Annotated in this window: 93 protein-coding genes and 1 tRNA gene (1 of these 94 only partly in view); 32 read left to right on the top strand and 62 right to left on the bottom strand. The window is 40.0% G+C overall.

Annotated elements, in window-relative coordinates; all coding sequences use genetic code 11:
* Positions 1-1,218, top strand: a complete 1,218-nt coding sequence (locus L2567_RS03365) for an aspartyl protease family protein (RefSeq protein WP_235296282.1) — start codon at positions 1-3, stop codon at positions 1,216-1,218.
* On the top strand, positions 1,215-1,577 hold the full coding sequence (locus L2567_RS03360) for a cupin domain-containing protein (protein ID WP_235296281.1): 363 nt from the start codon (positions 1,215-1,217) through the stop codon (positions 1,575-1,577). Before L2567_RS03365 ends, L2567_RS03360 begins: the two co-directional genes overlap by 4 nt.
* A gap of 8 nt (positions 1,578-1,585) precedes the next feature.
* Here L2567_RS03360 and L2567_RS03355 read toward each other — a convergent pair whose 3' ends face one another.
* Positions 1,586-4,063 carry a TonB-dependent receptor plug domain-containing protein gene (locus tag L2567_RS03355; RefSeq protein ID WP_235296280.1) on the bottom strand — a complete coding sequence of 826 codons (2,478 nt, stop codon included), beginning with the start codon at positions 4,061-4,063 and terminating at the stop codon, positions 1,586-1,588.
* A 257-nt stretch (positions 4,064-4,320) separates the two neighbouring features.
* On the opposite strand from L2567_RS03355, the gene L2567_RS03350 reads away from it, so the two are divergent.
* A complete protein-coding gene (locus L2567_RS03350; RefSeq protein ID WP_235296279.1) occupies positions 4,321-5,826 on the top strand; it encodes a Kelch repeat-containing protein in 1,506 nt (501 codons plus the stop codon).
* Between the two features lies 1 nt (position 5,827).
* On the opposite strand, the gene L2567_RS03345 is transcribed toward L2567_RS03350, so the two are convergent.
* Together L2567_RS03345 and L2567_RS03340 are read right to left on the bottom strand one after the other, a co-directional pair.
* Positions 5,828-7,447, bottom strand: a complete 1,620-nt coding sequence (locus tag L2567_RS03345) for a sulfatase family protein (protein WP_235296278.1) — start codon at positions 7,445-7,447, stop codon at positions 5,828-5,830.
* Positions 7,448-7,650: 203 nt separating this feature from the next.
* Complete coding sequence (locus L2567_RS03340) at positions 7,651-8,358, bottom strand: type VI secretion system tube protein Hcp (protein WP_235296277.1); 708 nt, start codon at positions 8,356-8,358, stop codon at positions 7,651-7,653.
* A gap of 245 nt (positions 8,359-8,603) precedes the next feature.
* Here L2567_RS03340 and L2567_RS03335 point away from each other — a divergent pair, with 245 nt between their 5' ends.
* Positions 8,604-9,245 (top strand): hypothetical protein, encoded by a 642-nt coding sequence (locus L2567_RS03335; RefSeq protein WP_235296276.1) that lies wholly within the window; start codon positions 8,604-8,606, stop codon positions 9,243-9,245.
* Between the two features lie 139 nt (positions 9,246-9,384).
* Here L2567_RS03335 and L2567_RS03330 read toward each other — a convergent pair whose 3' ends face one another.
* Genes L2567_RS03330 through L2567_RS03320 form a run of 3 tightly spaced genes read right to left on the bottom strand, consistent with a single transcriptional unit; the run spans position 9,385 to position 13,359 of the window.
* Positions 9,385-10,131, bottom strand: coding sequence for a class I SAM-dependent methyltransferase (locus L2567_RS03330; protein WP_235296275.1), 747 nt, complete (start codon positions 10,129-10,131; stop codon positions 9,385-9,387).
* 42 nt (positions 10,132-10,173) lie between these two features.
* Positions 10,174-11,040 (bottom strand): inositol oxygenase, encoded by an 867-nt coding sequence (locus tag L2567_RS03325; protein WP_235296274.1) that lies wholly within the window; start codon positions 11,038-11,040, stop codon positions 10,174-10,176.
* 30 nt (positions 11,041-11,070) lie between these two features.
* On the bottom strand, positions 11,071-13,359 hold the full coding sequence (locus L2567_RS03320) for a GH92 family glycosyl hydrolase (RefSeq protein ID WP_235296273.1): 2,289 nt from the start codon (positions 13,357-13,359) through the stop codon (positions 11,071-11,073).
* Between the two features lie 130 nt (positions 13,360-13,489).
* Between L2567_RS03320 and L2567_RS03315 the strand changes: the two genes are divergently transcribed.
* The 5 genes from L2567_RS03315 to L2567_RS03295 are packed head-to-tail and all read left to right on the top strand — an operon-like array spanning position 13,490 to position 25,045.
* Positions 13,490-16,588 (top strand): SusC/RagA family TonB-linked outer membrane protein, encoded by a 3,099-nt coding sequence (locus L2567_RS03315; RefSeq protein WP_235296272.1) that lies wholly within the window; start codon positions 13,490-13,492, stop codon positions 16,586-16,588.
* The gene (locus L2567_RS03310; RefSeq protein ID WP_235296271.1) at positions 16,588-18,357 is read left to right on the top strand and encodes a SusD/RagB family nutrient-binding outer membrane lipoprotein; all 1,770 of its coding nucleotides are present in this window, start codon (positions 16,588-16,590) and stop codon (positions 18,355-18,357) included. The genes L2567_RS03315 and L2567_RS03310 overlap by 1 nt, the downstream gene beginning before the upstream one ends.
* Positions 18,358-18,363: 6 nt before the next feature.
* Positions 18,364-19,332 carry a hypothetical protein gene (locus L2567_RS03305; protein WP_235296270.1) on the top strand — a complete coding sequence of 323 codons (969 nt, stop codon included), beginning with the start codon at positions 18,364-18,366 and terminating at the stop codon, positions 19,330-19,332.
* 4 nt (positions 19,333-19,336) lie between these two features.
* Positions 19,337-21,898 (top strand): T9SS type A sorting domain-containing protein, encoded by a 2,562-nt coding sequence (locus L2567_RS03300; protein ID WP_235296269.1) that lies wholly within the window; start codon positions 19,337-19,339, stop codon positions 21,896-21,898.
* 12 nt (positions 21,899-21,910) lie between these two features.
* Complete coding sequence (locus tag L2567_RS03295; protein ID WP_235296268.1) at positions 21,911-25,045, top strand: T9SS type A sorting domain-containing protein; 3,135 nt, start codon at positions 21,911-21,913, stop codon at positions 25,043-25,045.
* 52 nt (positions 25,046-25,097) lie between these two features.
* Here L2567_RS03295 and L2567_RS03290 read toward each other — a convergent pair whose 3' ends face one another.
* Entirely contained in the window at positions 25,098-26,696 is a 1,599-nt protein-coding gene (locus L2567_RS03290; RefSeq protein WP_235296267.1) for a solute:sodium symporter family transporter, read from the bottom strand.
* Positions 26,697-26,918: 222 nt separating this feature from the next.
* Here L2567_RS03290 and L2567_RS03285 point away from each other — a divergent pair, with 222 nt between their 5' ends.
* Entirely contained in the window at positions 26,919-27,725 is an 807-nt protein-coding gene (locus L2567_RS03285; protein WP_235296266.1) for an alpha/beta hydrolase, read from the top strand.
* 129 nt (positions 27,726-27,854) lie between these two features.
* Here the strand turns inward: L2567_RS03285 and L2567_RS03280 are convergent, their stop codons facing one another.
* The 4 genes from L2567_RS03280 to L2567_RS03265 form a co-directional block, all read right to left on the bottom strand.
* Positions 27,855-28,937, bottom strand: coding sequence for a dipeptidase (locus L2567_RS03280; RefSeq protein ID WP_235296265.1), 1,083 nt, complete (start codon positions 28,935-28,937; stop codon positions 27,855-27,857).
* Positions 28,938-30,041, bottom strand: coding sequence for a D-TA family PLP-dependent enzyme (locus L2567_RS03275; RefSeq protein WP_235296264.1), 1,104 nt, complete (start codon positions 30,039-30,041; stop codon positions 28,938-28,940).
* Positions 30,042-30,146: 105 nt separating this feature from the next.
* Complete coding sequence (locus tag L2567_RS03270; protein ID WP_235296263.1) at positions 30,147-30,608, bottom strand: RidA family protein; 462 nt, start codon at positions 30,606-30,608, stop codon at positions 30,147-30,149.
* Positions 30,609-30,726: 118 nt separating this feature from the next.
* Positions 30,727-32,031, bottom strand: coding sequence for a gluconate:H+ symporter (locus L2567_RS03265; RefSeq protein ID WP_235296262.1), 1,305 nt, complete (start codon positions 32,029-32,031; stop codon positions 30,727-30,729).
* 87 nt (positions 32,032-32,118) lie between these two features.
* Between L2567_RS03265 and L2567_RS03260 the strand changes: the two genes are divergently transcribed.
* A complete protein-coding gene (locus L2567_RS03260) occupies positions 32,119-33,477 on the top strand; it encodes a hypothetical protein (protein ID WP_235296261.1) in 1,359 nt (452 codons plus the stop codon).
* A gap of 65 nt (positions 33,478-33,542) precedes the next feature.
* Here the strand turns inward: L2567_RS03260 and L2567_RS03255 are convergent, their stop codons facing one another.
* A complete protein-coding gene (locus L2567_RS03255) occupies positions 33,543-37,754 on the bottom strand; it encodes a CHRD domain-containing protein (protein WP_235296260.1) in 4,212 nt (1,403 codons plus the stop codon).
* 233 nt (positions 37,755-37,987) lie between these two features.
* Entirely contained in the window at positions 37,988-38,452 is a 465-nt protein-coding gene (locus L2567_RS03250; protein ID WP_235296259.1) for a DinB family protein, read from the bottom strand.
* A gap of 150 nt (positions 38,453-38,602) precedes the next feature.
* Between L2567_RS03250 and L2567_RS03245 the strand changes: the two genes are divergently transcribed.
* Together L2567_RS03245 and proB are read left to right on the top strand one after the other, a co-directional pair.
* Positions 38,603-40,621 (top strand): TonB-dependent receptor family protein, encoded by a 2,019-nt coding sequence (locus L2567_RS03245; protein WP_235296258.1) that lies wholly within the window; start codon positions 38,603-38,605, stop codon positions 40,619-40,621.
* Between the two features lie 6 nt (positions 40,622-40,627).
* On the top strand, positions 40,628-41,389 hold the full coding sequence (proB, locus tag L2567_RS03240) for a glutamate 5-kinase (protein ID WP_235296257.1): 762 nt from the start codon (positions 40,628-40,630) through the stop codon (positions 41,387-41,389).
* Here proB and L2567_RS03235 read toward each other — a convergent pair.
* The 7 genes from L2567_RS03235 to L2567_RS03205 all read right to left on the bottom strand — a co-directional run bounded on the left by L2567_RS03235 (position 41,373) and on the right by L2567_RS03205 (position 49,096).
* A complete protein-coding gene (locus L2567_RS03235) occupies positions 41,373-42,665 on the bottom strand; it encodes a cation:proton antiporter (protein WP_235296443.1) in 1,293 nt (430 codons plus the stop codon). The genes proB and L2567_RS03235 overlap by 17 nt on opposite strands.
* Before the next feature lie 153 nt (positions 42,666-42,818).
* Positions 42,819-43,472, bottom strand: coding sequence for a hypothetical protein (locus tag L2567_RS03230; RefSeq protein WP_235296256.1), 654 nt, complete (start codon positions 43,470-43,472; stop codon positions 42,819-42,821).
* Positions 43,473-43,497: 25 nt separating this feature from the next.
* Complete coding sequence (locus L2567_RS03225; protein WP_235296255.1) at positions 43,498-45,951, bottom strand: DUF5916 domain-containing protein; 2,454 nt, start codon at positions 45,949-45,951, stop codon at positions 43,498-43,500.
* 208 nt (positions 45,952-46,159) lie between these two features.
* The gene (locus L2567_RS03220) at positions 46,160-46,963 is read right to left on the bottom strand and encodes a DUF4097 family beta strand repeat-containing protein (RefSeq protein ID WP_235296254.1); all 804 of its coding nucleotides are present in this window, start codon (positions 46,961-46,963) and stop codon (positions 46,160-46,162) included.
* A 78-nt stretch (positions 46,964-47,041) separates the two neighbouring features.
* On the bottom strand, positions 47,042-47,812 hold the full coding sequence (locus tag L2567_RS03215; protein ID WP_235296253.1) for a DUF4097 family beta strand repeat-containing protein: 771 nt from the start codon (positions 47,810-47,812) through the stop codon (positions 47,042-47,044).
* A gap of 2 nt (positions 47,813-47,814) precedes the next feature.
* On the bottom strand, positions 47,815-48,561 hold the full coding sequence (locus L2567_RS03210; RefSeq protein ID WP_235296252.1) for a HEAT repeat domain-containing protein: 747 nt from the start codon (positions 48,559-48,561) through the stop codon (positions 47,815-47,817).
* Positions 48,554-49,096 carry an RNA polymerase sigma factor gene (locus L2567_RS03205; RefSeq protein ID WP_235296251.1) on the bottom strand — a complete coding sequence of 181 codons (543 nt, stop codon included), beginning with the start codon at positions 49,094-49,096 and terminating at the stop codon, positions 48,554-48,556. Before L2567_RS03205 ends, L2567_RS03210 begins: the two co-directional genes overlap by 8 nt.
* Positions 49,097-49,239: 143 nt before the next feature.
* Here L2567_RS03205 and L2567_RS03200 point away from each other — a divergent pair, with 143 nt between their 5' ends.
* Positions 49,240-50,859, top strand: a complete 1,620-nt coding sequence (locus L2567_RS03200) for a DNA polymerase/3'-5' exonuclease PolX (RefSeq protein WP_235296250.1) — start codon at positions 49,240-49,242, stop codon at positions 50,857-50,859.
* Positions 50,860-51,384: 525 nt separating this feature from the next.
* Positions 51,385-51,888, top strand: a complete 504-nt coding sequence (locus L2567_RS03195) for a DUF1573 domain-containing protein (protein ID WP_235296249.1) — start codon at positions 51,385-51,387, stop codon at positions 51,886-51,888.
* A 219-nt stretch (positions 51,889-52,107) separates the two neighbouring features.
* On the opposite strand, the gene L2567_RS03190 is transcribed toward L2567_RS03195, so the two are convergent.
* From L2567_RS03190 to L2567_RS03175, 4 genes are read right to left on the bottom strand one after another with little or no spacing between them, the layout of a single operon-like run.
* Positions 52,108-52,746 carry a hypothetical protein gene (locus tag L2567_RS03190; protein WP_235296248.1) on the bottom strand — a complete coding sequence of 213 codons (639 nt, stop codon included), beginning with the start codon at positions 52,744-52,746 and terminating at the stop codon, positions 52,108-52,110.
* A gap of 38 nt (positions 52,747-52,784) precedes the next feature.
* Complete coding sequence (locus L2567_RS03185; protein WP_235296247.1) at positions 52,785-53,921, bottom strand: methionine aminotransferase; 1,137 nt, start codon at positions 53,919-53,921, stop codon at positions 52,785-52,787.
* Positions 53,918-54,508, bottom strand: coding sequence for an RdgB/HAM1 family non-canonical purine NTP pyrophosphatase (gene rdgB / locus L2567_RS03180; protein WP_235296246.1), 591 nt, complete (start codon positions 54,506-54,508; stop codon positions 53,918-53,920). The genes L2567_RS03185 and rdgB overlap by 4 nt, the downstream gene beginning before the upstream one ends.
* A gap of 55 nt (positions 54,509-54,563) precedes the next feature.
* Positions 54,564-54,998, bottom strand: coding sequence for a hypothetical protein (locus L2567_RS03175; protein ID WP_235296245.1), 435 nt, complete (start codon positions 54,996-54,998; stop codon positions 54,564-54,566).
* A 73-nt stretch (positions 54,999-55,071) separates the two neighbouring features.
* Between L2567_RS03175 and L2567_RS03170 the strand changes: the two genes are divergently transcribed.
* The 4 genes from L2567_RS03170 to L2567_RS03155 all read left to right on the top strand — a co-directional run bounded on the left by L2567_RS03170 (position 55,072) and on the right by L2567_RS03155 (position 58,796).
* Complete coding sequence (locus L2567_RS03170) at positions 55,072-56,139, top strand: branched-chain amino acid aminotransferase (RefSeq protein WP_235296244.1); 1,068 nt, start codon at positions 55,072-55,074, stop codon at positions 56,137-56,139.
* 36 nt (positions 56,140-56,175) lie between these two features.
* Entirely contained in the window at positions 56,176-57,747 is a 1,572-nt protein-coding gene (locus L2567_RS03165) for a family 20 glycosylhydrolase (RefSeq protein ID WP_235296243.1), read from the top strand.
* Between the two features lie 30 nt (positions 57,748-57,777).
* Positions 57,778-57,996, top strand: a complete 219-nt coding sequence (locus L2567_RS03160) for a hypothetical protein (RefSeq protein WP_235296242.1) — start codon at positions 57,778-57,780, stop codon at positions 57,994-57,996.
* A gap of 227 nt (positions 57,997-58,223) precedes the next feature.
* Complete coding sequence (locus L2567_RS03155; RefSeq protein ID WP_235296241.1) at positions 58,224-58,796, top strand: PRC-barrel domain-containing protein; 573 nt, start codon at positions 58,224-58,226, stop codon at positions 58,794-58,796.
* Between the two features lie 8 nt (positions 58,797-58,804).
* Here L2567_RS03155 and L2567_RS03150 read toward each other — a convergent pair whose 3' ends face one another.
* Both L2567_RS03150 and L2567_RS03145 read right to left on the bottom strand, forming a co-directional pair.
* On the bottom strand, positions 58,805-60,205 hold the full coding sequence (locus tag L2567_RS03150) for an L-serine ammonia-lyase (protein WP_235296240.1): 1,401 nt from the start codon (positions 60,203-60,205) through the stop codon (positions 58,805-58,807).
* Entirely contained in the window at positions 60,206-61,348 is a 1,143-nt protein-coding gene (locus L2567_RS03145; RefSeq protein WP_235296239.1) for a lactonase family protein, read from the bottom strand.
* Positions 61,349-61,438: 90 nt separating this feature from the next.
* On the opposite strand from L2567_RS03145, the gene L2567_RS03140 reads away from it, so the two are divergent.
* Entirely contained in the window at positions 61,439-63,934 is a 2,496-nt protein-coding gene (locus tag L2567_RS03140; protein ID WP_235296238.1) for a DUF5686 and carboxypeptidase regulatory-like domain-containing protein, read from the top strand.
* A gap of 79 nt (positions 63,935-64,013) precedes the next feature.
* Here L2567_RS03140 and L2567_RS03135 read toward each other — a convergent pair whose 3' ends face one another.
* The 23 genes from L2567_RS03135 to L2567_RS03025 all read right to left on the bottom strand — a co-directional run bounded on the left by L2567_RS03135 (position 64,014) and on the right by L2567_RS03025 (position 83,986).
* Positions 64,014-64,403: a hypothetical protein gene (locus L2567_RS03135; RefSeq protein ID WP_235296237.1), complete on the bottom strand. Its 390-nt coding sequence runs from the start codon at positions 64,401-64,403 to the stop codon at positions 64,014-64,016.
* A 101-nt stretch (positions 64,404-64,504) separates the two neighbouring features.
* Complete coding sequence (locus L2567_RS03130) at positions 64,505-65,608, bottom strand: response regulator transcription factor (protein ID WP_235296236.1); 1,104 nt, start codon at positions 65,606-65,608, stop codon at positions 64,505-64,507.
* A 55-nt stretch (positions 65,609-65,663) separates the two neighbouring features.
* Positions 65,664-66,035 (bottom strand): 2TM domain-containing protein, encoded by a 372-nt coding sequence (locus L2567_RS03125; RefSeq protein WP_235296235.1) that lies wholly within the window; start codon positions 66,033-66,035, stop codon positions 65,664-65,666.
* Between the two features lie 162 nt (positions 66,036-66,197).
* A complete protein-coding gene (locus L2567_RS03120; protein ID WP_235296234.1) occupies positions 66,198-66,554 on the bottom strand; it encodes a VOC family protein in 357 nt (118 codons plus the stop codon).
* Between the two features lie 9 nt (positions 66,555-66,563).
* Positions 66,564-67,532 carry a signal recognition particle-docking protein FtsY gene (ftsY, locus tag L2567_RS03115; RefSeq protein ID WP_235296233.1) on the bottom strand — a complete coding sequence of 323 codons (969 nt, stop codon included), beginning with the start codon at positions 67,530-67,532 and terminating at the stop codon, positions 66,564-66,566.
* Between the two features lie 95 nt (positions 67,533-67,627).
* Positions 67,628-67,801, bottom strand: a complete 174-nt coding sequence (locus L2567_RS03110; protein WP_235296232.1) for a DUF4295 family protein — start codon at positions 67,799-67,801, stop codon at positions 67,628-67,630.
* 2 nt (positions 67,802-67,803) lie between these two features.
* A complete protein-coding gene (gene rpmG, locus L2567_RS03105) occupies positions 67,804-67,992 on the bottom strand; it encodes a 50S ribosomal protein L33 (protein ID WP_235296231.1) in 189 nt (62 codons plus the stop codon).
* Positions 67,993-68,013: 21 nt separating this feature from the next.
* Positions 68,014-68,262 carry a 50S ribosomal protein L28 gene (gene rpmB, locus L2567_RS03100; protein ID WP_235296230.1) on the bottom strand — a complete coding sequence of 83 codons (249 nt, stop codon included), beginning with the start codon at positions 68,260-68,262 and terminating at the stop codon, positions 68,014-68,016.
* A 71-nt stretch (positions 68,263-68,333) separates the two neighbouring features.
* A tRNA-Arg gene (locus L2567_RS03095) sits at positions 68,334-68,407 on the bottom strand.
* A gap of 86 nt (positions 68,408-68,493) precedes the next feature.
* A complete protein-coding gene (locus L2567_RS03090; RefSeq protein ID WP_235296229.1) occupies positions 68,494-70,230 on the bottom strand; it encodes a S8 family peptidase in 1,737 nt (578 codons plus the stop codon).
* 42 nt (positions 70,231-70,272) lie between these two features.
* On the bottom strand, positions 70,273-70,914 hold the full coding sequence (locus L2567_RS03085; RefSeq protein WP_235296228.1) for a DUF1684 domain-containing protein: 642 nt from the start codon (positions 70,912-70,914) through the stop codon (positions 70,273-70,275).
* A 7-nt stretch (positions 70,915-70,921) separates the two neighbouring features.
* On the bottom strand, positions 70,922-71,815 hold the full coding sequence (locus L2567_RS03080) for a hypothetical protein (RefSeq protein ID WP_235296227.1): 894 nt from the start codon (positions 71,813-71,815) through the stop codon (positions 70,922-70,924).
* 193 nt (positions 71,816-72,008) lie between these two features.
* The gene (locus L2567_RS03075; RefSeq protein WP_235296226.1) at positions 72,009-73,778 is read right to left on the bottom strand and encodes a S26 family signal peptidase; all 1,770 of its coding nucleotides are present in this window, start codon (positions 73,776-73,778) and stop codon (positions 72,009-72,011) included.
* 166 nt (positions 73,779-73,944) lie between these two features.
* A complete protein-coding gene (locus tag L2567_RS03070; RefSeq protein ID WP_235296225.1) occupies positions 73,945-75,420 on the bottom strand; it encodes an AAA family ATPase in 1,476 nt (491 codons plus the stop codon).
* A complete protein-coding gene (locus tag L2567_RS03065) occupies positions 75,417-76,520 on the bottom strand; it encodes a vWA domain-containing protein (RefSeq protein ID WP_235296224.1) in 1,104 nt (367 codons plus the stop codon). Before L2567_RS03065 ends, L2567_RS03070 begins: the two co-directional genes overlap by 4 nt.
* A gap of 98 nt (positions 76,521-76,618) precedes the next feature.
* Entirely contained in the window at positions 76,619-77,038 is a 420-nt protein-coding gene (locus L2567_RS03060; RefSeq protein ID WP_235296223.1) for a DUF2452 domain-containing protein, read from the bottom strand.
* 156 nt (positions 77,039-77,194) lie between these two features.
* A complete protein-coding gene (locus L2567_RS03055) occupies positions 77,195-78,094 on the bottom strand; it encodes an FAD:protein FMN transferase (RefSeq protein WP_235296222.1) in 900 nt (299 codons plus the stop codon).
* Between the two features lie 3 nt (positions 78,095-78,097).
* Complete coding sequence (locus tag L2567_RS03050) at positions 78,098-79,411, bottom strand: Gfo/Idh/MocA family protein (protein WP_235296221.1); 1,314 nt, start codon at positions 79,409-79,411, stop codon at positions 78,098-78,100.
* A 153-nt stretch (positions 79,412-79,564) separates the two neighbouring features.
* Positions 79,565-80,113 carry a lysoplasmalogenase gene (locus L2567_RS03045; protein ID WP_235296220.1) on the bottom strand — a complete coding sequence of 183 codons (549 nt, stop codon included), beginning with the start codon at positions 80,111-80,113 and terminating at the stop codon, positions 79,565-79,567.
* Positions 80,114-80,213: 100 nt separating this feature from the next.
* The gene (locus tag L2567_RS03040) at positions 80,214-80,987 is read right to left on the bottom strand and encodes a formylglycine-generating enzyme family protein (protein WP_235296219.1); all 774 of its coding nucleotides are present in this window, start codon (positions 80,985-80,987) and stop codon (positions 80,214-80,216) included.
* 40 nt (positions 80,988-81,027) lie between these two features.
* Entirely contained in the window at positions 81,028-81,621 is a 594-nt protein-coding gene (locus L2567_RS03035) for a D-sedoheptulose-7-phosphate isomerase (RefSeq protein WP_235296218.1), read from the bottom strand.
* 90 nt (positions 81,622-81,711) lie between these two features.
* Positions 81,712-82,848 (bottom strand): glycosyltransferase, encoded by a 1,137-nt coding sequence (locus tag L2567_RS03030; RefSeq protein WP_235296217.1) that lies wholly within the window; start codon positions 82,846-82,848, stop codon positions 81,712-81,714.
* A gap of 157 nt (positions 82,849-83,005) precedes the next feature.
* Positions 83,006-83,986 (bottom strand): hypothetical protein, encoded by a 981-nt coding sequence (locus tag L2567_RS03025; protein ID WP_235296216.1) that lies wholly within the window; start codon positions 83,984-83,986, stop codon positions 83,006-83,008.
* A gap of 194 nt (positions 83,987-84,180) precedes the next feature.
* Between L2567_RS03025 and rpe the strand changes: the two genes are divergently transcribed.
* Both rpe and L2567_RS03015 read left to right on the top strand, forming a co-directional pair.
* Positions 84,181-84,852, top strand: a complete 672-nt coding sequence (gene rpe / locus L2567_RS03020) for a ribulose-phosphate 3-epimerase (RefSeq protein WP_235296215.1) — start codon at positions 84,181-84,183, stop codon at positions 84,850-84,852.
* A gap of 19 nt (positions 84,853-84,871) precedes the next feature.
* Positions 84,872-87,385, top strand: a complete 2,514-nt coding sequence (locus L2567_RS03015) for a TonB-dependent receptor (RefSeq protein WP_235296214.1) — start codon at positions 84,872-84,874, stop codon at positions 87,383-87,385.
* Positions 87,386-87,395: 10 nt separating this feature from the next.
* On the opposite strand, the gene L2567_RS03010 is transcribed toward L2567_RS03015, so the two are convergent.
* From L2567_RS03010 to L2567_RS02995, 4 genes are all read right to left on the bottom strand, one after another.
* Positions 87,396-91,667: a choice-of-anchor L domain-containing protein gene (locus L2567_RS03010; protein ID WP_235296213.1), complete on the bottom strand. Its 4,272-nt coding sequence runs from the start codon at positions 91,665-91,667 to the stop codon at positions 87,396-87,398.
* 64 nt (positions 91,668-91,731) lie between these two features.
* A complete protein-coding gene (locus tag L2567_RS03005) occupies positions 91,732-92,121 on the bottom strand; it encodes a c-type cytochrome (RefSeq protein WP_235296212.1) in 390 nt (129 codons plus the stop codon).
* Positions 92,111-92,734: an SCO family protein gene (locus L2567_RS03000; protein WP_235296211.1), complete on the bottom strand. Its 624-nt coding sequence runs from the start codon at positions 92,732-92,734 to the stop codon at positions 92,111-92,113. The genes L2567_RS03005 and L2567_RS03000 overlap by 11 nt, the downstream gene beginning before the upstream one ends.
* Positions 92,712-93,074, bottom strand: a complete 363-nt coding sequence (locus tag L2567_RS02995; RefSeq protein WP_235296210.1) for a hypothetical protein — start codon at positions 93,072-93,074, stop codon at positions 92,712-92,714. The genes L2567_RS03000 and L2567_RS02995 overlap by 23 nt, the downstream gene beginning before the upstream one ends.
* Before the next feature lie 72 nt (positions 93,075-93,146).
* Here L2567_RS02995 and L2567_RS02990 point away from each other — a divergent pair, with 72 nt between their 5' ends.
* A complete protein-coding gene (locus tag L2567_RS02990) occupies positions 93,147-94,442 on the top strand; it encodes a DASH family cryptochrome (protein ID WP_235296209.1) in 1,296 nt (431 codons plus the stop codon).
* Here the strand turns inward: L2567_RS02990 and L2567_RS02985 are convergent.
* From L2567_RS02985 to L2567_RS02975, 3 genes are read right to left on the bottom strand one after another with little or no spacing between them, the layout of a single operon-like run.
* Entirely contained in the window at positions 94,430-95,554 is a 1,125-nt protein-coding gene (locus L2567_RS02985) for a glycoside hydrolase family 3 protein (protein WP_235296208.1), read from the bottom strand. The genes L2567_RS02990 and L2567_RS02985 overlap by 13 nt on opposite strands.
* Complete coding sequence (locus L2567_RS02980) at positions 95,551-96,984, bottom strand: TIGR00341 family protein (RefSeq protein WP_235296207.1); 1,434 nt, start codon at positions 96,982-96,984, stop codon at positions 95,551-95,553. Before L2567_RS02980 ends, L2567_RS02985 begins: the two co-directional genes overlap by 4 nt.
* A 5-nt stretch (positions 96,985-96,989) precedes the next feature.
* Positions 96,990-97,640, bottom strand: coding sequence for an ABC transporter ATP-binding protein (locus L2567_RS02975; RefSeq protein WP_235296206.1), 651 nt, complete (start codon positions 97,638-97,640; stop codon positions 96,990-96,992).
* A 239-nt stretch (positions 97,641-97,879) separates the two neighbouring features.
* Here L2567_RS02975 and L2567_RS02970 point away from each other — a divergent pair, with 239 nt between their 5' ends.
* Positions 97,880-99,094 carry a glycosyltransferase family 4 protein gene (locus L2567_RS02970; protein ID WP_235296205.1) on the top strand — a complete coding sequence of 405 codons (1,215 nt, stop codon included), beginning with the start codon at positions 97,880-97,882 and terminating at the stop codon, positions 99,092-99,094.
* Here the strand turns inward: L2567_RS02970 and L2567_RS02965 are convergent.
* A complete protein-coding gene (locus L2567_RS02965; protein WP_235296204.1) occupies positions 99,091-100,503 on the bottom strand; it encodes a sulfatase family protein in 1,413 nt (470 codons plus the stop codon). The two genes, L2567_RS02970 and L2567_RS02965, sit on opposite strands and share 4 nt — an antisense overlap.
* A gap of 61 nt (positions 100,504-100,564) precedes the next feature.
* Here L2567_RS02965 and L2567_RS02960 point away from each other — a divergent pair, with 61 nt between their 5' ends.
* The 3 genes from L2567_RS02960 to L2567_RS02950 are packed head-to-tail and all read left to right on the top strand — an operon-like array spanning position 100,565 to position 103,603.
* Positions 100,565-101,725, top strand: a complete 1,161-nt coding sequence (locus L2567_RS02960) for a glycosyltransferase (protein ID WP_235296203.1) — start codon at positions 100,565-100,567, stop codon at positions 101,723-101,725.
* The gene (gene ribB, locus L2567_RS02955) at positions 101,691-102,839 is read left to right on the top strand and encodes a 3,4-dihydroxy-2-butanone-4-phosphate synthase (RefSeq protein ID WP_235296202.1); all 1,149 of its coding nucleotides are present in this window, start codon (positions 101,691-101,693) and stop codon (positions 102,837-102,839) included. The genes L2567_RS02960 and ribB overlap by 35 nt, the downstream gene beginning before the upstream one ends.
* 5 nt (positions 102,840-102,844) lie before the next feature.
* Entirely contained in the window at positions 102,845-103,603 is a 759-nt protein-coding gene (locus L2567_RS02950) for a hypothetical protein (RefSeq protein WP_235296201.1), read from the top strand.
* Between the two features lie 49 nt (positions 103,604-103,652).
* On the opposite strand, the gene L2567_RS02945 is transcribed toward L2567_RS02950, so the two are convergent.
* Entirely contained in the window at positions 103,653-104,966 is a 1,314-nt protein-coding gene (locus L2567_RS02945; RefSeq protein WP_235296200.1) for a DEAD/DEAH box helicase, read from the bottom strand.
* Positions 104,967-105,095: 129 nt separating this feature from the next.
* Here L2567_RS02945 and L2567_RS02940 point away from each other — a divergent pair, with 129 nt between their 5' ends.
* The 3 genes from L2567_RS02940 to L2567_RS02930 are packed head-to-tail and all read left to right on the top strand — an operon-like array spanning position 105,096 to position 108,512.
* On the top strand, positions 105,096-106,784 hold the full coding sequence (locus tag L2567_RS02940; protein ID WP_235296199.1) for a hypothetical protein: 1,689 nt from the start codon (positions 105,096-105,098) through the stop codon (positions 106,782-106,784).
* 52 nt (positions 106,785-106,836) lie between these two features.
* Entirely contained in the window at positions 106,837-108,222 is a 1,386-nt protein-coding gene (locus L2567_RS02935) for a hypothetical protein (RefSeq protein ID WP_235296198.1), read from the top strand.
* Between the two features lie 2 nt (positions 108,223-108,224).
* Positions 108,225-108,512: a hypothetical protein gene (locus tag L2567_RS02930; protein WP_235296197.1), complete on the top strand. Its 288-nt coding sequence runs from the start codon at positions 108,225-108,227 to the stop codon at positions 108,510-108,512.
* A 1-nt stretch (position 108,513) separates the two neighbouring features.
* On the opposite strand, the gene L2567_RS02925 is transcribed toward L2567_RS02930, so the two are convergent.
* From L2567_RS02925 to L2567_RS02915, 3 genes are all read right to left on the bottom strand, one after another.
* A complete protein-coding gene (locus tag L2567_RS02925; RefSeq protein WP_235296196.1) occupies positions 108,514-110,355 on the bottom strand; it encodes an ABC transporter ATP-binding protein in 1,842 nt (613 codons plus the stop codon).
* Positions 110,356-110,480: 125 nt separating this feature from the next.
* The gene (locus L2567_RS02920) at positions 110,481-110,837 is read right to left on the bottom strand and encodes a hypothetical protein (protein WP_235296195.1); all 357 of its coding nucleotides are present in this window, start codon (positions 110,835-110,837) and stop codon (positions 110,481-110,483) included.
* A 1-nt stretch (position 110,838) separates the two neighbouring features.
* Positions 110,839-111,159, bottom strand: coding sequence for a hypothetical protein (locus L2567_RS02915; protein WP_235296194.1), 321 nt, complete (start codon positions 111,157-111,159; stop codon positions 110,839-110,841).
* Positions 111,160-111,317: 158 nt separating this feature from the next.
* On the opposite strand from L2567_RS02915, the gene L2567_RS02910 reads away from it, so the two are divergent.
* Together L2567_RS02910 and L2567_RS02905 are read left to right on the top strand one after the other, a co-directional pair.
* Positions 111,318-111,680 carry a BlaI/MecI/CopY family transcriptional regulator gene (locus L2567_RS02910; RefSeq protein WP_235296193.1) on the top strand — a complete coding sequence of 121 codons (363 nt, stop codon included), beginning with the start codon at positions 111,318-111,320 and terminating at the stop codon, positions 111,678-111,680.
* Entirely contained in the window at positions 111,677-114,394 is a 2,718-nt protein-coding gene (locus L2567_RS02905; protein WP_235296192.1) for a TonB family protein, read from the top strand. Before L2567_RS02910 ends, L2567_RS02905 begins: the two co-directional genes overlap by 4 nt.
* 55 nt (positions 114,395-114,449) lie before the next feature.
* On the opposite strand, the gene L2567_RS02900 is transcribed toward L2567_RS02905, so the two are convergent.
* Positions 114,450-115,343: the 3' portion of an alpha/beta hydrolase gene (locus L2567_RS02900; RefSeq protein ID WP_235296191.1), read on the bottom strand. 123 nt of this gene lie beyond the right edge of the window; the window shows 894 of its 1,017 coding nt (coding positions 124-1,017); its start codon lies off the right edge, out of view — the gene reads right to left on this strand; its stop codon occupies positions 114,450-114,452.

Below are 115,343 nucleotides of genomic sequence, written 5' to 3'. Positions count from 1 at the left end.
ATGCCGAAGCTGAAGAGTTTGTGCCTTTTGTTTTGTGTTTTGATATTATTTGGCTGCGAATCGAAATACCATAGAGCCATGCAGGGAGGAAGGGTTATGAACACAAATTTTGTTGAAAAGATACCCTTTGATTTCTCTTTTGGTATCCCTCTGATGCAGGTTAAGATACAAGGCAAAAGCTACCAATTTCTTTTTGACACGGGTGCACCCAATGTGATTGGTAAGGAACTGGCTGACCAATTGAAATATAAAACCATTAGTACAGTCGATATCAGTGATTCTCAAGGTGTTAAACAAAAACAAAAAACCATCCTGGTGGATGAATTGCAAATAGGTGATGTACTTTTTAAGGGTATGGCAGCATTAATCATCGATTACAATAAAGTATTCGAATTAGGATGCCTGAAAATAGATGGAATAATTGGCTCGAACCTGATGTCTAAGTTATACTGGCAGATTGATTATGAAAGCAAGGAGATCACATTTACAGATCGTATGTCCCTGTTTGACATTCCACAAGAACACTATGTTTTACCCATGCGGGAAAGGTGGAGTCAGAAAAAACCATTGGTGCGGATCACAATGGATCGGATGACTTTTAACAATGTGACTTTTGATACCGGAGCTACAGGTGGGTTCAGTATGGTTATGGGAGCCGCAAAAGATCACATTGATAGTCTAGCCATCTTTACAATGAAAGGCAGCAATTCAGTGGGAGTGTATGGTGATGGTGGATCAAGCGATTTTAAGTATGTTATGATTGACACAGTCCGGCTGGGGAATTTGGAACTATTTGATCAGTTGATTGAGTTCGAAAGCAAGGGTGCAATGACTCTGGGCAATAGATTCCTAAAAGGTTATAGAGTAATACTGGATTGGCACCAACAGCAAGTCATTTTAATCGAAAACCTGGGTTTTGACCATAAAAAAGAGGAACATTTTGGTATTAGATTGAAATTCAAAGAGGAAAAGGTTTATGTGGGAGCTTTGGTCAGTGGATCTTATGCTGAGGCAAAAGGACTAGAGATAGGAACTCAAATACTTCAGATGAATGATTACAATTTGAGATCCGTTAACGATAGTCTGGGATGTTACATGATTAAGACAAGAATGCTGGATCAATTAGATACACTACAGCTCACTTTTGATCGAAATGGCATGGAAACGCAGGTTATGTTGATGAAACAAGATTTTACCCAAATGAAACAAAAGTCATGAAAAAAGTAAATATAGCAGAAAAATTGCAACTGTTTGACGATCATTGGAATCCTAGGATTATTGGAGAATTGAATGGTCAGCACGTTAAGGTTGCTAAGTTATTAGGTCAGTTTCCATGGCATAAACATGAAAAAGAAGATGAGTTATTTTATGTCGTGAGAGGTAAACTTCGATTGGAATTTAGAGACCATTTTATTGTTTTACAACCGGGAGAATTTCTTATAGTTCCAAGAGGTGTAGAGCACAGACCGATTGCAGAAGAGGAGGTCGAAATCATGTTGTTCGAACCGGTAGCAACGCTCAATACTGGAGACATCATGGACCATAATTTCACAAAAGAGAAATTGGATAAAATTTAAGAATCTCTTTATCGAACCTCGAAGGTATCATATCCCACAAAGGGTAATCCTGCTTCAGTTATTCCCTGGACTTCTATCAAATATTCGGTGACCTGATCCGCAGTAAAGAAGTTTACCACCGCTTTGCCTTCTTCAAGTTCAACGATTGGATTCCAATACAATGTAGTACGCAAGTCAGGTTTCTCGTCTCCTGGAAATGATTGACTGTAATCCGGGCTATAAAATTTACGACTTTGATAATAGCCGTTATGTAGAAAACTGGCGATGTTGTCAGGGGTTTTATAATTTCTTGAGACACTACCATTGTCCATTCTTGTGTATATGGCGACAACACCATTAGGTGTCCCATATAGGGCGGAAGTAGATATACCTTTGAGGACGTCAATAAATTCAATCTGGTCAGGATTAATTGCATTGACATACTCATATGTTGCAGGCACTCCATCTACGATGACCAGTGCATCATTACTTCCACGAATACTATTGGAGCCACCCCTTAACCGAAACCTTTGATTGCCAGCAGTACCTATGATGTTCACACCGGGGACTTGACCTCTCACCATGTCAAAAACATTCGTAAACATTCGACGGTTAGGCATTGAATCTATAAAAACTCTTCGATCGTAGTTGGTGTATATGATTCCTCGTTCTTTTTTAATTTTCTGATCCCTCGACGTTTTTCGGTCTGCTGTCATTACGACCTCATCTAATTCAATCTGCATCCCATCATATAAACTGTCCATCATCTGATTTTCATAAGACAATTCTATGTAGTCAGTCACTTCATTTCGATGAGGTCCTTCGTATCTATATCGCTGATTGGACGAGACAGTGAAAATCTCTGCAGGATCAACTTTAACTGAAATGTTCTTGGTGATTTTCTTTTCTTTCTTCCCTGGCTTATAAGCAGAAATATTAATTTTTTCATTGGCTTCCAAGTCAAAACCCAATGCTGTAAAACTTCCATCTTCTTCTGTGGGTATACTGGCAAAAAATAAATCATCGTCGACTGTAGAAAAATTCACCTGAGCTTGAACAGGCTTGTTTTTTTCAAAGACCTGGCCTGAGATGGTAAAGCCGTTTTCAGGTGGAAATTGAATTTCAGGTTTTTTGTCCATTCTAATATCTTCCCAGGTAAACCTCGTCCATCCTCTCGTAAGCATCAGCAGGTCGAGCTTGAACCGATTGCGGGGTGAGTTGGTCTCAAAATATTGATGGATATGTTCAATCCCGGTGGTAAATTCAGAACCCAGCAATAAATAACTTTTAATATTCACTCCCTTTTTCAATCCCTGCACGCTCTTGCTATCTACCACACTAATGGAGAAAGTGCCATCTCCTGATCCCAGCCCTGTTCCACTTAGTTCAACGCTAATTTCTGCTTTTTGCCTTTTGTTCAGATACTCATACGGAATTGATGCGACAACTTGCAAATCATCCTGTTGATGTCGTATGAAGAAAGTTCTTTCTGTCAATGGCCTTCCTTGATCATCAAAAAGTGTAATTTGAGAAACACCCTCTGGTATACTCGATTTATCCAGTACCATAGAAACTTTCTGGCCCTCAAGTCCGTCCCTTGTTAAAAAAGGAGTTCCTCTAATATGGCCGATAATAAAGGTGTTTTCAAGACTCTTTCCTTTTGATCCGATAACATCCAGATAAATCTTGTCCTCACTAAGAGTATTGACCTTTAGTGTGTAGCCAGCAGGTTTAACCTTAGGAAGGGCGAACTTTTCTTCACCCAGGATAACATAATACTTCTCCTCTATTTCCGGTATTAGATTAAAAATCCCTAAACCATTTTGAACGACTTTACCTGTGGCCACTTGATCACCTAAACCATTGAGTACGGCGATTTCCTGAATAGTGGTATCAATTAGTTCAAATGCTATTTTTGTATTTAAACCGGCAATGAGATCTCCACCTTCCGGAAAAAATCTAATTTGATAAGGCTCAAGAGAAGTTTTTAAACTAACGTCTGTACCGGACTCTTCTTTGGAGTAAATTGCGATTTCTTTAGAGAAAATATAATTAGAATCGAAATTTCTCATGTAAGAGGTAAAAGCCTTCAGCGTATAAATTCCTTCAGACCAATCTAAATCTACCGCGATATCTCCACTGGCACGTTTGCCATTTAATTTCAAGTTTTGCTGAATGACTATATGGCCTTCAGCATCTTCTAAGGTAACGTACATTAGTTCAGAGAGGGGAAGATTTTGGTGATCATTGGCATTAATAGCGTAAACAGCATACCAGATATGGTCTCCAACTGAATAGTAGGGCTTATCAGTGTGAACGTAAATTTTAGTTTGAGGATATAGAATCGTTAAAGAGTCCAAATTTTCAAGCATAGTTTCCATGATCTTCTCTTGACTCTGGAGACTGTTAATCATAGACAAAAGAAACAACAGACTGATGATAGATTTAGAAATAGCTATCCTTACATAATAGGGTTTAACCCTTCCTGGAATAAGTTTTTTAAGCATGGTGAAAAGTTGAGTCTTAAAGATAAAAAACTTCATTAAAAAATCTCTAAAATTTAATTTATGACCCACACCACCTTGTTTTGTTCAATAATCATCACATCAAAATGATCTTAAGAAGCAGCCGATTTAGACTTTATAATGTCTAAAATAGGAGGTTCAACCTAAACACGCTTTCCTGAAATTAATATACCTGTTTTCATAGAGGTTCAAGGCAAAGGACTGACCTATCTTTGTTTAGACTAATCCAGATCCAAGCTATGAGATACCTGATCAGCCTTTTGATTTTTATGCCATTTACCCTATTTACCCAATCAGTATCAATAGGTGAGTCAGGAACAGCTGCTCATCCGTCTGCTATTTTAGAATTAAATACCACGGATAAAGGTTTACTTATTCCGAGAACCGACACCTTAAATATTACAGATCCGGCAGAAGGCCTGATGATCTACCAGTTGTCAGACCAATCCTTTTATTCTTATACTTCAAGTAAGTGGAAACCCCTCATTGCCTCTGTTGGCAATCCCATACCTTCGGGAACGATCGTATTAAGTGACTCCTTCCCGAATCCAGAATTAGAGGAAGCCGGTTTCACTATTTATGGAAGTTATGAACAATCTCATTTAGACTTGGTCCCGGATACGATTATTTATGGTGAATGGACGAACCTACCTAATATGAAGCCCTCTGATTTGGTAGGCAGGGAAGGGTTTTGGACTGGGAAAGAAATGCTGGTCTGGGGAGGTGACTTAAGTAAATTTTCAAATTTTGGGGCGAAACTTGATCCGATTTCTGGAATCTGGACACCAATTTCAAGCGTCGGTGCACCGTCTCCAAGAAGTCAGTTTACGGCTGCATGGACAGGATCACATTTGATGATTTTTGGGGGATCCACAGCAACTGGAGAAGTCAATGATTTATTTCAATATGACCCTGTCATGGATTTGTGGAGTGAAATCGTCACCACAAATCCACCATCGCCGAGAAAGGAAGCCAAGGCTGCATGGACGGGGACAGAACTTATTATCCGAGGAGGTAGCATAGGTAACCTGAAAACCACTGAAGGGTATATTCTCAATCGGGCCACAAACGACTGGAGACCCATCAGCAATGTAAACGAACCAAGTGATGAGGGCATGGCCTATATAGATGGAAAACTTGTCGTTGTGGGAGGAGGTAGCTTCAATGGTTACTCTGCATGTAATTACAGTAGTGTTCCACAAATGTATTATGATCTTCAATTGGACTCCTGGCTAGCGACTAATAGATCTACCGTTCGGTTTGGAACTAAAGCAATTTCGACAGGCACGGCATTGTATTTTTACGGTGGAACAAAAAATACTTATACAGCGGATAGCGGTGGTCCGTTTGGCGGTGGTTCTTGTGATATCTCCGGTACTACTCGATACGGCTTATTTGGCAAGTTCGATCCCAGTACCAATTCATGGACTTCGGGTGCAACTGGATCTTTGGCAACCCCTGTGCTGAATCCGGACATGGTTTATACGGGTGAAGAATTAATCTATTGGGGCTATGATTTGTCTAATCAAATTACAGGCAGTAGAATCAATACCATGCTTGAGACGGCGTCACCCATCAGTAAAATAGACGCACCGCCTCCGGGACCTTACACTTCTGTTTGGACAGGTAGCAAGATGTTGGTTTGGTCACCAGATTCAGGAGCCTACTTATACGATCCAACGAAAAAGGGTGAGGTTGAACCATCCACTACAACATCCATCATATATATGTACAGGAAGGACTGATCTACTTATCCCAGCGGTTCAAATCTTTGTATTTTTCAATAAATTTCTGATCGAGCTCTGGTCCATCTTTATAATACGCTCGCATTTCTTGGAGTTTTTCTTTTAAATCGACCACTATTTCAGCATAGGCAGGATCATTGTATACATTGTTCATTTCATGTGGATCTTTCTTCCGGTCGTAAAGTTCCCATTCATCAATGTCGTAATAAAAGTGAGCTAATTTATAATCTTCATTGACAAAGCCATAGTGACGTTTGACCATATGAACAGATGGATATTCGTAATAATGATAGTAAACTGCGTCTCTAAATCCTTCGGTTTCACCCTTGAATAGTGGGATGAGACTTTCACCCTGCATATCAGACGGAGGTCTTATCCCTGCCGCTTCTAAAAAAGTCTGCGCGAAATCAAGATTCTGGACCATTTGTGTATTTTCACTGCCTGGCTCAATGACACCTGGCCATTTTATCAGGAGGGGTGTTTTAAAAGACTCATTGTAGATAAATCTTTTGTCAAACCATCCATGTTCACCCAGATAAAAACCTTGATCAGAGGTGTACACCACAATGGTATTTTCATCCAGGCCACTTTCCTTCAAGTAATCGAGGACTTCCCCCACTCCTTCATCTACTGAAGCAATGGATCCCAGATAATCCTGCATATAGCGTTGATATCTCCATTTCATTTTATCTTCTTCGGTCATACTGGGAAATTCTTTTCGGAATTCCTCAATCATAGGAGCATATACTTTATCCCAATCCGCTCTTTGAACTTCATTCATTCTACCCAAATTATTAGTGTAGGCCTGTTTATCCCACTTGGCAGTTTGAGGTATACCTAATTCATCCATGACTTCCGGGGGAATCTTGGAATCACCGGCCCAGTTCATATGTTGGAGCAGGTTCATTTCAGATTCTTTGGCAGCTGTACCTCTTCCTTCATAATCGTCGAAAAGTGTTTCAGGTTCCGGAAATTCTCTATCAATAAATTCGGTGTAGTGCCTGCTAGCCGGGAGCCATTCCCTGTGAGGAGCTTTATGGAGATACATTAATAGGAAAGGTCCATCTTCTTTCCGTTCATTTTTGAGCCAGTCCAATGTCATATCTGTAATGATGTCTGTCACATATCCCTGGATTTGAACTCTTCCTGAATCTTTGGTAATAAAATCCGGATTGTAATAGTGGCCTTGCCCCGGCAAAATTTTAAATTGGTCGAAGCCTTTCGGATTGTTTCCAAAATGCAATTTTCCAAACATGGCAGTCTGGTATCCGCTGTCCTGTAGAATCTGAGGGAAGGTTATTTGAGTGGTATCAAACGGAAAAATATTGTCGATCTTTCCATTGAGATGACTGTGCTTTCCGGATAATATGACTGCCCTGGAAGGTGCACATATAGAATTGGTTACACATGCATTGGTAAATAACATGCCTTCATTTGCAATTCGATCAATGTTTGGAGTTTGCAACAGATCGTCTTCATAAGCGCTGATGGCTTGATAGGCATGATCATCAGACATAATGAATAGGATATTGGGTTTGGGTTTATTTTTCTCTGCTGTTTCTGTATTCGAACAAGATAAGAAAGTGACCGTGCAAAATATGGACAGAAAGATGTACTTCATAATCAATAATTGAGCAACTAAGATAGCATTTCTGGTAGGATGACATGAAATGGTCGAAGATAAATCCATTGATTTTAATACTTTATTATGGATAATCCACTGACCCAAATGGTGATATATTTTGCCTCCAATCTTGTTGAATCAATCGATTGGCTCTGTACGCTTTATGCTAAGCTCAGCTTTAAGAAAATTACATTTGTAGTTTACCAGCCACAACCACAACCTGTTTGTCCCAAAGTCCGATCAAAGCAAACCTCATTTAGTCCGGTTTGACTTCCGTCATTCGGATTTCGTTTGTAAGATCTGTAACAGGCTTTCTTGTATTCAAAGCTCACAGCTTCACTTAAGAAATCACTACCAGAAGTACTTAAGTTCGATATGATACACCCTTCGTATCTCGTCCAGTGGTCAATATAATATTGTCCAAATTCGCCGTAGATCCTCAAATTAAATACTTCAATATAGGGTATCTCTGTACCTGTTAATAGAAGTTTTCTAATTTCTGAAGTATTGTTATCAGATATTCTGGAAAAATTATATTCCTGTAATGAAGGGTTTGAAGTGTCGAAAGTTGAACCACTAAGTTGTACACCGACGCTAACACCTTCCTGTCCACTTTGAACATTAATACCATTGTTTATTTCTACATCTATAGCTGGTCCTGATACATTGATGCCGGATACCTGTGCAAATTCGATGACCATTGCTGATAGACCATTCTGCATCATTCCCGGTGGAGGTGAATATGCAGTGGTCTGAATTGTTCCATCAGGAAATTTGATGCCTCCCTGGCTGGAAAAGATGATGCCATTAACTTCTAATTTTTCAGAGGGGATTGGGGTGCCAATACCTATGTTTTGAGCTGAAAGTAATAATGGAAAGCAAAGTGAGAGCAGAAGTAGGGTTTTCATTTTAAGATTTTTAGGGTTATTATGATGGCACTACGATTGAGATAGACAGCAGGTCATCTAATATTGAGAATGAAATTAAATAAATAATTGAATAGTTGTTGCTTTTTTATATCTTTTTAAAGACCATATTCAATGCGAAATTGATGTGACAGACTATTTACTTATGAATTGCTTGGTTGTTAGTGATTTTTCATTTAGGTATTAAGTTAGAATTGATTATCTTAGGTAAAACTTAAACCATTACAATGAAAACATTGACCTACATAATTGCTATGATTATTCTTCTGGCTTGCAATACTGAAACCCAACAAACTGAAGCTTCTGAAACGATGACAGAGGAAACGGGTATAGACCAATATAAGCCTATCGATAGTGATGAAGCGCTGATCGCAACCGCATTAATGGCAGCCCCTGCTGAATTTCGGGATGAATCTACTGTAATAGGTTACAACATGGCCGGAGAATTTGTAACAATGAAAGAGGGTACCAATGACTTGATCTGTCTTGCAGATGATCCTAAGAAAGAGGGATTTATTGCTGCATGCTATCACAAAGATATGGAGCCTTTTATGGCTCGCGGGCGGGCACTTAGAGAGGAAGGTAAAGGGGCGGAAGAAATATTTAATATCAGGGAAGAAGAAGTTAAAAGCGGGAAGTTAAAAATGGGTAAAGAGGGTTCTACACTTCATATCTATTACGGTCCCGATAGTAGTTATGATCCTTCTTCGTCAGAAGTTTCTAATGCGAAGTACAGGTATGTAGTGTATATGCCATACGCCACAGCAGCATCAACAGGTCTGCCGGAAAAGCCCATAGCTGCTAATCATCCCTGGATCATGAATCCGGGTACACACAGAGCGCATATTATGATTTCACCTGTGGAGTAATGGTAGTGTCGATGAAATAGTTGTAACAGGCTATGGAAAGGTAAAGCAGCAGGATCAAAAACCGGAAATTATATTTAAACCCATCAAAGTTGAGTATGAGGTGAAGGTCAAGTTTGCCATTGAATAAGTGGCATTTTGATTAAGTCTTCACCAGGCAGTAAATTCTTCTTATGCTTGCATCCAGGTAAGGCATGGAAACCTTGGCTTCATAATGCAACATACTTGCGCCCTCTCCCATTTCTTCACGTAACTCTTGTTCATATTGCGCTATTCCTTCGTATACTTTTCTCTGGGAGTCCTTCCATCCGGGACTATCATGTCTGGAATTAAATGTCATCTTTGATTGTTTGAACAAATCAATGGGGTCCTGGTCAATTAAATCCCAGTGAGTAAAAACAAATCGACCGCCGGGCTTTAATACCCGTCCTATTTCCTTCAGTGCAAAAAGTTTATCAGTGACCGTCCAAAAGGAATCAAAACTTACCACAGCGTCGACCATCTCATCATCGAGTGGAATATTATAAAATTCACCTACGTGGAAAAGTGCCTCCTGTTCTAATTGGAATTGAGTGGAGAATGATTTTGCTTGTTCTATAGCCTCTTCGATGATATCGATCCCTAGTAATTTCGCTCCTGTTTCTTCAGCCAGTTTTAGCCCGGGTCCTCCCTTGCCACAACCGATATCCAAAACTACATCTTGCTCATTTAATGAAAGCAGCTTTAGAATCTTTTGTAATTCTGACTTCGTCAAATAACCATAATGACGAAGTCCTTCAGGATATTCATCCCGGAAAGCTTCGCGCCATATTTTCTCCATCCATTGACCTTCACCCTCATACTGATAAAACAGACGGTAGTATTTGTCGTTAATATTTTTTTGTGACACTAAATGAAAGCCTTCAATAGATTATTTGGATTGCTTGTCTATTTAAAACTTTAAAATGTCAGGGAGAAATTTAGAGGCCAAATCCTCATAATAGGGTCTTAGGGCCTTAACATCCGGCGGAGTTGCAGCTTTCGAATACAAATCGTATTGGTTAAATTTGTCAACCCATTCAAACAATTTGTGATCGTGTTTATTCATCAGATGATCATAGGCCTTTTCTCTGTGTTGTGAATAAAAGCTATGATATCGAAGCATATACAAGCCTTCTTCAGGCAAGTAATCCTTCATGATGTGATAAATGTATTCGTCATGACCCCAGGACATATGCACATTGTCCAAACCGCAATTTTCAGAATAGATTCCCATTTTATCGCTATAAATCTCGTGTGTACTGTCGGGGTTATCAGAAAAATATTCGCTGTAAACGATCTTGTCAGAATGCTTGCACCCGACGGGAAAGGTATCACCTACGACGGCCCACTGTGGCTCACCATAGAGGCACAAAACTTTTCCAAGGTCATGGAGAAAGCCGGTCAGAACAAACCAATCAGGATGCCCATCCGCTCTAATAGCTTCGGAGGTCTGTAATAAATGTTGGGTTTGATCTAAATCTGTATCGGGGTCAGAATCATCCACCAATGTATTCAAGAACTCTACTGCATCCCAGAGTGTCATTTCTTTTTTGGTCAATGATAGATATTGATCTTCTTTTGATCTTACAAAATCATAGGTTTGATAAATGTGGTTCATCTTATAAAATTCACGCACAGTATCTCTGGCGGGATCATCGTAATTGCGAAAATCCTCCTTTGCCTTTTCTTTGGGTTCTGGATACCTTGTGAGAACATCTTCTTCCCACATTTCCATGGTGTCATGTGCGTTCTTTAACTCTTCTTTTGATAAGTCCATTCGATTTCGTATTTCCTGTGTAATTTACTACTATTTCATGTAATATTCCAAGTGTCCGCCTTTCATTATTTGCGAATGCAAAAGGAATGGTTGATTTAAATTCCGGCCATTAAAAACGATACGCTCTACCTTTTCTCCCTTCCCATGCTTTTCGATGATTAGTTTTGAAAAGTTTGGTAGTACCAAACTTATATTTTCAAATATTGGTGTAGAAAGTGTATAGATGGGATCTGCTTCGACACCACCGGTCATCTGAAAAAAACCCGTTTTCATCAAAACTGCCAATGATCCCATCAGCCCCTGATCTTCATCTCCATTATACCCAGTATGCGGACTCAATCCCCCGAAAGTAGTCGTGACAATCCGGGAAGCCCAGTATTGCGTTAAATCAGGTCTGTCGAGGTGATTGAAAATGTAGGCAGTTTGCATGGATGGTTGGTTGCCATAGTTTATAGGAATTCTGGCTAAAGTGGGATCTTCACCTCGAGCATGCGAATCTCCGGCAGTGAAGCCACGCTCTGCGGCTGCCTCAAATTGAGCATTTAACTTTTCAACAGCCTTATCTTTTCCGCCCATTAGCTCTGCTAAACCATCCAGGTCATGTGGCACGAACCAAGTGGCCTGAGCGGCATTAGACTCTACAAAGCCATTGGTGTATTCATAGGGATCAAACGGTTCCTTCCATTTGCCTTTCTGGTCTTTCGGCCTCATCCAGCCGGATTGTGGGTCATACACGTTCTGATAGTTTTTAGAACGCTGCATAAAATATCGATAATCCTCCTCCTTCCCGAGTGATTTGGCCATCTGAGCAAGGGTGTAATCCTGAAAAGCATATTCTAAAGTCAATCCTGCGCCTGCCTGGTGATACCCGAAATCACCATAAGGATTGGGGTAGGGAACATACCCTTTCGTCATATAATCTTCCAATCCTCCTCCCTTATTGGTTTCATGTTCATATCCAGCTTTAGACATAATGCCACCGGAAACGTGATTTTTCTTAAGCGCCTCATAGATTTTTGAGGGTTCACCTATGTCAAGGTTTTTTTGAAATGCGCTGACGATGAGTGGAGTAGAGCTTGCACCTGTCATGACATAGGTATAATTACCTCCGGAAGGTCCCCGGGGAACCAATCCTCCATCCTTATAGTATAACAGCATGGATTTAACAAATTCGCAATAAATGTCAGGATAGAGCAATCCCCAAAGTGTGGTTAAGGTCCATTGTGCACCCCAGAATGAATCCGAGTTGTAGTGATTAAATTCCGGATTGCCTTCAGCATTCAGAGGAATCCGGCCGATCCTAAAATTTTCTCCGGTATGATCAGGGTAGGAACCATTTACATCGCTGATGGTTCTTCTTCCTTGTAATGCGTGCCAAAGGTCAGTGTAAAATCGTCTGACAGTGATCGAATCAGCTGGCACTTCTACTTGCACCCGACTCAATAAACGGTTCCACTCCTCCCGAGATTCTTGAACGATTGGATCAAATTCCCAGCCTGGAAGTTCCCGTTCCATGTTTTCTTGGGCATTTTCAATGGCAGTATAAGAAATGGCCACCTTCATTTTAAGTTCATCAATATCATCGCCAAAGACAACCAGTTGGTGATCAGCATCTAATTCGATGAGTTGATGAATCTCCTGATCGAAATGCACAGCGAAATGGACTTTTAGATCTTTCGGCCTTCGCCTGGTAGGTGCGTTCGTTATTTCACCGTGAATGGTTTTGTTGTTGACTTTCAAAAGCCGTCCATTCTTCATATCCGCAGGACCTAGTCGTCCATTACTCTGAAATATAACAGCACGTTGACCATCCTTTCGAAATTGATAGCGATGAAAGCCAACACGTTTAGTGCTGGTTAATTCTGCTTCAATGTCATATCGGTCCAATTCGACTTTATGATATCCGACGCTAGCTTCTTCTTTTTTATGATCGAACTGGGAATAATATCCTTGCTCCCACAATTCACTTTTATACTCATAGCAGACAGGCAGCACAGATATTCCGGCGATTTGCCAGCCATGTATATGACTAAATCCTTTTATGGTATCCGTGTCATATCTATATCCACTGCCCCAGGCTCCTCCGATTTGAGTATCAGGGCTAAGATTGACCATTCCAAATGGTCTGCAGGCGGATGAAAAGAAGAACCATCTGGAATTGGCGGCATCCAGTAGTGGGTACACCAAATCCACTGGTTCAGTTGACTTTGTGCCGCTATGAGGAGAGGTGGCGACCAAGTTTTGACCATAACAAGCGTCTAATAAAATGGTAAATACCAGGATGGCTGATGTTAAAATAGTCTGTAGTTTTTTCGTCATTGGTCTGTGTAGAATAAATGATTGAAAATCGCCAAGTTAATTGTATATATCTTTTGTCTAATCATTGCTAGAAGAATTTTTTTGAATATATTGAGGTAATTAAGCTATTATACTCCGTTACGAAAACTTAATGAGAACATTTTATCTACTTATAGTCTTTGTGCTATGCTATTTTTGGGGCGTTGGCCAATCTATTGACATTTCAGGAAAGGTAACCGATTCAGAAACAGGTGAGGACCTGATCGGTGTGACGGTATATCCACTTGGAAATCTGAGCGCAGGTACAGCAACTGATTTCGATGGAACCTACAGTCTAAGCGCTGAAGTTGGAGATACATTGGTGTTCAATTTTTTAGGTTATAATGAACAAAGAATTGCAGTTGACACACGGAGGGATATTGATGTAAGCTTAGAGCCTGAATCTATGGAATTGGACGAAGTAGTCATCACGGCTTTGGGCATGAAGAGGGAAAAAAAATCTTTAGGGTATGCTACCCAAGAGGTGGATGGTGAGTCCATCAGTGAAACGAGGGAATTAGATATGGTGAATTCTTTGTCTGGGAAAGTAGCCGGGGTAAACATCACGCAGGCTGGTGGCGGTCTCGGAGGAGGTGGAGCCAGAATTGTGATTAGAGGTGAAACATCACTGGCCGGCAACAATGGCCCTCTTTTTGTGATCGATGGCGTTCCCGGAGGATCTAATGATGTGGCATCAGATGATGTGGCTTCAATTTCAGTTCTGAAAGGTCCAGCGGCTGCGGCATTATATGGCTCGAGAGCAGCAGCAGGAGTCATTTTGATCACTACTAAATCAGGTGCTGGAGCAAAAGACAGAATAGGTGCGGATCTAAATATCAGTATTGCCGCACAAACCCCTTTTATCCTTCCTAAATATCAAAATCAGTTTGGACAGGGTTCGGGTGGTCAATATCGATACTTTGATGGCAATAATGGTACCTGGCCGGATGGATCGATATCCAATGATGACTCCAGAATCAATTGGGGCCCTCGATTTGATGGTGAAATCAGACCTCAATTCAATGGTTATTTGCCTTGGGTTGCCTACCCAGATAACGTAAGAGATTTTTATGAAACTGGAATGATTTATAATAACAATGTGGCCGTGTACGGTTCCAATCAAGCGGGAGACTTCAGATTGTCGTATACCAACATTGCTCAGAAAGGCATCATTCCAAACACAGGATTAGGTACAGATCGAATCGATTTTGGAGCGACCCTAAATTTAAATAAGGACTTTAAAATTAGTGCAAATATTAAGTACATAGAATCCAGTAGTGAAAATAATCAGGGATTTGATCCTCGACTTTATCCAAGAAACATTGACATACAAGCCCTCAAAGACTATTGGGTGCCAGGCCTTGAAGAACTACAGCAGCTGCAATGGCGGGCGAGTTCGAACAATCCCTACTTCCTTCTTTATGAAAATACAAGAAGCTTTGACAACTTGAGATTGCTGGGAAATATTACAGCGAATTATCAGATTACGCCGAAACTATCTTTGATGGGAAGGGTAGGGCAGAATAGATCCTATGTAGAAAATTTTGCTCAGAATGCATTCAGTACGGTGGGTCCTAATAACAGGTTTGGTGCATTTTCGACCGGACAGGGCAAATCGAGAGAATTGAATGCTGACTTTTTAGTGAGATACCAGGAAGACATCACGCCTGATTTGAACGCAATTTTTTCTTTTGGCGGCAATCACCTCGAGACGGATGGTTCAGGAATCAATAGTAGGGTAGATCGACTTTTAGTTCCGGATATCTATAATCTTGGAAATCGCAGAGTTTATCCGATTACAAACAATAATATTTATGAAAAACGATTGAACTCGTTATACGGCTTCGCCAATTTTGCCTACAGAAACTTCCTCTACCTCGATGTAACTGCACGTAACGATTGGTCGAGTGCCCTGCCAGTCAATAACAATTCGTACTTCTATCCGTCCTTTACACTGAGCGGGCTGGTCCATGAAGTGGTCAGATTACCATCTGTAATTAGCTTTATGAAGTTGCGCGGTGGTGTGGCAAGGGTTGGGAATGATACCGGACCATATGCCTTGCAGGATCAATATTTCTGGGGGCAAGGTGAGGGTGGAGTGGCCACCATTGTGCAAAGTAATACGAAGGCCAATGCTAACCTCAAACCAGAGTTAACCAGTGCCTGGGAGGTAGGTACGGATATTCGATTTTTCAACAATCGTTTCCAACTTGACGCCACCTACTATAACTCCCTGACTTCCAATCAAATTTTAAGAGTGGAGGTTTCACCTACAACGGGATACGACTTTATTCTGAAGAATGCGGGCAAAATCAGGAGTACTGGGGTAGAGCTACTGATTAATGGTGACATTATACAAAACAGTAACTTTAATTGGAACACTACATTGAATTGGTCCTACGATCGGTCAGTTGTGGAAGAATATGACCCGGAAAGCCCTGAAGCATTTCTTTCCAGAAGTGTAACAACACATTTATTTGTGGAAGACAGACTGGGAGAAAGAAGGGGTGCGCTTTATGGTAAAGGTTATCAAAGAGCTCCAAACGGGGAGATCCTTTATACCCGGTCTGGTGACACACAGCGGGGAGGTAAGATCTTTCTCGGCAATTATAACCCTGATTGGATGGGATCTATCTATAACGATCTAAAGTATAAGAATTTCGGTTTGGGATGCCTTGTGGACGTCAGATATGGGGGTGTTTTTTATTCTTCAACCAATTATAACCTGAACATCAGAGGTCTTTCTGAAGAGACCCTTTTAGGTGGAATCGGTCCTGATGGTAATTATGTGGAACGAGAATACATTGTACCTGATGGAATGTATCTGGACAATGATGGAAACTATAAAAAATTGACTGCAGAAGTGCTAAAGGAATCAGGACTTAGTTCAGGTGGGTTGACAGGTCAGCAATACTGGGAAAATGTAATGGATAATGAGATTCCGGAGGCGGTCATATACGATGCCAGTTATCTCAAAATCAGAGAACTTAGTTTGTCATACACCATTCCGGATCAATGGGTCAAGCAAGCCAAGATGAGAAATGTAAGTGTAGGAATAGTGGTAAGGAATCTGGCTGTTTTTACTGAAGTTCCTAATGTAGATGCAGAAACTTTCAGTGGTTCAGACCAGGCTGGTGCTGTGCCCGGCTTAGATAGGGGTGGCATCCCTTCAGTCCGGAACATTGCATTTAATTTAAACATGAAATTCTAATGAGATATAAAATCATTTTATTTATGGCGCTAATGGCATGTATCTCTTGTGATACATGGCCGGAAGACATTAACATCAATCCAAATGCTCCTAACGGACTACTGGAAACAGAAAGTGACAGCGATGTGGACCCGTCTGTATTTATGATACCCATGTTGTGGTCGACCGTTAGTGGCTTTGATTATTTGGCGTGGAATGTGATACCCGCAGTGTGCGAGTATCACGGAAAAACGAAGAGTTTGAGTCAGGGAAACAGGCACAAATCCTGGCATGCCTTCGACGATTCAGGATTTTGGGTGCCTATGTATAGTTCCATTAGGGTCGTTAAGAATCTTCGGAATGCAGCCCTTAAAGCGCAAGACGTCAGATATGAAGCCATCGCTGATATTTGGGAGTCCTATACATTTTCGATGATTACTAATCTGTATGGTGATGTACCATACTTTGACCCCATATCTGAACAGCCCCCCTTGCTCAGTACTTATGATCCACAATCAGAAATTTATCCCGCCATACTTGCCAAATTGAAAGATGCCGGAGAAGCTTTGAATAGATCAGATGTACCTATAAATCAAAGCAATGACCTGGTTTTCGGTGGTGATATCCTGAAGTGGAAGAAGTTTGCAAACATGTTGAGAATTAGATTGGGGATGTACATGGCAGATGCCGCTCCCGAAGAAGCAAAATCCATTTTACAGGAAATACTCTCCGATACAGAAAACTATCCCATCATGGAGTCGAATGATGACAATGCGAGTTTCAAAAATGATGGTGTGGAACGACCTTCAGTATTGTATAATATTTCAAAAGCTAAGATTGAAGAAGCACCATTTAGTAATGTCTTTATTGAGCGACTGATTTCGTTGAATGATCCAAGGCTTCCGATTATAGCCAAGCCTGTCAGAAAGGTGCATACAGATCCAACGACCCATGTTTTGCCAAGCAATCCAGGAGAGGTAAAATATGCCGGACATCTTTATGGCATCACTACAGATAATGCACATGCTGCACAATGGAATGGAGGGTTTCCATTCGCTTCAGCTCTGGGAGACTTTTTCAGAAAAGAAGATGTGACCGGACAGCCTTTACTGGAGTCTGCTTCTACGCCTACTTTGATTGCTCTTTATTCTGAGCAGGAATTTTTTATTGCCGAGGCCATTGAGCGTGGTATGGTTGCTGGGGATGCGCAGATGCATTATGAAAACGCAATCGAGGCTTCTTTTAATTTTTATGGTGCTGATTTTACAGGTTCAGGTTATCAGGGAGCGTATGGTTCTCAAGGTGTAGCTGGCCTTGCAGAATATTTGTCCCAACCAGATGTGGATTATAACGGGGGGAGAGATAAGTTGACACTCATTGCTGAGCAAAAGTGGTTGGCATCCTTTTTCCTTGGACTAGAGCCTTACTTTGATCATAGAAGGACCATGCTGCCTGAAATGAGGGCATCCTCCGGTGCTGAAAATTTTGGTCCGAATGGAAGCGGAAGTAAATTCCCGAGCAGGGCCGCTTACTCAGATTCTGAAACTGCTAATAATCCTGGAAATGTTTCTTTGGCCAGATCAAATGGCTTTGATGTTCCGATTACTACAGATGAAAGCAGAAACGAAGCGAAGATGTGGATCATTAGAAATAACGATTTGCAAATGCCGATTTTCCAGGAACCAATTTATAGTAGTGAATACCCCGTCATAGCTTCAGTGCCGGGTTCCGGAACAGATTTTTTGAGTTGGTACAATGATCACTGGGATTCAATGTTTTGGTGGAAATAAGATCGAATGAAACGAGTAAATAAAATATTGATATTAATTCTTACAGGTATACTGCTGGCTTGTGGTGGATTTGTAGAAGATGGAATAGAAGTGGATTATGAGGATTCGGATGCGAGTTTGGAGATCAATCCTATTGGGCAAAAGAATGGTGCTGCCAATGACATTGTAAGCTTTGAAATTCTAGCAGATTCTGATTTTGACATCAAATCGTGTATCATCAAAACAACCATAGAAGGAAAGAATGGATCCGGATATAACGTCAGTGACGATTCGTATGACGATCCTTTCGCTGATCATAATTTCGGCACCATCAGACCTGGAATAAAGCAATTTAAAGTGCGGTATGATTACATCATTCCGGATGATGCTAATAAATCAAGAATCACGGTCATATTAATCGATGAATCGGGAAAAGTTCAGAAGGAAACAACGGTAGAAGTCGTTCCCGCTGTAAGGGTCTATAATGAATTGGTCGTTTATGCAAAAGATGCTACATTTCACGATGCCATTGCTGCTTCAGAAGGTATGGTATATCAGGACATAAAGTCTAATTATAGCACATTCTCGGCTGAAAATGTTGCAATCCAGGAGAAGATAGACATTATTTTTTATTATAATCCTGCAAATAATAACTCGGTCATTGCAGCTCCAGCATCTGGTAGGCTAGACCTTGATCTAAATGTAGAGAACAGCACTAAATTTATGAAGATTGACATTGCAGCAGATACAGATCTTGAATCTCTATCCGCTGGAGATGTAGAAAGAATCACAACAGAGGCAGAGATATCAGCAAATGGATCTACAGTAGTTGATCGGGTGGAGCGTGGTGATTTTATCGCTTTTGTTGCAGACTTAAATGCCATTAATTCACTCAATAAAGGAATTCTCAAAGTCGATGCGCTGCATCCTGGCGCTGTACCCAGATATGATGGCACTTCCTATGTATTAAAATGCTCTATAATTGTCCAACAATAAAATGATGATAGCAATCAAAAAATATATACTTGTTTTATTGGGCTTGATTGCCTTCACATCCATTCATTCACAATTTAAAGTTGCAGAGCAGGACTCATTGGCTTTAGTAGCCTTCTATTGGGCCACAGATGGTCCTAACTGGATATCTAATCAGGAGGGCTTTAATCGTGAAAACCTTTCCACTGAATGGCAGGATTTTTATGACGGAGGGTTTAACAAGTGGTTTGACGGTCCCATTTCAGAATGGTTTGGTGTAAGAGTGGAAGAGCGGGCTCTCCCTAACTCTACGGAAACGATCGGTAGAGTGACCTGGCTCTGGCCGGTTATTGGTCGGAGAACAGACGGGCAGAACAATTTGTCTGGATATGTTCCGCATGATGTTGGACTCTTAACGGCATTGCAGCAGTTTCGGGTCAATGGGAATGATGGTTTCAGAGATGAAATCATACCAGATGAGTTGTACTTAAAGTCCTTACAACATTTCGATACCGAGGCCGCATGGTTCGGAAAAGGAATTTCTGATGCATTTCGTAATTGTACGGATATTCGAAAAATCAATGTTCGATATAATAATTATGATTATGTCCCTAATCTGGATTTCCTGGGAGCTGAAGGTGCAAGAAATCTACAAGGGACGCAATGGTTTTACAATAGTCGTTTCTCCTATTTCTTAATGGAAAGGATCGTTGAATTTTTCTACTCAGTTTCGCCAAACCCAATGGAGTTTGGACTGGAAGCAAGGGATATGTTTGATGTGGGTGATGTTCAGGAAATCGTAGCACCGCTGGGCTCATCAGTTGAGATGATTTGTACTGAGGCAGGAACAAAAGAGGAGTTTATTACCTATCAATGGTTTAAAGAAGGACTGAGTAGATTTGGGAGAGATGATAAAACATATAGTATCTCCAGTGTGAAAGAATCTGACTATGGTCACTACACTACAAGGATTACAAATGATTATGTCAAATCCTATGATAGCAATGGCAACTATGGTGAAGTATTTACTAAAGGAGTATTTCTGGTACCTGAACCTGTCGCCCCCGTGATTCAAAAGGCAGTGGTCCATGATAGTGGTCAGTATATTGATTTGTACTTTTCAAAAAGAATGGCCGGATCAGAGGGATATGAAGGCTTGATTGTACAGGCTGATGGACAAGTTCATGAGGTTAGTGGATTTGAAATTAGAGGTAGAATCGACAGAGAAGTCAGAATTTTCTTAAGTGAAGCAATTGCAGAAGAAGAGCGTGTGATTTTGAGTTATGAAGGATCGGTTATTGCTGATCAAAATGGCGGGAAGCTTAATGCATTAGATGAAATGGAAGTAGAGAATCGGGCGGGACAGTCTCCTCAACTCCTTTCGGCTGTTACCACTTTAGATGGTAGTGGAATCATCTTAAATTTCGATTATTTTATTGATGCGAATTCAATTCAAGATGCGTCATTTGTTGTTCAAGGGAACAATACCTATGAAGTGATAAACAAGACACTTCTGGCAGGGCCTTTAGATAATTATATCTCAAAATCAGTCCTACTTACCTTAAATGAGTCATTGAGTGACAGTACGGAAATACTTTCTGTACAGTATCAGGAAGGAAGCATTCATGGTCTATATTCCGGAACTGTCATCCCTGGGGAAACCATAGATGTGGAAAACGTGGTTACCGTAGATCGATCTGAAGTGACCCTTTATTTCGAGGATGGTAGTGAATCCTTTACGGACATGGTCATTGAAGGCAGCTGGAGAATAGTGCCAATTCAACTTTACGACGACGGCAGTAATGGTGATCAAGTGGCAGGGGACCATACTTGGACTGTTACTACAGCTTTGGCAGATGATGAATATGATTGGGATGTTTTCTCAAGAACCACAATTGCAGTCACGGATACCGTTTATTCCACAGACTCATTGGGCAATACTGTACTCACTTTGATGCCCAGAGAGGAAAATATGGACTCACTTATTACAGGCAATGTATTTCTTAGTTTTAGAGTTGCTGACCGGCAGGTAACTGGTGATACGCTCTTTGGAATCTTAAATCGAGATGTCACTTTTAATGTTCAAGCCAATACAGATGGAGATAATCTTTATTTGATGGGTATCGACAATGATTGGAACGACGGATACCTTATGGAAAAGATGGGAGACCAATTGTACACCTTTACCTTGCCTAAGAAAACAGCGGGTGATGTCATTACCTACAATTATCGAAAAGGGGAGGAATTTGAAAATCAAACTCCGGAAACCAGAAATTATACGGTTGTAAATGATGAGAATATCATCAATGATGTTTTCGGTATCTTTACTCATATAGAGGACCTGGATGCCATTGACATAAAAATCTATCCCAATCCATCAAATGGTGATCTAATCAACATCGAATCTGAATACACCATAGACCGCATAGAAATATATAATCATTTAGGTCAAAGAGTCAAAAGCATGAATACGAATGGTGAAAAACAAACTACAATCCAACTTTCAGAATGGAATAGTGGGATTTATCACCTTGTGGTTGAATCAAAAATACAATCGTCAAGAAAAACCTTTAAAATACTGATTTACTAAACAATGAAAATTATGGCAACAATTAGACAACTTTTTACGATATGCCTGTTGGCATGTCTAAGCTTTTTTACCTCAAACCTAAATGCGCAGGATCTCGCAGCAGACTCACTGGCTTTAGTGGATTTATACAATCAATGTGGAGGTGAAAACTGGGATGGTTTCGAATCCTGGTTCAATGGTCCTCTTTCGACATGGCGAGATGTGACCGTAGACAGCGCGACACAACGCGTTACCCATGTAGAATTTATTAATATGTCATTGGTAGGTACATTACCTTCTAGTCTGGGCAACCTGGACCAAATGAGTGGCAAGATTCAACTCAATGGCCACGAAGGATTAACAGGCGAGCTGCCGGCATTCTTATGGAACTGGGTGAATGTCGAAAGGTTTCAGGTAAAGTTCTGTGGCTATACATCGATAGATGTCACCGGCATGGAAAATATGGTTAACCTGACAGAGTTTAATTCTGAGAATACGCCGATCGCTGGTATGGTTCCAGCGGTGATTTTCGAGTTACCTGCCATGGATAAATTGTATTTGCATGATAGCGAGTATGATGCCCTACCACCTAATATAACCTCTATTTCCGGCTACACCAGACTTTACCTCAATGGTAACAACCTTACTGAAATACCGGACATGTCAGGCATTACCTGGGGCGATGGGGCAAAAATCCGAGTTCATAATAATAAATTGGACTTTGAAGATTTAGAACCTAACGTTTCTATTCAGGATCAAATGCCAGTGGAAGAGTTCAGGTATTCACCACAAATGACGACATCTGAATTAACTTTCATGTATCCCGATGTCGGAGATACTGTAAGGCTTGATGCTACGATACCCGGATCGCAAAATGTATACATTTGGTTAGATGGGGATGATGAAATTGTTGCTGAGACAGCGATTTACGAAATAGAGTCATTTGATCCTGCAGTACACTCAGGGAAATATTATTCTGTAGCACAAAGTACGCTTGTACCAGGCCTGGATATTGTTTCTGAGCCAGTATATCTATATCAGTCACCATTGATTCAGGATTCAATAGCATTGGCAGATCTTTATAATAATAACGGTGGAAATACTTGGGAGGGTTACGATACCTGGCTCAATGGACCAATTGCTGATTGGGAAGGTGTAACTGTCGACAGCGCTACTCAACGTGTAGTCGGAGTGGATTTCAGAGATATGCATCTGACCGGTACACTTCAGGAAACGCTAGGAAATTTAACCGAGATTTCAAGTAAGATAGAGTTCAGAGATGACACTCTGTTGGTGGGTGCACTTCCTTCATTCTTATGGAACTGGACAAAAGTTGAGCGCTTCCAATTAAAATTTAGTGGAATTACCTCCATAGAAACAGACGGCGTTGAAAAAATGGTAAACCTAACAGAATTCAATACTGAAGGATCACCTATAGAAGGCATGGTACCAGCTGAATTTTTCATGTTGCCTTCAATGCAGAAATTGTATTTCCATGACGGAGAATATGATGCCTTGCCTCCAGAAATGGTCACTACCAGCGGATTGGACAGATTATATTTAAATGGAAACAATCTTACTGAGCTACCTGATATGTCTAATATTGTATGGGCTGAAGGAGCAAAAATACGGGTTCACAATAACCACTTGACTTTTGAGGATCTAGAGGATAATATTGTATTAACCATGGATACATTGGTTGAAGAATTCAGATACTCTCCGCAGGCTAAAGTGGGTGAAATGATGACTTTAATGCCTGAGCCAGGTAGTGAAGTAACTTTACAAGTGCCGGTCGGTGGAAGTGAGAATGTCTATTCTTGGATAAAAGGAGAAGATCTGGTAGGCGAGGGTGAAAGCTTTGTCATAACTTCATTCGATGAAGCTGTAGATGCAGGGACCTATTATGTCGTGGTACAAAGTCCACTTGTTCCGGGCTTAGATATTGTTTCTCATGATATCGTGCTATTGGGAAATGCAGCCAGTATGGATTCTTTAGCACTTGTGGATCTTTACAACTTTAACGGTGGTGAAACATGGGTAGGTTATGACTCCTGGTTAAACGGACCCATTGATACCTGGGAAGGAGTTACTGTAGATAGTTTGACACGACGAGTAGTAGGGGTAGATTTTCGGGATATGCATCTGATTGGTACATTACAGGAATCTCTTGGTAATCTAACCGAGTTATCAAGTAAGGTTGAATTTAGAGATGATTCACTTCTAGTAGGTGCATTGCCATCTTTTCTTTGGAATTGGACAAAAGTCGAACGCTTCCAGTTGAAATTTAGTGGTATCACATCTATTGAAACAGAAGGGGTTGAAAAAATGGTAAACCTGACAGAATTCAATACGGAAGGATCGCCAATAGAAGGCATGGTCCCAGGCGCGTTTTTCACGTTACCATCTATGGTTAAATTGTATTTCCACGATGGTAATTACGATGCTTTACCTCCGGAATTATTGACCTCAAGTGGACTTGATAGATTATATTTAAATGGAAATAATTTGACAGACCTACCTGACATGTCAGGAATTGTATGGGGAGATGGTGCTAAAGTCAGGGTACATGATAACTTCTTAACTTTCGAAGATTTGGAAAGTAATGTGGTCATTACACAAGATACCCTGGTAGAGGAATTCAGATATTCTCCTCAGGCTAATGTAGGTGATTCAACAGCACTGGATCTGGATACCGGTGACACACTAGCAATATCAGTGAATGTAGGTGGTTCTTCCAATGTTTATACCTGGATAAAAGGTGAAGATATGGTTGTGGAAGGCGCTGAAGAGGCTACCTTGCAGATAGATAGTGTAACCACTGAGGATAGCGGATCTTACTTTGCTTTGGTTCAAAGTCCACTTGTACCAGGTTTGGATATATTCAGTGAACCTACTACCGTATCTGTAGCACCGCCTTCAGGCTTGGTGGAACTGACTTTCGATGGATTGAAAATTTACGGAAACCCAGTGGGTGAAAAAGTGAGAATTCAGTCCGAAGAGGTGATTGGAAAAGTTTCTGTTTTTAATGCAGCAGGACAATTGGTTTTCCGTCAAAGCTATAATGCCAAGGATATCCAATTAAATTTAGGTCATCTTCATGCGGGATTATATCATATCATGCTTCAGGATGATCAAAAATATCAGACCATTAGTGTAGTTAAAAAGTAGATTTATAATCTGTGTTATAAAAGGTTTCTGGCGTTTTGCTGGAAACCTTTTTTTATACATTGCCCAATAAGATGTAAATCAAAATCGTCACAACGACAAGGAAAATGCTGAATGATCTGGCATATTTCCAAGGCTTCAAATCAAGCACTCCGGCATCGTGAATGGTGAACCGCTCTTTAGGTGGCCTTAGCATAGAAACCAGATGCATCACAATGATGTTGCATACAAACTCAATGCCCCATATATGTACAAAGTGGAGGTCCACCTCAAGGACATAATAGGTGATGACATAGAATGCCAAGCCGAAAATTAGACCTGCCTTGGCACCTGTCGAGGAGACCCTGGGAAAAAGAAAGCCTGCGATGATAACACTGGCGATGGGAATAAAGAATATTCCATTAAGTTGCTGAAGTAATTGGTACAAACCCGCGGGAGCATTCGCGACATATGGGGCAATAAGGATTGCAAATGCAGCTAAAATAAACGACGTCCACTTACCAATTGAGACCAATGTAGATTCTTCTGCGGTCTTCTTAATGTACCTCTTATAGATTCCCAGGCTAAAAACAGTAGCCGCGCTATTTAGAGCAGAATTGAAAGTAGTCAGTATGGCCCCCATCATTACAGCAACGAAAAAACCAGTTAACCATGCGGGTAGTACCATTTTGACCAACCTTGGATAGATACTGTCCTGATCATCATAATACATGTCACCAAAATGATAGAAGGCTATTATTCCGGGTAAGACGATAACGATTGGAACCAGAATCTTCAGCAGACCTGTGAGCAGCAAGCCTTTTTGCGCTTCTTTTAAATTAACTGCACCTAAAACCCGTTGAATGATCGATTGATGCATGGTCCAGAAATAAATCTGATTGATCATGAGCCCGGTAAACAAAACCTCGAAGGGTAGTATGGCTTCCCTGGCACCTTGACCGATACCTGACTCCCGACTGACCACATTGAATTTTTCGGGAGCATTGGCAAATACTTCTGAAAGTCCTGTGAAAGGATTTCCACCTCCGATGGCCATGAGCGCCATAATGGGTACTAATAATCCAGCTACCAATAAACCAAAACCGTTAATCGTATCCGTGTAGGCGACCATTTTCAAACCTCCAAAAATGGCATAAATGGCTCCTAGACTTCCCACAAAAAGTATGGTAATCCAGATGCCTCTGCGCTGCGAAACACCCAGCATATCTGAGATTTCAAAAATCGCCTCAATATTTAAGGCGCCGGTATACAGTACAATAGGGAGAAGGGTAGCGACGAAAGATATGATCAGTAGTAATGCCACGATGGTCCTTGTCAATCCATCGAATCTTCTTTCTAAAAATTCGGGAATCGTGGTTAAGCCCATTTTTAAATACCGTGGTGCAAAGTACATAGCTGCGATCACCAGGGCCAATGCAGAGGTGACTTCCCATGCTACGATGATCGCTCCATTTCTATAGGAAGAACCGTTCATTCCCACCAGATGTTCCGTTGATATATTTGTTAGGAGTAGGGAGCCAGCGATTACAATTCCAGTAAGCGATCTGCCTCCTAAAAAATATCCATCTTGGGTATTGATGTTGTCCCTTCTTAATTTATAGCTGGCAAATGCTGCTACAAATCCTGTAAAAAGTAAGAAAGTTAGCCACGTCATGACAATAAATTTAATCAAATTAATGAAAGAGCATCATTTAATGCTACCTTAAAGTGAGGGTAAGATGATGCCTCAAAATCAGAGAGCATATCACATTATTCTCTAAATGATTCAAGGTTTAAATTAAAATAAGCATCAACATTAAAAATGATTAATGAACACAGGTTTAATGGGTTACGGTTTTATAATGGAAAGATCGCTTGTTGGTTGTTTCTTCTCTTTATGATTTTATCAAATGATGTCGTGGCACAGAATGAGATTTTATACAAGGAAGTGGATACAACTAAGCTTTATCTGGAAGCCCACTACCCGCCTTCCTGGGATAGTACCAGGACATACCCGGCCATAATTTTCTTTTTTGGAGGCGGTTGGAATGGTGGGGATCGTTCACATTTTAAACATCATGCCAACTACTTTTCTAAAAGGGGACTGGTTTGCTTTTTAGCTGACTACAGAACGAAGCAAAATAGTGGTACGACACCATTTGAATCTCTGAAAGATGCCAAGTCGGCGATCAGATATTTGAGGAAGAATACCCGTGCTTTGCACATTGATCCTAATAAAATCATTGGTTCTGGTGGTTCTGCAGGTGGACATCTGGCAGCAGCTGCAGCCATGATTGAAGAATTTAACGATGCTTCAGATGATTTGTCAGTCTCTTGCAAGCCAAACGCCCTGGTTCTGTACAACCCTGTCATTGATAACGGTCCAGGTGGATATGGTTATGAACGGATTGGTGATCAATACAAAGATTTTTCTCCTTTGCACAATATCAGACCTGGTGCTCCTCCGACGATTTTTTTCCTGGGTACTAGGGACTCACTGGTGCCGGTTGAAACGGCAGAGTATTATTGTATGGTTATGAAAGCGATCAGTAGTCCATGTACTTTGCATTTATATGAAGGACAGGGTCATGGCTTTTTCAACTACCGCAATTTTGATTATTACAAACTGACGGTTGAAGAAACTGATCATTTTTTGCAGGTCAATGGCTATCTTACCAATCAACCTCAAGTAATGATAGAGTGAACTGTTTAAATGTGCCCTTGAAAAATAATGTGGAGTAGATATTTGTCCTCTGGGCAAAGGATTTTGTTGAGTTTTAGTTGATCTGGATGGCTCGAAGCATACTAAGAAAATCAGTTGTGAAAGCGTAATTTAGGTGATGGAATCAAAGCTCTCTTTTAAAGCTTTCCCTATAATTTTTTGCCAGTTACCATGCATTATTTTCTGAATGTCGTCCTGGGAATACCCACGGTTTTCCAACAAGGTGGGAATTTTAGAGAGATCAGCAATAGTGTTGATATCTGAAGGGCATTGTTCTGTCCCAAACCCTCCATCCAGATCACTGCCAATGGCAATATGATCTGTATTACCGGCTATTTGGCAAATATGGTCCATGTGGTCAATCATATCACTTAAGGTCACGCTTGTATTTTTAGGAGTGGAAACTCCACGGGTCCAATCTGGTACCATCATCCAAGCGTCCAGTACCTGGCCGATGACCGCATTACGATCAATCAAGGCTCGAATCTGCTCATCAGAGAATTGGCGGTTGTGCGGAACCAGAGATCTAGTGTTGCTATGTGATGCCCAAACCACCCCGTTATAATGATCCAAGGATTCCCAAAAACTGGTATCACAAAGATGGGTAACATCCAACACGATCTTTAGCTCGTCCATTTTTTTCAGTAGTTCCCGACCCTTGTGACCGATACTTCCCTCACTGTTAGTTCCGTATGCATAAGTACCAGGACCATAGTGAGCGGGTCCTATAGCTCTGAGCCCCTGGTCATGAAGTTGGTATAAGTGATCGAAGTCTACTATGGAATCTGCTCCTTCAAGGGACATAAGATATCCGATGCTTCCCTGATCCCGATGACTCATAAAGGTCTGAAAATCTTCATAGGATTTAATTTGCTTCAGCTCTCCTTGTCGTTCCATTTCAAGATACCAGGCTATCTGGCCTTGAACAGTCGCCCAGGCCTGCTCTGGAGAATTCCAACCACCCAGAGGGTGTGAAGGCTTCGCATACCGGGCAATTAAAGTCGCTATACAGAAGAAAATGTTACCTCTTCGCATTTCAGAAAATGAAACAACACCATTTCCTCGATCGGGCTTATCACTTTGATCTTCTTCAAGCAGTCTGATCCTGTCAATGGGCATTCTCAAATCACGATTCCACTGCATAGCGTTCATGCTGAGGTCGAGATGCCCATCGATGATCAGCTGACTCGCCATTTACACCGTAATTTTTCTTTTTCGCGCAGTAACATCCCAGGTATCTGTAAAGTTACCTTCGGAAACAACGTGGATCTGTTCATAAAGGGCAACGGTAGGGCAAATGTGATAAGGATATGCAGTCAAAACCTGACCCACTTGTAACTGGTTCTTCTTTTTGCATTTGATGACCAGGTGTTCTTCAGATTGGCTGACTTGTTTTGCTTTCAGGTTATCCGTAAATTTGATCCGGGGAAAAGGATTTTCACTGGCTACACTTTTATGACCAAGATCCAGGCAATAATGATATTTGTCAATTTGTGATATGACTCTCGTAGCTAAAATTGCTGCCTTATTAAATGCCTGCTCTTTATAGTGCTCTGCATATCGTTGATCCCAAAAGATCCAGGTACCAGGGCTGCATTCCACATCATGAAACCTAGAATGGACTGTAAATGAGGGACTTCCCCCAGCTATAATATTTAATTTGCGACCTGTCAACTCTGTAATCTGATCAAATAATTTCTCGACTGGTCCAAAAGACTTCATAACCTTTTTGATCCGTTCTTCGAAGCTGGACATTCGAAGATGTCCATCGTAGCAATGAATGCCCATCAGTTCAACGTTTTCTAGGGCCTCGACCGTTTCTGCCAATTCAAATGCACTCTTTACCTTAATTCCTGTTCGATTTTGACCATTATTGATGTCGATATAGACTTGTGCAGTTTCATCTGCCAAAGCAAAAGTGTCGTTGAGAATTTGTACATTTTCGAAATCATCTACCACACTAGAAAAATTAGTATTGAGATACTTCTCAATTAAATTGAGATATCGGCCAATTTTTGGTCCTTGAAGAGCATAAGCGATGAGTACATCGGGAGCACCGGCTATTCCTAGCATCTCAGCCTCGGCAATGGTGGCGCATTTGAATTTGTTAATGCCTGCTTCCATTTGCATCTTTGCTACTTGCAGGCTTTTGTGTGTTTTAATGTGAGGGCGAAAGTGTTCTACTCCTTGTGCGTATACGATGGCTTGTTGAATATTGTATTCGACCATGTCTCGATCTGCGATTAAAGCAGGGGTGTCAATTTCCGAGTAATCAATTTTGTTCCAATAGTTGCTCAATGGATATCGCTTATTTTGTCAGTAAATTAATCATTTTTATTTGGAAACAGCCTTATGGCGATGTTTCCGGAACTGTAGCTTGGGATCAAATGCTTTCATTGAGAATTACTTCAGTAAAAATTGGGCTTCGATTTCAACTGGGATATTATCAGGAAGAGAACCCATTCCTACTGCTGATCTTACTCCTACGCCATGCTCTTGACCCCAAATATTTCGAAACAGCTCACTACAGCCATTGATGATGTAAGGGTGCTTGCCAAATTCTGGCGTACAATTGACCATTCCAAGAACCTTAACGACTCTTTCGATCCTATCTAAGCTTTCCAGGTTATCAAGCAACGTTGAAATAATGGAGAGGCCTACCTGTTTAGCAGCTAGCTTACCTTGTTCAATATTCAAATCCTGTCCGATACGTCCTTTGATTAGGGTTCCGTCCGTTCTGAATGTCCCATGTCCTGAAACATACGCCATATTACCAACAATCAAAAAAGGTTTGTATACCCCCATAGGTTGAGGTGGTGGAGGAAGTTCCAGATTGAGATTCTCGAAATTTTGTTGTGGGTTCATGATTTTATTTGTTGTTGTAAGTTATTGAATTTTCATTGTATTTATCGGGCATGTTTGATTTATCTACAAACTGCTTTGTGTCTGCCACGATTCATCTGCAAGTAACCTACCCACCACACTAAAGCAATAATTCCAAGAAAAGGACACCTAGTAAGCCTGTTACAGACACGATGATTTCCATCACACTCCACGTTTTCAAGGTATCCTTGACCGACATGTTGAAATATTCTTTAAACAACCAGAAACCAGTATCATTGACATGTGAAAACATGAGGCTTCCTGCACCTGTGGCCAAAACCATCAAGGCTGGATTCGCCCCCGTCAAAGAAATCAAAGGAGCGACTATGCCAGCAGCTGTCAGGCCTGCAACTGTTGCTGATCCAACGCAAAACCGAATGACTGAAGCTATTCCCCATGCAAGTATCAATGGAGAGACTTGAACACCCTCCAGCAATTGACCGATCAATAAACTGACCTCACTCACAACCAAAATTTCTTTAAGTGCTCCAGCTCCAGCTATGATGAAAAGAATCATGGCAATGTCTTTGACCGCCTTGAGAAGGGATTCACCCACTTCAAACATTGACTTACCTCTACCCACTCCCAAACTAAAGATGGCAAATAGAATGGTCAATACCATTGCAATCACAGGATCACCTACAAAAGTTAAAACGGGATGTTCTCCAAAGATAATTTCTAGCAATGCTGCTCCTGCAATTAATAAAACGGGTAACAATGCAGTGAAAATACTAACGAACAGCGAAGGCATCTCATCATCTTCAAATCGTTTTCCGCTGAACAATGATTTCAAAGGTTTTGGTCTGTATTTTTTCAAAGTACTTCCAAACACCGGACCACCTAGAATGATTGCTGGAACCGCGACGATTAATCCATAAATTAAAGTCTTTCCCATATCTGCTCCAAATGCTTCCACCAATGCTGAAGGTGCAGGGTGGGGCGGCAGATAACCGTGTGTCACAGAAAGTGCCGATAACATGGGCAGACCTATGTATAAGAGTGGCAATTCGGTTCTGGCAGCGACCGTAAATACCAATGGCAATAGAATGACAAAACCTACAGAATAAAACATGGGAATACCCACAATAAAGCCTGTGATGACCACTGCCCATTGTACATAGCGGCTCGGAAAAACTTTGATCATGGAATCAGCAATACGTTGCGCTGCACCAGAATCAGCAACCAATTTTCCCAGCATTGCTCCACACCCAAGAATAATGGCTAAAAAACCGAGGGTATTTCCAATCCCCCTTTGGACAGCTTTACTCACCTCGTCGGCAGGAATACCAAATGCCAGCCCTAAGCCAAGTGAAACAATAATGAATGAGAGAAAAGCATTGAGTTTGAGAACACTGATTAATAAAACAAGTACAAGAATGCCTCCCAGCACCATTGCAATTTCCATTTTGTTCTGATTTTGATAGAACCAAAGTACAAATATTTATATTAGTGCGTTATTGTAATGGCACAATTTCAAACAAGTTAGCAGGACATGACAGGATACAGAAATCTATTTTTAGTGGCGATGATGGCATTGGTTAGTGCCTGTCAATCAGATATAGGACCTATTAATGAAGAGCCATTAGAACCACAATCTTCCTGGCAAGTCATCCAACAACAAATTCTGGAGCCTAATTGTGTGGATTGCCATTCCGCAGGAACCAGTTTTGCCAAAGAATCTGGTCTGGTCCTCACCGCCGACGTTGCATACGATCAATTGGTAGGCCGCGATCCGAAAAATCGAGCGGCCCTGAATGATGGATTGGAGCTATTGGGTACAGAAGGTTTGCCTTCATTAGCCAAAAGTTTTCTTTGGGAAAAGATTAATGTGTTGGACTATGAACATTTATATAACGATCATCCAGGGTATGGTAGTTTAATGCCGCTAGGCAGTAAGCCTTTAACCAATGGCGAGTTGGAGTACATTAGAAAATGGATTGTGGAAGGCGCTCCTGAAGATGGCTTTGTTGCCGATGTAGAACTGCTGAATGATAGTACCAGATTTGATCCCATAGACAATGAATTTGTGGAACTTTCCGAACCTCAAAGCGGACTCTCATTTCACCTTGGACCTTTTACGGTTCATCCCAACAATGAGCGTGAATTCTTTTATTATTGGCCCCTGCAAAATAGTGAGGAAATCTATGCTACACGTTTTGAATCCAGTATGAGAAGTGGAAGTCACCATTTCATATTTTACAAGTTTGCAGAGGATGCTGAGCGACCCGCACCTTTTGAATATAGAGATTTTAGGACTCCACAGGGAGCACCGATATTCGAGACCTATCGCTCCGTTGAAGATCAAATCTTTGTCTGGGGAACCCAATGGCCACGAACAGACTACAGTTTGCCGGAAGGAGTTGCATTGAGAATTGAAGCAAATCAGGGCTTAGATCTGAATGCACATTATGTCAATTACTCAAATGAACCATATGAAGGAGAAATATATGCCAATATTCATACGGTTTCTAAGGATAAGGTGACGCATATCGCTGATAATTTATTTCTCAACAACACTGATTTTAATTTGCCGGCAAACAAAAAAACCACCATCACCAAAACTTATGATTTTAACAAAAGAATCAATGTGTTGAACCTTTGGTCACATGCCCATAAAAGAATGGAGGAGTTCCGTGTTTATATTAAAGGCGGTTCCAGAGAAGGAGAATTGGTTTATTACACCAATGATTGGGAACATCCTCCTTTAATAGAGTTTGATCCCCCGTTAGTCCTCAATCAAGGCCAAGGTTTACAGTGTGAAGCTACCTATTTCAATGAATCCAATTCGGATATCCAGTTTGGACTGCTCAGCGAAGATGAGATGATGATTCTGTTCGGCATGTACTACTAGTAAACATAAAAAAGACCCACCGGAATTCATCCGATGGGTCCACTATCAATTAAACTATTTTAAAACTACATCTTACTGAATTTCGCAATAGCTCTTTCATCCTTAGTTCTCAATTCCAGAATATACATTCCGGGATTTAAGCTGCCAAGGTTGACTCTTCTGTTACCAGTAAGATTCTGCTGAACCAGTGTCTGGCCATTTATACTTCTAATGATTAAGTTCAAATTTTCTCCTTCCTTTTCATCCCATTCTACATTTAGAAAGTCTTGTGCCGGATTAGGGAATATATTAACATTAAAACTAATATTTTGTTCATTGAAGACAAAAGTAGATATCGGACAAGAGATGTCATTTACAACTTGACCTCTTAACTCACCACTAGGATTAGCTTCTGTGTGATAATTAATATAAACATTGCCGTCCAGGATCGGCGTTCCGATCTCACTTGCAAAATTTTCAGTTGCCTGGTAAGTAAAAATACCTCCATTTTCATACAAATTGGTTAGGTTCAGGATGACACCACCGTCCATACCTTCTGGTGCCTGGTGTAAATGGGCACCCGTAACAGGACCAGAAGTATTTGAAACTACGGTCATTAGGTGGAGATTGCTGTTGTTTCGGTCGATGCTCACTATACCGCCACCATTTGCTTCTTCTGCTCCCAATACATCATGAACTTCCTGCTCCTGACAAATCCCAAAGTTATAACCTTGTCTGATATTAGGATATAATTGTCCTCTGATCTCACCTGCTGGATTGTTAGGTGTGTGGATGTTTAGATAGACATCACCTTTTAAGAAGGCGTTCAACATAGTGGCATCAAATTCAGTTACTGTCAATTCAATGTCGCTTCCATTCAGTCCTTCTGCTAAATTGATCCAAACTCCTCCATTCTCTCCCTGGTCAGCGATGTGCAAATGAGCTGCCTGCACCTCTGAGCTGAGGTAATCACTAACTGCCCAAACAGTCATTGTGGACCTATCCGGACTAAGATTTACAGCTGCCAGCCCTAAACCGGCAGACAAAACCATTGGTACACTCTGTTCTCCTGCTATCCAGCCATCGGCTGAAATTCCAGTCCACTCAGTTAATTGTGCTCTAATTTCACCTCCGGGGTTTTCAGCAGTATGAACATTCAGATAAATATTACCGGCAAGCAATTCGTCAATAAACGGAGAGACGTCTACGTTTGCTTCGATTCTATTGTTTTCACAAACAAAATCAGTGAGATTTAAAACGACACCACCATTTTCTCCAGCAGCTGCATTATGTAGATGTGCTCCTGTAACATCACCGGTCAAATCGGTAAAGAATGCTCTAATCTCCATCATATTCAAAACTCCTGTTAGATTAGCACTGACTAATCCTTTAGCTTCACCGTCGATAGCAGGTACTTCCTGATCGCCATTGATCCAGTTGACAAAAGTTCTGTCTTTTTCCAGTAACACCTGTGCTCTAATTTCTCCTGAAGCTTGAGATTCTGAATGCACATTGACATAAATATCACCAGACAACATATCTGTTAGGAGGTCATCGCCAATTGTTGCCTCGGTCCTTATAATATTGTTTTCGAATGCGTCCGTAAGATTTAAGATGACATCTCCGTTCTCACCCGCCGGAGCCTTGTGAAGATGAACTCCGCTAAAAGTACTTCCCAAACCGTTGATCGACAGGTTGACACTTGCCATATCCATCTCCTCATTCATTCTGATTCCAATGACTCCTACAGCATCACTTTCCACTTCTGGTACTTCATTGCTACCGGACAATCTACCTGCAAACAACAGTTGACCATCGAACCCTGGATCTACAGGTGTAAATTCTCCTGCATTTCTTGTCGAATTAAAATAGACAGCTGACGCTCCTGCAAAAGGTATGGATTCATCTGGAGTGATGTCACCTCCCTCTGAAGGGGCTGAGAATGCTAAGATTTTACCACCTGCATTCGCTCTTTCTGCTACCCAAATCAAATTCGTAGCCATATCATATGCAATGTCAACGGGATTTCCAAGTTCCGTATTGGCACCTTCAATTCTAACTTGCTCATCTGCAGATATCACATCATCCGCAATCGCAACACTCCACTCATTAACAATCACGATGGCACCATCTTCTGCAGAAGATGCCTCTCCAACATCTGTTAAATACATCACGTCTGTTCGTACATCGTAAAATAAGCCATGTGTTCTCACTAAATTCTCAACACTTACTTTTCCAGTCGCACTGATTTCTCCCTCAGGTTGATCCAGGAAATTTTCATAGTAGGCAACATTAGAAGAATTGTCTTCTATTGCCCATAAGGTACTATCGACCATTTGGATACCCCATAGGTTAATATCTGTAGTATTTTGCTTGACAAGACTGATGGTATCTTCTCCTTCTTCGTAGACGAACAAAGCATTGGTCTGGTCATTTGAATCATTGGCATCTTGAGCTACTATAAATTGATTAAACCCTACAGCTAATTCCCGACCATTTACAAAGTCACTACTAGAATGAAGGGACTTACTGACGGTCTCACCATGGAAAATGGCTTCCAAAACATTATCGTACTTATCGATTCGATTAGAAGATCTATTGACCTGATATAAAGCGTCGGACTTATTGGCAAAATAAATTCCGTCTGCATCCATAGCTTCTACTTGCGCAGTATACAGTGTACTTTCACCATTGTATCCGGCGACAAGTGCGCCTACCAGACATTGTGTATTAGAACTGACAAAAAGTTGCGCTCTATTAAAATCCGGTGTTCCTACATTTAAAGAACTACCTCTACTATAATCTCCTCTCACAGCTCCACCCGGGAATTCTGTCGTGTGAAAATTAATATATACTCCACTGGTTCTAAACTTAACCGCGGCATCTCCCATATTTTCCCAATAACCATAGGCTCCTGAAGCATCGATGACAAAGGGTCCAATATCAAAAATGACATCACCTGTTTCGCCGGGACCTCCATCATGAAAATGTGCGGCCTGAAAATCATCGGCAATTCCGTTCACTACTGCCATAAAGTGGCCATTGGTTTGATTTCGATCTATGGAAATCATAGAAACCCCTGTAGCTGTTGAGCTGGTACCAGATATCGATTGAGTGGAATCAATATGCGTAACGTAACCTTCTCTAAGTAATCTGGTGATCTGACCGCGTAACTCGCCGGATGGGTAATCTTCCGTATGAATATTTACATAACTGCCTCCAGTCAGCATGGCATCTAAGAGTGCTGAAGTCAATTTATTAGTACTACCAGTTATGAACTGTCCATCGATATCATTGGAAAGGTTGATCACTACCGGACCATTTTCATTAGCTCCTCCTAAATGAATGTGTGCACCCGTTACAGCTGAAGAAGTTGATTTAAAAAATCCAGTGTAACTCAAGATATTTGCTTCCAGATCCAGAGAAAAGGTCATGATTCCAGTGGAAGCAGAACTTACTGAAGGGACTTCGTTGTCTCCACTCAATGCAACGTCAAAAGACAATACTGATCTTTGCACAAGTTGAGCTCTGATCTCCCCTCCCGGATTAAGAACCGTATGGATATTTAAATAAACTTGACCTGCCTTAAGTGCTGCAGCAAATTCAGCGTCTGACGTAAAATCGACCACTATCGTAGAATCCAGAATATTCGCTGAAAGATCGACTGCAACGCCTCCATTGGTCCCAGCTTCACCTATGTGTAAGTGGGCTCCAACAATAGGACTTGACAAGCCTTCAAATACAGCGTTTAGCTGGTAAGTATTTCCGCTAGAAGAAAGAGCCAGGGCGGCATAACCTGTGGCATCTGTACTTACTGATGGAACTTCGTTTAAACCCGAAAGAATACCTGAAAAAAGCAAGTCAGTTTCTGTATTGAGTTGACCTCTTATTTCACCGCCAGGATTAGCTTCTGTATGTACATTCAAATAGTATTCTCCTGCTATTAGTTTTTTAATGCTAAAGGATGAAGAATTACTTAAAGTTGTCTCAAGTGAAAGCCCATCAAGAAAAGGCGTTAAATTTACTAAAACAGGTCCGTTTTCATCACTAGATCCATCATGAATATGGATACCTGTAATAGGCCCTGTTAAGTTCGTGGCTTGAAAGATCATCTTGGCCGTTAACATATCTCTTGAAACTGTTAGAACGGCAAGTCCCTGACCATCTGTGGTCACAGCCGGAACTTCGTTCATGCCATTACATCTGGCAGTCACCTGAATGGAACTGGTCAAATGTGCAGCAAAATTCTTGATTATTGCTAAAACAATAATCATTAATACAAGTAATAATTTTTTCATAAAATAGATTGTTTTTGATGACGTGTGAATGATGAACACGCTTGTTGTTAAAAAAAATTAGAAGAATTAATCTTTGTTAATATAATTCCTACTAATAAGTACGTGGACGGGTAAAATGTTGGTTTTCTGCACCAACAATTTTATTAATATAGTGGATGTCTTTTATATTCTCTTGACGAAAAGTCGCGAGGGAGAAGAGTTTGACTTTTACGGGATTATTACCAATTTAAGGCTTATATGAATTTTTTAATGGCAAGGCAGGTTCCAAAGTGCATGGCTTCGTGTACATTGTTGAATTTAATGGCTTCTACAACATTGGTGAGCGTGATATTGTAGGAGGTGGTATATATTTTAAATTCTTGAAATAGTTCCTCTTTGTAATCTTTTTCTAGGTCACTAACCGTGGATAGAGCTAAGTGTATAAGCTCATCTACTTCATTTTGATGAACCTTCCTTGTTGGTTTGGTCCCTTTTCTATAGGATTTTACCAGTTCCTTATCTGTATACATTTTGATACCGCTAAGGCCATAAACCAATAATTGCATGGTGACGATCACATGCCCAAAGTTCCATATCAAATTATTGGAAAAGCCCGACGGAATTTCATTGAGCTGGTCTAAATGATGTGCCTTGATCAGATTAATGGTATTCTGACGGGTTACCTTTAATATTTGCAAATCTGAATGGATATCCCTCATGCTGACAAAAGTAAGCATTTTGTATGAAGACAGTTCTACTCTAATCCTGGAATTATACTGTCGTTTCCTTTTCTAAGCTATATGTTTTATTTACTGTTGTATTGTGCTTGCGGTAGTTCTTCCTTAGAAGATGATTATCTTGCTGGCCTTATGAGATTTAGTATGGTCAAGATTTGGACATTTTTTCTATTGTTTCTAGGTCAATGTGTGGTTGCGGCGCAGGACACTCTAATGGTGAATGATATTGATGACATTGTAATCACTGCTACCAGGATCAATACCAGCTTACTGAAAACACCGCTTACATTACACAAGATCTCTCCAGCACAGATGTTTTCGCTTCAAAGTCAGTCGTTGAAAGGTATTTTAGGATCAACGCCGGGTGTCTTCATCACCAACCAATTTAATACAGCGCAAGATTTAAGAATTAGCATCCGAGGTTTTGGCGCCAGATCCGCGTTTGGCATACGTGGAGTCCGCTTAATGATGGATGGGATCCCACTTTCCACACCTGATGGTCAAGGGCAGGTGGACAACGTTTTTCTAGGCAGTCTCAAGGATATCGAAGTACTCAATGGCACTGCCTCTGCAGTGTGGGGCAATGCTTCAGGTGGAGTAATTAATATCAATACTTTTTCGGATAAAGCACGAGATAGTTGGGCGTCAATCACTTATGGTTCATTTCGATCTTGGCAGGCCAATGCCGAATTTAATCATCGATTCGGAGAAAAGGAATGGAGTCATCAATTTTCCTATCAGCAAACAGATGGCTTCAGAGAATGGTCAAGTGGAAATAGTTTTATTTACAATGGTCGGTTTAAGAAAAGGTGGAAGAACGGAAGTGAACTCGTGTGGATGCTGAACGGGCTGGTCAGTCCGGAAGGTTTAGATCCGGGAGGGGTAAACCTAGAAATGGCCATGGAAAATAGAAAAGCAGCCAGACCCCAAAATATTCTTTATCAAGCAGGAGAAGAAGTGCGTCAATTAACTTCAGGTGTGAAGTATACGGCTCCCTTTCAAGGGAATAGAAAACTAAACGTTACCGCATTCTATACCGTCAGGGATTTTAGCAATAAACTGCCATTTACATCCGGAGGACAGGTAGATCTGTTTCGAAATTACGGTGGCGTCATAACTTCATATAGTAAAAAATGGTCAAGTGACCTTTGGAGAAATGAATTGGTAGGAGGGATCGATGTTTTATTCCAGGATGACTTTCGACAACGATATGATAATCTTGAGGGACAAGCCGGAGATCGCTCACTTGCGCAGAAAGAGATTTTTCAAAATCAATCTGCTTATCTGGTTTGGAAAAGCAGTCTGAATCTGCTGGATGTACTACTTGGTCTTCGATATGATCGAAACTTCATCAAGGTGATAGATCGATTTGAGGAGGATGGCATTCAGGATGGTGAGATAGCTTTGCCCAGTGTAAGTCCAACACTAAATGCGAGCTATCGAATCGCTGATGATCAGGTCATCAGGCTTGGATTCAGCTATGGTTTTGAGACACCTACGCTCAATGAATTGAGTGCCAGGCCTGATAACTTGGGAGGTTTTAATATTGACCTGAATCCTCAACAGTCCTATACATATGAAGTAGGATATAGAGCGAAATGGAGACAAAAGTTGACCATAGACCTTACTTTATTTAATATACAATCCAGAGATGAATTGTTGCCCTACGAACTTCAGGATTTTACTGGTCGTACATTCTATAGAAATGCGGGAAAGACAGAAAGACAGGGAATCGAATTGCAATTGTCTGCTAAGCCCATTCAAGAAATGACCGCAGAGATTTCATACACCTATTCGGATTTTCGGTTTACAGAATTTGAGCAACTCAATGGGAACACTTTGCCAGGTATTCCTAAACATCAGTTGGGCTTTTTATGGGCTTATCATTATAATGGATGGGACTTTTACTTTCAACATATTTATCAGTCTGCGATTTTTGCCGATAATGAAAATGAAGTAAGTGTTCCGGCTGCCTCATTTGGCGCTTTGAAAGTAAGTAAGAAGTGGGGTAGGATGGTACCTTTCATCACCCTGAACAACATTTTTGGAGCGGCGTATTATGACAATATAAGGATCAATGCTTTTGGTGCAAGATACTACGAAGCTGCGCCTGGCAGAAATGTTCAGGTTGGCGTCAAATTTGAGTTTTAAAAATTTATGGATAGAAAGAAAGTCATTTTGAAGTTGGGTACCTCTACATTGACAAAAAACACTGAATTTATATCACGGGGTAAGATAGAAGAGATAGCACGTCAGATTAGATTGCTCAAAGATGAATATTCCTTCATTATTGTAAGTTCAGGCGCAATTGCCGTAGCAAAGCAATTCGTACAGTTAGCCGGGAAACAGTCTATAGAAGTTAAGCAGGCTTTGGCATCCATAGGGCAGCCTCACCTGATGAGAATTTTTATGGAGGTATTTAGTGACATTGGGTTGCATTGTTCCCAATGTTTGATTTCATACCAGGATTTTGAACATACGGATGCCAGGATCAATATCAAACGGACAGTGGATGTGTTGCTGGCCAATGACTATATTCCCATCATCAACGAAAATGATACCGTAGCTACTGATGAAATTAAGTTTGGAGATAATGATATGTTGGCAGGAAAAACGGCTGCTTTATTGGGAGTAGACTTGCTGATTATCGCTACGAATACGGATGGCGTTTACAAGGATTTCAAGGATAACCATGGCACTACCATAGAGGTAATAGAAGATCTGGATGAGATTACACTTTTCATTTCTAAGGACAAATCTGCTCAAGGCAGTGGGGGCATGGCCAGTAAAATTGAGGCTGCTAAAATTGCCCAGAAAGCAGGAGTGGAGACCTGGTTGGTCAATGGACACCTTGAAGGTTTTATCGATAAGGCATTTAACAACGAGTCAAAGATTTCGAAAATTAAGGTGTTGTCGTAGATTTCTTTTCAATGGAGGTCAATAAGAAGGCGTCGGCGAGTCCGTGCACAAATATAGATAGAATGATGGTAAAGTTGGCAACCAACCATATATCTTCGATGAAGCCAAAGTTTTCAAACTCATTGGTCGCAAATGCCAGGTAGTAAATGGTACCAATTCCCCTGATTCCAAAGAAGCTGACCAATGCCTTTTCCCGAAAAGGAGCCTTAAAGGAAAGTAAGCTGAGCATTCCAGACAAGGGTCTGATAATGAAGACCAGTAAACAACCGACCAGTATGTGACCTAGTGACAATCCAGTCAGTCCATTGGTCGCAAGGATTCCTCCGAAAGCAACTAAAAATATGCCAATAAGTGCCTGCTCTACCTGATCGACAGACTGATAAGTTCTTTTGTGTGCGGGATGTTCTTTGTCAATTTGTCTTCCAGTGGTGGCAGCAACAAAAACAGCCAGAAATCCGTAACCTTGAAAAAATTCGGCAAATCCGTAGGTTAGAAGCGTAGCAGCCACTAAAAATGTACCTTCACTGATTTCTTTCTTCCTTTTATCATCGATGTTTTCGATAAAACTAAAAAAGTATTTAGCGATAATTTTCCCGACTACAAATCCCACGAGAATTCCGATAAGGATCTTGTATATAAAATGAAAACTGAACCATTTTCCAACAGTTAACCAGCTAAGGCCCTGTTCTTCCAGAACGAGCGCGAGGAAAATAAAGGGGAAAGCCAGTGCATCATTGAGACCAGCTTCCACTGTTAAAGCGAATTTGACGGGATGTCCTTCACCGGAATTTGGAGGATCTACTTGCACATTACTGGCTAAGACCGGATCTGTAGGCGAAAGTCCTGCACCTAGCAAAATTGAGGCGGCAAGAGAAAGCCCCAGCACATAGTGTCCGGCAAGGCCTAATAAGATAATGGTGATTGGCATGGCAATGCCCACGAGTGCCCATCCTGATGCCCAGTTCTTAAAGCTGGGTTTTCTATCGATTTTAAGGCCAATGGCAGCCAGGCTGAGTATGACGATAAATTCAGTCAGATACTCCACAATTTTTCGATCAAGGTCATCGCTTTCAGGATTGATGAAAGGCAGATCGACAGGCAAACTGAAGAGTAGAAATCCAATACCCACGAAAATCATAGGAGGAGATAACAATCTGTTTTTGAGCAGATGAGGAAGTAGAAAGATTAATAAAGCAGTAATACCTGCAGTGAAAATCAAGATTAAGTGAAGGCTCATAGATTGAAGGTCTGTAGATGGAACCTTTGGAAAGACCATTCGGTTCACAGAGATTTAATTTGAGTCGCAGTAGCTCGTAGAATTCTTAGGAGAAAGTTACCACACGTCTTCAAACCTGTACAAAAATACCATTCAACTATTCGTTGAGCGATATTTTACATTTAGGTGTTGTAGCTTGAAGAATGCAGTACATCAAAAAAACCGCTTCATCTGTGCTTTCTTCCCCCACAATTTGATGTTATCAATCATTCCTGTATCGTCAAAAGAGCCGAAACCGATGTGACCTGCTGAAAAGTGTAAATCTGAAGCCTTCATGATGGGCTTATCCATGTCATTAAAGTATATTTTTATCGTCCCCTCACTGGCATCACGAATGACTTTGACTTTGTTCCATTGATTTCCCCAATTCGCGCCTTCGGTCGTTTCCGTACCAATTTTACGTCTGGCTTCATTATTCACCAAAAAGATATTATGCGCATGATCATCTGCCACTGAAGCGATATGAACATAATAGAAATTAGCCGGATCATTAATGTTGAAAAAAAGGCACATGTCTCTGTGACCATATTCCCGACCGGTTTGCTTTAAATCCACTTCAAGAACAAAGTCGCTGACTACAATATCCTTAAGAATGGCGATATTGTGTGGTGATCTGAAAGGTGGTTGGTAATCACTTTTCCCAAACAATTCCAAAGAACCATCAGACCACTTCCAGGCCGAGGAATCCGTGAAATAAAAGTCAGACAAATCAGATTGCGTAAAATCCTGGCTGTACAACAATGCATGATCCTGGCCATACAGCCAACATTGACATAAAAAAAGAGCTATGAATCCTAACCACTTCATAGCTCCAATTTATAATAAATTATGTTTACAACCTATTTCTAAAACTGGTAAATTGCTGATAATCCAAATAGTAAACCAGCCTGACTGACACGCTATTGTTTTCGGGGAAACTGCTTAAGCTGCCGAGATCATCAAAGTAGGATCGTTCTGAATAATCAAAAGCCCGATCATCCACTCTTCCTGCAATATTATTTTTCCAATTGATGATCATGTCACTTCCTGGCGCGAAACGCCATCTAAAGTTTAAATCCACGTTGATCAGACCAAAACTAAAATCGTTGAATTGATCATAGTCAGTATCTCCCAGAGTGCCGTCCTCCATCAATAAATTAAATCCGTCGTAATGCACCTTAGACCAGTAATGTCTTAGTCTGAAATCAATGCTCATCAAGTCCGTAAAAGTGTACGCTGCATTGATACTATTGACAACGGTAGTTCTATTTCTTCGTCCGAAAATTACTTCATCTCCATTAATGATGTCGACAAAACGTGGATCTCTTTTGGAAAAATCATATTCCGTTTCTATTTCAAAAGCAAACTTATCACTGACTTGCCATTCCGGATTTACGAAAACAAAGAAACCATCTCTATTATGTTCATGATAGTCCATGTAGGTAATGACACCCCTGAGGCGAAGACGCTTTCTGGTATCACTTCCAACGAAAATTCCGACGTTGCTCCATGAGGATTCCAGGAAATGCCTACCCCAGATTCTCGGTTCAAACCAGTTTTTGGTCTTGGGCTCGTGGTTAGACCATAGGTTATATTCCATAAAATTATTGGCCCTCATCCAGAAGCCTGTATTTAAATGTAATTCTGAGTATTCATTAGGATCTATGATGCGACTGTAATTCGCGTTAACCCAGAAATTTCCTCTATTGAAAAAGGCAAAGCTATCGACTTCGCTATAAACCGCATGAATTCCCACCTCTCTGATGTTCCCAAATCTTTGAAACCCCAGATCATTGGGGTCGAAGTTCTTACCTGTTTGCTCATAGTATGCTCCATAAGTAAATTTACCACTGATCTTTCGTACCCCTCCTTCATAAGATAACCCATACTCATTATCGCTTTCAGCATAATATTTCTGAGAAACTGCGCCTTCCCCCGAAAAACTCCAGGATTGTTCCTTGTTTTTGAAATTGAACTGCGTACCAGTCACATTCGCATCGTAAAAGCTGTCTCCGAAGCGTGTAACATTGGTATTGACTAGGGAAATGGTGGAGTTGTTTTTCAAATTTTGATCCAGTACAAAAACATTGTAATTGGTCACCGGAGAGGTACGGATCTTCCGTTCTGTGTTGTTTTCTGTGTTTACCACAATAGCGTGAGAGGAGTTAGAAAGTCCGTTAAAAACTCCGATTCCTAACCCTCCGTCCGTTCGTCCTGAGATTTTCGAGGCATTGATTAATTTAGAATTCTGAGGATTGACCAGCACTTCTTCCGAAGATCCTATTTGATTGTAAATGGCATTCATGCCAATGGGTGCACCTCCTACCCGACGACTATAGAAAAGATTGCCCTTACTGAATAACTCTACTCCTTCTGTAAAAAATTGTCGACGTTCATCAAATCGTACCTCAAATGGAGTGAGATTCAAAATCTGGTCGTCGGACTGTACCTGTCCAAAATCAGGAATAAGTGTCATGTCCAATGTGAACGCGTCATTGATACCATATTTCAGATCCATACCACCATTATATGAATAACCAGTACTTGTGCTTAGATTGTTGGCAGTGGATTGATGTTGCGCGTAAGCACTGATGTAAGGAGAAATAGATATCCTTAAAGGAGGTTTAATGTTGGTCAAGCCTTCAGTTTGTCCCATCTGTGCCAACCATACGCCCTGGTTTTGATCGATCGGGTACCATGATGATTTCTCCTGGGTTCTGTTGACCCTCCTGATAAAGTTAAGATTCCATTTTTGGACATCTGCCTTTGCAAAACGAAGTGCAGAGTAGGGTATGCGAATTTCAGCAAACCACCCTTCATTGGTAATATTTACAGCAGAAAACCACACGGCATCCCAATTGGTGTCTTCACCGTTATCCCCAAGTATGGCATCGAATTGCACACCTGAAGAACCTACGATAAATTCAAATGCACTCTGTGCATTACCATAGGTATCGATGATGACTCCAAACCAATCGCTATTTCCCACTCGATCCCTCTGAGTGAGTTGGACACTAACCTTTTCTCTAGATTGCTCGATCAAATGCGCGCCGATGTAAATGGAATTATCGTCATACATCATTCTAACATCAGCCTTGTTTTCAGCGGGTAATCCTTGGGATGGCTGCCAGGTAGTGAAATCCGATATTGGAAGTGCAGAGGACCAGGCTTCTTCATCCAACCTGCCATCCACCTCGATCTTAGAATCGATTCGATGACAATTCACAATCCGATGATGTTTTTGCTGAGCCTCAAGGCTGAAAATGAAGCAAAAAATAGTCAGTAGGATTGAAGTACCCTTTCTCATATGAATAGAAGTTTATAATTTTTGGATTTCGGCTTACGCCTTAGTTTTCGTTATGGTCTCTTTCTATAGGACTCAGATTTTTTCTAAAAGTTGCAGATTATTTAAAATTTCTTTAACAATCTATAAAAAATTGTAAAGAATTGGCATCAAATTAGACAAGTGACTGATTTATAGCGATCAATGAATTGTAACTACTTGTCTTTTGGAACTACAAAGCCTTCCTCAAATAGATATTGCTGTATGTTGCATCCAATGTAATTGAACCTTTACCACTATTCAGTTTGGCATCGATGTCCTGTCCATGATGTCTGTTTTTGCCCTTCGAATTAAATTCCGGTTCGATATTCATATCAGTATAGATTCGACCGAATCCCGTAGTCATTTTTAAAGCTGCATTGACAGAAGAGGGGATCATGAGGTCTACTTCACTGTAGGTACTGCTAATTTTCATGACGGGTGCAGAAGGTGGATTCTTAATGACCGCGTCCACAGAACCGTAAGTACTGTGAATGTGCATATCCTGCCAATAATCCTTAATCATGATACTACCAAAGGTTGTTTCTGCATGTAAATTTATGTTCTCAGGAATCTTCAAGGTAAATGTGGCATCCACATCCAGTCCATGATATACATTTTTAACTCCTTCATCATCACTTACTTCTTCAATGGTCATATTTTTGCCGTCTTTGTAAATCTTGGAGCCATCGTTCATAATGATGGTCATTCTTTTATCGACTCCTTCGAAGTCAGCTCTGGCAGTTAATTCAAGGGTGTTTCCGGAGCGTTTAGAATCAAGGTCAAAGTATTGCGATCCATCCATACCATTGACCAAAACATTGGCCTCGAGTTTGATTTCGTTTCCGGAATGCTTCTCAATTTCCAGATCTCCATATTGAAAATCAAGTTTTATGGAAGAAGCGTTATTCAGTGGATAGCTTGTACTTAAATTTGATTGCGCTGCAAGCAGACATGGCATGGCCAATGCAACCAGTATTGCATGTTTAATATTCATAATTGTTTGTTTTGTTTAGGACTGAAAGTCCTTTTTTGATAAAGAGTGGTGCCCCGACGAATGAGCCGGGGCATCAGCTTACTTTTTTCTTAAATAGATATTTTCATATCCTGATTTGATCATAAAATCTACGCCACCACTATTTATGGTTCCACTTATCTTCTTATCTGACAGTTCTCTCATGCCGTTAGTGGAAGCGACATCAATATCAAAGTCGGTATATATTTGTCCGTAGGGTGTTTTTAAGCTTAGTTTTGCTTTACTGGCTGCGGGAATAGCAGCATCTACAAAGCCATATACAGAGTTTAGAGATACTGAAGAGTTTTGCTCTACACTTGAAAATGTGGCTTCAATATCTCCATATACTGTTTTTACAGACATTGGTCCTGTGACATCCTTTAATTTTACATTGGTATAATTAGTGGAGACGACGATTTCTTTTGTAACCCCTTCTATCATGAGCCGATCTGAATCGTAGGTAGAATGCGAGTAGTCCACTCCCATTGACTTTGGCAACTTAATGGTGTAACCTTCGTCATCATCACACATGCATTCACCAATTTGAGTGACTTTCAAATTATCACCATCCTTTTTTACGGACAGACCTATCCCGGAATTGTCATCTAAACCTAGAGAGTTGATGGGTTTTAAACCTTTAGCCCTTTCCGATTTTTTTTCATCTCTTTCTATTTTGGCGCTGAACACGACCTCAGAACCATCGTACGATGTGATTTTTGCGTTATCCACGCCTTCAAGTATCAGTTTTCCACCATTGTGGGCTACGTTATAATCCTGTGCTCCGATTGCCAGAGCGATACACATTCCTATTGTTGTCAATAAATATTTCATTTCTAAATTTTTTCAATTTTAATTAATCCCAGATGGGCTTCATCTTTAATAAATTTTGCAACATCTTCTGCTGTTGTTAATTCCTGCAGAGGATCGATTGCTTTTTCTACTTTTTGTTCTGATAATGTATTGATCAAAGCGATGAGTACGAAGGGGTCTTTTTCTGTTGATAGTTGTCTGACCAAAGCAGTCCGTACCTTTTCTTCCGCAGCGTAGCGGTCCAGGGCTTCTGCAGCGGCCAATCTCACATTAGGACTACTATCGTTCTTCAATGTTTCGATCAAAGTATTTAAAACTTCATTTTCAGGTTTTGCAAATTGCTGACTAACTTGCACAGCCTCGATTCTTCCAGTAACTGATTCGGATTTCATATTACGTTTCATATCCGCAACCAATGCTTGAGACTGTTGATTAATCACACTTTTTTGTGTCCAATTTTGACCTACTAAAAATCCGATGACAAGGATGGCTGCTACCGCCGCCGCTGATCGCCAGGTTTTTAATGTCATCACATTTGATTTTGAATCTTGCCTGATCATCTCGCTTTCGAGCATATAGTCAAAATTCGACTTCAAGGTTAATGAGGGTCTGGAAATCTCCATCTGATCTATTTCATCAAATAATAGACGGTATTCTTCCAACTCTGCCTTTAGAACAGGATCTGAAGTCAATGATCTCTCAAACTTCGACCTTTCTTCATAAGTCATCTCTCCCTGCAGGTAATCAATTATTTTCTCTTCCTTATTCATCTACAATGATTTTAAAAAATACTTCCTTTAAATTTTTCATCGTCCTGTGTACTTTTGCTTTGATGGCACCCTCAGAGCATTCGAACACTTCGGCAACTTCAGCGTACTTCATCTTTTCAAACCTAGTCATCCATAAGATTTGCTGCTCATCCTGCCTCAGTTGAGCCATAGCTAGTTTGAGTCTATTGTCATGCAAACTTTCGATGGTCTCATCCTCATTCGGAACTTCAGCCAGTCTTTGCACCTTATCATTGCCGGGCAAGTCAAATCTTTTTTTCCTGTAAAGATCCATATGTACATTTCTCGCAATCGCATAGATCCAGGAAGTAAAATTTTTCTTTTCCCGATATTTTTTTCGGTACTTAATGATTCGTTCAAACACATTCTGAGTCAAGTCTTCACTTTGACCTTTGTCACGCGTCTGCTGAAAGAAATAGTTGTATAACCGCACATGGTATCGATCGAAAAGTGTAGATATACATTTAAGTTCTCCTGCTTTAGCACGCTGCATCAATTCTTCGTCAGTATAATTCAAGTGATATTTCTTTCTGTCGTTTGCATTGTATACTCAGTAAGTTTGCAAAAGTTACGGTCATGTTAAAATTATTTTCAGAAATTTGGATGATAAGGTGGATAGGAGGGCTTGTTGTGATAATTTTGTAGGTCAATGTTTAAATGATGACGAATAAAGAGCTTGCTTCAAAATTCAATATGTTGGGAAAACTGATGGACCTTCACGGAGAAAATCCATTCAAGACCCGCTCCTATACCAATGCCTACCTTACTTTGCGGAAGTTGCCGGATGATCTGACTCAAATGAGTGAAGAAGAAATTTCAAAAATTCCCGGTATAGGCAAGGCTATTTCCTCGAAGATCAGAGAGTTGATAGAGACTGGTGAGATGTCCGCTATGAATAAATATCTGGAAATGACGCCAGAGGGAATCCAGGAACTGTTAATGATCAAAGGTTTGGGAGCAAAAAAGATCTTGACAGTTTGGAAAGATCTGGGAGTGGAGTCTGCGGGAGAATTACTTCAGGCTTGTCGAGAGAATCGATTGGTCAAACTAAAAGGTTTCGGGTTGAAGACTCAGGCGCAAGTAGAAGAACAGCTAGAGTATTTTATAGAATCCAGAGGTTCGGCACATTATGCTGCTGTGGTTCCGGATGCTATCGAATTATTGCAAATTTTGAGAGATCGATACCCAGATGCCTTAATAGGATTGGTCGGGGAAGTGGCCAGAAAACTTCCGGTGGTATCAGGTATAGAAGTTCTTGCAGATGTAGAAGTGGAGGTTAATGAAATAGAAGGTATAGAGGTCACTGAAGATGGATTGCGATTTCATAATCATTTGGTTGACGTTCATTTTGTGGAAACATCAGCATTTGGATTAGAAAGCATATTGCTTAGCTCTGCAAGTGACTTTAGTGATGCTTTGATGGACATGGGGGCAGAATCTGCTGAGGAGGAAGAATTGGTTTTCGAAAACCTGGACTTGGCTTTTATACCGGCTGAACTGAGAGAAGACGATTATTGGATTGAACTGGCGAAGGATGATGCTTTGCCTGAATTGGTGGAAGTTTCCGACATCAAGGGCGTAGTACACAATCACAGTGTGTATAGTGATGGACTGAATACGGTCGAGGAAATGGCTTTAGAGTGCATGCGTCAGGGATATCAGTATCTGGTTATGAGTGATCATTCCAAATCTGCTTTTTATGCAGATGGTTTGCAGGTAGATCGGGTGTATCAACAACAGGAGGAAATAGATGCGTTAAACAAGAAATATCCGGAGTTTAGAATCTTTAAAAGCATAGAGTCAGATATATTAAATGACGGCTCTCTAGATTATGATGATGGGGTTTTAGAAACATTTGATCTGGTTATTGCATCTGTTCATTCTAATTTGAAGATGGATGAAGAAAAAGCGACGAGACGATTGTTGACAGCGATCGAGAATCCCTTTTGTCGAATATTAGGCCATCCGACTGGGCGATTGCTTCTGGCCAGGAAAGGATATCCGATCGATCACAAAATGATTATTGATGCTTGTGCTGCCAACGGGGTCGTTATAGAACTAAATGCCAGTCCGCATCGGCTTGATCTAGATTGGTCGTGGATACCTTATGCAGTGGAGAAGGGCGTGATGATTTCGATTAATCCGGATGCCCATAGTATAGGTGGGATTAATGATATTCGGTGGGGTGTCGCCGCGGCGCGAAAAGGAGGATTAACGGCGGAGGATTGTCTGAATGCAAAATCTTTAGAAGAATTTCAGCGTTGGATTGCTAGTAGGTAGTTTGGGGAGTTCGCTGATCGCAGTTCGCTTTTCGCTATTCCCTTCAAGAGCTGCAGCAAAGCCTTTCAGCACAGGAGGCTCTTTAAGGGATTGCTCGTGATTTTCTATTCCCTTCAAGAGCTGCAGCAAAGCTTTGGAGGGTAGGTTTGCTCTTTAAGGGATGAAAGTTCGAGATTCGCTTTTCGCTATTCCCTTCAAGAGCTGCAGCAAAGCCTTGCAGCGCAGAAAGCTCTTTAAGGGATTTCTCAGGATTCGCTTTTCCCTTCAAGAGCTGCAGCAGAGCCTTGGAGCGCAGAAGGCTCTTTAAGGGATTGCTCGTGATTTGCGGTACAGATAAATTATCTACAATAAACCGGCCGAGATCGGCACAATATTTGAAAACATTAAATAAAAACGTAATATGAGTTCAAGTTTAACGAGTTGCAAATGATTGTTAACGAGTTGCAAACAACTGAAAACTCTATGTTTTTCACTTTATATTTGAATCGAATTTAGAAACATTAGTAAAACTCAAATTTTAAAATAATGAAGTATTTAAGTTTATTAGCAGTAGTTTTTGCCTTCGCTATGACATCTTGTAATAACGACACAGCCACTACTGAAGACACCAATTTGGCAACTCCTAACGCTCCTACAGCTGCTGTTGCTACTCCTTCAACTCCAGTTGCTCCTGCAGTACCTGTTGGACCGACGACTTCCATCGAATTCGAAGAGAATTCTTACGATTTTGGTGAAGTAATGGACGGAGAAAAAGTAGAGCATATGTATAAGTTTACAAATACAGGAAGCGAACCATTAGTGATTTCTAACGCTAAAGGATCTTGTGGATGTACTGTTCCTCAATGGCCGAAAGAACCAATCGCTCCAGGAGAGTCTGGTGAGATTTTAGTAAGATTTGACTCTAAAGGAAAAGGTAGAGTTGGTGGCGGAGCACAGACTAAAACTGTGACCATTACTGCTAACACAACTCCTCCTGATACAAGAATTACCATCAAAGGTAAAGTGAATAAGGAAGAAACTGCTGGATAAGCAATCAGAAATTGACCTTTCATAACCTTATGTTTATCTAAGGTCAATATCTTCAAGAAAGAATTAAGGTCCTGTGTGATTATTCGCATAGGACTTTTTTTTTGCATGCTTCAAACCACGCGAATTCTTAACATTAAACTTTCCTACTTCTTAAATGCTTAGCATTAAATCTAATGGGGCTCTCTAGAATTTTTTCGCGATTCCAATATCAATAAGATATCAGTTTTTTAAAAGCTCTTGAAAGGTAGCCACTAAACCTTCTTTAGAAAACTCACCGAAATAGGCACTATATTGACCTTCTTCTGTGATAATGACATAACTTGAACACGGATAATGGCGTTGGAAAAAGCTGGACCTGAAGAGGTTCTCAGGGTCTTCTATCCAGTTTCGATCACCAGTTCTGCGAGCTAGTCCTTTGTCATCAGCATAGACATAAATAACATTCGCTTTGTGCACTTTTTGTATTAAACGTTCCATTTCATTGTACCATTTTTTCATGGTGCGATTAGTAGCCCTGCCACTTGAATTACAGGGGTCTTTTCCTGGGTAGAAAATGGCAACGACGGGAAGACTGGCATCAAATTGTTGCCCAACTGCTTCTTCAAGTATGCGATCAAATAAGGTCATATTCTTAATTATTCCACCTTCTTTTCGCTCTACTAGTATCATATGATGTGATGAGTCACCCACTACATCCAAAAATGGATAGTTATAAAGCAAATATTGAAATTCCTCCTTAGTGAGTGGATCATAGTTGGGGTCAAAATATTTAATTTCTTGTTTATTTTCCGGACTTTGTGCAAATCCTATTTGAAAAAAGCTAAATAATGTTAAATAGAGAGGAAGAAAACTTTTCATGATGATCTATAGAATGGTTAAGTATGTTTATTTAATCGTTATAAGTTTTGCAGTAATTTCCCTGCTTCCTGCAGTACTTCCGGTGTCTTGGCAAAACAGAACCTAACATATCCATCTTGTCTGCCGGAGGAATAGAAGACTGAAATGGGTATGCAAGCCACTCCTATTTCAGCAGTTAACCATTTGGCAAATTCAGTATCTGAACTTTGACTTATAGCGGAGTAGTCACAAAGCACAAAATAACTGCCTTTGCTGGGCAACATTTTAAAAGGAGATTCAGCAAGAAACTCGGCCAGTAAATCCCTTCGTTCTTGATAAAAATCCGGAAGTTTCATGTAGGTTGATCGATCGCTCAGGTAATCTGCAATGCCATGTTGGACGAATGAATTAACGCTAAAAACATTGAATTGATGAACTTTACGAAATTCTTTCATCATTTGAGGAGGCATCACTGCATATCCGATTTTCCAACCAGTACAATGAAAGGTTTTACCAAAGGAAAATACGGCAATGGCTTTGTGGCGTAAATGGGAATACTTGAGGATAGAGCAATGCTCTTCCCCATCGAAGATCAAATGTTCATAAACTTCGTCACTCAACACAACCAGGTCACGATTTTCCACGATTTTAGATAGTTGAAGCACGTCTTCATGTTTCAAAATGCTTCCTGTAGGATTGTGTGGAGTGTTAATAATGATCATTCTGGTTTTATGGGTGATACTATCCTCAAATTTCTTCCAGTCAATAGCAAAATCCGGTGGATTTAATTCGAAGGGTATGACCTTTCCTCCAGCCAGCTGTATGGCTGGATTGTAACAATCAAATGCCGGTTCTACCACCAGAACTTCATCCCCTGAATGTATAAATGCTGTGATGGCGGTAAATATTGCTTGCGTTCCACCAGCTGTAATATTGATCTCTGATTGAGGATCTACCGCAACATCATATAAGAACTTGATTTTCTCGGCGATCACTTCCCTTAGCTCAACTACTCCGGCCATAGGCGCATATTGATTATAGCCCTCTTTCATTTGCTTTGATACCAGGTTTTGTAACCTGATATCCGGGTTAAAGTTGGGAAATCCCTGCGAGAGATTGATGGCATCATGCTGAGCAGCAAGACCTGACATTTCGGTGAATATGGTCGTTCCCACATTAGGTAGTTTACTTCTCATTGTTCAAGATGTTCAATTAGTTTGCGAAGCGCGCGACTTCGATGAGACATGGTGGACTTCAACTCCATATCCATTTGTCCAAATGTATCTTCAAAGCCTTCAGGAATAAAAATGGGATCATAACCGAAACCTTTATCGCCTGATTTCTCATTTGCGATGTAGCCACGGACAATACCTTCGAAAGTTTTGACAGAACCTTTGTCTATCAAAGCAATCACCGTCCTAAATTGAGCATTTCTATTCTCGCATGATTTAAGATGGTACAGCAAAAGGTCCATGTTCTGATTTGCATCTCGAGAATCACCTGCATATCTGGCCGTATGAACTCCAGGATTCCCATTTAAGGCATCAACTTCAAGACCAGTATCTTCAGAAATCACTGCCTTTCCTGTGCGGTGATGCAAGTACTTCGCTTTTAAAATGGCATTTTCCTCCAAAGTCTTACCGGTTTCGGGGATCTCTTCGTAGAAACCCACTTCCGCCATGGTCACAATATGATAAGGGAGATTTGATAGCATTGCTCTTATCTCTTTCACTTTGTTTTTATTTCCTGTGGCGAACAGTAGCTCTTTTATTTTTGGACTCATTAATTATTGATCAAACTTTAAAACTATTGACATAAAACCATTGACATAAAACCTACTACCATACCTGCTGTAGGGCGCTCCATAGTGCTTTCTTCCTATCTGTATCGGCCTTGATTTTTTCAAGTTTATGCCCCACGATGTAATGCTTACCTGAGATTTCAAAGGGTAAATATAAATGTGTTTCAATGGCAAAACCCACATCAGTCGGTTGAATTCCAAACATCAAACATTTTTGATAATCGTGGCTATTCATCAAATCATTGACCGCATAATTTCGATCATCAGGCATAAGCAGAATAGTAGCGTCTTTTTGCATCTCTAACTTTATAGCAGATAATACTTTAGCTAAAAAGTCCTGGTTTTCTTGATGAAAGTCTGACTTATGAACAACGACTAGCAACTTCTTCGCGTTTTCACCTTGAAAATTTTCTGGCGGAATGGATGAATCCGGAGAGTGGAAAAGCTCGAAGTCGTAGAAGTAGTGGTTCAATTTAGTCTGATTTAGGAAACAAAAGTAAAGGTTACAAATTTATTTATTCTAACTTTGCACAAAGCATTTAATCATGGAGATAAAGATCACAAAGACAAAAAAATCGAAGATACACGAGGTAGATATGAATAACATCCCGTTTGGACAGGTTTTTAGCGACCACATGTTCGTTGCGGATTATAAAAATGGTGAATGGATCAATGCAGAAATTAAACCGGTAGAAAATTTAAGTCTTCACCCGGCAAATCTGGCCTTACACTATGGTCAATCTGTTTTCGAAGGTATGAAGGCATCGGTTAAAAGAGATGGCACTCCATGTTTGCTTCGTCCCGAAATGCATGCGAAAAGAATTAATCTTTCCGCCGAGAGGATGTGTATGCCTGCGATTCCTGAAGAATTGTTTCTGGAAGCTTTACACAAGCTTGTAGGTTTGGATAGCGATTGGATACCACCACATGATGGGAGTGCTCTTTATATCAGGCCTTATATGTTTGCAACCGATGAATACCTGGGCGTAAGACCTTCTAAGAGCTATAAATTTATCATTCTGACCCTTCCTGTGGGGCCATATTACACTAAACCTGTAAGCCTCAAAGCTGAAACACAATATGTAAGGGCAGCTCATGGGGGAGTAGGAGAGGCCAAGGCAGCTGGTAATTATGCTGCTTCATTGTATCCGGCGAAAAAAGCGGTTGAAGAGGGTTTCGATCAGGTTCTATGGCTTGATGCCAAAGAATTTAAATATGTGCAAGAAGTGGGTACGATGAATATATTCTTTGTGATAGATGATGTGGTGGTGACGCCACAGACTGATGGTACCATTCTTAAAGGCATTACCAGAGACAGCTTTATCACTATTTTTAAAGATCACGGTTATAAGGTTGAAGAGCGGCTTGTTTCGATCGATGAAATTTTTGAAGCAGCTGAGCAAGAAAAGCTTTCTGAAGTCTTTGGTGCGGGTACGGCTGCAGTGGTGAGTAAAGTGCATAAGATTCATCACGATGGTCGAGAAATCAATCTGGATACAAAGTCTTACAAGGTAGCTGATTTGGCCTATGATATCATTACAGGGCTGAGAAATGGAACCGTAGAGGATAAGTATGATTGGATAGTTCCTGTCGAAGTTCTAGAGGCGGTGTAATTTATTTTACTAAATTTATTGGATCAAATTAGACATATGATCCGATCACTTAAATACTACTTTGCGACGCTTTTCATTGGTATACTTATACTTTCGTGTTCAGAAGACATAAACATTGACCTGAAAAAGGAGGATATCATTCCTTTGCCTCGGAGAATTCAGGTGGCACAAGGTAGCTTTGAAATGACAGCATCCACACCGATCAACCTTCTTGGTGATGAGACAAAGCTTAGACCGCTCGCAGAATATTTTAACGCCCAAATTGCCAAGGCAACAGGATTCGAGCTTACAGCGAGAAGTAAGTCTGGCGCTTCAAATGGGATAAACCTGTTTCTTGAAGAAAATACCGACAATAGATTCAGTGAAGATTATTCCATAGAGGTCGTGAAGCAAAATCTGGTGATTTCTGCGGACACTGAAGCTGGATTGTTTTACGGTATTCAGACTCTATTACAGATGTTGCCTCCTGAGATACATGCCGACGGTGTACAAGATGTGCAATGGTTAGTAGGAACGGGTACTATACGAGACAGACCCTCCTATGAATACAGAGGTGCAATGCTGGATGTGGCCCGACACTTTTTCGATGTCGCGGATGTGAAAAAAGTGATAGATTACGTATCTGCCTACAAACTCAACCGATTACATCTTCACCTTACTGACGATCAGGGTTGGAGAATTGAAATTAAATCTTGGCCGGATCTTACCGCTGTTGGAGGTCAAACACAAGTTGGAGGAGGAGAAGGCGGTTTCTATACCCAGGAACAATACCAGGAAATCGTCGATTACGCTGCTTCCAGATATGTTACTATTGTGCCGGAGATTGATTTGCCAGGTCATACTAATGCGGCATTGGCTGCCTACCCAGAACTAAACTGCAATAATCAGTCCCCTGATCTGTATACAGGAATAGAAGTAGGTTTTAGCACGCTTTGTACCGATAAAGAAATTGTCTATGAATTTGTAGATGATGTAATTAGGGAATTGGCAGCTATGACACCAGGCGAATACATACATATAGGAGGAGATGAGTCCCATGCCACAAAAAAAGAGGACTACATTAAGTTTATGAATCGCACGCAGGAGATTGTTCAGAACCATGGTAAAAAGTCCATCGGATGGGACGAGATAGCCACTGCTTCCATGTTAGAAGGAAATGTAGTCCAATTTTGGGCCAGTGAAGAAAATGCGAAGAAAGGAGTTTTACAAAATGCGAAGTTGATATTATCACCTGCAAAAAAGACTTATCTGGATATGCAGTATGATTCTACCAGTAGGATTGGATTGCATTGGGCGGCTTACATCGAAGCTGACAGCGCCTATCTTTGGGAACCGGATGAATATGTACCAGGCATCAAAAAAGAAAACATTTATGGAATAGAAGGTCCGCTTTGGACAGAAACGGTAATCACAATGGATGATATCGAGTACCTGATGTTTCCCAGACTGACGGCGATTGCTGAAATTGCCTGGACTTCTAAAGACAACAGAGAATGGGAATCCTATTCAGAACGGTTAGCAAAACATGCAGAGGTTTGGGATGTGAAGGACATCAATTACTATCAGAGTCCTAAAATAAATTGGGATCTGGAAGAAATAGAGCAATGATCCTATAGGAAATCTTCACATATCAGTAACATGGAAGGTTATTTTGATGTTAAAGAATTTAGTAATAGGCAAGAACTTGGATTGTTGGTCAAGCAAGCTATGGAGGAACAAGCTGGCATTGATTTATCTGAATATCCTTTAGTAGACAGAATGTTAACTGAACCCGGATATGCTGAATCAGCAAAAGAACACTATTCAAAACTTATGACAGAGTATATGGGCCTTTTGGAACAATACAAAGGTAAATAGAGACAAACTGTGTTGAATAAAGAGAAGTGCCTGCGCATTTGTGCAGGCATTTTTTATTTACTAATCTCATGTCCATAAAAACTAATAATACATATAATGAAGAGTAATACTTTACTATAACCAAAAAGAGAGTGTGTATTTTTATCGAACAAATTGACGCGTTTTACAGTTTTATTACTGATAGTCAGTTGGTTATACTGACAATTTTTTAATGATAAAGATTTATTATGGAGACGATGACACAGAGATTTAAACGATTAGACAACTACAACAGCTTAGACAAGCACCAGGAAGCCATTGATATTCGTGGATTTAAAGTAGTGACAGATAACGATGTGGAGATCGGTAAAGTAAATGCCGTAATTGTAGATGAAGCGTCGGATTCCATCAGATATATAGAAGTCAATACAAAAGATCATTTGGATAGTCCCATCAACGATAGAAATGGCTATAGAAATGATGATAGATATCGTGACCGATTTGAAGGTGGCGCGCATTACATGCTAATACCAGCAGGTCTGATCAGTGTTGATAAGGATACCTATACAGTAACTGCTAAAAATATGATTGCAGAGAACTTGTACACTGGACCAAGACATCAGAAAGATGATGATTTTGACGCAGCTTATGAATACGCAGTAGTTGATAAATATGTCAATACTAAAGGTTCTGATTTTCTTGAGAAATATGGAAAATTCAGAAATACGAAGGAAGCAAGAATAGATAATCACTTCTATGAGAGAGATTATTTCACGACAAGAAGAGATAAGCGTGGACAACCCAGTTCGCCTGTACTATAAAAATGAGGTCAACATTCGACCATCATTTCATTAACGACTTTTGCGAGGCCTCCATCGGAGGTCTCTTTGTATTTGGTATTCATATCCAAACTCGTTTCCCACATCGTTTTAATGACTTCATCCAAACTTACTTTAGCCTTTTTTGGATCGGAAGATAGAGCGATCTGACTTGCTGTAATGGCTTTGATAGCTCCCATGGTATTTCGTTCGATGCACGGAATCTGAACCAAACCGTTAACAGGATCGCAAGTCATTCCCAAATGATGTTCCATTGCTATTTCAGCCGCTTGCAATATTTGATTGATATTTCCTCCATTTACAGCAGTCAATCCACCAGCTGCCATTGAGCTGGATACACCAATTTCGGCCTGACATCCACCCATCGCTGCTGAAATGGTGGCTCCTTTCTTAAAAAGACTACCTATTTCTCCAGCTACCAGTAAAAATTTATGAATATCTTCTTCAGAGTTACTATTGAAAGAATGATGAAACATGAGTACGGAGGGAATTACACCTGCAGCACCGTTTGTCGGAGCTGTCACCACCCTTCCGAAAGAGGCATTTTCTTCGTTTACGGCTAAAGCAAAGCAGGATACCCATTTAAGAGTATCTGAAAAACTATACTTTTCGTTCATAATCGCGCTTTTCCATTCTTGAAGATTGGTGTAATTTTCTCGTTTAATCAATTTACGATTGATTTTTGCAGCACGACGATCCACTTTAAGTCCACCAGGTAAAATGCCAAAACGATGACATCCTCGGTATATAGAATCTTGCATGCAGTTCCATATCTCATTTAAATCATGAGCGAATTGTTCTTTCGTTCGCAGGCTTAATTCATTTTTCAAAACTACCTTTGAAAAGCTCGTCTTTAGTTTCAGAGTCCATTTTTTCAAGTCCTCGCTGTTATCAATAGGATAGGGAAGAACAAGCTCTTCTTCATCTAAAGGCTCATTTTCTTTACAAATGAATCCACCACCAATGGAATAATATGTTTCCTGAAATATGCTTTGATCATCATAATGCGCTGTAAATCTTACTCCATTAGGATGAAAGGGTAGCATTTCGCTATGGAAAATAATATGATCTTCAGGCTTGAAAGGCACTAGTTTTTCATTTCTTAGCTTTATAGCGCCGCCACTTTTTATGTTGGTGATATACTTATCGATTTTGTTAGTGTCAATTGTTTTGACATTGAAATCAGACAAACCCAGCATCACTGCTATATCGGTTCCATGCCCTACTCCCGTTTTGGACAGGGAACCATAGAGGTCCACTACGATGCTATTCACTTTTGAAATCTCTACTTTTTTAGCAAACGCCTGAGCCGCTTTCCATGGTCCCATGGTATGACTGCTAGATGGTCCCACACCGATCTTAAAAATATCAAAAATACTTATTCCTGCCATTTACTCGAATTTTAGACAAACCGGAGTAGGCGCTGCCATTTGAACACCAGAAGGTGTCAATTGGCCCGTTTCAGTATCCAAATTAAATACGACAATATTATTTGAGTTTTGATTGGCTGCGAGCAGGTATTGTCCACTTGGATCGATTGTAAAATCTCTGGGTACTTCACCACCGGAATTAATCTCATCAATATATTCTAGTTGACCGTCCTCTTGAATTTTGAATTGTGAAATTGTATTGAAAGGACCTCGGTTACTTGCATAAAGATACTGACCTGATGGATGTACCTTTATTGCCGCACAACCTGCTTCCTCATTGTTTTTCTGAGCGGTACTCTTCACATTCTGAACAGATTGATAAGTGTTTCCCTGCTTGGACAGAACATCGATGGTGCCATCCAACTCATTAAGCACATATACCAGGTTCTCGGAAGGATGAAAGTCTACATGTCTGGGTCCAGATCCTGCAGCAAGTTTAATTACCGAAATCTCTTTTAGCAAGGCCTCCTGAGGGTCTAAATCGTAAATGGTTATTTCATCTGTTCCCAGGTCAACGGCAAAAATTTCCTCGGTGTGTGGATTTTGGGTGATCATATGTGCGTGAGGAGCTTCCTGTCTGGAAGTTTTGCCTTTGCCTTTCTTTTGAATCACCTGTTTAAGCTGACCAATTTCACCTTGCTCGCCCAATGAATACATGGCAAAATTTCCTCCCACATAGTTTGCGGTCAGAAGGTAATCGCCCACTTTAGTAATATAGCATGGCGCGCCTCCATTGGCCGGTAAACTGTTGATGAAAGTTATTGAATCATCTGTGTAAGAGAAAGCTGATATTTGTTCCCCTTCACCAACTTTTTCATTTACACAATATATGTTCTTGGAAACTGCATCTACCACTAAATAAGAGGGGTTTGTAGTCTGAGCTTTTAGGTTAGTCGGACTTAAGCTGCCATCTGAAACATTGAAAGTCAATGCATAGACTCCTTCAGCCTTACCATTGACGTGACCTTCTTGATCGGTGTAAGTTCCTACAAACAACAAAACTTTCTGGCTTTTCTCTTCAGTCATATCATCGGATATTTCACTTGTCTGTTCAGCACAACCGATGAACAACAAGATCATCAAAAAGATTAATGTTTCCTTCATAAATCAAAGTAATTCAATAATCACGAGAAAAACTAATTTGATCTAAATTTCGTTGAAGTTCAGTAATTATTCTGCAACTTTGCCATCCGAATGAAACACATCCTTTTTGCAATCTTCTTTTTATTTTTTACAGGCTTAAGTGCTCAGAAATTGAGCGGTGTGGTTTTGGATTCTGTTTCAGGACAAGTCATTTCCTATGTAAATGTTTATATCCCGAATTCATCCTTTGGTACCCATACCGACGAAAACGGTGCATTTGAACTGGCGCCTCCACGGGGTAGAAATGAATACTACTTTAGTATCCTTACTTATGAAACTAAAGTCTTAGAACTGGATATTCGCAAAGATACCTTTGTAGAAGTGTATATGGTTCCGACCGATATCGAAATCGGAGCTGTAACGGTTGAAGCGAAAAGAACAAAGATTGGCAATAGAGTCATACGGATGGTACGAGAAAATCAGGATAAGATTTTGACCGATCGCTCGACATTTAGCAATAGTAACTACATCAAAACCCAGGTTGAGCGTTTCAGACCTGCTTCAGAACCGGAAGATACCATAGTTGTGGAAGAAGGCTTCGACATCGTATATTTAAGTGAGACGGCCTCACGTCAGCATTTTTCGAACGGCCAATACAAGGCTGAAATATTAGGCGAATTAAAGAATTCAGATGATGACAAAATGAATCGCTTCACCAGAATGGATATTGATCGAGGATTTAGAGGAAGTGGTCAAGGGGTCGAATACAATCCCATAGAGTTTTTCAGAAATCCAAGGGAGGCCAATATTGAGTTGTATTCCAATGTTATTGACAATTCCACGCTATCGGATCGTCCCATCACTTCGCCCATAGGTGCAGGCGCATTTGTTAATTATAGGTTTAAGGTCCAAGCTATTGATGTCATAGAGGGTGATAGTATGTTCACCGTTGCCGTCGAACCTATTTTCAAACAAGCACCATTATTCAATGGTGAAATTATAGTGGATGGGTCAAACTGGATAATATCATCTGCAAGGCTTTCGCTGGACAACCAGGTCATCACACTATTTAAGGATTTTGAATTTGAAGTTGCTTACACGGAGGTAGCTCTGGATCAATATAGAGCTACAGAAAAGACCTTTGCCTATCAATCTAAAATCGGAAGTAATTTATACAAGGTAGAAACTCAGGTAATTGATACAGAATTTGACCTGGAGCCTGTCTTTGAGAGGAATTTTTTCGGTAATGAAATCATCAAATATTCTGAGCAAGCTTTAGAAAGAGATACGGCTATATGGCAAAAACTGCGGCCTAAAAATATCGTGGTGGAAGCTGAAGCACGGGCCTTTATTTTAAAACAGGATTCAGTGTGGAATTATGAGCACAGTGAGGAATATTATATGGCGCAGGATTCAGATTATAATAAAATTACTTTTTTAGATGTGCTATGGTCCGGAGTCAATTACAGGAATAGATCTAAAGGTCTGACTCTGGGATTTCAGTCCATTGCACAATCTGTAAGACCCTTAGGAGTAGGTGGTTATCGTCATGAGTTAGCAGGAAATGTCGAGAAAGAATTTTCAAACAATAATGCCCTGGGATTCAGATACAGTGTCGATTATGGATATACGAATAATGACTGGAAAGGGAGTTTAAGAGTAGGGTATACCTATATGCCTCGCAGGTTTGGGCGGGTATTTGCTTCTGTTGGTGATACCTATGATTTGATTACTATATATGAGTCTCTACAGAATATCATTAGTCGTGGTAACTATATCAGAAATCAACGTTTCAGTGTGGGGCATGTGATGGAGTTGGTCAATGGTCTTTATGCTACCGGTGAATTTAAGTATGCCGATAAGCGATCAATTGAAGATCTAAATTTAGCAGGCTGGACGGACTTTGTTTTTGGCGAGGCCAATACTCCAGCGGAATTTGAACGATACAGATCTTTTATTTTCGAATTGGACTTACTATATAAGTTTGGTCAAAAGTACATCACACGAGGACGAAAGAAAATAGTAATTGGTAATCATTACCCTACATTGAATTTGAGGTACCACAAGGGATTTCCAGGTGTGGGTCTATCAGAGGTTGATTTTGATTACATTGAACTGCGGCTGTCTCAGGAAATGCCATTGACGAAGTTTGGAAATACCAATTGGTTGCTACTTGGAGGAAGCTTCCTGAATACCAGGAGTTTGAGGTTTATAGAGTATAAGTATTTCAGAGGTTCGACGCCTTACCTTTTTGCAGATCCTCTCAGAGATTATCAACTCTTAGGACCTACTTTATCTACCAATAAAACTTTTCTCCAAGCGATGGCCATTCATCATTTCAATGGTTTCATCATGGATAAAATACCTTTAATCAATTACTTACAATTAGAAGTAATTGCAGGTGCAGCAGCACTTTCGATTCCAGATCAAAAATTTTATCATGGTGAACTCTATCTCGGGCTGGGCAGAAAGGTGAAGATTTTGGGTGAACAATTGCAATTTGCAATCTATGCGGCGACGAGAGATAATACTATAGAGGCCGCAAGTATTTCCTGGAAAGTTGGGGTCAATGTCTACAATGCCTTTACAGGCAAATGGGCTTATTGATCACCAAGGATTGATCCCTCCTTTCGAAGAGGCCAAATTGAGGATGGAGGGATCCATCATAAGTTGACGTGGGTGTTATTCAGCATGCTTTAACTCCTCCAGTTTGATATTCAGAGAACCTGTCCCAGTAATTTCGTGCATCAGGTCTATTGTCAATGAAAAATCCACAAGAGGTCCCCAAAAATTGCATTTGGCTACAGGATGCTGATCCACTATTACCATTATTGAAGTCAATATCAAAATCAACCGCAATCAGTTTTCCTTTTTCATCTAACTTATATTCGTTGTAAGTCAGTTCAATCCCACGCTTTTTCAGCAAGGTACTGATAGCAAGTGCTTCATAAATACTCATTTCTGAATGATAATTAACCAGTATGACCTCTTCAGATATAATGACATCGGTTTTGGTTTGAGCATGAAGGCAGAATGAAGATAAAGTCATCAATAGTATAAAACATAAATTTTGCATGATCGTATGTATTTGATTTAGTAATGCACCTAATTTAACGATCATAACCAGATAATCTCAATAAGTAGGGTGGGAAATGAGTACTAGTACCAGTCTGAATCTTACTTATGTGGCCATTTATCTTGTGACACACTGGCTAAGAGTCTTTTTAATTGTTTTCTTGAACTTACATGAAGTTTAGCATAAATATTGGTGATGTGGGTCTTGACAGTTGACAAGCTGACAAACAACTGGCTTGCAATCTCTTTATTGGAATGACCTGCTAAGATAAGCTCGATAATCTCTTGCTCTTTCTCCGTTACCGAGTGGAGTAACTCATCCATATCAAGTTCACCTTTATCTTTCAACAAGTTTTTCCATTTTACACGATAGTATATGGTCAGAAACCCTAAAACAATAATGATAATTGAAAGCGTGATGAAAATAATGATGGTCGGATCAAGTTTAGCTTCTTCGTCATCTAGATTTACTAATTCAAGGATGGATTGAATTTCAATTTTAGCTTCCAAATAATATCGTGATGCGCCATTTAAGCTTTCCATTCTGCTTAGAAAGTTCCTGAAGAAATTGGGATCACTTTTAATTTCGAACTCAGCATCTTTAAGGTGATGGTAGGCATAAAGTGCGGGGATTTGGAATTGACTGGTATCCATGTACTTTTTAATGGCATCACTGTGGTATCTATAGGCAAATTGGTCTTTTAATTCAGAGTCCATTTCACCTTGAACGTTGGTTTTTGATTTTATTGATGGAAGAAATTCATCTGCGAATTTTTGCAATAGGTGACTCTCAATGCTACCTTCAACATTACAGCCAGCGAATGTACTTGATATGTCCATACAATCATAGATGATCATACGAGTATTTCTGTCTAAAACTACTTGAATGTAATTTTTGCTTCTGCCGCTAAATATACTGTTATGGTTCTTACCAGAAGAGAGCATCAATTGGTAAACCATGGGCTCTAGTGGAATATCATTGCCATTTAAGGTGAAGTAACCCTGTGAATCTACTGCGGCAACGTTCACATAATTGTTCATATCCAATCGGGATAATTGGGTAAGAGACGGAACGTATTGTAGAATGATTCTTGAGTATTTGTGCTCTGAATCTAGAAACTGTCCTTTTATTTGGTATTGGGTATGACCTAGAATGGAAGGCAAGAGAAGCGTAATAATAAAGCCAAGCTTTGTAAGTGGTTTCAATACTGATTATTTAGCATTTGCCAAATTAGGAAATGATGATCATTTTACATCATTTTCAAACCAACTCATTATCCTTTCTGGAAAGTGGGTGCAATTCTAAATTCTTCAATTGTAATTTTTCGGCCTCTAAATCGTCCATGTCGTCCTCAAACTCAATCAACCTCATTTCCTTTTCAGTTTGGTATTCCAGATAGTCATCAGAAAAAATTGTTTTTTGTGGACGTTTGAACATCATCAACCTTTGGATGACAAGGATGACAATAAATCCCAAAATGGGAAAGAGGCTCCATGGAACATTAGGGGCAATGAGGCTTACATTAAGGATAAAAAGCATAAAACCAATGGGGACGAAGGCTATAAGGGATGAATAGAAAGCTTTCTTTGCTTTTGCTCTGCGAAGTGCCTTTACATAGTTTTTATCTGCCATACGCTTAGGTTGTGTTATAGTAACATTAAAATACTAAGACATATTTTCTAAAAAAAGAAATTTGGATAAAAACGTTTTAGCTGGCCATGAGTATGCAGTGTTGCTCTTCCAGTGAGCAAGAGAGGAGTAATCAGAGGTAGATATCTACAAATAAATAGCTTTCTAGAAAGGTTGACCAAATTGCAGCATATACCCATTGTTGTCATAAATGGCAAATTCTCTCATGCCGTAATCAAAATTCTCTATAGGATATGCAATCTGGGAATTGATATTGTATTGATTCCAAAGGTCATCGACATTATCGCATTCGATGTAAAATGAACCTGTAAACAGCGGCTGTTTAAATTTAAGATGATTATTGGGTTCACAGATTATGATATTGACGTTATCCAGTCTAATATGTGCCCAGCCCTCTTTCGCATCTTTAGCTATACAGCTAAAGCGTAATTTTTCTACATAAAACGCAAGTGTTTTTTCTACTTTAAGGGTGTAAAGCTGAGGTGTCAATGTTTTAAGCATGATCAATTATTACAAAGTGTCACTTCCTTTAAAAAGTGAATCTACAAATGCACGCTTATTAAAAATCTGTAGTTGCTCAATACCTTCACCCACACCGATATACTTGATGGGTATTTTAAATTGGTCAGAGATACCGATTGCTACACCACCTTTAGCCGTCCCATCTAGCTTAGTAAGAGCCAGAGACTTTACCTCGGTTGCCAAGGTAAACTTGGTTGCTTGTTCAATGGCATTTTGGCCTGTAGTAGCATCCAACACCAACATTACATCGTGTGGCGCTCCCGGCATTTTCTTATCGATAGAATTTTTAATCTTGGTTAACTCCTTCATCAGATTCAACTTGGTATGTAGTCTTCCAGCTGTATCGATAATCGCAATGTCACAGTCATTATTCATGGCATACTGAACGGTCTCATAGGCCACGGCAGCCGGATCGGTATTCATGCCCTTACTGTAAAAATCACAACCGACGCGTTCGGCCCATATACCCAATTGATCTACCGCTGCTGCTCTGAAAGTGTCACCTGCACCCAACACCACCTTCTTACCTGCTTTTTTGAATTGGTGAGCCAGCTTACCAATCGTCGTAGTTTTGCCTACACCATTGACCCCAACCACAAGGATAACATAAGGGTTCTTATCAGTGACGGGAGCAAATTGCTCCAGGTCTGCCGTATTGTTCTCTGAAAGCAGCTGAACTATTTCATCTCTTAAAATGTCATTGAGCTCTTTGGTATTGATATACTTATCTCTGGCAATTCTCTCTTCAATTCTTTCGATGATCTTAATGGTCGTGTCCAGGCCTACATCAGAACTGATCAGAATATGTTCCAACTCATCCAGGACTTCTATATCCACGGTGGACTTACCAGCGACAGCTCTGGAGATTTTACCAAATATATTAGTCTTAGTTTTCTCCAGGCCTTTATCGAGGTCTTCCTCTTTTTCCTTGGTGAAAAATTTATCGAAAAAACCCATAGCTTAATAATTTAGGTGCGGAAAGTAATAAAAAAGGCTTTTCTTATGGTAAGAAAAGCCCTTAAATATCTATACTATCTTTCTGTAAAATAATATTATTTCTGTGCAAAGTATTCCTTCACTTTGTCCTTGTGGATCATAAGCTCTTTATAGGTGTACTTACCGGTAGCAGGATCTTTTACGCTTTTAACAACTTTTACAAAGTCTCTTCCGGAACCGGCATTCGCGGCTCTTTGTCCTACTCTTGAGTTTTTAGATACTTTAGCCATTTTTATTTAATTTCTTTGTGAACAGTCATTTTCTTCAAGATAGGATTGTATTTTTTCAATTCCAACCTATCCGGAGTATTTTTTCTATTTTTCTGAGTAACATATCTAGAAGTACCCGGCTGACCTGTAGCTTTAAGCTCTGTGCACTCCAGTATTACTTGAATTCTATTTCCTTTTGACTTTTTTGCCATGATATCGCTAATTTAAAAAAATTATAATTTAATGCCTGTTTTTTCACCAGTAGGATCTACCTCCTTGATGTAAGCATAAATTCCTAACTTATTGATGGTTCTTAAAGCTTTGCTAGAAACTTTAAGAGTAACCCACTCCTTCGTTTCAGGAATATAAAATCTCTTCTTGTGAAGATTCGGTAAAAATCTCCGCTTAGTCTTCGCATTGGAGTGCGAAACATTATTACCTGAAATAGGTCTTTTTCCTGTTAATTGACAAACTCTAGACATCTTATCGTTCTTTTTATCAGTCTCCTGTTTAAATAATCTAAGTTTCTAAATCACCTCCACAAAAGCCTTTGTGACTCCGGAAGGGTTCGAACCTTCAACCTCCTGATCCGTAGTCAGGTACTCTATCCAGTTGAGCTACGGAGCCAAAATTTCAAAATAGGGTGCAAAGATAGTTTATTTAATCAAATTACCAAGCAAGCCATCCCAAAAATATTACATATGTAATAAATTCTAATATGGTAAAATGACTTGCCTGTGGCTTATGATCTGATCGGCTCCATTCATAACAAAATAATAAACCCCGGGTGCCAAAGTAGGAATTCTGATTTTTTCTTCCTTAACACCATAAAGGGGCGGCTGAATGGCCTTTGTATACATCAGCTGTCCCTGCATATTAAAAACGCCAAATTCATAAGCGCCAATTCCATCTGGCCCATCGTATTCTATGGTAATCTCATCACGAGTGCTGGTCGGATTCGGATATACTTTCTTAAAGGCTAAATCTCCACCTTCTGGAGTGGGACAAAAGTCCTTTAGCGCTACCATCGTACTATAAATATTGAGGTTTCCCTCTGAAATAGATTTTCCAACCAATCCAGGTTCAGGGTCCACAGCTCCTAAAATATAGTCTTTAATTTCAACCACTTTTTCAGGCTGCTCTTTATAATAGGCTGCAAAATTTTCGCATGGAATACTGTGAATTAAGGCGACCGCTCCTGCAACATGCGGTGTAGCTGCACTGGTTCCAGAGAAGGTACCCACGTTGTCAGTGTTTGTCAAGTCAGTTGTGAACGTGCCAGTTCCCGGCGCACTTAAATCTATGTTCACCGCACCATAGCCACCATTAATCACAGGTTGTTCTTCTCTTGCTATATTAAGATTGGTCACCGAAATCAAATACGGACTGGAACAAGTAGTGGGTAAGTCACCCTCAGCATCTACATCTCTTGTTACATTAGTCGTTGCTCCCACAGATAATACGCCTACAGAACCAAGTTTATCGTACATGTTACACCAACTTGGAAACTCGTGACCAAATCTTTGATCAATACCGGAAGAAAAATTCGTAACGACAATATATGCCCCTTTTTCTCCGCCTGATTCGTTATACAATCTTCTTTGATTATAAATATATTCGTAGGCCTCGATAATTTGGCTAATGTTGCTCACCTCAGAAAACAACATCATTTCAACATCCCAATTCACACCGCTGACTCCTTCAGCATTATTACCTACCGCTCCAATGATGCCGGCAACGGAAGTACCATGTTTATCAGCGGGGTGGGTGTCCGTGTAAGTTTGCAAATTAAGCCCCCAAATATCGTCTACATATCCATTTTCATCATCGTCGTTAGCACTATTCGGATTATATAAAGGATGAGAAGGAAGTCTGTTTTCTGCATCCTCATCAATAAGGCCATCCATATCATCATCTACGCCACAAATACCGGGACAACCATCTCCATTTGCATCTCCAGGCGATTCATCAGTGTTTTGATAATGGTTTTCGCTCAAATCTATCAAGTTTAAGCCATAGCCGGAATCCATGACCGCTACGACGATTCGATCGCCTAATATGGTGGTTCCACCGGTCGTAACGCCCCATGCTCTCTCAATGTCAATTTTTTGAAAATTTGCTTGCTTAGAGTAATGTTTATCATTGGGAGCTCTACGTAAAGTTGTTTTCAAATTAGGTTGGATTGCTACTACTTTATGAGAAGCGCTTATGCTTTTTGCAACTTCTTCAAAACTAAGCTCCGGAGCATGTTTTACCAGATATATGTTTAAAGATTTGCTAATGAGTTTCGGTGGATTCCAGTCGACTTTACCTCTTGAAAGTAAATGGACATCTAGACTGTAACCAGGCTCTAGCTGGACTATCACCTCACCTGCGATAACATCACGATTCTGTGCCTGCGTTGTGATGAAATAGAAAAATAGAACAAGTAGTGTTAGTAGGCGAATCATGGTTGTAAAACCTTAAATTTACTGAATAAGTTTCCAGATTTATCAGGATTTTTGATAGTTGATTTCCTCCTTAAATGCTAATTCACCAGCTTCAATTGCAACCTTTAAATGGTTTTCTTCCGGTGGAATAGGACAACTGAATCCATCGCTATAAGCACACCAAGGGTTATACGCTTTATTAAAATCAAGAAAAACAATACCCTGTTTAATATCTGAAACTTTTATATCTATATATCTTCCACCTCCATATGTGGAGTCACCTGTAGTCAAATCTTTAAATGGTATGAAAAGGTGATCCTTATACAATGGAATGGTGAGTGCTTTTAAACTTTGGTACACACTCAGTCTTTGAGTGCCCTTTCCAGGCAACTCGAATAATACCTCTCCATATTTGATATAAGGCTTGGTTTCACCGGAATAAGTAGCCATTTCGAATGGTCTTGGCTCTGTATTGCCAATAAAGAGACACTTAACAATGAAAGATTTATCTGGTGGGTAGAAATCCACATTTTTCAAGTCTTTCTTATCATCAATCGGTGCTCGATCGTCAACAAGTAATGCCTTTTTATAATCTTTTCTGTGCTTTTTTAAGGTCTTGTCATAATCAGATGCAATTTCATCCTGACCATTGGCATAGCCCAAACCCAATACTACCAACACAAACATCCATAATAACACTCTCATAAACCAATTACTTTTTACTTACTACTACTAATTTCTGGCCAATTATCGACAGTCTGGTAATTTCCTGAATCCCCACGTCAGCCAGAGAACCTATTTTTTTCCATTCTTTGGAAAAATCCGGATTAAAAGCTAATAGATCAGATCCACTACCCATGATGATCGTTTCGTCAGGCATGAGCTCAAAATCCTCAGATTGTCCAGGTGTTTGAACGATGGTAATTATGGTATTATTACTTGAATCGTATCTTTTTAAGAGCCAGTTATCATCTCCAATTTTATGGATAAAATAAAGAAGCCCCTGACGATTAGCTTTCATTCCCCGGCCGATATCTTCTATCACCACTTTTTGAGACTTTGTGATGCGATTAGCAATAACCATTTTATGCGGTTCACCAACTATAAACATGGCTACATGTTCTCGATCGATCCAACAATGATACCCCACACCTGTAATTCCGGGAAAGATGTCACTTCCCAAATTAGATTGGTCCACAGGAAACTGCCATAGTTTCTGTACATTGGTTTTGTCCTCTTGCACTATGACTGAAAAGTGCCGCTTGGTGGGCATTAACGTAGGAGAATATTCTCCATCCGGAGTATCGGTTACTTGCCAATATTTTTGACGCAAGAGGTCAATGGCGTAGATATCAGTTTGTTCCTTTCCGGGCGTTTGCGCTGAAAAGTAAAGCATCTGTGCATCGAAAAAGCTTGGCTGGTTGTTGTAAAAGCCTTTATTGAATTTATTCAACATCTTACCATTGGTGATAAAATACTCTGAATTGACTTTCTTAAAATCAAACAGTATTAAATCAGATGCTGGTAGTTGTGCAAAGCTGGCAAATGTGGCAGAAATAAAGAAAAAAGCCAGGCCCCACCGCTTTAGAATAGACATGTTAATCATGAATTAGGTTTGAGATCCAAAGTTAGCAGGAATCTGCTTAAAAAAGAAGCAATTTACTGAGCAGTCCGCTTAATAGAATACCTCAGCCAGGCATCTGCTAGCCCTAGTCTTTAGAGCCTAGCCCTCCTAGCCCTTAAAGAGCTTAAAGCTCTTTAAGGGCTTAATAACTTTTCAAGGAAAAAGGTTAACAATTCTATCTTCCTGCATCTGCCCCCCTGAAAATTCTGTTAAATCTTATACCGTCAAACAATCTTCCATTTTTGAGTGAAAACCAAATGAATAATGGTTTTCCGACAATGTGATCTTCAGGAACATAGCCCCACACTCTCGAATCTTCAGAGTTATGCCTATTGTCTCCCATGGCCCAGTAATAATTCTGCTTGAAAGTATACTTGGATGTCTGTTCACCATTGATGTAAACTCGACCTCTTTCCACCTTCAGGTCATTGTTCTCATATACATTGATGATTCTTTGATAAAAGCCGAGATTTTGTGGGGTGATGACCACTTCATCCCCAGCCTTTGGAATGTATATCGGCCCGTAATTATCGACCGTCCAGTCTCTAGATATCTCTGTATTTTGTGGAAAAAGGTCTCTGGAATAGGTCTTGTCAATAAAAGTCTCTGCCATAGGATGATCATATAATGCATCATATTGATCATCGCTAAGCCTGATATTATAAAGTGTTGGTGAAACAGGAATAATCTGTCTGCCCAATTTAAGGGAATCTCTTAGTCCTGTGGCTTCAAACTCCTTCATCTTTACAAGTTGTTCCATGTATGGGAAAACCTTGAGTTCAGGGTTTAACGCTTTCACTTCTTCACGTTCTGATTCATTAAGATAAGCAATGATATAATTAGAAGATCGATCTGCTACTTTTGTGTCCAGGTCAAAAAGATCTAGTTTTAGGACATCGGATGCCAGCATGCCTTCCGGAAGTAAAATCAAGGTTCGAAGTTGCATAAAAGGCGGGTTAGGCTGCTTTTCTCCGTTGATATAAATCTGACTATTGATTATTTGTAGGGTATCTCCGGGAATAGCCACACAACGTTTGATATAGTGATCTTTCTTGTCAACGGGCCTTGTACGAAATTCCTGACGCTCCCATAATGGCTTTAACGCGGGATCAGCCCTGAAGTTGTTCTTAGCGATATCCTGAACCATAGCATATGAATAAGATCTACTGGTCAGGAAAATGGAATCTCCCACCGGCCAATTAAATACGATGGGTTCCATTCGGTCGATTTCTTCCAGTGCCGGGAGCCTGTAATAGGGAAGCTGAGGTTTTTCCAAATAGGATTCCGTTCCTAATCCAGGTATGACATTGTGCAATAAGGGGACCATCGCAATGGTCATAGGGGTTCTGATACCATAATGCGCTTTGGAAACGAAAAGGAAATCACCTACCATCTGTGTTCCTTCCATGGAAGGTGTGGGAATAACATAGGCTTCGATTAGAAACATTCTTATAAATGCAGCAGCGAAAACAGCAAAGAAGATAGATTCTACCCATTCCCTTGGAGCCGATTTCTTGTAAGGATTATCTTTCATCAATCTGTTATAAGCCAGGTTGTCATTGTTACGTTTCGCTTCTTCCAATTTTTCAGCATAAGCTTTTTCCTTCGGAAGGGTTGGGGCATCGTACTGCTCCTCTTCTTTTAGACCTATATAGAAAAAGATGGCTGGCGCATAGAGTACAGCTATTGCGGTATGAATAAACTTGTACTTACGAAAAGATCTTACCAAATCCACTGCCATACCACAAAAAATAAAAATATTGACAATTGGAAATAGTAGCCATAGCGCGTAGATGGGTTGTCTGCCGATCAACTTGCACCATTCTACAAAATTCACTCCCGGAATTAAACCTTTTATAGCCTCTACACCTGCTTTCTTGAAAACGAAATAAAGGCTGATGCTCAAGAGAATATAGGAAATGATCAAAAATATTAATATGCTCACCTGTTCTTTTTTTAAATCGCTGCAAAGATAATTTAAAATCTAAAAGCGCTGCAAGTGGGTAAGGTTAAATATAGACCAAGCAGTACACTGCATGGATGAAGTGCCACAGCTGAAGGTGTAAATGGTGAAGATGTTTTCGTCTATCTAAACAAGTGTTTAGTAGAGCTTAATAATCATCATCGTCAAATTCACCGAACATTTCTGAAAGTGGGTCTGAAAATTCCATGCTTCTGTCGAGAAAATCCTTCGCGATGACATCATACTCGGAAAGGCCGTGAATGAGTAGTTCTTTATACAATAACTCGTCTTTTTTATTGATCGACATGTCCATCACAAACTTTTTGAGTCCAGCTACCCGATCTAAAGAGGCTTCAAATTCTGCATTAGAAGCATCGTTGAGCAATTCTAGATGGTTGCCAGCCCCAAACCATTCTTTAATGACCCCATAAGGATCACGTTCTTCACCTCTTGTCCTTTTTTCTGGATTGGGAAAATGAGTCTGAAACATATCTTTGATGGCAGAACCAATGAGTCCAAGTGCCACAGCATAAGGTCCTTCTTGTTCCCCTTCGTAAACCAATTCCACCTTTCCTGTAATTGCGGGAATAATTCCCCAGAAATCAGTCACGCGTATTTGTGTTTGATTGTCACCAGAAATCAGCATCCGCCTTTCTGCAGTACTGTATAGGTTTTCATAAGCTGAAATACTCAATCTTGCCGATACCCCTGACTTATCATCTATCAATTCTGACTCTCTGGCCTTAAATGAGACCATTTCCAACAACATTTTCAGCGGCTCAGGAAAAGTAATTTTCTCCTTCTGATTATTAGTAACGCCTGCTTCCTGCGCTGTAATAGCCATTGCTGTTTCAATTTCTCTGGGATAGTGGGTCAGGATCTGTGATTCAATCCGGTCTTTAAGTGGAGTAATGATACTTCCCCGATTGGTATAGTCTTCAGGATTCGCCGTAAAAACAAATTGGATGTCTAAAGGCAATCGTAGTTTAAATCCCCTGATCTGCAGATCGCCCTCCTGAAGAATGTTGAATAAAGACACCTGAATCCTTGGTTGAAGATCAGGTAATTCATTGATTACGAAAATCGAACGATGAGATCTTGGGACGAGACCGAAATGGATCACCCTTTCATCCGAATAAGGTAGCTTCAAAGCGGCTGCTTTTATGGGATCCACATCACCTATTAGATCTGAAATGCTAACATCCGGGGTGGCGAGCTTCTCTACATATCTTTCATCTCTGTGCATCCAATCTATCTCTGTATCATCTCCACTTTCTGCAACAGTCGTTTTTCCTTGACTGGTAATGGGTTTGAGTGGATCATCATTTAATTCATTTCCTTTAATGACGGGAATGTACTCATCCATAAGTCTCACCAAAAGTCGGGCAATCTTAGTTTTGGCCTGACCTCTCAGTCCAAGCAATAATATATTGTGCTTTGATAAAATCGCTCTTTCTATGTCAGGTATTACAGTGTCTTCAAATCCCCGGATGCCTGTGAAAACCTCCTTGCCATTTTGAAGTGCTGTGATCAAGTTATCCCTTAATTCCTCCTTAAGCGTTCTGCTCACATAACCGCTCTTTTTTAGGGCTCCCAATGTTTTTATGTCTGTTAATTTTGTCATTTCTTTCTTCTCCGTTTATTCTGTTTATAATCCATAAATATAAATTCACCCAAACCCTGTAATGAACTATAAAATGCCTTCCCGTTATTAGCCTTTGTAAATTGATCGACGAAATTGACCAGATATGGGTCCCTCGCAATCATAAAAGTGGTAATTGGAATCTGCAATTTTCTGCATTTGACAGCCAGGCCCAATGTCCTATTTAAAATGGTCTTATCCAGGCCCATACTGTTTTTATAGTACTTTTTGCCTTTCTTAATACATGTGGGTTTTCCGTCTGTGATCATCATGATCTGCTTATTGGGATTTTTTCTTTTCCTCAATAAATCCATGGCCAATTCTAGTCCAGCCACAGTATTGGTATGATAGGGTCCTACTTGCAGGTATGGCAAATCCTTAATTTGAATCTGCCATGCATCATTTCCAAAAACGATGATGTCTAATGTATCTTTAGGATATCTTGTAGTTATTAATTCTGAAAGTGCCATCGCCACCCTTTTTGCCGGAGTGATGCGATCTTCACCATATAAAATCATGGAGTGAGAAATATCAATCATCAAAACCGTACTGGTCTGACTTTTATAATAACTTTCATGAACCTGGAGATCTTGTTCAGTTAGTTTAAAGTCGTCGATTCCATGATTGATCTGAGAGTTCTTAATAGACTCGGATATCGCAATTTTATCGAGGTTGTCTCCGAAATTGTATGGTCTGAATTCTGCGGTATACTCATCTCCCTGACCTGTAAAGTTGGTATTATGATTTCCACGTTTTGATTTTTTTAATTGATCGAAAACATCATCCAATGCTTTCTTTCTTAGCTCTCCTTCCATTTTCTTAGTGGGAACGCTACCGCCACCAGTCCTTGATTTTTCAGGATCAGAAATATAACCCTTTTCGACGAGATCCTGAACAAAGTCAGCGATACCGTAATCAGGTGTCGTTAGGTTGTATTGCTTGTCTAATTCAGTCAACCATGAAATGGCTTCATTGACATCTCCGGATGTGTAAAGTAACAAGTCTTTGAAAATTTTTAAAAGCCTCTCGAAAGGATCTTGTGGTCCTTTTTCTTTAGCTTCTGAAAAGAGATATCCTATCATTAAGTTTAATTGCTCATTATAGCGAATATTTATAACACCTTGTCAGATCATAATGTTTTGTAAAATCTGGATACCCCAGCAAGATTGACTTGAAATCACTATTCTTTTACGACGTCCCAGGTATGATCAGCAAGTAATTTGGCACTATTTACAAAAGAATGTGGACAATTCTTCCATTCCTCAGGAGCGATCATACTCAAGAGCCATTGGTTCTCACCAGTTTCATACAGATGATACGTCTTACCTATTAGAGGTTTAAATCTGCATTCAGCCTGGTAAATTTTCTCGGAGATGTATACCCGATCTTGAATTGCAGGAGCTTGATGTGCAAGTAAATCAATTTGCTCTTTGATTTGGCTGAGCTGAAGATCTGTTTGCTCATACATTGCCTTGACTGCCAATCCTTTTATCCTGCCTTTATCAATTGGCTTAATGACAGCACTTCCGACATTGTGTGCGTACTCCAGCGAATGCGGATTTTTTGCAATTTTGTCTTTATCTATTGGGTTTTTTTCCATTACATATTTAACGCTTCTATCGGTCAAATGTTCTAGTGATTATTGAATTGAAAAATATGTACACAAAGCCCCTTCGCTTATTCAGGAAATCACGCTCATTCCTTATGGTTGCACTACACTACGGATCACGGCATTCCCAGTATATGATCTGCCAGATTAGAATTGCTTGGTTGTCCATTCCCCATTTTCCAAAATATTTACCTGGAATTCATAAAAGTTCTGAAGTGTTTCGTAATGACCACTGACAGAGATAGCGGTGGCCAGTGCATCTGCTTCCATACAAGTGGGTGCCTTCACAGTGATCCCTCGATCTATACTAACAGCTTGCTGATCTGCAGGGTCAATAATATGACTATACCTCAAACTATCTTGCTCTAAGTATTGATAGTATGAACCCGAAGTGGCTATAGCAGTATTTTCCAGCCATAAGATCTTCCCTTTTTCATAAAATTGTGCAATTTTCCATCCTTTTCCGGTGGGAGAGGAGCCCATGCGCATATCGCCTCCGCCGTCAATTAAAATGGTATCGTAGCCCATATTAATGAACATCTCAAATACTTTATCGATAGCATATCCTTTGGCAATTCCTCCAAAATCCAATTTGGTATGGGCATTGGTTTTCACCAGATTATAATCGACTTGGAGTTCAAGGTCTTCGGTTAGTTTTGAGTTCAAGGCAGATGATTTTGGTGCATCACCTTCCTTTATTCCTTTTTTCCAAAGGTCTATACTTTGGCCAATCCTGATATCAAAAGCTCCGTTGGATCGCTCCCGCAATTCCTCAGCAAATTTGATTACTTCCAGCATTTCCGGTGAGACCGGCATCCAGTTTTCAGTTTGATTAAGTTCAGCAAGCTCGCTGTACTCGTCATAGTTAGAGAAGATTTTTTCAATCCTTTTTACTTCCTGAAATACCTGATCAGCGATTTGCGAAGTAATGTTATCGTCTTTTATAGTAAAACTCCAAATTGTGCCCATAGCCCAATAGCCATAGATGTTCTGGGCATTCAAAAATCCACTTAAAAGAAGTAAAAAAAAGATTAATATGTTTTTCATTGATTACAACACCTCTGTTTTCCCAGGAACAGGAACAGGGTATCTACCATTTTCATCCGGCATCACTGGTGGATCAGCATCAAAGGAGTATTTTTTTGGCATTAAACTCTTTGTAGAATTCATTGCTTCATCCCAAGTGACTGTTTTCCCACTGTAAGTGGCGGCTCTTCCTAAGAGTGACGTCATGGTACTCTTCGCTCCATTTTCGGCATCCATATATTTAAAATCACCATTGGCCACGGCAGCAAACAATAAATCATGTTCCACTTGATAAGGATTTGGATCTTGGCGATCATTATGATCCATAATGATATTGCCATTTTTTCCAATGATCTTACCAGGCGACGGTGCTGTACCTGAAGAACCATGGAACATTTCAGTTACTCTTGATTCGCAACCTGGTTGATGTCGACATTGACTAAACATCATTGAGCCATCTTCATACTCAAACTGTACCACATGGTGATCAAAAATCTGTCCGTGATCCGGCCCGGTTCTGACCTCTCGACCTCCCATTCCGTAAGCTTTTATAGGATAGGCCTGCTTAACCCAGTTGCCTACATCCAGGTTATGAATGTGCTGTTCTGCAATATGATCTCCGCACAGCCAATTGAAGTAATACCAATTTCTCATTTGATATTCCATCTCTGTCTGCTCAGGTTTTCTTTCCCGAACCCAGACTCCGTCACTATTCCAATATACTCTGGATGCAATAATATCTCCGATAGCTCCTTGTTGCAGTGCCTCAACCCATTTTATATATTTAGTCTGATAATGTCTTTGTAATCCAACTACAACATTTAACTTATTGGCTTTTGCTTTTTCTGCAACTTCGAGGACTTTACGAACACCATTGGCATCTGTTGCCACAGGTTTTTCCATAAAAACGTGTTTGCCAGCATTGATAGCCTCTTCAAAATGAATCGGTCTAAATCCAGGAGGGGTGGCTATTAAGACCACATCGCACATGGGAATCACTTTTTTGTATCCGTCAAATCCAGCAAAAATGGTCTCTGGCGTAACCACCAACCTTGCGGCATCCATATCATCTTCTTCAAGCGATTCTTTTAGATTTTTTAGACATTTTTCAGCATTGTCCTGAAAGGCGTCAGCCATTGCCACTAATTTTACATTTTGGGCTGTAGAGAGTGCCTGGAAAGCAGCACCGGTTCCTCGTCCTCCGCAACCAATCAGTCCCACTCTAATGGTATCATCTGCACTTATGAACGATCTTGCTGATATATTCAATGGATTTAAAGCTATCCCACCTGTGATCAATGCACCGGCTTTTACGAATGTCCTCCTGTCCTTTTTCATTTTTATTATTTTGTGTTCATTTAATTTCAGTCGGAAGTTAAGGAATAATATTTATTCTTTATCGATGGTCAACGAAGAATAGTAGGTCAAAACATAATTCCAGAAAAGATGTAGGTTGTTTGAAAGGTAGATTCGAGGTAAGGTAAACAAACCTTAGTGATCTTTCAAAGTAGATAATGAGAGCAAGAATATGGATGACCAATATGTCAGTAGTATGAGCAGGGATGCTTCGTGAAAAGCTGTCACAAATTTATTATAAGCCAGTATGGTATCGGAAATGACGAAGAGGCAGACAGCAACATTGACATATAGAAACCTTCTGCTTCTCAATTTATCAAACAAAGCAGTTCCCTGCCAGCACATGACTAAAATGACCATAACATATATCAATACTGGGTACTTCAGAGTTTCTAGATAGGGCATGATATATAGATAAAATAATAAGCCAGGGATTAGAATTGCAGCAGCAATCAAGGGTGATTTGTTCAACCCTTGAATGGCCAAAAAAGCTATGATAAAAAATAGGTGAGCAATGAGAAAACTTAAAAGTCCAAAAATAAAATATCTGGGATTTAATAAAAAAGTATCACCAACAAGGCAAAAAATGAGGCCAAAGATGACGTATAACCTATATTTCTGAAATTTAGAGCTACCCAACAACATGGCATATATGATGGCTATACTTGTAGTAATTGGCTTCATTAAAGTATAGATCACAAAAAAATCTAAGTATAGTGCAGATATAGATATTGTCGCTGCAGTAAAAAACAATAAAAGGAAAGCTTTCCGGGATTGAAGGAGTCTATTCAAAATATGCTTTAAAAAATGATTCAACCTCTTCATTCGTCGGTTGTTCCACAGGTGAATGTAGTCTGAATCCGACAAATGGACCGTCCGTCAACCACCAGATACTCTTTGGAATTTGAGGATCACGTTGTTGCCACTTTCGGTCATATTTAATATTGGTATCTGCCGTAATATCGCTTTCATTGTCAATATAAGAACCTCCCTTCAGTACTCTTTTGTCCAAGGTCCACTCCATCACATTTCCATAGAGGTCATAAATATCGACATCAGATTGGAATGTACCAGTCTGATGATATTTGTCGCCACTATTTTCATAAAACCAACCTTTGGTAGAGGGCTGTTTTTTTGCCACATAAGTCCATTCCCTTGCAGTTGGTAGTCTGTAAAATCTCCCCGTTTTTTGATACAGCCACTCACAATATCTCATGGCTGCCTTCTGGGTCATGCTTACAGCAGGAAATCCACCTTCTGTTCCCATCCCCCAGGTCATATCTTCATAAGGTGGCGTAGGTCGGGTAATGGCATCAGGTGAATAATCATCATCGAGATCGCTTTCCGGGGTGTCAAATTCTTTTCTTTTGAAAAGCGCAAACATATCGTAAGTGACTTCGTGAGTACCGATATAGAAGTCTGCAATACTATCGTTTCCTTCTATTAATTTTAATTCAAAAGTAACCTCCGAGCCTGGAATGGTGTCTTTCAGCACATCCTGAGCCCATAAAGTACAACCCATAAAGACCAGCGCCACGATTATCAGTAAATATTTCATTCGTATACTTTCATTAATGTTCTTAAGTCAATGATGTCTTTTATTTCCCTTTTATAGGGAAAAGTGACTTTTCTACATATTCGCAAATAGAGTGTCCAATTAACATATGACATTCCTGTATTCTTGGGGTGTTAGAGCTTGGAATTTCGATCAATAAGTCACAATGTTCTTTTACTTTGCCCCCTCCTGACCCAGTGAATGCCGCGGTGAACATTCCCAGTTGTTTCGCTTTTGCCAACGCATTAACAATGTTCAATGAGTTTCCGGAGGTGGATAAGCCTATTAGAATATCATTCTTCTTGCCCATAGCTTCTACCATTCGGGCATAAATTTGCTCGAAAGAGTAGTCATTACCTACCGCAGTTAAGTACGACGTATTGATGTGCAATGCTTCAGAATACAATGGGGGACGGTCGTAGTAATATCTACCTGAAAATTCCGCAGCTAAGTGCTGAGCATCGGATGCACTTCCTCCATTTCCACAAAACAAAAGCTTGCCATCATTTTCGAAAAGTTTTACAATTTCTTCGGATAAACGCTTGATCTTGAGATGCAGCTCTTCATTTTCTAATATTTGCTCACGAAGAGCGATGGCTTCCTGAAAATTGCGTTTTACTATTGAGATTTGATCCATGCTTTCTTGCTAATCGCTCAAATATAGGAATTTCATTGCCCAGGATTAACATTTACTTTTGAATAGATGATCATATGCACTGCAAGTGTATTAAGATTGAATCTTATGATAGAGGCCCATCATTTTATCAATCAAGATATCCCAACTGTACTTCTTCTTTTCCTTCTTTACATTTTCAATCATCTTCTCCTGATCTGCGTCGTTAAAAAATCGATGAATGGCATCAGCAATTGCCTCGACATCAACAGGCACCACATACCCGACTTTTTCATGCGGGCATATTTCCGCAAGACCTCCCACATCTGTTACGATCATGGGTTTATCAAAGTGATAGGCAATTTGCGTCACACCGCTTTGGGTTGCACTTCTGTAGGTCTGTACCACTAAATCGGAGGCGTTAAAGAAATACTTTACATCAGAGTCAGGTATGAATTCGTCAAATCCAATCACTTGATCTTCTATTGCAAGTCTTTTAATTTGGTCCTGGTAAATGTCTTTATGGTCATAGTATTCTCCAGCAATGAGAAGTTTGATATTACTATTTTTAAGTCTGGGATCAGCCATGGCCTCCAATAGTAAGTCGAGACCTTTGTATTTTCTGATAAATCCAAAAAATAGAATATACTGAAAATCCGGACTCAGCTTCAGCTTGTTGAGCGCCTGCTGTTTGCTCACTTTTTCACCGAAATTATCATAGAGTGGATGAGGCGTGAGCACCTTCGGTTTTAGCGTATCGAATTGTGTGATGTCTTTGAGTACGGTTTTCGACATGGCGATGAACGCATCGACCGGTTTTACAAAATACTGCGTAAAAACTTTGTCTCCTGGTCTGCTTTCATGTGGTATGACATTGTCTAATAGGGTAATGATCTTGGTGTGACCATTTTTTTTAATGATCCTGGCGATGGTTCCAAGGCATGGTCCCATAAATGGCAACCAGTATCTCATCACTACCAAATCCGGTCTTTCATTCTTGATTTGTTGACCTGCTTTAAACCAATTAAAAGGTAGGGTAGAATTAATCAGTCTATGTATATCTAAATCTGTAGGTGGAGGCTCCGATGAATATTGAGTTTTTCCAGGAAAGAGGATATTTGGATACTGGACGGTGAAGGTGTAAATTTTGACCTCGTGTCCATGATTCTGAAGTCCTCTCGCCAGACGTTCATTGTAGGCAGCAATCCCGCCTCTAAATGGGTGTGCAGGTCCAATAAATGTTATTTTCATAATATCTCCTTCACGCTAAATTCAGACATTGACATACAAAGACCTTCAGATCCCCTCATAATAAGTTGCGATGATCTTAAAAAAAAATGAATATATAAAGAAAAAGCCGATGAATCAACGATCCATCGGCTCACCTCATACCATGTATGAAATTGGATTATTTTAATTGGACAGCTCCCTTTCCAGCAAGGTAGCCTTTATTATATACCTCTACTTCATAGTTTCCTTTAGGAAAAGCTGTACCCGGAGCCCAGTCAACACAAGCGGTCACTTCCTTATTTTCATAATTAAGGACACCTTTTTTAGAGAATCTAACATCTTCTCCACTGGCATCATTGGTTAATACGCCAGAACCAGCTGACTCAATGGCCATGGTCTCACCTTGTGGGTCAATGATTCTTACGTAAAATATTTCCTGACCTTTTTCAGCTACCATATTTTCTTCAGTATCAAAGCAAATTCTCATTTTCTCTACTTGCTTAGCATACTGTCTCGCAACTTCTTTTCCATTGTTCTTGGTCTTCAATCCCTGTGCAACTACATTTTCCACATTGATCACAGAAGCTACATTCACCTTTGCTTCCAATTCTGATTTCACTTCCTCTAGTTCTTCTTTTTCACTCATTAGTTTTGCCTGAGCAACCTGAAGCTCTTCATTGTCCTCTTTTGCTACATTGAGATTATCAATGAGCATCGTCTTGTCTTCTTCCAGCTTCACATTTTTAGCATTCAGCTGAACATTCTCGTCCTTAAGTGTTTGAATCTCAGCGACATATTGTTCGGAAAGTGCGGTTAAATTAGCAATTTCTTCTCTTGCTTCTTTAAGCTTTCCTTGTGTCCAAAGCAATCCGCTGATTTTCTTTTTCTGGTCCGCTAGTTCTAATTTTTGTTCTTCTATCAACTCATTTAATTGTACATTATCAGTCTTCATAGCATCCAGATTGGTCATAGCTTCTTCATATTGAATTTCTAATTCAGCCTGAACTCTCTCTTTTTCTGCTATTTGCTCCTGTTGCTCAACATTTGCTTTCGCAAGTTGAGACCTGTCAAACCATAGATAGCCTGCAAGACCAGCAAAAATGATCATACCTGTGATTAACCATGCTATTGTGGTCTGCTTTGATTTAGTTGTTGTCATATTATTTTAAAATTAATTATTTGAATAGGGCATTAACGGCTACAAGACGAATGAAAATTACTTGACCACTAAAAAAAAGTAAAAAATTTGTCGTGCCTGACAATTTATTTTCAAATAATTTTATAAGGCCGTGAAAAAATGGACTTCTTCATCAAAGCCAAAAAAAATATTAATTTTGCAGCAAAAATAAAAGTATGCCTATAATTGCTCCATCCATACTGGCCGCAGATTTTGGTAGGATCCAGGAAGAAATTGAAATGGTTAATGAAAGTGAGGCTGACTGGTTGCATGTGGATGTTATGGATGGTGTGTTTGTCCCAAATATAAGCTTTGGACAGGCTATAGTTAAAAAAATGGCGGCCTACAGCAAAAAACCGGTAGACGTACATTTAATGATAACTCAGCCAGACCGTTATATTGGTGAATTTGCAGATGCAGGAGCAGATCATATCTATGTTCATTTTGAGGCTTGCGATCACCTGCACCGATCCATTCAATTGATAAAGGAGCACCATGTCAAGGCGGGAGTTGCCATAAATCCCCATACCAATGTCAGTCTTTTACATGATGTTTTAGAAGACCTGAATCATGTTTTGATCATGAGTGTTAATCCTGGTTTTGGAGGGCAGAAGTTCATATACAATACTTTAGCGAAGATAAGGACACTAAAGAAAGAGATCACTGATAGAAATTTACCTACATTAATAGAGATAGATGGCGGTGTAGGCCTTCAGAATGCGGAGAAGATTTTGGAAGCTGGTGCTGATGTATTGGTAGCGGGATCCAGTGTTTTTAAGTCTGATAATCCGAAGGAAACCATCAAGCGTTTTAAAGCAATCGAGAAGCAGTATACTTTCTCTGATTAAAATTCGTTCGGAACATAGCATGGGGAAAGCACTTACTCTCTTACTTCTTTTATTTTGTAGTCTAGATCTTTCTGCACAGAACATCGAAATTATTGGGAAAGTCACTGACATTGAATCAGGTGAGCCCATAGATTTTGTAACGGTTTATATGGAAGGTAGTACTTATTCTACTGAAACCAATCCAGAAGGTCTTTACGTCTTAGAAGTACCTGCTAACGAGAACTTGTTCTTAATATATTCCAGAATTGGATATGTTGAGGCAAGAGTTTTTGTTGAAAAAACCAGAACCGGAGCCTCACGGAACATCAATGCAGCGCTGGTACCCAAAACTTCAGAACTTGATGTGGTAATCACAGAATCACGGATAGAGGATTTAGGCATTATTAGAGAAGAAGTAGAGGATTTGGTTTATCTGCCTACTGCATCTGGAAACTTTGAAAGTGTTTTACCCAGTATTGCGCTGGGTGTAAACAGTGGTACTGGTGGAGAATTAACTTCTCAATATAATGTGAGAGGTGGTAATTATGATGAGAATTTGGTTTATGTCAATGATTTCGAAATTTATCGTCCTCAATTAATTAGGAGTTCACAGCAGGAAGGATTGTCCTTTCCCAATATTGACCTTATTCGAGATCTCCAGTTTTCAAGTGGTGGATTTCAGGCTAAGTATGGAGACAAATTATCTTCTGTTTTGGATATCAGCTACAAGCGGCCTGAGGAGTTTCGCGCGTCAGCCTCAGCCTCACTTTTAGGAGCGTCTGCTCACATCGAAGGTTCCAGACAGCTTGGCAAGCGGCCCTATAATAAATTCAGATATTTAGTTGGGACCAGGTACAAAACCACAAGATATTTATTGGGATCTCTTGACATTGCAGGAGAGTACCTGCCTAACTTTACGGATCTACAAACTTATTTAAGTTATGACATCAATAAGTCATGGCAGGTCGGATTGTTGGCTAATTTTAACAGTTCTGTTTACAATTTCAGGCCCGTTTCAGGTGTGCAAGGAACGGGTTTCATTGACTTTGCGCTGCAGTTGACTACTTTTTATGAGGGTCGTGAAGAAGATAGATTTACCAATGGCATGACCGGTCTGTCTTTAACCTATCTGCCTGAACGCGATAAGAATCCCATTTACATGAAATTTCTGGCTTCTACATACACCAGTCAGGAATCTGAAACCTTTGATATCATCGGAGCATACAGACTCAGTGAAATAGAAACAAATTTTAATGATAATGCCGGACAGGAAATTGCTGTACTAGGGGTAGGAACCCAGCATGAGTTTACCAGGAATTTCTTGTTCGCCAATGTTTACAACTTTCAACATAAAGGCGGGATTGAGTTACAATCTGATAATGGAAGCGGCTCAAACCACTTTGTCGAATGGAGTTTGAAATATCAATCGGAATATATCTTTGATAAGATTAATGAATGGGAACGTCTGGATTCTGCATTGTACTCTATACCGTATACGGGTGAAAGTATTCCGTTGAATTTTAGCTATCAGACCAATAATACACTTTTGTCTAATAGATTGACCGCTTATTTGCAAGATTCATATTCTCTTTATACTGGCCTGGCTGAATGGCGATTTACTGGTGGAGTGAGGCTATCTTACTGGGACTTGAACCGGGAATTCTTCGTCAGTCCTCGAGCTCAGATATTGTATAAGCCTATTAATAATAGGAATGATCTTACTTTCAAACTTTCTGGGGGAGTTTATAATCAGCCTCCATTTTACAGAGAGATGCGCAGACTTGACGGTACATTGAATACCGATCTGCTTTCTCAGAAATCAACACATCTGGTAGGTGGTTTAGGTTATGACTTTTATTGGAGGACAGTCAGTCCTAAAAAGTTCAGGTTGATAACAGAAATTTACTACAAGCAGATGAGAGATGTTGTGAGCTATGAAATCGACAACGTTCGGATTAGGTATTCAGGAGAAAATGATGCGAATGCTTATGCAATGGGATTGGATATAAGGGTCAATGGTGAATTTGTTCCGGGAGCAGAATCCTGGGTAAATCTTTCATTTTTACAAACAAGAGAGCAAATTATAGGCGTGGAGCATCTTCAGCGTGAAATTGGAGATTCTGTAGCAACTCGTGTCAATTGGGTGCCTCGACCGACGGACCAGCTTATGACTCTCAATATGTTTTTTCAGGATTATCTTCCTAAAAACGAGAATTTCAGGATGAATTTAAATCTGGGTATTGCCAGTGGATTGCCTTTCGGAGTTCGGGGCAATAATAAAATTTATAGAAATACTTACAGATTCCCGATTTATCAGCGCGTGGATCTTGGATTCGCCTACATGCTTTGGGACCGTTCCAGAATTACGAAACAGCCTAATCATCCACTAAGATTCTTTAGGAAATCCTGGGTAAGCCTGGATGTTTTAAACATGTTACAAATCAGAAATGTTGCTTCCTATACCTGGATCAAAGCGATCAATAACAGACAGTTCGCCATTCCCAACGCCCTGACCTCCAGAAGAATCAATCTAAGGTTTAAAATAGAAATCTAAAGAAGAATTTTTATCTCAGAAGTGTCACATCTCCTTTGAAATCAATCGTATCTCCGTTATCAATCTCGACCTGGATGGCATAAATATAGACATCCGCAGGTGCCAGGCTATTATTGCCTAGTCGACCATCCCATCCTGTAACAACTGCACATTGGCGGTCTTCACATTCAAAAACCCTCTGCCCCCATCTATTGAATATCTCAAACCTGGTGATTTGCCAATTGTCTAAAGCAACTGCAGGTGTTTGAATGAGTCTGAATACATCGTTGATCTCATCGGTTCCTCCCCCTGGAGTAAAGGCATTAGGTAATCGGAATTTAGGAAACACCCCTATTGCCTGAGTACTTCCTTCCCAGGAGCATCCATTCTCATCAACGATTCTGACTTGATAGTTTGTAAAAACGGTATCTGCCTGAGTTGTAGTAAAAGTTGGTCCACCTTCACCCTGTGATTCACCATCAATAAACCATTCATAGGTTGTATTTGGACCGAAAGTAGGTTCATTTTGAACAGAGAGCGTTATTTCCGCACCTGCAGGAACAGTATCATTAGGAGAAACCAGAACCGTAGCCGATCTAATGCTTTCATCTATAGTCAATGTACCTGTGGTCGAAATGATACATCCGTCCACAGTGGCCTCTACTTCAAAGGTTGTATTCTGATCAACGGAAGCAATTGGGGTAGGGCAGTCATCACAACTTAGCAGACCTGATGGGCTCCAATTGATATCGGTGATCGGACCACTACCTTGCAACGACAGCTGAACTGGAGTGCCAGGGCAAATATTATTCTGGCTAAAAACAATATTGAGTCGAACATCTTTCACTCTTATCTGTGCAGAAGCTGTCGCAGGACAACCATCTGCGTCCATCATAGCCGTAACAACAGTTGTTTCATTAAAAGCTGCAATGGGATCTATACAATCATCACAAGACAGATCGGGTGTGCCCGGATCCCACATGATATCTTCCAGTTTATGTTCTGATTCCAACATCAATCGTACAGGGGTACCCGGACAAAGTGCTGAAGTATCAGATACGATGATTCCTACAATAGGATCTAACACGAAAATTTCTTTTTCAATGGTGTCTCTACAAGCACCATTTACGGTCACTCTTCTTAAAAGAGCTGTATCAGCGGCTATGACCGCTAAATTTCTTTCATCTAAAGGAGAGTTAATTCCCGGAGCCGGGTCCCATGCAAATGAAATATCCGGAAAATCAAGCGGATCGTATCCTGCAGAAACGACTGTTATTACTTCTCCCAGGCAGTACATGTCTTTTTCTTGAATAATCTCAAATTCCATGGATGGGAGAGAATCTGTTTCGATCCACACAGAATCAACAGCTGTACACCCATTAAACTCTGCAGATGCAATAACGTAGCCAGATACCTCCGGCTTCACCAATACTTCCGGACCGGAAGCTGGAGTAAGTATATTGGTTGGTTGCCATACAATGTCTGCACCATTTGCTGTGCCATTGGCAGAAAGTAAAATCGAATCAGGAAAACATAGGAATACAGAATCAGGTGCCGCTATATTTAATTCACTTTCCTGAACCCTGATGTTGATCTCAAGCGAATCTGAACAGGCACCAGTAAAAGAAGTTGCAACCAACGTGTAAGTGATGTCTTCCGTAGCAGTCGCAATCGGATTGGCTATAGTGTCATTATTGAGATAGTCTGAAGGTGTCCATTGATAGGTCACACCTTCATTGCCGGGATCTGTGGCCAATTGCACCTCATACCCCTGGCATATAAGTGAATCCTGAACGAGAGCTTCTGGAAGCTCAAAAGCATCCACTTGTAGAAAAAGGGTATCAGAGACTGAACATCCATCTAATTCCAATGTAGCCACAAAAGGAATTGGGGTAAAGGAGGCAGCAACAGGTTTTATAAAAGTAAAATCGGTATTCGGAGACAATACTCCCAAGTCAGGATTTTCCCAGATGACACCGCCTCCCTCTACATTACTTACGATTTGCACACCGATGCTATCGCCTAAACAAAGCGTAAGTTCACCATCCGGTATTAGTTCTAATTCTGGCTCGACGGGGAAGACCATCACCATGTCACTGCTCGTGCATTCAGGAGAGTCAAATGGTGAGATGTTTCCTGAAACTGTAAAAATCGTTGGTTGTGAGGGATTGATAAATGTTGGGTTTTGAGCGGTTGCGTCACTTAAATCACCAGCAGGCTCCCAGGTAAAAGAGGTAGCACCGTCTGCCGACAATATATAATCCTGCCCTGCACATATGTAAATACTATCGACACCACCTTCCGCAACAACCTCAATGGCTTCTCTTAATTCAATCTGTAAAGTGGCAATTTCTACTGTGCCGCATCCAAAATCATTCTGAAAAATTATTTCTATGATTTCTGTCCCTTCCATCAAATTGTCAGAACGAACGGTGATAGGAAAAGTCACGAGGGTTTGACCAGCCTGAATCACAATGGTGTCTGGTAAATTAATTTGATAATCACTTCCAAGAGTTGCCGTACCTTTGATGACTGGCGCAAATTTCAAATCCATTTCTTGAGGTTCACTCAACTGTATGGCGATTTGATCCTGACCATCAGAACAGTTTTCCAGTAAATAGTCAAATCCATACGACGAAATAAGCGTTACTTCCGGTACCGTATTGGTCAATTCAGAAATAAATACTCCTGAGTCATATAGAAAGTCTACTCTGTCTGCTATGGCAAACTTTAATTTATAAGTATTGCAAGGGATGACCGAAGAAGTAGCAGTCAAGCTTTTTTGACGGCCTTGATAATCTATAATTAGCCCATCATATTCTGTACTTAGTCCTTGGACATTATTTCTAAAATAGTCAGAATTGGTTTCGCTATTAACACTTTTGATCTGGATTGGAATATCTGTGTTTGGTATTAATGCCAAATTCTTTTTCCCACCTAATTCTGGCAAGCCTTCGATTCCCGGACCTTCTATGAGTAATGCGAAAATATCGTTAAAGTCACCTTGCGAAAACTCAGGATACTCTTCCGAACCAAATAAAAATTGAAAGCTTAATTCAGATGAATTTACAAAAGCCTCGACCTCGATCACACAAGCGTCGTTAGACGCTAAACTTGTTCCATACAGTTCTGATAATGCATCCAGATCTTCATCACCCTGACCGATGTAGCTAAATCCCGGATTGCCATCTGACTCATTTGGTCCTCTTGCATAGGCTGCACTTCCTGATGTCAATATAATGCCTTTTTCAATGCCAAGATCAGAATTTTCTCCTGCATCAAAGGTTCCATATGCGGCATTAGGGCAGTCTATATTTGTAATGGTAATGTCGACCAAAGATGAAGACAGGCTATTGATTAAATCTTGTTCCAATGCGTTGGTATCGATGGCAATGGATTCCGGTTTATCGCATTTTTGACTGCTACAGGACCATCTTCCTTTAAAACCTTCAAAAGTGGTGGAACCGTCCGTGATCATCTGAACTGTCAGACAATTTTCAGCATAAACGGTGTAACAAACTCCACTATTACCGCTAGGAAAAGTACCATTGGCACCTTCCAGTGAGACAATTAAAGGAGCATCAGTGTCTTCACCATTATAAAAATTTAGAACATCACCATTGGCACCTGAAAGTGTACCCTCTATATTATAGTATTCTAAATTAAATTCGATGCATTGATTAACCACTCCTGGACATATGGTAAAGGTATTGTTTTCTCCGTTTGAATAGTCACCATTAGGCCCTCCCGAATCGTAAAGTATACCAGAACATTCTGTAGAACCTACTTCATTCAGTGTGAATTCCTGATCCTGAGCTGTAACACAAATTGTGAAATCTCCCGAGAAAGATTCTCCTCCGAAATTGTCAACTCTTATATAATACAGGTCGTTAGGTGTCAGACCTGATACTTCAAATTCTAGCGTGGTTGCATTGATATCCGAAGCCGCACAAGTATTAATAGCAAAAACATTATCTGGACAAAACCCTCTGTATAAGCCTGCTTGTATATTTTGAATTGGATTAGAATTTTCCTCTGATGCTTCTATTTCAATGACATAATTAGTGATCTCCGAATCTGCAATAAAACTGAACCATACATCTCTGGCAGGAGCGTCTACAAAGCAATCGGGATCGTTATTTGCTCCCAGATCAGAAGCTGTTGCCCCTGCGTTTGAATAAACCATGTCAGTACAAATCGGGGCGGTGCCAAGATTAACCGTTCCTGCACATTCATCGTTTAAGACCTGAGCATATAGGGAGGTTGAACAGCATATAAGAATAAGTAGTATCCAGTTCTTCATAAATTTCAGAAGCAATAATTTAATAATTCAACGAGCTATAATTCGACAAAATACAGAAATAAATTTAATTACATTTCTCCAGATCTTTCTTCACTTGCTGGATGGTAGTTTCTTCGATATCATTGTCCCATGCCGTATTAACATAGTTGATGATATTAGTGATATCCACGTCGGTGAGATTATCAAAACCCACCATGGGCATCATGTAATCTTTGCCGTTAACGACTATTTCTTCCTCCAGTCCCTTTAAGATAATGCAAGCGATCATGTCCTGATTCTCCTCATAATAATCACTGTTGTTTAAGGGCGGATACAAATTCTTGAGACCCATTCCGTCTTTTCCATGGCAATTCGAGCAATAGGTATTATATAAACGTTCTCCCTGCACATAGACTTTGTTCTGGCAGAAAAAGAAGCTCATCAACATCATGAGCAGTAGTATGCTAGTCTTCATTTTCAGAAAGTAAAATTTTAATATCTTTTATAAAATCGTCCACATCCTCTTCATCAGTACCTTCACAGAACGCACGAATATGCCTATTTTTATCTACAAGAATGATTTTTCCGCTATGATTAAATCCTCCTGGTGCTTCATCGTCCTCGATGACTACATTAAAAAAATCGGTGGCGATGTCATGCAATTCTTCTTTGTCGCCAGTTAAAAAGTGCCATTTGGGGGCATCGACCTCTAATTTCGAAGCATAATCTTTCAGCCTTTCAGGAGTGTCTCGTTTGGGATCCATTGTGAATGAAACCAACTTTAAATTTTCTTCTTTAAAGGCATCGTGAATTCTCAACATCTGCTTTGTCACGATCGGGCAAATAGACGGACAGTGAGTAAAAAAGAAATCTGCCACATAAGGTCCGGAATTCAGCTGATCGTTGGTTATAATCGTGCTATCCTGATTGACAAATGAAAAATCCGGTATGGAATGGGGTACCTCTTGCCCCTCTACCATTTCTTTTTCTCCCAAAATAGGTAAGGATTTATCTTCATTTGTGCACGATATTAAAATGAGCATCCCCACTAACGTATAAGTCAACTTATTCCATATATTTTTTTGCACGCGCAATACTTTCATCAATGTCATCTGCTACTATTTGTATTTTTTCTTTTTGATCTCTATAAAACTGCTCAATTTCTGTTTTCGGTTCACTGTATCGTTCCATCCATAACATCATTCCTTCTTCAGCATCTTCCAGAGCCAGAATCAAGCCATCGACCTGTTTCTGTTCAGCACTGTCCACAGGCATTTCTTTTAAGTCCTTTACAGCATTTTGAATCTCACCCATTCTGGCCATTGCGTCATCGTGGATTTTCATGACTTCTGCTCTTTGCTGTTCTAAATTATTGGCGGCTGGCTTGCAGCATATAATTAAAACCGATAAAATCAAATAGTGTTTCATATCTATGATTTAAGAGTGTAAATGTATAAACTAAATCAGTTTTAGTCATGTTATAAAAGCAAATATAACAGAATGAATAAAAGAGGTATTGTTTGGTTTAGAGCAGATCTCAGACTGCACGATAACGAAGCTATTTATGATGCAAAAAGTCAAGTCGACGAATTAATCTATGTCTATATTTTCGACGAAAGAGTATTTAAAGGGAAAACAGGTTTTGGATTTCGAAAAACAGACAAATACCGAGCGAGGTTCATCATTGAGAGCATACAAGATCTTCGAAATAATTTGAAAGAGAAGGGTTGCAGGCTTATTGTAAGAACAGGAAAACCTGAAGAAATCCTTTTTGATATATGTAATGAAAGTAAGGCCAGTTGGATCTTTTGTAATCGGGAGCGCACCCAGGAAGAAATAGAGGTACAGGATGCCCTTGAAAAAAATCTTTGGAGTATTGGACGAGAAGTAAGGTTTTCCAGAGGAAAAATGTTGTATTACACAGGCGATCTTCCTTTTCCTATCACCCAGACTCCAGATACATTCACCAGTTTTCGAAAAGAAGTAGAGAAGTTTGTACCCATTAGAAAGCCACTGCCCACAGACGACATTGAACTTCCAGATTCCACTTTTAAGATTGAGGAAGGTGACATTCCCAATTTGACAGATTTTGGATTCAGTGAAGAAGAAGCCGATTTTACGCCCATTTTGTTGGGAGGTGAGTCTGCCGGTCTGAAGGAAATGAATTACTATTTATGGGAGTCTGATTTGGTACAGACTTATAAAGAGACTCGCAATGGACTGCTGGGCAGGGATTATTCCTCAAAGTTTTCAGCCTACCTGGCGCAAGGATGCCTCTCTCCAAAATTAATTGCTCATCAGATTTTCAAATACGAAAAAGAAAGAACCAAGAATGAATCAACCTATTGGTTAATATTTGAACTGATGTGGAGAGATTTTTTCAGATTGATGGGAAAAAAGTATGGTAACGCCATTTTTCAATTGGGAGGTATTCAACAATCCAGTGATGTTAGCGACAAGGAAGATATGGATTTGTTTTCTAAATGGGCAGCCGGAGAAACAGGTGTGCCATTTGTGGATGCCAATATGAAAGAGATTAATGCGACCGGGTTTATGTCTAACAGAGGTCGGCAGAACGTTGCCAGTTATTTGGTGAACGATCTTAATCTCAATTGGTTATTGGGCGCTCAATATTTCGAATCGCTTTTAATTGACTATGATCCTTGCAGCAACTATGGCAACTGGAATTACATTGCAGGAGTGGGAAATGATCCGCGATCCGATCGTTACTTTAACATTGAAAACCAAGCGAAGCGGTATGATCCTGAAGGTGAATTCGTGGATCACTGGATCTGACTTTTGGCTTTGATAATTCTGTTGTAAGATTGTAGGATTCGCTCTTTAGAGATTTCTCCAGTTTCAACCATTTTGGCTACACTCGCAATAATTTTTCGCGGAATTTCTTCATCATACCTAAGGTTGTTTCCGAAAAGCAGTATGTCCACCCCGGCGTCAATGGATTTCTTTAAAATGGTCTCAAAATCATATAAATCATTGACAGCTCCCATATGTAGGTCATCTGAAAATAGCAGTCCATCAAATTTCCAGTCATCTCTAATTATTTCTTTAATGATTTTTTTGGAAAGAGTAGCAGGTACGGTGTCTAATTGATTGTTTACCACATGTGCAGTCATAATCCCTACCAGATCTTTCTGGGCCAATGTTTTGAAAGGAATGAGCTCCTGCGGTTGCCAGTAATCAGTGATGTCAGTTAAGCCATAGTGTGAGTCTGCGTGCGAGCTTCCATGTCCTGGAAAATGTTTAAGCGTGGATATAATTTTCTCTTTCTGATGGGCTGCTATCCAGACCGAAGCATGAGCGATTACAGTAGATGTGTCTGCACCGTAACTTCTTCCGATTTTTCCAATGACCGGATTTTCAGGATTGATATTTAGGTCAACATCCGGAGCAAAATTGACATTTATGCCCATTTGACTCAGTGTAGCAGCATTTTGACTTGCATAGAATTTTGTGCTGTCCAGGTTGTTCAGTTGACCAAGATATTGATTGCTGACGCTGGCTGGAAATCCATAGGTTGCTTTTAGTCGGTTGACCCTGCCTCCTTCCTGATCAATGGCAATAAAGAGATGGTCTTCACTATGGTTCTGAAGATCAGTTATCAACTTTTCAAGCTGTTCAGGATTTTTAATATTTCTTTTCGCTTCCTTTTTAACTACATCATAATCGAATAATACCAGGCCACCCACCCTCTGATTTTCAATATGTGCAAGGATGGTATCGCTTACCTCGGCGATATCAAAGCCACGAAACCCAATCATAATCATCTGACCGATCATTTCCTCTAGCGTGGGATGGCCTTTTATATTTGTAGATTCCTTGTCGCTTCTTTCATTGTTGCAAGCTATCAATGCGAGCAGGAGTAGGACGGTGATTATTCTGTATTTCATTTACTGACGATTAATATTTCTTTTTTTCTGAAGTAACCTTCTAAGAAGGGTTGCAAATAAGCTTGCGTAGAATCGCGTTGGTCCTGTCGAATGTCCTCGTTCCACTCAATGTAAACCAAAATTTCTGAGATAGATTGACCGGTCGTCAATTGCTGACCCTTTGCCTTGGCTACACTGATCTTTTGAATATATGGAAAGCGATTCTTTGCTATTCTATAGAGTGGATTTAGTTCCATAGAATCCAGCACATTTTTCTGAAGTCTTGACTTTAGATTTTCTATTTCAATCGCCCTTTCATTTTGCACGGCCACTAAAGAATCAGAAAACTTTTCAAACTTATCGAACGAATTTAATTTTTGTTGGAGCCGATCAAATTGATTCAAATTCACTTCGGACGTATATAAAACCTTAACTTCCATGTTTTTCAGTCCTAGAGAATCTAATTTGCTTTTGCATTCCGCCTCTAACGAAGGATTCTTGGAATTGCTGTAGACCTTCAAAATGAGGAGGTTAGTAGTATCATTTTGGATCAATTTGTAATCATCCAGATATTCCATATCCTTACCGAAGTTCTGGACCAGCATTTTTTCAATGTTACTAAAGGTGTCGATTTTCAAAATCACCTTATTTAAGATCAAAATACTTGGTATAATAACGATCAAGGAAAAAAGGATAACGTAGATCATATTGCGTCGCTTTTCTTTCTTATTTGGATACTTCCTGAAAGGGAATCTTAGTAAGCGCACAATGATATATGTGGACAAGCAAATGAAAAATGTATTGGTAAGGAATAAATAAAAGGACGATAGTATGATGTTGGTTTCCCAATTGGCGATGCCAAATCCCGTTACGCAAAGTGGTGGCATTAATGCGGTAGCGATGGCCACACCGGGAATGGTGGTGCTGATGTCTTTTCTGGCAATAGAGATGATACCCGCTACACCCCCAAAAAGTGCAATGAGAACATCTAAAATTGTGGGCTCAGTTCTGGCTCTGATTTCACTGCCAAAGGTTCCAAGAGGAGTGATTAGAAAGTAGATGGTACTGACCACAATCGCTATTAATATGGCGACAGAAAAATGCATTAAGGAGGTTTTGATCACTCGTCTGTCATTAATCCCTACTCCTAGCCCTATTCCCAGAATAGGGGCCATCAAGGGTGAAATGAGCATGGCGCCGATGATCACAGCAGGTGAATTTCTATCAAGACCGATCGAGGCAATCATGATAGAGCAGATCAACATCCAGGCATTGGCACCTGAAAGACTTTTCTTATTATTGATCTCTTCTATGGTCGCCTTCTTATTTACGCCATGTTTGAGATCCAGAATGTCCTTAATGATATTCTTGAAAAAAGACCTGACATGAGCAAATTCGATCTGGGGTTCATCGCTTTGCTTTATGGGCCCATTTTTATCATTGGTCGACATAAATATTATTTAATAAGGCCGTCTTCCATGGTCAAGCTTCTATCACTCATTGCCGCCAGTTCGTTATTGTGAGTGACGATGACGAAGCTTTGATTAAAGTCTGTTCGCAGCTTGAAAATCAAATGATGTAGCTCCTCTGATGTCACATTGTCAAGATTACCGGAAGGTTCATCGGCAAAGATGATCTCGGGATCATTAATCAATGCTCTGGCAACAGCTACTCTTTGCTGTTCTCCACCAGACATTTGATTGGGCTTGTGCTGAAGTCGATCTGACAATCCAAAATAATCCAATAGATCCTGTGCTTTAGATTTTAGTGCTTTCTTGTTTCTTTTTGCAATCATTCCAGGAATCATGACATTTTCTAATGCCGTAAATTCATTGAGTAGATGGTGAAATTGAAAAATGAAGCCCAATTTTTCATTTCTAAACTTAGAAAGTTGCTTGGGATTGAGTTTTCTTATCAATTGATCAGCAATGTGAAGCTCACCTTTATCAGCGTGATCTAAAGTCCCTAAAATATGAAGTAAAGTGCTTTTACCGGTTCCTGACTTCCCTACTATACTAACGACTTCACCTTTTTTAATTTCTAAATCAATGCCTTTTAATACATCTAGATCTCCAAAAGATTTGTGGATATTCTTCGCAGTAAGCATGGCAGGAGTTCCGATAACAAAAAACAGTTAGATTATAAAATGCGAAATATAGGCAGCTTCGTCCTAATTGCGTAAAGAATGAAGTTTTTTTGAATATAAATTAATTTATACACGTTATTGTAACAGCCTGAAACGAGTAATATTACCCACTAATTAAATGATCAGAATTCGGAATTAACAATTATTCTCTTATTTTTGAGCATCTAATTAGAGAAAACTTTTAGTTTTTATCGACCTATATGAAGATACTTCAACTCTGTAAGAAATTTCCTTATCCACTAAAGGATGGAGAAACAATTGCTGTTACTTACTTAAGCAGAGCGTTAGCTGAACTTGGATGTGAGATAACTTTGCTCTGTATGAACACTAGCAAGCATCATACAGATGTAGCCAATATTCCTGATGATTATGACCATTATAAGGATATTCATTTCGTGGATATCGATAATGCCATTACCCCCATGGGTGCATTCTCTAATCTATTCAGGAAGGAATCTTACCATGTCAGTAGATTTATCAGCAGTGAGTTTAAGGAGGCCATCGTGGAGTTGTTAAAGAAAGAACACTTCGATGTGATTCAACTAGAAACCTTATATCTGGCGCCTTATGTAGAGTTAATCAGAGAACATTCGGATGCTATCATAACCATGAGGGCACACAATGTAGAGCATGAAATTTGGGAGAGAATTACGAAGAATACCACCTTCTTTCCTAAAAAATTATATCTGAATTATCTTACCAAGAAATTGAAGAAGTTCGAACTTGAGAACCTCAATGCGTATGACTATTTGATAGCTGTCACTAAAAAAGATCTAAAGACATTTAAAGATCTTGGTTATAAAAATGGTGCGATCGCATCACCCATTGGAATAGAAACCAAGTCATACAAGTTGCAACCTAAAGTACACAAGAATGAATCATTTTCGCTTTGTTTTATAGGCTCTTTAGATTGGCGTCCCAATACGGAAGGACTGGATTGGTTCTTGCAGGAAGTTTGGCCAAGCATGCACATCAAGTTCCCTCATCTTAAGTTACATATAGCAGGTCGAAACACACCTTATAATATCATGTCACTTCGCATGCCCAACGTCATCGTTCATGGAGAAGTCGACAGTGCTATTGAATTTTTAGGTCAACATTCAGCTTTAGTGGTACCTCTTTTTAGTGGTTCTGGTATGAGGGTTAAGATTCTTGAGGGAATGGCACTTGGGAATGTAGTCATCACCACGAGACTGGGACTAGAGGGAATCGATGCCAAGCACGAAAAAGAAGTTTTAATCGCAGATACTCCCGAACAGTTTATTGAATGCGTAGAAAAGTGTGCCGAAAGCCCGGAATTTGTCAAGCAGATTTCTGAAAATGCCAAGGACTTTGTTGCCGACACCTACGACAACATAGATAATGCCAAGGAATTACTCGATACCTATAAGGAATTGATGATTAAGTACGCCTAATCTGAAACCCGCCCCGGTTCTCTTACATTTTTCCCTTCTCTGCCCGTTAGCTGATCACCTAATTCTAAACGAGCTTGTTCAGCCAGCTTTTCCATCTCTGCAACAATATTGAGATGATCTCGATATACGTTTTCTTTCTCTTCAGGATCTCTTTTTAAATGGTACAATTCTGGTTTTTCAAGGTCTACCTGAGCGTAGTTTCCAGGAAGTCCATCGCGGCCTGGCTTTTGGCCAAACATGGTTCGGTAACGATGAGGAAACACCATCTTCCAGTCTCCATATCGGATGGCGTGTAATTCATTGGTTTTATAGTAATAATAGAATGCCTCATGTGGACTTTCATTTTTTTCACCTTTCCATATCTCCCAGGTATTCTTACCATCTATTTTATTATAAGGCAATTGACCGCCCGTGATTTCAGCGATGGTCGGCATGATATCAATGGCATACAGAGGTGTTGAAATGCTGCTTTTTGCTGGAAGTGTACCAGGATACCAGGCTATAAATGGTTCTCGCTGACCTCCTTCCCATGCTGTCCCTTTGCCCTCACGGAAATAGCCGGCACTACCTGCATGGTTGCCATAGGCTAACCAGGGGCCATTATCAGAGGTAAATATGACCAGGGTGTTTTGGTCTAAGTTTTCCTCCCTGAGTGTTTTTAAAATTTCACCGACACTCCAGTCGATTTCCATGATGACGTCACCGTATAACCCATTGTCAGATTTACCTTTAAATTGGTCCGAAACATAGAGTGGTACGTGAGGTTGGGGGTGCGCCAGATAAAGAAAAAAGGGTCGATCATTATTTTGTTTGATAAAATCAGTAGCGTAATGCGTAAGGTCTACTGTGAGATTAGTTTGATCTGTAATTGTATCAATGATGGTTTCATTCTTGATTAAGGGTAGTGGTCCGAAATTGAAAACAGGTCCTTGTTGAGGATGGAGTGGCCACATGTCGTTAGAGTACGGAATGCCCACATATTCATCAAAGCCGTGGTTAGTAGGTAAGAAATTCGGGTGATCGCCCAAATGCCACTTTCCGTAGATTGCTGTTTGATACCCTAGCCCTTTCAACATTTCTGCAATGGTGGTTTCTGAGGTGCTTAAGCCAATGGTGGAATTGGGCATCAATGCATTATGAATTCCGATCCGATTTGGATAACATCCGGTGAGAAGTGCTGCTCTGGAAGCTGAACATACGGCTTGTGCAGCATAATAACTGGTAAACTTTACACCTTCCGCGGCCATTTGATCTAAATGCGGTGTGCTATTTTTCTCTGAACCATAACATGCCAGATCCCCAAATCCCAGATCGTCTGCAAGAATGATGACAATGTTGGGTTGTTCAGACGTCTCTTTTTTACAAGAAATGAGTAAAACTATGAGTAAAAGAAAAGGGTAAACTTTCATACGAGTAAACATAACAAAAATTAAAGCTTATTTTAGCGCCCAAAATTCAGAAAAGGCAGGCTTGAAATTAGTAATTCTTTCATCAAGATTTCCGTATCCCCTGGAAAAAGGGGACAAGTTAAGGTTGTACCATCAGATGAAGGATTTGGCAAACCATCACGAATTACACCTTATTTCACTGTCTGACGAAGAAGTATCTGATCAGTCGATTGAGACGATTAAAGCCATTACGGAGTCCATTAAGATTATAAAAATTTCTCGTAAGTCGGCCCTGTCCAGAACTGCGAAAGCTTTGATCAGCAAAAAGCCTTTCCAGGTCCATTATTTTTTTTCCAGGAAAGTGAATTTTGAAGTCAATCAAACGATTGATCAAATTCAACCTGATGTTATTTATTGTCAATTAATACGTATGTCTGAATACGTAAGATATCGGAAAGAGCCTAAAGTATTAGATTACATGGATTGCTTTTCCATGAATTATCTCAAAAGACAAAACTTCGAATCCTTTCCAGCCAGATTGATTTCCAGTCAAGAGGCGAAAAGACTTCGATCATATGAGCGAGAGGTGGCGGCCAACTTCGATAGGTTGACCATCATTTCGGAAAGAGATAAAAATGAAATAGATGCTAGCTCAGAAATTATCGTGATTTCAAATGGAATCGACATTGATTATTTTCATCCCATCAACAAAGAGATGAATTGCGATATTTTATTTGTTGGGAATATGGGATATCATCCCAATGTACTCGCAGCGGAATTTATTGCCAGGGAAATTAAGCCGGCGCTTCGAACAAATTATCGAATACGAATTGCAGGTGCGAGGCCAACCAACAGAGTGAAAAAACTGAATCGTAAAGGTATAGAGGTCACAGGCTGGATCGAAGACATTAGGGAGGCTTATGCGGGCGCTGAAATTTTCGTTGCTCCCATCTTTAGTGGCGCAGGTCAACAGAATAAAATACTCGAAGCCATGGCTATGGAGAAGATCTGTATCACTACTAGCAACGTCAATGATGCTATAGGAGCAAATCATGGTCAGCATTTGTTCATCGCAGACTCAGCTGCAGAATTTGCGCTTAGAATCACTGAAGTATTGCAGAACAAGAAAAAGTATAAAGAGATTAAAGAAAACGCCAGGCAATTTGTTTTGCAGCATTTTTCGTGGAAGAAAGAAAACAATAAACTGAATGAACTTATTATTAAAGCAGGAAAAGAGAAATGAAATGAAGGATAAATTGAACACCATCGAGGAAGCAGTACAAGATATTAAAGCTGGTAAAGTGGTGATTGTCGTCGATGATGAAGATAGGGAAAATGAAGGTGATTTTATATGTGCAGCAGAAACAGTAACCCCCGAGATCATTACTTTTATGGCCACTCACGGTAGAGGTTTGATTTGTACGCCGATAGATGAAGATAGGGCTGAGGAGCTGGAGCTGAATATGATGGTGGGGACCAATACGGCATTGCATGAAACGGCTTTTACTGTATCGATAGACCTGATAGGGCAAGGTTGTACTACCGGAATTTCTTCTTACGATAGGGCGACCGGTATTAAAGCCTTGATCCACCCGGATACCAAAGCTTCAGATTTTGCCAGACCGGGACATATATTTCCCTTAAGAGCCAAGAAAGGTGGAGTGCTGAGAAGAACCGGACATACTGAAGCGGCCATCGATCTGGCCAGAATGGCAGGATTTGCCCCTGCCGGAGTACTGGTGGAAATTTTAAATGAAGATGGAACCATGGCAAGGCTTCCCCAATTGCTCAAAATAGCTGAACGGCATGGCCTTAAGATCATTTCCATTAAAGATCTCGTCGAATACCGAATGAGAACAGAAAGGATCATAAAAAAAGAAATTGAATTGGATGTTCCATCAAAACTTGGAACCTTTAAAGTGGCCGTCTATTCACAACTGACAACTGGTGATCGCCATTTGGCTATTTACAAAGGAAATATCCAGGCTGAGGATTCAGTTTTAGTCCGGGTGCATTCTCAAACTGAAACAGGAGATATTTTGGGTACCTTATTCGGAGAGTATGGAACCCAGCTTCAATCATCACTAAAATTAATAGAAGATGCGGGAGTAGGTGTGCTCCTTTACATGCGGCATGGCGAAAAAGGAGATTCTATCATTTCCAAGCTTAAAGAGCTAGACAATAATCCGACTAATGATCCACTGAAGAAAGAGGAACAACGAGACTTCGGCGTTGGAGCACAAATATTGAGAGACTTAGGTGTTGAAAAAATAAAGCTGATAAGTAACCATCCTAAAAAACGTATCGGTTTAATAGGCTACGGACTTGAAATCGTAGAAAATGTTCCATTGGACTAATAATTATGAAAAAGAAAGACACAGAACAACTGAAGAGTACCATTCAATCGGAACTGGGCATTGATATCCTAAAATATCAGAATGAGGAGGTAGCAGAGAATCTAATGGATTTACTACTCTTTCCTAAATATATTCTAAAGTGGATAGGCAGACCAATCCTTATCTGTTTGCTATTGTATTTCGTTGGTTTTTTTGTCATTGATTTAGTGCATGTGGAATACATCATATATGCGATCGCTGGATGCATTCTTTTTTTGATTTTAGGTTTCTTGACGGGTGTCATTTTTTTGACTAGAAAATTGGGGCAGGACCTGTCCAGTATTTCTGAGTACTCTTTGGGATTAATGAAGAATAGTGTTTTAGACATTGATGATATGGGCAGTAGAGTCAATAAATCGAATATTAAAGATGTACTGGGGATGCTATTCAAAGGCATCGTTTTCGTGGTAACCATTCCGATGTTAAAAAAGGCCATTGACAAAAAAGTCCCTGTAGGCAAAGGATTGCTAAAGCTTATTTTAGGTGGATCGCTTGCGATTATGGCCAAGAGAATTTCATTTAATCCTGACAAAGTGGATGAAAATATGGTAAAAGTAGATGGGAAATCTAAGTTTATCACTCGTTATGTCACAGCCATAGATAAAACAAAAACTGGATCTTCGACCTTAATTAAAAAGGCATTGCGACTGGCTAGTACACCATTTAGACTAGGAGCCTATCTTTTTGGTTTCATTCTACTCGTTTTCCTCTATTTTATCTGGTAAGGCTTCATGCCAATGGCAGTTTAGTGACCCTATTCAGTAACTGCTCAAGTCACCTTCGTTTTTTATTTTTCGTTTTCTTTTTCCGTGTCCTCTTCTGATTCACTTTTTGATTCTTCAGCTTTTTTTCATGGAAAGCGCCTTTGGGTCTACCTTTGTTAGCTCTAGGTATAACGACATTCTTGATTTTAATCTCAGGTAATTCCTCGGGGATCAGTTCATCGCTGATTTCAACTTCTTCTGGAACGGACTGTAGCGGAATATTATAATTCATTAGCTTTTCGACTGCTGCGAGTGCTTCTGATTCACTTTCTGAAGAAAGCGTTATGGATACACCCTTCTTATCTGCCCTACCTGTTCTTCCTATTCGATGGACATAGTTTTCCGGCTGTTCTGGTACATCAAAGTTGATGACGTGTGATACTTCGGAAACATCTATTCCCCTGGCAACAATATCAGTAGCGATCAGTATGCGTATCGTTCCGTTGGTAAATTGATCTACTGCATTAAAGCGGAAATTCTGCGATTTGTTAGAATGAATAACACTTACCTGTTCCGGAAATATACCATCCAGTGATTCATACAGACGATCCGCCATACGCTTGGTACTCATGAAGATCAAAACCTTTTCATACTCATCATTGGCCTTGAGTAAGTGGACTAAAAGGTTGAACTTGGTATTGTAATTTCTAGCATAATAAACGGTTTGTTCTATATTTTCCAAGGGTGTCCCCATCGGTGCGGCCTCAATCTTTATAGGACTATTGAAATACGCTTTGATGATTTCCTCCACATCTTCGGTCATGGTAGCACTAAAAAGAAGATTTTGACGCTTTTTAGGAAGAAATTCGATAACCCTCTTCAGTTGATGTAGAAAGCCCAGGTTAAGCATTTCATCTACTTCATCAATAATGAATTTCTTGACAGCTCTGAGTTTAAGAGCACCCTTAAGACATAAATCTAATAATCTGCCTGGCGTTGCAACCACCAGATCACAACCACTTTCCACCGCTACGATCTGTGGTTTAATATTGGCACCTCCATATACTGCAACTGCCTCCAGGGACATATAGGCAGCTAATTTTTCAACTTCCTCAAATACCTGAACTACTAACTCCCTGGTAGGGACAACAATTAGGATCTGTGGAAATCTATCTTTAGAATACTTCCACTGACGCAAAGCCGGTAACAGGTAAGCAAAGGTTTTGCCCGTCCCAGTCTGCGCAAGGCCTATGACATCTCTTCCAGACATAATCGGCGCAAAAGCTTCCTTTTGTATGGTAGTAGGATGGATCAGTCCAAGCTCATTTATAGCCTTCCGAAGGCTATTGTTAAGGTTCAAATCTTCAAAACTTGTGTCTTGCATAGTCGCAAAACTACTAAAAAGTGGGGCTTATTATGTTGATCAAGACGATTTTACATATTAGCGGATGGCTAAATTGTACCTTTGGAAACAAGATTATTAATTTTAACTCTAAACTAAAACTAATCCATCTTGCGAAAATCAACACTCACCGGCATTCTGCTCCTTTATATGCTGTGTTTGTACGGCCAAAACACAAAGCAACTTGAATCCCACAATAAGATAAATCAACTTTGCGATAAAACATCAGAAGTTAAAATTACAGGACAACTGGTCAACTTTGATCCTCTCAAGGACAGCGGACTTATTTTAAGATATACCATTTCTACTCCGACTTTCAGAAGGCAAATTGCAGGTGCATTCGAAATTGAGAATGATGGTTCATTTGAAATGGGATTGCAGTGTTTTCCATACACGGAGATTTGGATAGCTCTCGGAGACTTGTATTATGGTAAGTTGATGGTCAATGATGGAATACATCTTCAATTCGACCTGGAGGTTTTGAAAAATCAGCCGGTTTATCACCTGGGCCCCGGTGTAGCAATGCAAGGTAAAGACGCGGAAATTTCGCTGTTTGTAAATGGCTATGAAGATTTTAAAGTAGAAAGTAAGAAGGAATTACAAGAGGAGAAATTGGCACTTATTCTGAGTCAGGACCTGGATAAGAATGACAAAGTCGAAGAAATTCGAAAGATCAATAAGAAACTCGCCTCTCTGGAGAAAAAGTATGTGAAAAAAAACGGTAAAGCTCTGGAATGGGTCTTGAGCAATGATAGAATGGCATCGATGTATGCAGATATTCTGACGGTACATTGGGGAAAGGGAATGAACCAGGATTTGTTTGCGGAATGCACCAGTTTTAATCCTATCCTAACGTCCAATGCAACCGTTCAGTATTATGACTTTCTGGGATTTTTCCTTGGGGTGCCTAACAGATTAGAAACAAAAATGATTACTGAGAAAACGCTCCACAATCATTTAAATGAAGCTTACAGTTCGGCAGACCTAGACATTTTTCTAAGAGAATTTAATAAAAAGACAGACTTCAGACGATACGATGAGGACATCTATACAGTAGGAAAGGAGTATTTCCTTGACCCTTATAAAAAAGAACTTTTTCGAGCGAAAACAGCCTTTCATATCAAGAAAATGGCCCAACTTCCAAAAAATAAATCTGATTATGTCATGTTGGTAAGCCAGCCTCAGTCTTTACAAGAAAGGAGTGTCTACTTGTCGGAAGTAAATGCTGCCAAATTCAGCAATTGGGCAAAACATATAGGAGATGAAGACATGACGAGGGATCTTGAGTGGATGGACCAAATCAATTCTGAAATTACAGAAAGGAAGGCTAGTGCTACAGTGTTAGCTCCTCTGCCAGATTTAGAAAATGCTTTCCTATCCGCAACAGAAGATATTTATGCGTTGATATCTGGTATTAGGAAGCGATATGAAAATCAACCGATCATCATAGATCTCTGGGTACCCTGGATGGATCGATGTAAAAGCGACCTTATCAATAGTAAGTCATTACAATTAGCAATAGATACCATGTCGGTCAAAATGGTCTACTTATGCAGTGGGATCGATGTGCAGAGAGAATATTGGATGGAGTCTATCCTCGATTTTCCATGGGAAGGTGAGCATATTTTTCTTTCTGAAAAACTTTCCGCTGACATTATGGAATTATTAGATCTGCGAACTTTTCCTTCCTACTTGTTTATTGATTCAACCGGTTACTTTGACCCTTATGTAATCCAAAATTTAGATGATTTTAACCTGGAAGACATGAGAAAAGAAGTGCGTGAACAAGCTGGCATTTAGAAGGGGCTTATTGGCATAGAATTGGTACCATATTGGGTAATTAATGCGAAAAATGAATAAGATTACCCTCCTCATCCTTTTCCTTGGTTGGTCCGCCTTTACCAATGCACAAGCTGATTTCAACATAGAAAATGGCCAATTTTTAGATAGCCTTCCCAATATCGAAGGTAAATTAACAGGCTATTCAGCACATAATCACCAGGATGTGTTTATTCAGTATACGATCTTATCTCCTGATTTTAGAGGTTTTGTACAAAAGACTGCAGCAATCCATGAAGATGGTAGTTTTAAACTTACTTTGGATCATAAGTACCCCTATCAAAAAGTTTTATTTAAAATCAGTGACATTTACGCTGGTGCGATCATTTCTAACCATGATTTGAAAATTATCATTGACCTAAAGGCACTGGAAGGGAAATACGATCAGTTTGAAAACAAAGCGATTCAATTTGAGGGTAGCGATGCTGAATTGAACTCGTTTTATAATGCTTATTTAGATTTCAAAGTAGATAAGAAGAACGAGTTTAAGGGACTGAAATACAGCACCATCATGAACAGGACTTCACAGAAAGAATACAAAGTCAAACAGATCAGATCACTTTATGACGATTTGATTAAGATCGAAAAACAGTTCTTGAAGAAGCATGATAGATCTTATGCCTGGATTTTAGAAAATGAAAGATCCACAGAGATGTATGCTGATTTTGCCTACGTATATGTCGGCAAAACCATGAAAGATGATTTATGGGCAGAAATTACTGGTCATATTCCAGCTGTCATCAGTGAAAATAGCATCAGATATTATAGTATGCTGGCATTGAAACTTTTGAGTCACGAAGAAAAAGAGATTCGGTCTCTATCGAGAATCATTTATAATGGCGATAGCAGTGACCCGGAAGATAAAAAGAATGTAGATCGCTTCCTGGCGGAACAGGATAAGAAAAAGGCAGGCTTGGCTTACGACACGGAAGTCTACGCAGAAGGCTTAGAAATCTATATCAGGAAATATGATGAATTAGTAGAGAAAGCGAAACTTGATCTTTTCATCAGCAAGCTGAATAATTTACCTGAAAATAAAAAAGGTTTGGTAGCCATTAAAGGTCAACCATTAGATCTGCCAGACAGGACTAAGTATCTGACGAACATTGTTCCCGTATTAGCAAGTGATTGGCAGAAGAAATTGGCAATGAACGAGTTAGAAATTTTTAAAGCCAGAGTTGATGATATCAGCGAAGATGTTAGGAATGCCGTTGCATCAACTACTGAACCTGAGTTAGGAAAATTCCTGGAACATATGAATACGGGTGCCAGAGTCTGGATCAGCACTGCCCAATCAGTACCTGAGTTATTGGGTCAAATCAAATCATTTTATGCTGAAAAAGATATCATGATATATATATATGGCATACCAGATGCGAAGAGTGTGTTGATGAACTAACCATGTCAGGAAGAACATATGATAAACTGGCGAAACAACCTTTGGGTCTGGTTACTTTGGCCCTGGACTATAAAAGCTCTCAGCAACTATGGAAGAAGAGTTTAATAGATACCTATGCGCAGGGAGAACATGTTTACCTCGATAAAAAGCTTAGTTCTGAAATTTATGAATATTTTCAGCTACCACCGGTACCTTGTTACTTGTACTTTGACAAGAATTCAAACTATTTACCCTATAAAATATTTTCTATTAAAGATGTCGATATCGATGTCTTGCTATCAGAAGGTTAGACTATTGATAACCAGCTGCCTGTAGTTCAAATAATTCAGCATACAAACCTTCATCTTGCATCAATTCTTCGTGGGTGCCAATGCTGGAAATTTTACCATCTTCAATGACTATGATACGATCCGCCATTCTGACGGTAGAGAATCTGTGCGAAATGATGATGCTTGTTTTACCCGTGGTCAGATTGATAAATCGCTCAAAAACATCAAATTCTGCTTTAGCATCCAGCGCGCTCGTGGGTTCATCCAGAATCAAGACATTGGCGTCTTTCATATATGCTCTGGCAAGGGCAACTTTCTGCCATTGACCACCGGAGAGTTCCTGGCCACGTACGAACCTTCGGCCTAACTGCTGTTCATATCCTTCCGGCATGGCTGATACAACCTCATCAGCCAGACTGAGACTTGCGGCCGTTTCTATCCTTTCCTGATTTTCTAATTCATCGATATTTCCGACTGCTATATTTTCTTTTAAAGTGAATTCATACTTAAAGAAGTCCTGGAAAATAACGCCGAACATCGCCTGATATTCCAGAGGATCATACTGATTGATATTGACACCGTCAAGCAGAATTTCGCCCGAGGTGGGCTCATAAAAGCGTAAGATTAATTTTATCAATGTCGTTTTGCCAGCACCGTTTTGACCCACGAAGGCCATTTTTTCTCCTGCATTGATTCGGAAGTTTACGCCCTTTAAAACGTCATCTTCACCACCCGGATATCTGAAATAGAGGTCTTTTATAAAGAATCCTTCTTGGATTTCTTTGGGTAAGGGTAAATATTCCCCCTCATGTTCAGGTACTTTTAAGTCAATAAAGTCAAAGTAATCCTTCAGATACAACGCGCTTTCTGCAATTCTGGTAAATCTAGAGAAGAACTGTTGCAGATTATTTCTCAAGCGATTAAAGGAACCGGAAAGAAAGGTCAATTCACCTATGGTCAGCACTCCTGTCAGCACCCTAAGTATAATATATACATAGGCACCATAATACGAAAGCACACCGAGGATGTTGAATATGATACCATAGCCTGTTTTCTTAATGACAATGTTTTTATTCAGCTCATAGTACTTATCAGACAAGGTTTTAAAACGGTCAGCTACAAAGCCGGTAAGTCCGAAGAGCTTGATTTCCTTAGCTGTATTAGAATTAGCACCTATATATCTTAAATAATCCAATTCACGTCTTTCTGCAGTCCATGACCTGGCCAGAGAGTAACTCTTATTGCTAAATTTGACTTCGTTTATAAATGAGGGTATGATGCTTAGCACCAACAATATAATAAGTAGAGGTTCAAAGAAAATAAGTCCGGCCATTAGTGTGATGATAGAGATGACACTTTGAACTTGACTGAGTGAATTGGAAAGGAGATTTACACGACTGTTGGTCTGTGTTCTGGCTCGTTCAAGTTTATCATAGAAGTCAGGGTCTTCTAACTGAGCAATGCCTAATTCTTTCGTCTTGTTAATGATGGTGACAGAAGAGCTGTTTGAATACAGGTCTCCCATAAGACCATCAGTTAAAGTGATGAGCCTGTTGATGACGTCAGAAACAATGAAAATACCCAATTCGATCGCTACAAACTTCCATATCTGACTATAATCCTGTTCTGCTGCAGTAAGTTTGGTTTGGTCTATGATAAGGTCAATGATGATCTTACCGACCCATAAAATGATTACAGGAGCAAAGGCATTGATGAGCCTCAAGCTGCCATTGGCCAAAAACATTCCAGGATTGATTAACCATATCTCCTTAAAAAAACGTGGAATGTATTTAAGGGCCTTGAAGGAGGTTTTAAGATCCGTCTTTTTGTTCGCCTTCTGTAAACTGGTTAAATTTCTTGCCACAAATTAAGTTTCTAGACCTATTAACCAAATGTAATAAAGTTTTGTTTCAACGGGCCTAATTCAAACCTAAGCGATCATGGTTTTGAGAAAGTTATAAAGTCAGGGTGCGACATAGATATGGGTAGTTAGAAAAACTTCGTTTGGATCAATGGGCAGATGCTACAGGCGCGATCACCATCCTGAGCATACCATCTGCAACTGCTTCTAATGGGACAGTTTTCAACGGCAGATAAATCTTGGACAGGATTAAAATAATGGGACATTTGATCCGGAACAGTGCATTTATTGCCGTTCCAGTTAATGCAACCCTTCGTGACGCATGGCATGGTTGCTCTTACGTTTTCATGTTTGCCAAATTCAAGATCTCCAGACTCAATAACATCCAGTTCTTCCAGATATTGCAATGTATTTCCTTCAAATTTTCCGAAAACCGAATGCCCCTTTTTGTAAGGAGCACTCGGACAAGACTTTTTAGTATCCATATCACTTCTTTAAACTGACCAGTGTTCTGTCCAATATTTTTCTATTAATCGGAAAGAAGCCAGGGAAAGGTCTTGGAAAAGGATATGGTCCAATGGGTCCCAGGATAGGTCCCCAAGGTCCGGGCCAAGGAAACGGCCATGGATACGGATCATCAGGATGAGGAGTGTAGGCAACAGCATTAGAAATAAAGTCCTTTCCTGCTTTAAAACTACCGAGATATTCCATAGTGGTATCGGTTAGTTTTTGCTCCAGTTCTCGTGTTTGGTCCTCGCTGAGATCCAGCCCTTGAAGGTTGATGTGAAAAATAGCATTGTTTTTCATGCTTAATGGTTTAGTGGTTACGAAATAAATATGCGGGCGTTGTAATGAAGAGGAAAACGACTGTAATAATGTGACCTGACAGGATCAGCTTTTTGAAATTTACAGGTGTATTTAAATATTTAGTTGCATAACTAAAAAATTAGTTATATATTTGAATTATGGATAAATTAACAAAAACAGAAGAGGAGATCATGCAGCTTTTTTGGGAACATGGTCCCAGTACAGTCAGCCAGTTGATAGAAAAAATGCCGGATCCCAAGCCACCGCATTCCACCATTTCTACCTTTGTCCGCATCTTAGAGAAGAAAAACTTTGTGGACCATAAGGCATATGGCCGAACTTATGAGTATTTTCCTCTGGTCATGAAAAATGAATACTCAAAATTCAGCCTGAAGAAATTGGTAGGCAATTATTTTGATGGCTCATTAAACTCTCTGGTTTCCTTCCTGGTGAAGGAGGAAGATTTAAGCCTTAAAGACCTGAGTAATATTATTAACGACCTAAAAGACGAAGAACAATGATTGCATATTTACTTAAAGTTACGCTCTGTTGGCTTTTTTTCTATGGAATCTATGAGTTATTCTTAAAGAAAAAGACCTTCTTTACTGCTAATCGATCTTACTTGCTTATTACTCTGGTCACAGGAATTTTACTTCCCTTGTTAGAATTTATACCATGGAAAAATGAATCGAATGTTGCTTATGTCATCTATCCGGTACTGATGGAAATCGATGACCTTGAGGCGGTTGTTGCAACACAGAAAAAAGATCAATTTGCTTGGTATACTATTTTGTACTTCATCTATGCTATAGGGTTAATTATAAGTTTGACGCGCTTGATGATTGGAATTCGAAAGATTGTTGAAATCTATCACGGTGCAGAAAAGAAAGTGCAAGCTGGATATACATTACTTCTAACGGATCAGGTTCACTTGCCATTCTCTTTTTTTAAGTGGATATTTTTCAGCAAGAAAATTGAGATGTCTAAGGAGATCAATAGAATTCTGGAGCACGAAATAGAGCACATTAAGGGAAGACATAGTTATGATATCATCATCACCGAGATCTTAAAGGTGGTTTTTTGGTGCAGTCCGATGATTTACTTTTACAAAAACGCATTGAAGGAAGTCCATGAATACTTGGCTGATCAAGTGGTCATTAAAAACTCCAGTAAAAAGACATATAAGAGTTTGTTATTGGCACAAACCAACAACAATCTACAGATGGGATTGACCCATCAATTTTTCAATTCACATTTAAAAAACAGAATTAAGATGATTAATCAAAAACGCTCAGGACGTCCGACTATAGTTATGTATGCACTTGGAATTCCGGTGTTATTGTTACTCTTATTCGCTTTTACTTTCTCATTTAATGGTGATGAAGCTGCATTAAATAAGACAGAACTTGTTGAGAAAGTCTCCATATCCGGGACGGTTACGGCAGAAGAAAGCGGGGAACCACTGATCGGAGTCAACGTTGTAGAGAAATTTTCAGAGAATGGGACAGTTACAGATGTTGATGGTTCTTTTTCTCTCAAAGCAACCGCGGGTTCAAAACTATTATTCTCTTATACGGGCAGAAACAGTGTCGAAAAAATGGTCCCCAATACGGATAAAGTGATCAACGTCACTATGGGTGTCGGAAGTGATCTGGACGAGGTTGTGGTGGTTGGTTATGGCAAGAGGCAAGATAGAAAAGAAAAACCTGAAGTAACCACTGATGGTGAGCTCCCTATGGAAATCTTTAAAATCGTGGAAGAAATGCCCCGTTTTCCCGGTTGTGAAGATATAGAAGGCACAGAAAAAGATAAGGAGCAATGTGCCAAGCAAAAAATGTTAGAGTTTATCTATACTAATTTAAAGTATCCAAAAAAAGATCGTGAAGCAGGTATAGAAGGGATGTCGGTGGTGCAATTCGTGGTCACTAAAGAAGGCAAGGTCGCCAATGCTAAAGTAGTGCGCTCTATAAGTGAAGGGACCAACAAGTCTGTATTAGAGGTAGTTAATAGTATGGATGAAAAGTGGAAACCAGGTCTGCAGAGAGGGAAGCCGGTCAATGTATTGTACACTTTACCCGTGAGGTTTAAATTGCAAGAGGATAAAAATTCCGATGTATCAAAAAAAGATGAAGAAAATATCGCAATAAAAGATATTGCTAATGTCACTTCAGATTCCAAATTGATTTTTAATGGACTCGCGTCTGAAGGGCCGGTATTAATGATATTAAATGGAGAAAAAAGCAAAGCTGACATTATTTCAAAATTAGATCCGACTGAAATTGAGTCCATCAACGTAATGAAAGGTCAGGTAGCGATGGAAATTTACGGTGAGGAAGGAAAGTACGGTGTTGTTCAAATTACAACTAAAGACCATACTGTTACTGAAGATCAAGTAGATCAAGAAATGGACAATCCTATCATCTACCTAAATGGTAAAATTTTCGAAGGTGAAATGAGGGATATTGATAAAGATAATATCGCTAGTGTAAATGTTTATAAAGGGGAGAAGGCTGACGATAAATTTGGAGTTGGAAAGGTTAGAGGCATTGTTGAGGTGGTGACTAAAGATCACGCAGAAAAAGCTGTTGCTGACTTCGATACTCCAGCTTACTTCCCTGGTTGCAGTGATCTGGAAGATTCCGCATCTAAAGAACAATGTTCTAAGCAAAAACTTTTGGAATATATCTATACCAACCTCAAGTATCCCAAGCAAGCTGCTGCAAAAGGTCAGGAAGGAATGGTAGTCACCTCATTCATTATCAGCAAAGATGGTAAAATTAGAAATATTTCACTTAAACGGGAATTAGACGGATTAAGTGGATCTGCTCTTGAAACAGTTGCTAAAATGGCGGATGAAACCACTTGGGAACCTGCAATGAAAGACGGAAAACCGGTGGCTATGGAATTGAATTTACCTATTAGATTCAAATTACCGGAGGCTAAGAAGGATGAAAAAGTGACCAATACAGAGCTTCGTTCATTAGAACTTGAAAACGTGCAAGTTTTTCCTAATCCGGCTAAGGAACAGATCAATATTAAGTTTAAAGGAGAAGCAAAACCTTTAAAACTTCAGTTATTCGACGTTCAGGGAAAAGAAGTAGTCGCACGGGATTTCCCGTTATTTAAAGGGTCTTTTGATGAGAACATACGTATCGACAATGCGGATACTCAAATGTTGATTCTTAGAATTACACAAGGTGACAAAGTGTTTTCTGAAAAGATAATTTTGAATTAAGATACATAACTAAGTCGAAAGACGTCGAGGGTGCCACTACTAGTGGTACCCTCTTTTATTCTAGGACCTCCTCCAGCTTGGGTGACATATTTAGAACTTCTTCTAGAAAAAGATAAACATCACTTTCCACTTTTTGCCATGATGGATTAAATAAAGGGGATATAAAAACATGAGCGTTTCCATCAGAATACTGCTTGAAAACCTTTTCTTCCTCAGCTGTTCCAATCAAATTTTCAACCTCCATTATTTTTTCAGTAGAGATGGTGAAATCACGTGTCGATTCGTCTTTATAATAGTATCCTACAAATACCGGTTGTTCCACCAATTCAAACACATCCTTTTTCATCGTGGTTTCGATAAGTGACTGCAAGGCCGCAATTCCTTCCAGTCGATATTTGTGATACCAAAAAGGCCTTGCCCTCTGTGGCGCGTTCCATTCGTGATAATCGCCCCCCTTGATACGCCTGGCAAGTGTCAATCCCCATGGCTTGGTCAAAATTTTAGTGTTTTGATCATGCATTTCGAAATTGGGAGAAAACATAATTAGGGCCTCAATATCTGGATCGGCAGAGGCTAAATAAGTACTTAGGGTACTACCTGTTGAGCATGAAATCAAAATCACCTTTTTTCCAATCGATTTTCCAATCTTCACAGCTTCTTTAGCATAATCCACCATAGCCCCTGGTGTCAAAGAAACAAACGCATCTTCATCCATCAAACCGTGCTGTGGCAAGCGACTTAAAAATAAATTTGCTCCATACCTTTGAGCAATGTTCTGATGAAGTGGCGCGCCTTCTCCATGACTCGCTGAAAATCCATGGATATAAACGAAAGAATATTCCGTCTTTAAGGTATCATTGGCCCAAATGATCAGTTCCTGATTACCTTCTTTCAAACTTTTCGTCTGATTTCTTTCTCTTAAAATCTGAGCTATCTCATTAAAAGTATA

The sequence above is a fragment of the Portibacter marinus genome, from assembly GCF_021533195.1.
GTDB classification, from domain to species: domain Bacteria; phylum Bacteroidota; class Bacteroidia; order Chitinophagales; family Saprospiraceae; genus Portibacter; species Portibacter marinus.
Note: the sequence above shows the minus strand (reverse complement) of the source record. Positions and strands in the feature narration are given on the sequence as shown.

Bases quoted from the DNA above. Each gene is read 5' to 3' on its own strand.
- L2567_RS03365 (WP_235296282.1), top strand. From the start codon at position 1: ATGCCGAAGCTGAAGAGTTTGTGCCTTTTGTTTTGTGTTTTGATATTA.
- L2567_RS03360 (WP_235296281.1), top strand. From the start codon at position 1,215: ATGAAAAAAGTAAATATAGCAGAAAAATTGCAACTGTTTGACGATCAT.
- L2567_RS03355 (WP_235296280.1), bottom strand. From the start codon at position 4,063: ATGCTTAAAAAACTTATTCCAGGAAGGGTTAAACCCTATTATGTAAGG.
- L2567_RS03350 (WP_235296279.1), top strand. From the start codon at position 4,321: ATGAGATACCTGATCAGCCTTTTGATTTTTATGCCATTTACCCTATTT.
- L2567_RS03345 (WP_235296278.1), bottom strand. From the start codon at position 7,447: ATGAAGTACATCTTTCTGTCCATATTTTGCACGGTCACTTTCTTATCT.
- L2567_RS03340 (WP_235296277.1), bottom strand. From the start codon at position 8,358: ATGAAAACCCTACTTCTGCTCTCACTTTGCTTTCCATTATTACTTTCA.
- L2567_RS03335 (WP_235296276.1), top strand. From the start codon at position 8,604: ATGAAAACATTGACCTACATAATTGCTATGATTATTCTTCTGGCTTGC.
- L2567_RS03325 (WP_235296274.1), bottom strand. From the start codon at position 11,040: ATGGACTTATCAAAAGAAGAGTTAAAGAACGCACATGACACCATGGAA.
- L2567_RS03320 (WP_235296273.1), bottom strand. From the start codon at position 13,359: ATGACGAAAAAACTACAGACTATTTTAACATCAGCCATCCTGGTATTT.
- L2567_RS03315 (WP_235296272.1), top strand. From the start codon at position 13,490: ATGAGAACATTTTATCTACTTATAGTCTTTGTGCTATGCTATTTTTGG.
- L2567_RS03310 (WP_235296271.1), top strand. From the start codon at position 16,588: ATGAGATATAAAATCATTTTATTTATGGCGCTAATGGCATGTATCTCT.
- L2567_RS03305 (WP_235296270.1), top strand. From the start codon at position 18,364: ATGAAACGAGTAAATAAAATATTGATATTAATTCTTACAGGTATACTG.
- L2567_RS03300 (WP_235296269.1), top strand. From the start codon at position 19,337: ATGATAGCAATCAAAAAATATATACTTGTTTTATTGGGCTTGATTGCC.
- L2567_RS03295 (WP_235296268.1), top strand. From the start codon at position 21,911: ATGGCAACAATTAGACAACTTTTTACGATATGCCTGTTGGCATGTCTA.
- L2567_RS03290 (WP_235296267.1), bottom strand. From the start codon at position 26,696: ATGACGTGGCTAACTTTCTTACTTTTTACAGGATTTGTAGCAGCATTT.
- L2567_RS03285 (WP_235296266.1), top strand. From the start codon at position 26,919: ATGATTTTATCAAATGATGTCGTGGCACAGAATGAGATTTTATACAAG.
- L2567_RS03280 (WP_235296265.1), bottom strand. From the start codon at position 28,937: ATGGCGAGTCAGCTGATCATCGATGGGCATCTCGACCTCAGCATGAAC.
- L2567_RS03270 (WP_235296263.1), bottom strand. From the start codon at position 30,608: ATGAACCCACAACAAAATTTCGAGAATCTCAATCTGGAACTTCCTCCA.
- L2567_RS03265 (WP_235296262.1), bottom strand. From the start codon at position 32,031: ATGGAAATTGCAATGGTGCTGGGAGGCATTCTTGTACTTGTTTTATTA.
- L2567_RS03260 (WP_235296261.1), top strand. From the start codon at position 32,119: ATGACAGGATACAGAAATCTATTTTTAGTGGCGATGATGGCATTGGTT.
- L2567_RS03255 (WP_235296260.1), bottom strand. From the start codon at position 37,754: ATGAAAAAATTATTACTTGTATTAATGATTATTGTTTTAGCAATAATC.
- L2567_RS03250 (WP_235296259.1), bottom strand. From the start codon at position 38,452: ATGAGGGATATCCATTCAGATTTGCAAATATTAAAGGTAACCCGTCAG.
- L2567_RS03245 (WP_235296258.1), top strand. From the start codon at position 38,603: ATGAGATTTAGTATGGTCAAGATTTGGACATTTTTTCTATTGTTTCTA.
- proB (WP_235296257.1), top strand. From the start codon at position 40,628: ATGGATAGAAAGAAAGTCATTTTGAAGTTGGGTACCTCTACATTGACA.
- L2567_RS03235 (WP_235296443.1), bottom strand. From the start codon at position 42,665: ATGGTCTTTCCAAAGGTTCCATCTACAGACCTTCAATCTATGAGCCTT.
- L2567_RS03230 (WP_235296256.1), bottom strand. From the start codon at position 43,472: ATGAAGTGGTTAGGATTCATAGCTCTTTTTTTATGTCAATGTTGGCTG.
- L2567_RS03225 (WP_235296255.1), bottom strand. From the start codon at position 45,951: ATGAGAAAGGGTACTTCAATCCTACTGACTATTTTTTGCTTCATTTTC.
- L2567_RS03220 (WP_235296254.1), bottom strand. From the start codon at position 46,963: ATGAATATTAAACATGCAATACTGGTTGCATTGGCCATGCCATGTCTG.
- L2567_RS03215 (WP_235296253.1), bottom strand. From the start codon at position 47,812: ATGAAATATTTATTGACAACAATAGGAATGTGTATCGCTCTGGCAATC.
- L2567_RS03210 (WP_235296252.1), bottom strand. From the start codon at position 48,561: ATGAATAAGGAAGAGAAAATAATTGATTACCTGCAGGGAGAGATGACT.
- L2567_RS03200 (WP_235296250.1), top strand. From the start codon at position 49,240: ATGACGAATAAAGAGCTTGCTTCAAAATTCAATATGTTGGGAAAACTG.
- L2567_RS03195 (WP_235296249.1), top strand. From the start codon at position 51,385: ATGAAGTATTTAAGTTTATTAGCAGTAGTTTTTGCCTTCGCTATGACA.
- L2567_RS03190 (WP_235296248.1), bottom strand. From the start codon at position 52,746: ATGAAAAGTTTTCTTCCTCTCTATTTAACATTATTTAGCTTTTTTCAA.
- L2567_RS03185 (WP_235296247.1), bottom strand. From the start codon at position 53,921: ATGAGAAGTAAACTACCTAATGTGGGAACGACCATATTCACCGAAATG.
- rdgB (WP_235296246.1), bottom strand. From the start codon at position 54,508: ATGAGTCCAAAAATAAAAGAGCTACTGTTCGCCACAGGAAATAAAAAC.
- L2567_RS03170 (WP_235296244.1), top strand. From the start codon at position 55,072: ATGGAGATAAAGATCACAAAGACAAAAAAATCGAAGATACACGAGGTA.
- L2567_RS03165 (WP_235296243.1), top strand. From the start codon at position 56,176: ATGATCCGATCACTTAAATACTACTTTGCGACGCTTTTCATTGGTATA.
- L2567_RS03160 (WP_235296242.1), top strand. From the start codon at position 57,778: ATGGAAGGTTATTTTGATGTTAAAGAATTTAGTAATAGGCAAGAACTT.
- L2567_RS03155 (WP_235296241.1), top strand. From the start codon at position 58,224: ATGGAGACGATGACACAGAGATTTAAACGATTAGACAACTACAACAGC.
- L2567_RS03150 (WP_235296240.1), bottom strand. From the start codon at position 60,205: ATGGCAGGAATAAGTATTTTTGATATTTTTAAGATCGGTGTGGGACCA.
- L2567_RS03145 (WP_235296239.1), bottom strand. From the start codon at position 61,348: ATGAAGGAAACATTAATCTTTTTGATGATCTTGTTGTTCATCGGTTGT.
- L2567_RS03140 (WP_235296238.1), top strand. From the start codon at position 61,439: ATGAAACACATCCTTTTTGCAATCTTCTTTTTATTTTTTACAGGCTTA.
- L2567_RS03135 (WP_235296237.1), bottom strand. From the start codon at position 64,403: ATGCAAAATTTATGTTTTATACTATTGATGACTTTATCTTCATTCTGC.
- L2567_RS03125 (WP_235296235.1), bottom strand. From the start codon at position 66,035: ATGGCAGATAAAAACTATGTAAAGGCACTTCGCAGAGCAAAAGCAAAG.
- L2567_RS03120 (WP_235296234.1), bottom strand. From the start codon at position 66,554: ATGCTTAAAACATTGACACCTCAGCTTTACACCCTTAAAGTAGAAAAA.
- ftsY (WP_235296233.1), bottom strand. From the start codon at position 67,532: ATGGGTTTTTTCGATAAATTTTTCACCAAGGAAAAAGAGGAAGACCTC.
- L2567_RS03110 (WP_235296232.1), bottom strand. From the start codon at position 67,801: ATGGCTAAAGTATCTAAAAACTCAAGAGTAGGACAAAGAGCCGCGAAT.
- rpmG (WP_235296231.1), bottom strand. From the start codon at position 67,992: ATGGCAAAAAAGTCAAAAGGAAATAGAATTCAAGTAATACTGGAGTGC.
- rpmB (WP_235296230.1), bottom strand. From the start codon at position 68,262: ATGTCTAGAGTTTGTCAATTAACAGGAAAAAGACCTATTTCAGGTAAT.
- L2567_RS03090 (WP_235296229.1), bottom strand. From the start codon at position 70,230: ATGATTCGCCTACTAACACTACTTGTTCTATTTTTCTATTTCATCACA.
- L2567_RS03085 (WP_235296228.1), bottom strand. From the start codon at position 70,914: ATGAGAGTGTTATTATGGATGTTTGTGTTGGTAGTATTGGGTTTGGGC.
- L2567_RS03080 (WP_235296227.1), bottom strand. From the start codon at position 71,815: ATGATTAACATGTCTATTCTAAAGCGGTGGGGCCTGGCTTTTTTCTTT.
- L2567_RS03070 (WP_235296225.1), bottom strand. From the start codon at position 75,420: ATGACAAAATTAACAGACATAAAAACATTGGGAGCCCTAAAAAAGAGC.
- L2567_RS03065 (WP_235296224.1), bottom strand. From the start codon at position 76,520: ATGATAGGATATCTCTTTTCAGAAGCTAAAGAAAAAGGACCACAAGAT.
- L2567_RS03060 (WP_235296223.1), bottom strand. From the start codon at position 77,038: ATGGAAAAAAACCCAATAGATAAAGACAAAATTGCAAAAAATCCGCAT.
- L2567_RS03055 (WP_235296222.1), bottom strand. From the start codon at position 78,094: ATGAAAAACATATTAATCTTTTTTTTACTTCTTTTAAGTGGATTTTTG.
- L2567_RS03050 (WP_235296221.1), bottom strand. From the start codon at position 79,411: ATGAAAAAGGACAGGAGGACATTCGTAAAAGCCGGTGCATTGATCACA.
- L2567_RS03045 (WP_235296220.1), bottom strand. From the start codon at position 80,113: ATGAAGCCAATTACTACAAGTATAGCCATCATATATGCCATGTTGTTG.
- L2567_RS03040 (WP_235296219.1), bottom strand. From the start codon at position 80,987: ATGAAATATTTACTGATAATCGTGGCGCTGGTCTTTATGGGTTGTACT.
- L2567_RS03035 (WP_235296218.1), bottom strand. From the start codon at position 81,621: ATGGATCAAATCTCAATAGTAAAACGCAATTTTCAGGAAGCCATCGCT.
- L2567_RS03030 (WP_235296217.1), bottom strand. From the start codon at position 82,848: ATGAAAATAACATTTATTGGACCTGCACACCCATTTAGAGGCGGGATT.
- L2567_RS03025 (WP_235296216.1), bottom strand. From the start codon at position 83,986: ATGACAACAACTAAATCAAAGCAGACCACAATAGCATGGTTAATCACA.
- rpe (WP_235296215.1), top strand. From the start codon at position 84,181: ATGCCTATAATTGCTCCATCCATACTGGCCGCAGATTTTGGTAGGATC.
- L2567_RS03015 (WP_235296214.1), top strand. From the start codon at position 84,872: ATGGGGAAAGCACTTACTCTCTTACTTCTTTTATTTTGTAGTCTAGAT.
- L2567_RS03010 (WP_235296213.1), bottom strand. From the start codon at position 91,667: ATGAAGAACTGGATACTACTTATTCTTATATGCTGTTCAACCTCCCTA.
- L2567_RS03005 (WP_235296212.1), bottom strand. From the start codon at position 92,121: ATGAAGACTAGCATACTACTGCTCATGATGTTGATGAGCTTCTTTTTC.
- L2567_RS02995 (WP_235296210.1), bottom strand. From the start codon at position 93,074: ATGAAACACTATTTGATTTTATCGGTTTTAATTATATGCTGCAAGCCA.
- L2567_RS02990 (WP_235296209.1), top strand. From the start codon at position 93,147: ATGAATAAAAGAGGTATTGTTTGGTTTAGAGCAGATCTCAGACTGCAC.
- L2567_RS02985 (WP_235296208.1), bottom strand. From the start codon at position 95,554: ATGAAATACAGAATAATCACCGTCCTACTCCTGCTCGCATTGATAGCT.
- L2567_RS02980 (WP_235296207.1), bottom strand. From the start codon at position 96,984: ATGTCGACCAATGATAAAAATGGGCCCATAAAGCAAAGCGATGAACCC.
- L2567_RS02975 (WP_235296206.1), bottom strand. From the start codon at position 97,640: ATGCTTACTGCGAAGAATATCCACAAATCTTTTGGAGATCTAGATGTA.
- L2567_RS02970 (WP_235296205.1), top strand. From the start codon at position 97,880: ATGAAGATACTTCAACTCTGTAAGAAATTTCCTTATCCACTAAAGGAT.
- L2567_RS02965 (WP_235296204.1), bottom strand. From the start codon at position 100,503: ATGAAAGTTTACCCTTTTCTTTTACTCATAGTTTTACTCATTTCTTGT.
- ribB (WP_235296202.1), top strand. From the start codon at position 101,691: ATGAACTTATTATTAAAGCAGGAAAAGAGAAATGAAATGAAGGATAAA.
- L2567_RS02950 (WP_235296201.1), top strand. From the start codon at position 102,845: ATGAAAAAGAAAGACACAGAACAACTGAAGAGTACCATTCAATCGGAA.
- L2567_RS02945 (WP_235296200.1), bottom strand. From the start codon at position 104,966: ATGCAAGACACAAGTTTTGAAGATTTGAACCTTAACAATAGCCTTCGG.
- L2567_RS02935 (WP_235296198.1), top strand. From the start codon at position 106,837: ATGAATAAGATTACCCTCCTCATCCTTTTCCTTGGTTGGTCCGCCTTT.
- L2567_RS02930 (WP_235296197.1), top strand. From the start codon at position 108,225: ATGTCAGGAAGAACATATGATAAACTGGCGAAACAACCTTTGGGTCTG.
- L2567_RS02920 (WP_235296195.1), bottom strand. From the start codon at position 110,837: ATGGATACTAAAAAGTCTTGTCCGAGTGCTCCTTACAAAAAGGGGCAT.
- L2567_RS02915 (WP_235296194.1), bottom strand. From the start codon at position 111,159: ATGAAAAACAATGCTATTTTTCACATCAACCTTCAAGGGCTGGATCTC.
- L2567_RS02910 (WP_235296193.1), top strand. From the start codon at position 111,318: ATGGATAAATTAACAAAAACAGAAGAGGAGATCATGCAGCTTTTTTGG.
- L2567_RS02905 (WP_235296192.1), top strand. From the start codon at position 111,677: ATGATTGCATATTTACTTAAAGTTACGCTCTGTTGGCTTTTTTTCTAT.